Genomic DNA, 112,122 nt, shown 5'->3' on the forward strand with positions numbered 1-112,122 from the left:
GGATCGCGGCGTGTGGATTCCGCTGGAAGACCCGGAGAAAGCCTACGCCAAGGGCAAACTCAAATTCGAACTGCAAGGCGAGAAACTCGCCGGGGTGTGGAATCTGGTGCGCACCCACATGCCGGGCAAGAAAGAGCAGTGGTTTCTGATCAAGCATCAGGACAGCGCCGCGCGCCCGCAAAGCGATTACGACGTGCTGGTCGCCGAGCCCGACAGCGTGCTCAGTGAACGCACGATCGTCGACAAACCCAGCCTCAGTGCGAAGCAAGTCAAACCGCTGAAAGCCTCGCCGAAAGCACCGCGCAAGCCGGCCTCGGGCAAACTTGCCGGGGCGCACAAGGCCAGGATTCCCGCGCAACTCAAACCGCAACTGGCCACCCTGGTGGAGAGTGCGCCGGAAGGGGATTGGCAATACGAAATCAAGTTCGACGGCTATCGGATCATGGCGCGCATCGATCAGGACGAGGTGCAGTTGTTCACCCGCAATGGTCATGACTGGACGCACAAATTGCCGAAGCAGGCGCAAGCCTTGGCGGCACTGGGCCTGGAGTCGGCGTGGCTTGACGGTGAGATGGTCGTCGCCGACGCGGACGGCGTGCCGGATTTCCAGGCCCTGCAAAACACGTTTGATGCGGGCCGCAGTGAAAACATCCTCTATTACCTGTTCGATCTGCCATATCTCAACGGTGTCGATCTGCGTGAAGTCCCTGTGCAGGAACGGCGCGCGGCGCTGGCCACGGTGTTGAAAGCCCATGAAGATCCGCTGCTGCGTTTTTCCGAAGCGTTCGACGAAACCCCGCAGGCACTGCTCAACAGCGCCTGCCAGATGCGCATGGAGGGGCTGATCGGGAAACGTCTTGGCTCGCCTTACGTGTCGCGCCGCAGCAGCGACTGGATCAAGCTCAAGTGCAAGCATCGCCAGGAATTCGTGATCGTCGGCTACACCGATCCGAAAGGCGCGCGCAGTTCGTTCGGCGCGCTGTTGCTGGGATTGCATGATCGTGACAGCGGCGAGTTGCGTTACGCCGGCAAGGTCGGCACCGGATTCAATGAAACCACCCTCAAGAGCATCCTCGCGCAGCTCAAACCGTTGCGGGTGAAGAAACCGGCGGTGGTCAATCCTCCCACGGGGTTCGAGGCCAAGGGTGTGCACTGGCTCAAGCCGAGTCTGCTGGCGGAAGTGGCGTTTGCCGAAATGACCCAGGACGGCTCGGTGCGCCACGCCGTGTTCCATGGCCTGCGCGAGGACAAACCGGCCAAGGACATCACCGAGGAGCGTGCCAAACCGATGAAGACTTCAAAGGCTCAAACTACCGCGCCGTCCCAATCCGATCTGGCCGACGGCAAGGTGCGGATCACTCATCCCGACCGGGTGATCGACGCCAGCAGTGGCACCACCAAAATGCAGCTGGCCGAGTATTACGCCAGTGTCGCCGAATGGATTCTGCCGCAGCTCAAGGATCGCCCGGTGGCGCTGGTGCGCGCGCCGGACGGAATCGCCGGTGATTTGTTCTTCCAGAAGAACGCCGAAAACCTGGCGATCCCCGGCATCCGCACGCTCGACAAGGAGCTGACCGGCCAGCCGGTAATGCTGATCAACAACGCCGAAGCCTTGATCGGCGCGGTGCAGATGAGCACGGTCGAACTGCACACCTGGAACGCCACCACGACGGATCTGGACAAGCCCGACCGCTTTGTCCTCGACCTCGACCCGGATCCGGCGCTGCCCTGGAAAAGCATGGTCGAAGCCACGGCGCTGACCCTGACCGTGCTCGATGAACTGGGCCTCAAGGCGTTTCTCAAGACCAGCGGCGGCAAGGGCATTCATCTGGTGGTGCCGCTGACCCGCAAACATGGCTGGGAGGAGGTCAAGGATTTCAGCCACGCCATCGTCACGCACATGGCGAAGCTGTTGCCGGAGCGTTTTTCTGCGGTGTCCGGGCCGAAAAATCGTGTCGGGCGGATCTTCATCGATTACCTGCGCAACGGTCTGGGCGCCACCACTATCTGCGCCTACGCAGCGCGCACCCGCGAAGGGTTGCCGGTGTCGGTGCCGTTGTTTCGGGAAGAAGTGGGCGAGATCAAGGGCGCCGATCAATGGAACGTGCGCAACGTTCACGAACGGCTGGCAGAAGTGGGCGATGAGCCTTGGGCGGACATGAAGAAAACCCGGCAAAGCATCACGGCCGAGATGCGCAAGCGGGTGGGCATGAAGAAATGATCAGGTGCCGCGCAGCAAGTCGTGGGCGTTGAGCAGGTCGAAGGCGACTTGCGGGTTGTTTTCCAGGCCACGGCGGATGGCAGCCGGGATGGTTTTGCGGGTTTTGCGGCAGAGTCCCGGCAGGTCCTGGACCTCGATTTCGATGCCTCCGCGCACGGTCCGCACTTCACCGAACTTCGGGGCGATCAGCACGCGAATCCCTAGTTGATCGAACATCTTGCCTTGCAGACGCTCGAGGTCGGCGAGGTCTTTCAGGTTTTCCAGACGCTCGAGCAGACGCTTTTCCTCCTCGCGGGTCAGCAGCAAGATGCGCACGTCCGCGCCGGGCGTATCCAGCAGCGGATCACGCCCGCAAATGCAAAGACCCGGCGGGCAAGGGGAGCGAAGGGAGGCGGAAATCGTCATGGCCTCCATCATAGAGGCCGTTCGACGGTTTTGCCCATGGTCGTTCACCAGCCGTCCATCGGCAGGGCACAACGGTGGCGAGTCCGTCAGCCACCATCATCGAACGTGCCGTGGTTACTGCGACAGACCTTCGTAGTGAACCAGGATGGCATTGGCCAGCTCTTCATCGCTGGCGTTCAGGCCGGGATTTTCCTGACGCACCTGTTGCAGCACCGATTCGAGGTACACGCCACGGATCGTTCCGCCGCTGGCGACGAATGCGGACAAGTCGTCACGGGCCGGAATCACCATTTTGTGATCCTTGAAGGTCGAGTACAGCGAGGCCGAAACCCCCGCCGAAGTGGCGACATCCCCTGCGTCCACGCGGGCAAGGGCCGAGCCGAACGGCAGGCACAGCATGAGAGACGAAACGAGTAATAAACGGCGCATGACGGTGTTCCTCCAGCAGCGTAAAGCGAAAAGGAAGTACCACATAATGTGAGAGGTGCCGGACGGCATGGGAGTTCCATGCGCGGGGCCGGGCGGTAGCGGGCATAGAACGAGAAGCACCGCACAGTCCTCATTTTTACCGGATGTAACGACACACCCTGCGACGCTCTAAAGCGGCGGATTCACCCAAATAGGCTTAACTGAAGCGTTGAAAGGCGCCGTGTGGCGCGACCAGGGAGGAAATCACGGTGTCGATCAAACTGCGTTTGGTGTTGCTGATTGCGACCAGCCTGCTGACGGCGCTGATCGTGAGCCTGGTCAGTTACGTCGGCAATCAGCGGATGGCTTCGGCGGTCGGTGACAACGCGGTCAGCATGAGCGCGCTGCGCAACCACATGGAAGCCGACATGATGCACGACGCCCTGCGTGCCGACGTGTATTCGGCGATGCTGGTGGGGCTGGGCAAAAGCACCAGTTCGGCGGACGAGGTGCGCAGTTCGGTCGAAGAGCATGCGGCGCATTTTCGCGAGGTGCTGGGTGAAAACCTCAAGCTGCCGGTCAATCCCACGATCAAGTCCGCGCTGGAACAGATCAAGCCGAGTCTCGACACCTACATCAGCGCCGGCGAGCAGATCGTCGGTCTTGCACTGGAAAACCCGGACATCGCCCAGCAGCATCTCGGCACCTTCAGCACCGCATTCAGCCAGCTCGAAGAACAGATGGCCGCTCTCAGCGAGCTGATCGAAACCAATACCCGGCACACCAGCGAAGGCACCGAGGCGGCGATCCACAATGCCAATATCGCCCTTGGCATTGTCCTGGTCGCCAGTCTGTTGCTGCTGTTGGCCCAGGGCCGGTGGGTGATCCTGAGCATCATGGGTCCGCTGAAATCCGCCAGCCGCATCGCCGAAAGCATTGCTCACGGCAACCTCAGCGAACCGATCGCCGAACCGTCCGGCAAGGACGAAGCCAGTGCGCTGATCCGCACGCTGGCCACCATGCAGCGCGACCTGCGGGACATGATCGACGTGGTGCGACGCAACGCCCATGGCGTCAGCGGCATGAGCGAACAACTGAGCCACGGCTGCCATCAGGTGGCCGACAGCAGTCAGCAGCAAAGCACCGCCGCCGGCACCATGGCCGCCGCTGCGAGCCAGATGACCGCCAGCATCGAGGAAATCACCCGTCACGCCGAGCGTGCACTGGACATGGCCAGCCAGGCCGAGTCACTGGCGAAGAACGGCGGACAGGTGATCCATCAGGTGGTCAGCGACATGGACGACATCGCACGGTCCGCCCAGCAATCGGCGCAAGTGATCCGCACCCTCGATCAGGAATCCGAAGGCATCTTCAATATCATTCAGGTGATCAAGAGCATCGCCGACCAGACCAACCTGCTGGCGCTCAACGCGGCCATCGAGGCAGCCCGGGCGGGCGAACAGGGCAGGGGCTTTGCGGTGGTGGCCGATGAGGTCCGCAGCCTCGCAGCGCGCACCAGCGCCTCGACCCAGGAAATCGCCGCGATGGTCGCGCGCATCCAGAACAGCACCCGCGAGGCCGTCAGCAGCATGGAGGCCGGTGTGGCCCAGGTCGACAAAGGCATGGCGGTCACCGCCGACGTCGAACGCGCCATCCGCGAAATCCTCGACGCCACCCTCAGCACCACGCAACTGGTCAACGACATCACCCGCACCATCGGCGAACAGAGCCAGGCGAGCAACGAGATTGCCCATCAGGTGGAGATGATCGCGGGCATGTCGGAGGGCAACAGCAAGGTGATCGGTCAGACGGCCAATACCACGGATGAGCTGTCGAGTCTGGCGGGGCGGCTGGCGCAGTCGGTGGATCGATTTCGGTTGTGAAAACAAGCTCTGCCGCCGCATTGGCGGCAGAGCTCATGCATCAGAACTTGTACGCCTGACGCCCCACCAGCAACCACTTGCCAGCCTGCTTCTGCCAGATCTGGAAGTTCTCGATTTCCGTCGGCACGACCTCGGTGCCTTTGAGGGCCTGTGCTGAAAAATGATGGCGCACCAGCGCGGTGTCCCCGGACAGGGTGATGGTCTGGTTTTGCATCTCCAGGGTCTTGAACGCGCTCTTGCCGGTTTCGATATCGGCAATGAAGGCTTTCTTGTCCTGGATTTTGCCGCTGGAGTGGCCGTAGGTGAGGTTGTCGGCGGTCAGCGCGTTCAGTTCGGCGATGTCCTTGTGCAACATCGCCTGGGTCAGGTGATCAACGGCCTGGGCGACGTCCTGTTCCGCCGGGGCGGCGGCGACGTAGCCGCTGAAGATGCAGATGAGACCGAGCAGCAGTCTGGATTTGTTCATGAGTATTCCTTGTTGTTGTAGGTAATGAAGACGACTGATTGATTTGTCAGTCGTCGTACAACTTAGCAGGAATGCGCCGGCGTTAGAAAGCGCTTGAGGAACCTATTGAAAACTATCCGGTCGCGAACAGACGCGCGGGTTTGCCATGACGTGATATTCTTCGCCCCACTTGGTTTGACCTAATTCAGTCTGGCGCGCTTTTCGGCGGGCCAGACAGAACCCCTGTCGCTCAAGTAGCTGAAGCCAATAATGATAAGAAGTCAGTTCAGAAGGGACATATAACTGAGGTCGACGCAGCCTGTCGGCCTTGTGTGCCCACCCGTCAAAATTGAAGTGTGCCGGAACCCGCGACGCTAGCCTGAGTGTCGCGAAAAAAGGGGACCTCATACGTACAACAGCGGCGGGCGGAAGGCGTTTTATCATAGGTGCAACAGATGTTTAAAAAAGTGAACACAGCCTTGCTGGGGCTGGCTTTGGCGATGGGGATGTCTTCCGCCAATGCCGAAGAAGCAAAGAAAGTCGACGTCCTGCTGATCGGCGGCGGCATCATGAGCACCACCCTGGGTGTGTGGATCAATGAGCTGGAACCGACCTGGTCGATGGAAATGGTCGAGCGCCTCGACGGCGTCGCCCTGGAAAGCTCCAACGGCTGGAACAACGCCGGTACCGGTCACTCCGCCCTGGCCGAGCTGAATTACACCCCGGAAGACGACAAGGGCAACGTCACGATCCCGAAAGCGGTCGAGATCAACGAAGCGTTCCAGGTCTCCCGTCAATTCTGGGCCTGGCAGGTTCGTCAAGGCGTCCTGAAGGACCCTCGTTCGTTCATCAACACCACTCCGCACATGAGCTTCGTGTGGGGCGATGACAACATCAAGTTCCTGAAAAAACGCTACGAAGCCCTGCAAGCGAGCCCGCTGTTCGCCGGCATGCAGTATTCCGAAGACCCGGCTGTGATCAAGAAGTGGGTCCCGCTGATGATGGAAGGGCGTGACCCGAACCAGAAAATCGCGGCCACCTGGAGCCCGCTGGGTACCGACATGAACTTCGGCGAAATCACCCGCCAGTTCGCCGGTTACCTGCAGACCAAGCCTAACTTCAGCATGAAGCTGTCCAGCGAAGTGCAGGACATCACCAAGAATGCCGATGGCACCTGGCGCGTCAGCTACAAGAACCTGAAAGACGGCACCAAGACTGAAACCGACGCCAAGTTCGTGTTCATCGGCGCCGGCGGCGGTGCACTGCACCTGCTGCAGAAATCCGGTATCGAAGAAGCCAAGGAATACGCTGGCTTCCCGGTAGGCGGCTCGTTCCTGGTGACCGATAACCCGGCCATCGCCGAACAGCACCTGGCCAAGGCCTACGGTAAAGCTTCGGTTGGCGCGCCTCCGATGTCCGTTCCGCACCTGGACACCCGTGTCCTGGACGGCAAGCGCGTCATCCTGTTTGGCCCGTTCGCGACTTTCAGCACCAAGTTCCTGAAAGAAGGTTCGTACCTGGACCTGCTGACCAGCACTACCACCCACAACATCTGGCCTATGACCAAGGTCGGCATCAAGGAATACCCGCTGGTCGAGTACCTGGCCGGTCAACTGATGCTGTCGGATGAAGATCGTCTGAACGCGCTGAAGGAATACTTCCCGAACGCCAAGGCCGAAGACTGGCGCCTGTGGCAAGCCGGCCAGCGCGTGCAAATCATCAAGCGTGATGAAGCCGCTGGCGGCGTGCTGAAACTGGGCACCGAAATCGTTGCTTCCAAAGACGGCTCCATCGCCGGTCTGCTGGGCGCATCCCCAGGCGCGTCGACCGCTGCACCGATCATGCTGAGCGTGCTGCAGAAAGTCTTCAAAGACAAAGTCGCCAGCCCTGAGTGGCAAGCCAAGCTGCACCAGATCGTTCCAAGCTACGGCACCCAGCTGAACAACGATCCAGCCAAAGTGGCTGAAGAGTGGGCCTACACCGCCAAGATCCTGCAACTGCCAACCCCTCCGGTGATTGGCCAGGCTGCAGCTCCAGCGGCGGACGCCTCGGCTGAAAAAGCCCCGGCTCCAAAAGAAAGCGCTGCACGTGACATGGCTCTGTAACTAGACGCCAGACACACGAAGCCCACTGAACCGGTGACGGTCAGTGGGCTTTTTTGTGTGCGGATTTCAGGCCTTGGCGGCCGCCAGATAAGCCCCCAACCGCCGGCCCATTTCCTCGCCCAACGCTTGCAACCCACTCAACGGCCGTACCATCACCTCGAACTCGACGATCTTGCCCTGTTCATCGAAGCGGATCATGTCGATGCCCTTGAGCTCTTTCGAACCTACCTTTGCACTGAACTCCAGCACCACGTTCAAACCGTCCGCCGTCGCCAGTTCACGGTGATATTTAAAGTTTTCAAACACTTCGAACACGGTGTTGAGGATCATCGAGACCACGGGGGCGCTCGGGTAAGGCGTGTGGGCCATCGGTGAGCGGAATACCGCTTTGGAATCGAGCAGTTCGGGCAGGGCCTTGAGGTTGCCGGTGCGGATCATCTCGTGCCAGCGGTTCAGGGATTCGGCGGCGTTGGGGTGCAGGTTCAGGTCGGACATGGTTTCACTCCTGTATTTTTGTTGTTCTTTGCGCGGCGCCCATGACTCTAGATCAAAGCGGCGCAATGGAAACCATCTGTACCGATCTGAATATCGACCCATGCGCCAGCCCGATCCATCTGATCCGCTTTTTCCTGTCGAATCTGCATCTGTAACCATCTCAGCCATGCGCCCAAAATACCCCTGCCGTTCGGCCATACGCGACGCGCTTCATTCCGGAGCGCCCGGTGCGCCGGACATTCAGTATTCAGGAGGCCTTCATGGCTAAGATGGCGATTTTCCTCGGCGGCTTTCTTGTGTTGACCATCATGATTGGCGTCCTTGCCACGATTTCTCCGGTCTGACGATCAGCTGTTGCGTTGCGGCATGCAGCGTTCTTCAACGTTTTGAAAGGAACCGGATCAAGGCGCCCCGAACAGCATCGTCCAATACACCCCTTCATCACTGCGCGCCTCACTGGCAAACCCGGCGCCGACCTGGGTGAACATCGGGTTCATCAGGTTGGCGCAGTGTCCGGGGCTGGCCAGCCAGCCGGCCATGGCCTTGCCCGGTGAGCTTTGCCCGGCGGCGATGTTTTCGCCGATCTGCCGGCCACGGTAGCCGGCCGCCCGGGCGCGATCTGCCGGGCCGTCGCCGTCCGGGTCGCGGTGGGCGAAATAATTGCCGTAGGCCATGGCCTTGCTGTGGCCCTGAGCGGCGGCGCCGAGCGCCGGGTTCCAGCTCAAGGGTCGGGCGGCGGCGAAGCGCTGGCGACCGCACATGCGCGGTCGGGCGCGGGCGGCGTTGACCTCGGCCAGCAAGACCTTGCCGACACTGCGGTTGTCGCCGACGCGACTGTCGAGCACTGGCCGCGCCAGCACCACTTGCCATTCGCTGCGGGCGCGGCTGATGCCGATGTCGGCGTATTGACCGTCGAGCAGCGCACCGCAGTAATCGTCTTGCAGCATTTCTAACGCCTCTTCGGCGTCCTGCGCGCCGACGATCCGGATGCTGCGCACCGCCACGGCCGCATAGCCGGAATCTTTCAATCGTTCGCGCAATCCACCGCCGTAGCCATAGCCGACCGGCAACGCCAGGTTCGACTTCAGCGTCAGCGGCGCCAGCCGTTGGGCCGGGCGTCGGTCGCAGCGTTGCGGGTGGGCGCGGTAGTCGTTGATGGCGGCCACCAGTTGCCGCTCGGCGCCGGCGTGGGCAGAGGGAGAAAGCAGGGGAGAAAGGATCAACAGGCACAGCGAAACGAAGCGAGACGAACGAACGGCGTGGCGCATGGGACGCAAAGCTCTGAAAAAGGACATCGCTGAAGGGAAGTGAACCGCAGAACGCGGCGCGGGTAGGACTGGCCTTTTTGCACTTGGTTCACGAAGCGCTGCCGGGTTTTAACGGCCGCCGACGAAGTGCTCAGCGATTCAGCACATCCTCGATCCATTGCAGATATTGCGGCCGGTCGGAAATCGAATTGTGTGCCGAGTCGTTCACCACTTTGAGCGTGGCCACACCGGCGGGAAAACTGTGCAGCAAGCGTTCGGTGCTGGCCCGAGGAATCACCTCGTCATCGCTCGCCGCCAGCAGCAGCGTCGGGACGCGGATATGCGCCGCGTACTGGCCGGACCGGAAACGATCCTTGAGCAACCACTGCACCGGCACCCACGGGTATTGGCGGGCGGCGATTTCTTCGAGGCTGTTGTAGGGCGTGACCAGAATCAGCCGCGCCACCGGACGCTGGCTGGCCAGCCGCACCGCGACCCCGGAACCAAGGCTGCGCCCCAGCAGCGCGACCTGCGGGTGACTGGCATACACCTGATCGAACAGCGCCAGCGCATCCTCGGCAATCGCTTCTTCGGAGGGCGAACCACCGCTGCCGCCAAAGCCCCGGTAATGCAGCAAATACAACGAATAGTCAGGAAACGCCTCGGAAAACTCCGGCAGATTGCGCGAAACGTCCTCGGCATTGCCGCCGAAATAGATCAGCGCTCTGGGCCCGGCGCGCTCGCGCACCGTCACGCGGATCTCGGCGTCGGGCATGGCCAGCGTCATCCGTGTGTCCGGTGATTCCACGCTGGCGGGCTGGGGAAAATAGATCAGCGCCCGCTGAAACACGAACAGCGCCGCGCACAGGATCAAGTACACGGCGACGATCAATGCGACGAGTGACAACAGGGTTCTGGACATTCGACTAACTTTAACCGGGCGCGCAGGTTGGCTGTCGCAGTGTAGTCCAACGGTTTTGCGGGCTGCGTCAAAACACAAGGTGCAACAGATCCACAGGGCAAGGGCGCCAGCATGAACCACACTGAGGGATATTCCCGCCGCCGGTTGCTGACACTGGCAGCCGGGGTGTCAGCGGTTTTCACCTTTGACCGGGCGCTGGCCGCCATTACGTCGCCGAACGCCACAGGAGCCCAGACCATGCAGACCCGCGCCATCCCTTCGAGCTCCGAGCCACTGCCGCTGGTAGGGTTGGGCACTTATCGCGGTTTCGACGTCGCCCCCGGCGATCCGGTCTACAAACAATTGCCGGCGGTGCTCGGCGAGCTGTTCAAAAAGGGCGGAACGGTGATCGACAGCTCGCCCATGTACGGCCGCGCTGAGGAAACCACCGGTGAATTGCTGTCGATCCACGAACCGCGCTCGCCGGCGTTTCTGGCGACCAAGGTCTGGACCCGTGGTCGCGAGGAGGGCATCGCGCAGATGGAGCAGTCGTTCAGCCTGCTGCGCACCGAGCGCATCGACCTGATGCAGATTCACAACCTGCTCGACTGGCAAACCCATCTGCCGACCCTGCGCGACTGGAAAGAGCAGGGCCGGATCCGCTACATCGGCATCACCCACTACACGTCGTCGGCCTATGAGGAGGTGGAGGCGGTGCTCAAGGCCGAGCCGCTGGATTTCCTGCAAATCAATTACGCCCTGGATGATCGCGGGGTCGAGAAGCGCATCCTGCCGCTGTGCCGCGAACGCGGGGTGGCGGTGATCTGCAACCGGCCGTTCGGCGGCGGTGACCTGCTCGCGCGGCTCAAGGGCAAGCCCCTGCCGGGCTGGGCGGCGCAAGTGGGGGCCAAGAGCTGGCCGCAACTGGCGCTGAAATTCCTGCTGGCGCATCCGGCGGTGACTTGTGTGATTCCCGGCACCAGCAATCCGCTGTACATGGCCGACAACGCGGGCGCCGGGTTCGGGCTGACGCTGACCGATGCGCAGCGTCAGCAGTTGATTGCGCTGGTGAGTTAGTCGCCTGGGTCATCCAGATTGTCGATGTGCTTGAAGCGCTCCACCAGAAAATCGATCAGGCTGCGAACCCGTGCCGACAGGTGCAGCTGTTGCGGATACACCGCGTACACATCGGCGCGGGTCGGGGTCTGGTCTTCCAGCACCAGGCGCAAACGGCCGCTGCGCACGTAGCGGGCGATGTCCCATTCGGCACGCAGCAGAATGCCATAGCCTTCCAGGGCCCAATTCAAAGCCACCTCACCATCGTTGCAACCCAGGGCACCGCGCACTTTGATGTTTTGCGTCCGTCCGCCGTCAGTGAAACTCCAGACGCCGTAGGGCGTTTCGTTCTGCCGCAGGAATATACAGTTGTGTTGCGGCAGGTCCGACAGTTTCTGTGGCACCCCGTGTTTCTCCAGATACAGCGGCGAGGCACAGAGCAAGCGGCGGTTGGAGGCGATTTTGCGGGCATGAAATGCCGCGTCGGGCAGGGTGCCGAAACGGATCCCCAGATCAAAGCCGTGGGTCGTCAGATCCAGTGGGTGGTCGCTGATTTCCAGCTGGATTTCCACCTCCGGGTATCGGGCAAAAAACGCCGCCAGGGCCGGACCGATGTAGCGACGACCAAAGCCCAGCGAGGCATTGACCCGGATCAGCCCCTTAGGGGTTGCCCGGCTGGCGCCGATCAACTGCTCGACCTCGTCGATCTGCGTCAGGATCCGCGCCGCATGGGAAAAATACAGTTCGCCTTCTGCCGTGAGACTCATTGAGCGCGTGGTGCGATTGACCAGCCGCACTCCCAGACGAGCCTCCAGCGCACTCAGGCGTTTGCTTACGGCTGGAGGCGTCACACCCAATTCCCGAGCCGTGGCGGCCAGGCTGCCTTTGTTGGCCAGCAAATGAAAAAACGACAGATCGAGGGTCTGGCTCATTGGTAACTCAAAGTTATGGATGTAGTGATTTTCTGTAACTCACAGCTTTCTGGTCACTACATATACTCCGATCACACCCCGCCTGACAGCCCTGTCCGGCAGGCAAAACAAAAACGTGAAGAGAGTGGAGTTGACCATGAGTGCATACAAGATTGCAGCGGTTCCGGGTGATGGCATTGGTGTGGAAGTGATTGCCGCCGGCGTCGAAGTACTACAAGCCCTGGCGAAGAAATCCGGTTTTGAACTGGATTTCAAACACTTCGACTGGAACTCCGACAACTACCTGAAAAACGGTCACTACATTCCTGAAGGCGGCTTGCAGGAACTGAAAACCTTCGACGCAATATTCTTCGGCGCGGTCGGCGCACTCAATGTGCCGGATCACATTTCCCTGTGGGGCCTGCGTCTGCCGATCTGCCAGGGTTTCGATCAATACGCCAACGTGCGTCCGGCCCGCGTGCTGCCGGGGGTGAAAAGTCCGCTGCACAACGGTGAGCAGATCGATTGGGTCGTGGTCCGGGAAAACTCCGAGGGCGAGTATTCCGGCAACGGCGGCCGCGTTCATCGAGGCTTGCCGGAAGAAGTGGCGACCGAAGTGTCGGTGTTCACCCGTGCCGGGGTCGAGCGCATTCATCGTTTCGCCTTTGAACTGGCGCAAAGCCGCCCGCGCAAACATTTGACCATGGTCACCAAATCCAATGCCCAGCGGCACGGCATGGTGCTGTGGGACGAAATCTTCTACGAAGTCGCCAAGGACTTCCCGGACGTGAAGATCGACAAGGAACTGGTCGATGCCGTGACCACCCGCATGGTGCTCAAGCCGGCGACGCTGGACGTGATTGTCGCGACCAACCTGCACGCCGACATTCTGTCTGATCTGGCCGCTGCGTTGTCCGGCAGCCTCGGCATTGCGCCCACGGCCAACCTCAATCCAGGGCGTGATTTCCCTTCGATGTTCGAGCCGATCCACGGCTCGGCGTTTGATATCACCGGCAAAGGCGTGGCCAATCCGATCGCGACGTTCTGGACTGCCGCGATGATGCTTGAGCATCTGGGCGAAAAAACAGCCGCCAAACACCTGATGTCGGCAATCGAGGCGGTCACGGAAAGCGGTCTGCACACCCCGGATCTGGGTGGCACCGCCACGACGCGCCAAGTCACCGACGCGGTGATCGCGCTGATCAACCGCTGATCCCTCTGCAATTCAAATCAGTACTGCGGCACACCGCCGAGGGGCGTATCGCGCCCCTCGGCATTTCCTGACAACAATAAAAAATCAGGGCCCTGTCATGAAAAGAATATTCGGCAAACTCTACGTACAAGTCCTTGTCGCCGTGATCCTCGGCGCACTCATCGGCGTGCTGGTGCCCGAGACCGGCACCGCGCTCAAACCCTTGGGCGACGCCTTCATCAAACTGATCAAAATGCTGCTGGCACCGGTGATTTTTCTCACGGTGGTGACCGGTATCGCCCGCATGGAAAACATGAAGGAACTGGGCCGGGTCGGCTTTCGTGCATTGATCTATTTCGAGGTGGTGTCGACGCTGGCGCTGGTCATCGGCCTGATCGTGGTGGACGTGTTCAAGCCTGGCGCAGGCATGAATGTCGATGTCGCCAGTCTCGACACCAGCAGCCTGGCGACGTACACCACAGCGGCCAAACATGCGTCGTTCATGGATTTTGTGATGGGCATCATCCCCGACACGATCGTCGATGCATTTGCCAAGGGCAATGTTTTGCAAATCCTGTTGTTTTCGATCCTGCTGGGCATCGCCCTGGCCCATGTCGGGCCGCGTGGCAAGGTGTTTGTCGATGCGCTTGAGAGTCTGATGCAGGGCATGTTTCGAATCGTAAACATGGTCATGCGTCTGGCGCCGATTGGTGCGTTCGGCGCCATTGCCTTCACCATTGGCAAGTACGGTTTCGGTTCGCTGTTTTCGCTGGGAAAACTGATGGCTTGCGTTTACCTGACCTGTGCGGTGTTCGTGATTTTTGTGCTCGGCCCGATCTGCCGTTACAGCGGTTTCAGCTTGTGGAAATTCCTCAGGTTCATCAAGGAAGAGCTGTTTACGGTACTCGGCACCAGCTCCTCGGAGTCGGTGCTGCCGCAGATGATCTCGAAGATGGAAAAGGCCGGCGTATCGAAACCGGTGGCCGGGATGATCATCCCCTCAGGGCTGACCTTCAACCCGGACGGCCAGGCCATCTACTACACCATCGCGGCGATCTTCATCGCTCAGGCGACGAACACACCGCTGACGCTGACCGACCAATTGATAGTGCTGGCGGTGTTGATGTTCACCTCCAAGGGCTCGGCGGGGGTAACCGGTTCAGGGTTCATCATACTGGCCGCGACATTGGCCTCGCTCGGCACGATACCGGTGGCAGGCATGGTGCTGTTGCTCGGGGTCGATCGCTTCATGTCGGAGGCTCGGGCAATCACCAACACCATTGGTAATGGCGTGGGCACCATGGCCATCGCCAAATGGGTCGGGGCGCTCGATAGCGAAAAAATGCACAGGTCGCTCAATGGCGAGGCCGAGGAACGGAGTGCGCAGGTGCCGGAAGCCGAGATCACTCTCCACGCCAGCGAATCTCTGCGCCCAGGCCTTGAGCGCGTGGCTGCCAGATAGACGAATCGGATACAGCAACCGCAGGTGCCATGCCGTCTCAGGCACAAAAACGCCCGGCTCACGCCGGGCGTTTTTCATTCGGTTTCAGATCATCTCAGGCAACGCATCCAGAACCTTGTCGAGGGTAATCGGATACTCCCGCACCCGCGCGCCCGTGGCGTTGTAGATCGCATTCGCCACCGCCGCACTCACGCCGCAAATCCCCAGCTCACCGACCCCTTTGGCTTTCATCGGCGATGAAATCGGGTCGGTTTCATCGAGGAAAATCACCTCCTGATGCGGGATGTCGGCATGCACCGGCACTTCGTAGCCCGCCAGGTCATGGTTGACGAAAAATCCCTGGCGCCTGTCCACCGAAAGCTCTTCCATCAACGCCGCACCGACGCCCATGGTCATCGCGCCGATCACCTGGCTGCGGGCCGATTTCGGATTGAGAATCCGCCCGGCGGCACAGACCGCGAGCATGCGCCTTACGCGGACTTCGCCGGTGGCGGCATCGACGGCGACTTCGACGAAGTGCGCGCCGAAGGTCGATTGCTGGTACTGCTTGGCGAGGTCGGCGAATTCGATGCTGTCCTCGACTTCGATTGCGGCATGTTGCGCGGCCTCACGTAACGGCACGTTCTTGCTGCCTAGTCGCACGTGGCCATCGGCGAACTGCGCTTCACCTCCTTTCATGCCCAGTTTGGCCGTGACCGCTTCGCGCAGTTTCATGCACGCCGCGTAGACCCCGGCGGTCGAGCAGTTGGCGCCGAACTGGCCGCCGGAGCCGGACGACACCGGAAAGTTCGAATCGCCCAAATGCACAGCCACATCGTCGAGACGCACGCCCATCACTTCGGCGGCGGTCTGGGCAATGATCGTGTAGCTGCCGGTGCCGATGTCCGTCATGTCGGTTTCGACGGTGATCTTGCCGTCGCGCTCCAGCCGCACTCGCGCGCCGGACTTCACCAGCAGGTTGTTGCGAATCGCCGCCGCGACGCCCATGCCGATCAGCCAGCGACCTTCGCGACGACTGCCGGGCGTTGCGTTGCGCTTATCCCAGCCAAAGTGTTCGGCGCCGGTTTGCAGGCATTCGATCAGTCGCCGCTGGGAGAATGGCCGCTCGGTTTTCACCGGATCGACCTGCGTGTCGTTAAGGATGCGGAACTGGATCGGATCGAGTTTGAGCTGTTCCGCCATCTCGTCCATGGCGATCTCCAGCGCCATCAGCCCCGGCGTTTCACCGGGTGCGCGCATGGCGTTGCCTTCGGGCAGATCCAGCGGCGCCAGGCGCATGCTCACCAAGCGATTTTCTGCGGCGTAGAGCAACTGACTTGGCTGCGCCGCGACTTCGACCTTGCCGTCGGCGAGGTTGCCCGACCAGCCTTCGTGGGCGATGGCGGTGAGTTTGCCGTCCGCCGTGGCGCCCATGCGGATGCGCTGGATGGTGGCGGGGCGGTGGGTGGTGTTGTTGGCGATCTGCGGGCGGGCGAGGGCGACCTTCACGGGTCGGTTCGCCAGACGTGCGCCAATGGCGGCGAGGATCGCGTCGGTACGAATGAACAGCTTGCCGCCGAATCCGCCGCCAATGTACGGCGAGATCAACCGCACGTTTTCCTTGGGCAGGCCGAGGGTGGTGGCGATGTCGCCGACGCTCCAGGCGATCATCTGGTTGGAGGTCCAGAGCGTCACGTGATCGCCTTTCCAGGCGGCAAGTGTCGCGTGGGGCTCCATCATCGCGTGGGATTGATCCGGCGTGGTGTAGGTCTGGTCGAACTGCACGGGCGCGGCGGCAAAAGCGCTGGCGAAATCGCCGTGGTTGACGTCCGGCAGTTCGTCTTTCGGTTCCACGCCCTGATCGCGCACGCTGGCCAGATCAAACTGGCCTTTGTCTTGCGTGTATTCGACGTTGACCAATTGCGCAGCGGCCCGCGCCTGTTCGAACGTCTCGGCGACCACCAGCGCTACTGCCTGGTGATAGTGCTGCACTTGCGGCCCGGCCAGCAGGTGTGCGGCGTTGTATTGGCCTTTGCCGAGCTTGCCGGCATTGGCGGCGGTGACGATGGTAAGCACCCCCGGCGCGGCGCGGGCGGCCTCCAGATCGATGCGGGTGATGCGACCCTTGGCAATGGCCGAACCGACCATCACGCCATAGGCCTGATTCTTGACCGCTTCATGTTGCTCGTAGGCGTAAGGCGCCTGGCCGCTGGTCTTCAGCGGGCCCTCGATGCGGTCGGTGGGTTTGCCGATGACGTTCAGCTGATCAATCGGGTTGGTCGTGGCGGGCGTGTCGAATTTCATGCTTCGTTCCTCGCTTGGGCCAGCACCGAGGCAATCGTGCGCTCGACCAGCGTCACTTTGAACTGGTTGTCCGGGGTGGGCGTGGCGCCGTCGAGCAGGCGCGCGCTGACGGCTTTCGCGCCTTGCGGCAACAGCGCTTCCGCCGCTTCGACCCGCCAGGGTTTCGGCGCGATACCGCCGACCGCGATGCGACCGCTGCCATCCTTCTGCAGGATCAGGCCGACGGAAACCAGGGCGAAGGCGTACGACGAGCGGTCGCGCACCTTGTGATAGACATGAGTGCCGCCCAGCGGCGCGGGCAGGGTGACGGCGGTGATCAGCTCGCCCGGTGTCAGGCTGGTTTCGACATTCGGCGTGGTGCCGGGCAATTGATGGAAATCCGCCATGGCGATGCGCCGGGTGCTGCCATCGGCCTTGAGCGTTTCCACCTGGGCATCCAGCGCACGCATCGCGATCGCCATGTCACTCGGATGAGTCGCGATGCAGGCGTCGCTGACGCCGATGATGCCGAGTTGTCGACTGACACCACCAATCGCCGCGCAGCCACTGCCGGGATTGCGTTTGTTGCAGGCCTGATTCGTGTCGTAGAAATACGGGCAGCGCGTGCGCTGGAGCAGATTGCCGGCGGTGGTCGCCATGTTGCGCAACTGGCCCGATGCACCGGCTAGCAGGGCGCGAGCGAGCAGCGCGTAGTCTTTCCGGACGCGGCTGTCGGCGGCCAGATCGGTGTTGCGCACCAGTGCGCCGATGCGCAAGCCGCCGTCGTCGGTGGCTTCGATCTGGTCGAGGCCCAAGTGATTGACGTCTATCAGCTGCTGGGGCGTTTCGATGTCGAGTTTCATCAAGTCCAGCAGGTTGGTGCCGCCGGCGATGAAACGTGCCCCTTCGATTTGCGCGGCTTGGGCAGCAGCAGCGGCAGGGGAGTCGGCGCGGCTGTAATTGAACACTCTCATGCTGGCACCTCCGCGACTTCGCTGATGGCTTCGATGATGTTCGAGTAGGCACCGCAGCGGCAGATGTTGCCGCTCATGCGCTCCTGCAATTCGCTGGCGATCAGTTGCGGCGGTTCGGTGAGGCTGGGGCTGGCGTGGCTGGGGATGCCGTCGCGGATTTCCTGAAGCACCGCCACCGCCGAACAGATCTGCCCCGGCGTGCAGTAGCCGCACTGGTAACTGTCATGCTTGATGAACGCCGCCTGCATCGGATGCAGGTGGTCCGGCATGCCTAGGCCTTCGATGGTGGTGACTTTGGCGCCGTCCTGCATTACCGCCAGGGTCAGGCAGGAATTGATTCGCCGGCCATCGACGATCACCGTGCAGGCGCCGCACTGGCCGTGGTCGCAGCCCTTTTTGCTACCGGTCAGGTGCAGGTGTTCGCGCAGGGCATCGAGCAGGGTGGTGCGGGTGTCGATCTCCAGCGTCTGCGGCTTGCCGTTGACTTCAAGCGTCACTTTGGCCATGGCCGGTTGCTCCAGAGTGGCCGCGTAGGCCTTGAGGCTGATGAAGGGCGGCATCGCGAATGCAGTCGCGGTCACGGCCCCGAGAATCAGGAAACGGCGTCGGGAAATCGCCAACGGCGGATGGTCGTTCATGGCTGGGCTTCCTCTGATCAGGTCGGCAGGTTGCAAATGACCCGCCAGGGCACGCCGGCGTGGTAGCCAGTCTTGGTCTGTTCTAGGAGTGACCGCAGGGGGGAGGAAAAGGTTTTGTCGGATTTCGCCCAAGTCAAAGCCATCAAACAGCCACCGGATGGACGGGAAGGACGCGGCAAGCAGGGCGATGAACGGTCGTTGATGGCCACTGAATCAAAGCCTTTTTCCCCGGTCGTATCTGCGCCAGCGCGCACCCGCGCTGACCGTTTCCGACGTCAAGACCTTGGTTTTAGGGAAATTCTGAATGATGCGTGCAACAAGCCTGCTGCTGACTGTTTCCGCCGCCGTACTGCTGGGCGGCTGTGTGGCGGATTTCGATGATGACCATCGCCATGGCCGGCATTACGACCGCGATCATGGCCGTTACTACGATCATGACCGGCGCTGGGACGACCGCGACGACGACCGCCGCGACGGGCGTCGTTATCACCGCGACCGGGATGATGACTGATTGAAACGAAGAGGGCGTTCCCCGACGGGAACGCCCTCTGGCATTAAAAATGAGCGCTCGCCCGGACGCTGGATCGCGCAGGCACAGAGGCCTCGATGTCCAGCAAATGGGTGGCGAGAATGTCGCTCAGAAAACGGAACTGATCGTTGAGGCCGACCACTTCATTGCTGAAATGATTGCTGGCGGCGGGCATCAACAGATCTTCGAAGGCTTCGTCGAACACCAGCGCCTGGGTCTTGCGCGACACGGCGTGCTGATCGTAGTAGTTGCTGCCGAAGACCGGGAAACTCACGGCGAGGGTGACGGTACTGATCATGATGTGAACTCCTCGTGCTGTGTGTTTCGGATGGGTTAATCGTGCCTTTGACGAGCGGTCGGCGGAAGGCAATCGTCGCGATGGTGAATATCGACGCCATTGATGGTTGGACTGACGCAGCCCTGACCAGCGGATAAACGGCGCACCGCACGCACCTATACTCATGTCATCTCCCCCGGATTCTTCCGGTCTTGCGACCGAGGAACAGATAAGGACCGCCACCGTGAACCTGCGTGCGCTGCTCGTCGCCGCACTGGTGTTGCTGGCCGGCTGCGCCACCACGGCGCGGGCCCCGGTGACCGCGCCGGCAGTGGTGGTCTCGCCGGCCACCTGGCAGCAGATCGACCGGGAAATCGTCAGCGCCTCGAAGCAGGCCACCGAGCAGGTCAAGCTATTCGCCCGTGGCTCGATGGAACATTGGCGCATTCGGGTCTATGAGCAAACTGAAGAAAATTTCATCCCGTGGTTCAGCAGTTACTGGACCCAGGAATGGCTGTCGATGAAGGTCAGCTGGTACACGATCAGCGCCAGCGGTGAGCAGGATGCCTCGGCCAAACGTCTGGCGGCCTATCTGCTGGAGCAATATCAGGAACGGGTGCTGGCGCCGGTGGCGGTGGAGATCGACCCGGATGCGATCCTCGGCCAGTCCACCGCGTTCTACGCGCAGCTGATGGCGCAGCAGATGCCGGTCATCGCCCAGCGCCACGGCGTGCCCATCGCCCAGCTCAACGGGCGGTTGCAGAAAATCCCCGCCATCGCCCTTGGCCCGCCGCCAGCCCGGGACGCCTCGTTGTACCAGGTTGTCAGCACGCAGCCGTTGAACACGCTGCCGGCCTACGCCGCGCTGATCGACAAGATCCATACCGACGGCGGCTCGAAAGGCGTGGCCTCGACCGATACGGCGATGGCGCCGGTGGCCAAGCGCGCCAGTCAGCGCATGGAGGCGGAAATGGCCCCGCGCGGCGCCGCGAGCGCGGTGGCGGCAGCGGCCGGCAAACTGGCCGGGGCGCTGATTTCGGTCGGTGTTGCGGGCATCCGCGCGATCATTCAGGCCAATGACCGCCCCGACAGCGAAGCCCTGATCCGCAGCAGCCTGGGCAACACCTTCGACAAGGCCTGGTTGAAACTGGTGCAGAACCCGACCACCGGCGTGATGGCCGGCACGCTGCACATGGCGGCGCAGGTCGAGGGCAATCTGGGCGGGCGGGATGAGCCGTCGGTCGGGTTGGGCGTCAACCGTGTCGAATGGCGGCCGCCCGAGTCGACTACTCAGCAGATCGAACCCACCCTGCAAGGAGAATGATCATGGCTTACATCGATGTGTTCGTGGCGCCCGTGCCGAATGCCAATCGCGAACAGTACAAAAAACACTGCGAAATCGCCGCGAAGCTGTTCAAGGAATACGGCGCTCTGGAGGTGATTCAGGGCTGGGGCGATGACGTGCCGGACGGCAAGGTCACCTCATTCCCGATGGCGGTGAAACTCAAGGAAGGCGAAACCGTATCGGCGGGCTGGCTGGTCTGGCCGGACAAGGCCACCCGCGACGCCGGCATGGCGAAAATGATGGAAGACCCGCGCATGCAACCGGACGTCAATCCGATGCCGTTTGATGGGCAGCGGATGGTTTACGGTGGCTTCAAGTATTTATTGGAATCTTGAACATGATGTACAAAGCCAGAGCTTTAATAGCGAACCAGTATAAAGGACTGTCATTTTTTACAGGTTGCGAATGGATGCGAATGTTGCAGGATTCGACTTCATATCACTGATGGAGCAATGATGATGTCGTATTCACAAAGTTCGTTTGTAAACGTTACTGCTGGCACCTCTATTATCGTTAGAGATGCCAGCGGCGCGGCCCACAGCGGCACGCTAAAAAGTGTAGGTGGAACAAGTATCACGATTGACTGGGTTACTTATGGCAAAGATAAGGCCTTTGCTTACGCTGACATCAGCAGCGTTGATTTAAATCTCGAACATGGAGTGCCCAAGCATTTCTTAGAGGAGGATGGCACTCTTTCAAAACATCCAAGCAGGTATTGAAGCAATTAGAGCGATTTCCGTAATCGTATTAACCGGATCACTCCGCCGACGGGGTGATCCGGCAGCCTTTGCGGTTGCGGATCTGCTCGTCCGTCGGCCGCTCGCGGACGAATTCGAAACGCGGCTCACCTTCGCTGTAATGCACCAGCCAGCCCCATTCCAGTTCGCTCTCATCCTGTCCGGGATTCGGCGGTCGGGCCCACCAGGGTTCTTTGCTGAGGATCTCGCGCATGACGTCCTCCGGTTGATGGCAATCGTTGAACTATAAACCCCATGCCGAGAGTCGCCAGAAACGGGCGTGTAGAATCCAGGGATCTCGACGAACGAAGGAGCGTGGCCATGACGGACGAAACGCGCGGGGATCAACCGTTCAAGCGGCTGTTCTTCGCCCTGGACTGCCCGCTGGCGCAGCGCAAGGCGATTGCCCAGTGGCGCAGCGAACTGGGTTTGCGCACCGGCAAACCGGTGCCGGCGGACAACTTTCACCTGACGCTGCTGTTTCTCGGCGCGGTGCCGTTGGCGCAGATTGGCGAAGTCTGTGAGGCGGCGGCGAAGGTGCGTACGCCGGGTGAGGCGCTGAGGATTTCGCTGGATCGGTTGCAGGTCTGGCGACGTGCCGGGGTGTTGTCGCTGGCGCCGGAGCAGGCACCGCAGGGATTGTTGCGGCTGGTGTATGCGCTGGAGCAGGCAATGTTGCCGTTCGGGTTTGAAGAGGCGACGCGCGAGTATCGCCCGCACCTGACATTGGCCCGGGACTATCGCGCGCCGGAACCGGAATCCGCCACGCCGCCGGAGTTCTTTCTGCGGGCGGAACGCTTTGCGCTGTTCGAATCCCACAAGGGCCGCTATCGCTCGCTGGCCGACTGGCCACTGATCTGAGCCCACAAAAAAAGGCGCCCAAGGGCGCCTGAATTCACCTGAACCGAGGAAGCCAGGTGAGGCCGTTCAGAGCAGGGGGCAGCGGTGGTAAGGCGCTGCATGAACGGAAACTTGTGATTCTGATCGCTGACTGCCTGATCGTTCCCACGCTCTGCGTGGGAATGCAGCCCGGGACGCTCCGCGTCCCAAAGCGGACGCAGAGCGTCCATTGAGGCATTCCCACGCGGAGCGTGGGAACGATCACCGCGAGTACTTCAGGTTTATTTGCCGAGTTTCACGCGTGTCCAGCCCCGGGTCATGATCCGTTGCGTGGCAATCGGCTGATCCGGCACCGCATACAGCGTGGCCATCACCGCTTGCGGCGGGTACGAGCCCGGGTCGTTGCGGATCGCTTCGTCCACCAGCGGCGTCGCCGCTTCGTTGGCGTTGCTGTAACCGATGCTGTTGGTGACTTCGGCGATGATGTCCGGGCGCATCAGGAAGTTCATGAACAGGTAGGCGTTCTCGACGTTGGCGGCATCGCGAGGGATGGCGACCATGTCGTAGAAACTGCCGGCGCCTTCCTTGGGAATGCTGTAGTCGATCTCGACCTTGTTGCCCGATTCCACCGCGCGGGCCTTGGCCTGCAGCACATCACCCGAGTAACCGACCGCGACGCAGATGTTGCCGTTGGCCAGATCGGAGATGTACTTGGACGAATGGAAGTACGCCACCGACGGCCGGATCTTCATGAACAGCGCTTCAGCTTCGGCGATGTGCTTCACGTCCTTGTCATTCACCGGATAGCCCAGGTAGTGCAGGGCGGCCGGGAGCATTTCGGTCGGCGAGTCGAGGAAGCTGATACCGCAAGCCTTCAGCTTCTCGGCGTTCTCCGGTTTGAACAGCAGGTCCCAGGAGTTGGTCGGCGCATTCTTGCCGAGTACTTCGCGGACCTTGTCCGGGTTGAAGCCGATGCCGATCGAGCCCCACATGTACGGGAACGCGTGGGCGTTGTCCGGATCACTGGCGGAGGCGTTTTTCAGCAGCACCGGGTTGAGGTTTTTCCAGTTTGGCAGCTTCGATTTGTCCAGGGTCTGATAGACCCCGGCCTTGATCTGCTTGGCCAGGAAACTGTTGGACGGCACCACGATGTCGTAGCCGGATTTACCCGCGAGCAGACGCGCTTCGAGGGTTTCATTGCTGTCGAACACATCGTAGGTCACGCGGATGCCGGTCTCGTCCTCGAACTTCTTGACGGTGTCCGGAGCGATGTAATCCGACCAGTTGTAAACGCGCAGCACCTTGTCGTTGGCCTGGGCGCCCGTGGCGATTGCGCCCAATAAGGACAGTGTCAGCAGAGTCCTGCCAAACATTTTCATCGGTGAAACTCCATTCTTTTTATTCAAAAGCTTTTAAGCAAAAGCGCAAAGCCGTAAAACGCGACGGCCCTAGGCCGTCGCTGCCACTCGTTGAGGTTGCGGTTGCTGCCACGATTCGTTGGCGGTTTGATCCATCGCTTCCTGAATCGCACGCTTGCGGTTGGCTTCTGCCTTGCGGCCGAAGTACCAGACCAGGAAGGTCACCAGCGACACCGCCAGCAGAATCAGGCTGGCCACGGCGTTGATCTCGGGCTTCACACCCAGACGCACGGCCGAGAACACTTCCATCGGCAGGGTGGTGGAACCCGGGCCGGACACGAAGCTCGCCAGCACCAGATCGTCCAGCGACAGGGCGAACGACATCATGCCGCCCGCCGCCAGCGACGGCGCGATCATCGGAATGGTGATCAGGAAAAACACCTTGAACGGTTTCGCGCCCAGATCCATCGCCGCTTCTTCGATCGACAGGTCCAGCTCGCGCAAGCGGGCGGAGACTACCACCGCCACATAAGCGGCACAAAACGTGGTGTGGGCGATCCAGATCGTGACGATGCCACGCTCCTGCGGCCAGCCGATCAGTTGCGCCATCGCCACGAACAGCAGCAACAGCGACAGACCGGTGATCACCTCAGGCATCACCAGCGGCGCGGTGACCAGACCACCGAACAGCGTACGACCCTTGAAGCGCGTTACGCGGGTCAGCACGAAGGCGGCGAGGGTGCCCAGCGCCACGGCGGCGATCGCGGTGTAGCAGGCGATTTCCAGCGAGCGCACCACCGAGCCCATCAATTGGGTGTTGTCGAGCAGCCCGACATACCACTTCACCGACCAGCCGCCCCAGACCGTCACCAGTTTGGATGCGTTGAACGAGTAGATCACCAGAATCAGCATCGGCAGATAAATGAACGTCAGGCCGAAGATCAACATGAACTTTGCAAAACCGAAGCGTTTCATCCCCGTGCCTCCATCTCTTTGGCCTGGCTGCGGTTGAACAGCAGAATCGGCACAATCAGGATCAACAGCATCACCACCGCCAGGGCAGACGCCACCGGCCAGTCGCGGTTATTGAAGAACTCTTGCCACAGCACGCGACCAATCATCAGGGTCTCCGGGCCGCCCAGCAGTTCCGGGATCACGAACTCGCCCACCACCGGAATGAACACCAGCATGCAGCCGGCGATGATGCCGTTCTTGGCCAGCGGCACAGTGATTTTCCAGAAGTTGTTGAAGTTGCTCGAACCCAGATCCTGCGCGGCTTCCAGCAGGCTGCCGTCGTGCTTCACCAGGTTGGCGTAGAGCGGCAGCACCATGAACGGCAGGTAGGCGTAGACAACGCCGATATACACGGCCGTGTTGGTGTTGAGGATCTCGATCGGGTGATCGGTGAGCCCGGTCCACATCAGGAACGCATTGAGCAGACCGTTGTTGCTGAGGATGCCCATCCACGCGTAAACGCGGATCAGGATCGCGGTCCAGGTCGGCATCATGATCAACAGCAGCAGGACGTTTTGCGTTTCCTTGCCGGTCTTGGTGATCGCGTAGGCCATCGGGAAACCGATCACCAGACACATCAGCGTACTGAGCAGCGCCACCTTCAGCGAACCGAGGTAGGCCGACAGGTACAGCTCGTCTTCGCCGAGCATGGTGTAGTTGCCGATGTTCAGGAACAGCTGGAATTTCTGTTCGGCGTAGGTGTAGATCTCCGAGTACGGCGGGATCGACAGCGCAGCTTCCGAGAAGCTGATCTTCATCACCAAAAAGAACGGCAGCATGAAGAACAGGAACAGCCAGATGAACGGGATGCCGATGACGAACTTTCGCCCGCTGGGCACCAGGCGCAGGAATTGCTGATTGAAGGTTCTCATGAGCGCAGTACCACGCCGCTGTCGTCTTCCCACCAGACGTAGACCTTGTCGTCCCAGGTCGGACGCGCGCCACGGCGTTCGGCGTTGGCCATGAACGACTGGACGATCTTGCCGCTCGGCAATTCGACGTAGAACACCGAGTGACCGCCGAGGTAGGCGATGTCATGCACCTTGCCTTCGGACCAGTTGTAGCGGGTCTCCGGCTTGATCGTGCTGACGAGCATTTTTTCCGGGCGGATCGCGTAGGTGATCGACTTGTCCTGCACCGAAGTGCTGACGCCATGACCGACGTAGATCTTTTGCTGCAAGTCCGGGCTGTGGATGATCGCGTGGCCTTCAAGGTCCTCGACCACGGTGCCGTCGAAGGCGTTCACGTTGCCGATGAATTCGCAGACCATGCGGCTGACCGGCGCCTCATAGATGTCGACCGGGCTGCCGATCTGGGCGATCCAGCCCAGGTGCATGATCGCGATGCGCTCGGCCATGGTCATGGCCTCTTCCTGGTCGTGGGTCACCATCACGCAGGTCACGCCGACGCGTTCGATGATTTCCACCAGCTCAAGCTGCATTTGCGAACGCAGCTTTTTATCCAGCGCGCCCATCGGTTCGTCGAGCAGCAACAGCTTCGGACGCTTGGCCAGGGAGCGGGCGAGGGCCACGCGCTGACGCTGGCCGCCGGACAGTTGATGCGGGCGACGCTTGGCGTATTGGGTCATGTGGACGAGGCGCAGCATTTCTTCGACGCGGGCGTCGATTTCGCTGGCCGGCAAACGGTCCTGCTTGAGGCCGAAGGCGATGTTCTGCGCAACAGTCATGTGCGGGAACAGGGCGTAGGACTGGAACATCATGTTGATCGGCCGCTCGTACGGCGGCATGTCGGTGATGTCGACACCGTCGAGCAGAATGCGTCCTTCAGTCGGCCGTTCGAAACCGGCGAGCATGCGCAGCAGGGTCGATTTGCCCGAGCCGGAGCCGCCGAGCAGGGCGAAGATTTCGCCCTGATGGATCTCCAGGGACACATCGTCCACCGCAGTGGTTTCGTCGAACTTCTTGGTGACTCGATCGACCTTCACCAGAACCTTTTTCGGTTGCTGATGACCTTCAAGAGCCTTCCTGTAAGTGCTGGAGGCGTTTGCCATGTGAAACTCCCAACAGGTTTCAGTCGCCGGGCCAACGCGGCCTGGCTTAAGAGTGGATTGCAGACCCGCACCGTGCGGGTTGTTCGGCGCCGCCGTCCTGGCTGCCGGGTGGTGCTTTTTGTTTTCGCGGTGTGTTGCTGATCGCGGATGACGGATGCGCAAACGCGCAGCCGCCGACCCCGCGGGGGCAGTAAATGGTTTTGCAATCGTTGGGTGGCGTCAGCGCTGGTTGCGTCGCGCCGCACGCTGGCGGCAAGCCTCGCCGAACGCCTGGAAAATCCGCAGGTAGTTCGGGTTGTCCAGCACTTGCCATTCGGGGTGCCATTGCACGCCGAGGGCGAAGGTCGGGCTGTGCTCCACCGAGACCGCCTCGATCAGGCCGTCCGGCGCCACGGCTTCGGCGCGCAGGCCGGGAGCGAGGCGGTCGATGCCCTGACTGTGAATCGAGTTGACCTGGAATTCACCCGGCAGCTCCAGCGCTTCGAATACGCCACCGGCCAGCACCGTCACGGCATGGGCCGGGGCGTACTGCACGGCGACATCCGGGCTGTCGGCTTCGCGGTGATCGAGCATGCCCGGCAGCTCATGCACCTTCTGGTGCAGGCTGCCGCCGAACGCCACGTTCATTTCCTGGAAGCCGCGGCAAATGCCGAGTACCGGAACGCCCGCCGCGATGGCTGCACGCAATAGAGGAAGGGTGGTGGCATCCCGCGCCGGATCGTGATCCGTGCCGGGAGCGCTGTCCGGGCCCTGATAGTGGAAAGGTTCCACGTTGGACGGCGAGCCGGTCAGCAACAGACCGTCGAGCTGACCCAGCAGGTCTTCGATTTCAGTCAGTTTGCCAAGGGAAGGAATGACGACGGGCAACCCCAGCGCCGCAACGCTGACAGCGCGAACGTACTTGTCGCCGCTGATGTGATAGGGGTGCAGGCCAATCTGTTTGACGCACGCAGTAACGCCGATCAATGGCTTGAATGCCATTTTTATTCACCTCGAAGTTTGACACTTGAACGAGCTTTTCCGGAGCTTAGCCTCGTTGATTTTAATTAACAACTCCCATGTAAAAAATTCTAAACGCCGTTCATCAAATCTTCATCAAGACCGGGGCTCTGGCGCCTGCATTGGCACGAGAGTGTTAAAAAAAGCCCGAAAAATAAACGCTGAGCGGCCCTGTGTTCGCTATTGACTTCACTTTGCCGTTCGGGTTGACTGGCTCGGCGAAACAGCAGTGAACATAATAATTAACAGCTAAATAGGTGCATCATGTCGGTCCCTCTGCGTGCCGTTCAACTCAACGAAGCAAACGCATTCCTTAAGAAACATCCTGAGGTTTTGTACGTCGACCTTCTGATTGCAGACATGAACGGTGTGGTGCGCGGCAAGCGCATCGAGCGCACCAGTCTTCATAAGGTTTACGAGAAAGGCATCAATCTGCCGGCCTCGCTCTTTGCCCTCGACATCAATGGCTCCACGGTGGAAAGCACCGGTCTGGGCCTGGACATCGGCGACTCCGACCGTATCTGCTACCCGATCCCGGGCACCCTGAGCATCGAGCCTTGGCAGAAGCGCCCGACCGCACAACTGCTGATGACCATGCACGAACTGGAAGGCGAGCCGTTCTTTGCCGACCCGCGTGAAGTGTTGGCCAACGTGGTGCGCAAGTTCGACGAAATGGGCCTGACCATCTGCGCCGCGTTCGAACTCGAGTTCTACCTGATAGACCAGGACAACGTGAACGGCCGTCCGCAATCGCCGCGTTCGCCGGTTTCGGGCAAGCGTCCGGTGTCGACCCAGGTCTATCTGATCGACGACCTCGACGAGTATGTCGACTGCCTGCAAGACATCCTCGAAGGCGCGAAAGAGCAGGGCATTCCTGCCGACGCCATCGTCAAGGAAAGCGCCCCGGCGCAGTTCGAAGTCAACCTGCACCACGTCTCCGATCCGATCAAGGCGTGCGACTACGCCGTCCTGCTCAAGCGTCTGGTGAAGAACATCGCCTACGACCACGAGATGGACACCACCTTCATGGCCAAGCCATATCCGGGCCAAGCGGGCAACGGTCTGCACGTACACATTTCGATCCTGGACAAAGAAGGCAACAACATCTTCGCCAGCGAGGATCCCGAGCAGAACGCCGCGCTACGTCACGCGATCGGCGGTGTGCTGGAGACCCTGCCTGCGCAAATGGCCTTCCTGTGCCCGAACGTCAACTCGTACCGCCGCTTCGGCGCACAGTTCTACGTGCCGAACTCGCCGAGCTGGGGCATCGACAACCGCACCGTGGCCGTCCGCGTGCCGACCGGTTCGCCTGACGCCGTGCGCATTGAACACCGTGTCGCCGGTGCCGACGCCAACCCGTACCTGCTGATGGCTTCCGTGCTGGCCGGTATCCACCACGGCCTGACCAACGAAATCGAGCCGGGCGCCCCGGTCGAAGGCAACAGCTACGAGCAGAACGAACAGAGCCTGCCGAACAACCTGCGCGACGCCCTGCGTGAGCTGGACGACAGCGAAGTCATGGCCCGCTACATCGACCCGATGTACATCGACGTGTTCGTCGCGTGCAAGGAAAGCGAGCTGGCCGAGTTCGAGAACTCGATCTCTGACCTTGAGTACAACTGGTATCTGCATACCGTCTGACGCTCAAGCGCTATCTCGCTAACACCGCAAAACCCTGTGGGAGCGGGCTTGCCCGCGAAGAGGCCATCACCTTCAACATTGAAGGTGACTGACCCACCGTATTCGCGAGCAAGTCGAATCGTCGCACCGTCGCCCCCACAGGGATATCGGTCACTAATTCTTATGTGTGAGTCACCCCCATGACCATGACCCGCAACGACTGGGAACAACGCTTCCAGTCCCTGACCCTCGAATCCCGCGCTTTCATCAACGGCGAATATCGCCCGGCCATCAGCGGCGAGACCTTCGAATGCCTGAGCCCCGTCGACGGCCGTTTCCTGGCCTCCGTCGCCAGCACCGATGAAGCCGACGCCAACCTGGCCGTCGAAGCCGCGCGCCAATCCTTCAACTCCGGCGTGTGGGCCAACAAGGCCCCGGCCGAGCGCAAGCGCATCCTGATCCGCTTCGCCGATCTGATCCTGCAACACCAGGAAGAACTGGCGCTGCTCGAAACCCTCGACATGGGCAAGCCGATCAGCGACTCGATGAGCATCGACATCCCGGCGACCGCCAACGCGATCCGCTGGAGCGCCGAAGCCATCGACAAGATCTACGACGAAGTCGCCGCCACCCCGCACGATCAACTCGGTCTGGTCACCCGCGAACCGTCCGGCGTAGTTGCTGCGATCGTGCCGTGGAACTTCCCGCTGATCATGGCCAGCTGGAAATTCGCCCCGGCCCTGGCGGCGGGTAACTCGTTCATCCTCAAACCTTCGGAAAAATCGCCGCTGACCGCGATCCGCATCGCCCAACTGGCGCTGGATGCCGGCATTCCGAAAGGCGTGTTCAACGTCTTGCCAGGCTTCGGCCACACCGTCGGCAAGGCGCTGGCGCTGCACATGGACGTCGACGTGCTGGCCTTCACCGGCTCCACCGCGATTGCCAAGCAACTGATGATTTATGCCGGCCAAAGCAACATGAAACGCGTCTGGCTCGAAGCTGGGGGCAAGAGCCCGAACGTGGTGTTTGCCGACGCACCGGACTTGCGCGCGGCAGCACAAGCGGCGGCCGGCGCCATTGCGTTCAACCAGGGCGAAGTCTGCACCGCCGGCTCGCGCCTGCTGGTGGAGCGTTCGATCCGCGAGCAATTCATCCCGCTGCTGGTGGAAGCGCTGCAAGCGTGGAAACCGGGCCACGCACTGGATCCGGCGACCACCGTCGGCGCCGTGGTCGATCAGCGTCAACTGGACAACGTGCTGCGCTATATCAGCATCGGCCGGGAGCAGGGCGCCGAGCTGATCGCCGGCGGCCGACGCACCCTCGAAGAAACCGGCGGCACCTACATCGAGCCGACGATTTTCGACGGTGTGACCAACGCGATGACCATCGCCAAGGAAGAAATCTTCGGCCCGGTGCTGTCGCTGATCACCTTCGACACCGTTGAAGAAGCGCTGCACATCGCCAACGACAGCATCTTCGGCCTCGCCGCCGGGGTCTGGACCAGCAACCTGAGCAAGGCCCACACCTTCGCCCGTGGCCTGCGCGCCGGCAGCGTGTGGGTCAACCAGTACGACGGCGGCGACATGACCGCGCCGTTCGGTGGCTTCAAACAGTCGGGCAACGGTCGCGACAAATCGCTGCACGCGTTCGACAAGTACACCGAGCTGAAAGCGACCTGGATCAAGCTCTGACTCTTTTACAGCGGTGGTCGCCTGCAACCGGCGACCCTCGGAGAATAAAAAAATGAAACAACAACACGTGAACAGCTACTACGCCGCCACCCGCAACGAAGTGATCGACTTTCCGATCCTCGAAGAGTCGGTGGAGTGCGATGTCTGCATCATCGGCGCCGGCTACACCGGCCTGTCCTCGGCGCTGTTCCTGAGCGAAGCCGGCTACAAAGTGACGGTGCTGGAAGCGGCGAAAGTCGGCTATGGCGCCAGCGGTCGCAACGGCGGCCAACTGGTCAACTCCTACAGCCGCGACGTCGACGTGATCGAAGAACGCTACGGCGACAAGACCGCCGAAATCCTCGGCAGCATGATCTTCGAAGGCGCCGACATCATCCGTTCGCGCATCAAGGAATACGACATCAAATGCGACTACCGCCCGGGCGGCATTTTCGCAGCGATGAACAACAAACAGCTCAAGGGACTCGCCGAACAAAAGCGAAGCTGGGAACGTTACGGCAATAAAAACCTGAAGATGCTCGACGCTGCGGACATCCGCCGCGAAGTCGGTTCCGATGCCTACGTCGGCGGTCTGCTGGACATGCAGGGTGGCCACATCCACCCGCTGAACCTGGCTCTCGGTGAAGCCGCGGCCATCGTGCGTCTGGGCGGCAAGATCTACGAGCAATCCGCTGCGGTGGAAATCAAGTACGGCGAGCCCAACGTCGTGCGCACTGCCAAAGGCCAGGTCCGCGCCAAGTACCTGCTGATCGCCGGCAACGCCTACCTGCCGCAAGGCCTCGACAACCGCGTGACGGCCAAGAGCATGCCGTGCGGCTCGCAGATCTGCGTCACCGAACCGTTGACCGAGAAACAGGCCCGCAGCCTGATCACCAACAACTATTGCGTCGAGGACTGCAACTACCTGCTCGATTACTACCGTCTGACCGCCGACAACCGTCTGCTCTACGGCGGCGGTGTGGTCTACGGCGCCCGTGAACCGGATGACATCGAAACCCTGATCCGCCCGAAGATCCTCAAGACCTTCCCGCAGCTCAAGGACGTGAAAATCGACTACCGCTGGACCGGCAACTTCCTGCTGACCATGTCGCGCATGCCGCAATTCGGCCGCATCGAGAAAAACGCCTACTACATGCAGGGCTACAGCGGCCACGGCGTCACCTGCTCGCACCTGGCCGGCAAACTGATCTCGGAAATGATCCGCGGCGACGCCGAACGCTTCGACGCCTTCGCCTCCCTGCCACACATGCCAATGCTCGGCGGCCGCACCTTCTCCGCGCCGCTGACCGCCCTTGGCGCCGTGTACTACTCGCTGCGCGACCGTTTCGGCATCTGAGTTACCTCGCCGGCGGCGCCCCCAAAAAGGGCGTTGCCGGCTTTTACACCGTGCAAGCAGCACCACAAACCCTGTGGGAGCGAGCTTGCTCGCGAAAGCGGCCTATCAGCAAAAGGGATGTTGAATATGCCGCCCAATCGCGAGCAAGCTCGCTCCCACAGGTCTTGTGCCTGACCCGCAATTACCTCCAGCAGGCTCTTTTCACCCACCGTCCATCGAACCTGCTGAGCAACACCGACAAACGTGATTTAATAGCCGCCTTTCACGGTTCCGGGACACGGGAGCAACGTGATCCGCGCGACCTGCGCGGCACCCGCCACCCACCCCCATTACCCTTAAGTCGTTCTCACATAAGGCTGTCATGGATACGGGTTCTCGACTCAAACTAGTACGCGAAAGCTACAAACTCTCCCAGCGCGAGCTGGCCCGGCGTAGCGGCGTGACCAATGCCACCATCTCCCTGATCGAACAGAATCGTGTCAGTCCTTCCGTCAGCTCACTGAAAAAGCTGCTCGAAGGCATCCCGATGTCCCTGGCCGACTTCTTCACCTTCGACCAGCCCCCCCGCGAACACCAATACGTCTTCCGCGCCAACGAACAACCCGACCTCGGCCGCCACGGCCTGCGCCTGCTCCTGATCGGCGCCTCGGTCCCAAGCCGCCAGATGCGCTTGCTGCGCGAACAATACGCGCCGGGCGCGAGTTCGGGGGAAGAGCCGATTGTTCACTCGGAAGGTGAGGAGTGTGGGCTGGTGACACGCGGCACCGTGGAGTTGACGGTGGACGGGCAAGTGAGCGTGTTGAGTGCGGGGGACGGGTATTATTTTCCGACGACGCTGCCGCACAAGTTTCGGAATATCGGGGCGGATGAGGCGGAGATTATTAGTGCGAATACGCCGGCGAATTTTTAAAGGCGGCTTGTCCCGAAATGTTTCATAAAAAAGGAAATGGCTTGTTCAGACATTTCCTTTTTTAGAGTTTTTCTTACTACCTTCTGGGTTCAAAGAATGTTGACTCAATCCCAGCCTTCAAACCTTTTGCCGAAAATTTTTCTTTAACCTCTTCATACCGCTCGGGAGAAAAATACTCTCCACTTTGAGGGTCGAAGTACCAGCCAGTCCTGACTTCTGCAGGGCATTCCGGATAGGGGCCGCGCATCCCCGTGACACCGGTTGTCGCTTGCGCTTCATCCATGATTTTGTTGACCTGAAGTAAGTTTGATTCAGATACGGAATTGAACGTCGCGAAATATTTCATTTGTTGAACCTCGATAGTTTTCTTCCTAGATAGATTGGCGAAAAATAAATTCTATTTCACCTGTCAGAACTGACAGGTGCCTAGTCTATTTCGTGATTGCCCTAATAGCTTTCTGAATAAAAGCAACAATTTAACTTGTCCGGTTTTCAATGATGCGAAATACGTCGCTCACGTCCTGCACCATGATTCTGGCGATGGTGGTCACGGTGTAAATGTCGTGTTCGGCATGGTCAGGGAGGCGGATGCAGGTCATTAGATCCAGGTATTTGAGAACGGCATTGAGGCGCTCACTGGCACAAGCATGGAGGTCGCGCAGTGGGGCGTCAGTATCGATGAGCAGGACGGGGTGATCGGTAGCTGGATGTGACATGTTCGCGCAGTGGCGCATGAGTTTCTGTGTCGTCATGGTGTTAATCCTTTGTTGAGAAGAATTGCCACCGTCCTGCTGCGAAACAAAATGGGTGGCAGCTATGCGCGGGTTCGCAGACCGGAGGATTAACACCAAGACCCGGCAGACCCGAAGGTCTCCCACGCACAACCGCCATAAAATTTGCGCAGCCGAGAGTCGGCCGTGCTAGGCGGAACAGGGTGTCAATCTTAAGGGCTGCGAAACCCTATCGCCAAATTCGTTCAGCGACAGACCCACTCTAGGCACCGATTCCCACCGTCGCAATCAGCCTGTAGGACGTGAAATCACCACGTCTGGCCAGAGAGTTCGCTCGCGTTCGGCGGCGCAACCGGCGTAAATCAAGGGCTGCGGAGTAACAGGGGAAAACGACTTGCCAGATTTCGGCCCGCTTCGCAGCCCCGCAAGAACAAGCTCCCTCACCACGCGGAGCAATTTCCTACGGCGTTTTCAGATCAAAAAACTCATCACACATTCCACCCCCGGAACTTTCCCCAAAACCGATGTCAATTTGATGGCGTGTCGCGACGCTCATTCATCGGCTCAAGCAGTGCCAGGCTGGTTCCTGGTCAACCATGGAAGTGTGTGATGAGACTATTACTCGCAATGTTGTTGATGTTCAGCGGCTACAGCTTTGCCAGTTGCGGCAACATTGATGATCACGATCAGCGTGCCTATTGCAATGCAAGGGAGAGCGGCAGCAGTTGCGGCAACATCGACAATCACGATCTGCGGGCGGCGTGTAACGCGGAGATGGGCGGCAGTTCCTGCGGCAACATCGACGACCACGACCAGCGCGCCTACTGCAACGCCAAACAGAGCGGCAGCAGTTGCGGCAACATCGATGATCATGACCTGCGTGCGCGATGCAACGCGGAGCAGGGTGGCAGTTCCTGCGGCAACATCGATGACCACGACCAGCGTGCTTACTGCAATGCGACCACGGGCGGCAGCAGTTGCGGGAACATCGACAACCATGATTTGCGTACGCGGTGTGAGGCCATGAAGCGCTGATCTGGTTTTGATTGCTTTACTCAGTGCCAGGCTGTTTCCCGGCAAGCTCAAGGAAGTGTGAGATGAAACTGATTCTTGCGATGTTGTTGCTGTTCAGCGGTTACGTTTCCGCCAGTTGTGCCAGCATCACTGACCCAGACAAACGCAATTATTGCCAGGCGATGGAGGAAGGTAGCAGTTGTTATTCCATCGACAATTACGATTTACGCACGGCCTGCCAAGCGGAGAAGGGCGGTTCATGCGCGGGTATCCAGGATCGTGACCAGCGCGCCTATTGCGACGCCAAGAAAGGCAGTAGTTGTGCCTCGATCGATAATTACGATCTTCGCACCGCTTGCGAAGGGGAGAAAGGCGGTTCATGCGCGAGTATCCAGGATCGTGACAAACGCTCCTTCTGTGAAGCGAAGCAGGGCAGCAGCTGTGCGAGCATCGGCGACGGGGATCTGCGCAACCAGTGTGAAGCCATGAAACGCTGATCCATCGGCCTGAATCCAAACGCAAAAAGGGACACCCAACGGTGTCCCTTTTTTGTGTGCGATTGAAACGGATTTCCCGGACCACCCAGTCAAACTTTTCACTTGCCACGCCCCGGCTCATCGCCAAAGGTTCCTCCCATCAGCACCACGTCGTAGACTGCGAAACAAGTTGTAAAGCCTCTCCCACGGACGGAACCGCGCATGATTCAGATCGGCAGCCGCAACAACGCCCCCACGCCGCAGCACAAAACCCAGGACATCTACATCTTCAGCATCGACCTGTCCCGCCCGGCGACGCCGTTCTGTTTCGAGCAATCGATTGGCGGCGGGCATGTCGAGCAGGGCGGTGCGCGGTGGTTGGCACTGGATGAGCTGGATGGCTGGCCCGGTGAATGGCGTGAGCATTTGAAGAAGGCCGGATGTGCCTGGGTGGGCGAGTTGCTGGACGCGCGTTCGGGGGAGAGTCAGGCTGATCTGGTCTCGCTGATCCTCCAGCGGTACGCCGAGCCGGCGCAGCCGACCGGGCGTTTTCAGGCGATTGGGCGCTGGTTCAAGCGCTATTTCTACATCAGTGGCCGGTACGGCGCCTAATCCGAGGAAACGCAAATGACTCAGACTCTGGAACGCGCCATCGCGATTGCCGCCACAGCCCACGTGGGGCAGGTGGACAAGGGCGGCGCGCCGTATATTTTGCATCCGCTAAAGGTCATGTTGCGCATGAGCAGCCTGGAAGAACGCATCGTCGCGGTGCTGCACGATGTGGTCGAGGACTGCGGCATCAGCCTGGAGGATTTGCGCAAGGAAGGCTTCAGCGAAGCCGTTTTGTCGGCCATCGAATCGGTGACCAAAGTGCCCGGCGAATCCTACGAGGATTTCGTCGAGCGTGCGGCACAGAACCCGATCGGGCGGGTGGTGAAGCTGGCGGATCTGGAAGAAAACAGCGACCTGTCGCGGATTGCCTCGCCGAGTTGGGAGGATCTGGAGCGGATCGAAAAATATCGGCGGGCGATTGGATGGTTGCGCGCCTGACTTAACTGAAAAGCACCTTGAATAGCCAGGAAGGCGACCATGAAATCCATTCTGTGTTTGTTGATTGCTGCCGGATTCGGCGCGCTGTTGCAGTTCGAAGGTGTGCCCCACGGGTTGCTGTTGGGCTCGATTCTTGTGACGGCACTGGTCGTCACCAAATTCAAATTCGCGCCAGCGACGCCCTATGGCCTGGGCTACATCCAGGTTACGCTGGGCATCGCCACCGGGTTGATGTTCGAAGCGTGGGACAGCGCGACGGTCTCGACAATGTTGCCGAGCCTTGGCGTGTTGTTGCTGTGCCTGGCAGTGCAGGTCGCGCTGGCTGCTTGGTGGCTGTCGCGCGGGGCGGGATGGAATCGCACGGATGCCTTGCTGGCGGTGTATCCGGGCGCGCTGGCGGCGGTGTTCGATTTGCTGGAATCACATCAGGCTTCAAGCAAGGTGATCATCGTGCACTTGATGCGGCTGCTGCTGATCACGGTGCTGGTGAGTTTGCTGATTCCCGGAACGGCGCCGGTTGCGGTGGCCGAGGTCGAGCCGCTGTCGACGGGCATGGCGTTGACCGTGCTGTCGGTGATCGGTTTGAGCGTGGTGGTCGGGCGTTTGCTGCTGGTTGTTGGCGTGCCGGCGCCGTTCATGTTGACGGCAATCATCATCACCGCCGTGTTTGTGAAATCGGGATGGCTGCAGGGCTTTCACATGCCGGACTGGAGTCTGAATCTGGCGGCGCTGATTCTCGGTGTGCGGATCGGCTCGCGGTTCCAGGGATTGGGCCTCGCGGAACTGGGACGTCATGGCCGCACGGCATTGGTGTCGGTCGGTTTGATGATTCTGGTCGCGGCGGTTTTTGCATTGGCCGCCGCGCGATTGCTGGGCAGCGATGCGTTGTCGCTGTGGCTCGCGTACATGCCGGGGGCAATCGAAACCATCGCAATCGTCGCGTTCGCCGGCGGACTGAATGTGGTGTTTATCCTCACTCACCATCTGGCGCGAATGGTGGTGCTGCACTTCGCGCCGGCGTTGTTGGTGCAAGTACGGCGGGTGAGGGAAGGGGCGTGATCCAAGTGGTGCTGACTTTTACGGATAATCAGTGCCACCGTTTGGATAGCGACATCTGCAAATTCGTCGAGCGGTTAGATCGACCCCTTTGAAAAAGCCATATTTCTGAAAGGCCAAAATCGAATAGTTCGAACAGCTAGGTTCGAATCTACATGCCGATCTCAGCCTTTCAGGCGCCATTTTCTGATAGCAACGGATTGCCAATATGGCGACGGGAACCATCATGCAGGCTTGCGTAGGGAAATGACGTAGTACTCGGTCAGTACGTTTTTCTTACCGAGCAGCGCATCGAAGCACCCCGGTTTGACAGAAACCCCAATAGTGTCGATTCGGTAGAACTCCCAACCGTCTTCTGCGTGGGAGTTCACTACGTTCTGAAGATAGACTGCGGCTTCATTCCCACGGTGCTCTTTGGCACGAACTTCAATGTTTGGCGGGACTTGAACCATTTTATATACGTACATCCTTGCTCATCCTTTCCAGCGCTGCATTCCGAATGAATGACAGAACCGAACGTTTATACTTAATTTGATATCTCTTGGCCATCATTCGCTGGGCGTTGCTGGATCGGTCGTGAACTACACTCCCAGATTACCCCGCCCCACAGGCAACCCCGCCGCGTCGGAGGTCATCATGTTCCGCCATTCACTGTTCATCGCAGCGTGCCTGTGCGCCACACAGGCCAGCGCTGAATCCGTCGTCCCGCTCAAGGGCCAGACTTCCCAGCAAACCCAGATCGACATCAACGACTGCCATTCCATCGCGTCCACTTCAACCACGTCGACACCCCAGGCCGGCGGTCGGTTGAAGGGCGCTGCCGTGGGTGCCGCTGCTGGCGCCACCGCCGCGGAAGTGCGCGGTCGTCAGCACGACGAGTTCTACGAAGCTGTGGACGATGATCGCAAGCAGGATTACCGCCAGAACCGAGCCAAAGAGACGGCTGCCGCCGGTGCGGTAGTCGGCGGTGCGCGGCAGCGGCAGGATCGGCGCGAGCAGCGGCGGACCGATGCTTCAGCCAGTTCAAGCGCCTACACCGGTTGCCTGCAAGGGCGGGGTTATCAGGTCACGCCCTGACGGTTTTCCCGGTGCGCGACGAGCAGGTGCATCATCACGCCGCTGTAGAGCGTCACCAGAATGAACAACCCCATGCGCACCGCGAAGGCGGTGTAGACGTCCTTGCCCGCCGCGCTGTCCTCAACGGACTGGCCGAGCAGGATGATCATGGTGATCAGAGTGTTGAGCCAGAACCCCGGCGTCAGTTGCGTCGGGTGCAGTCGATAGAGTTTGCGCGCCAAAAGCAGCCCGAACAGCAGCATCCACAGAAAGAACATCCACAGGTGCACGAACAGGCTCAACGCGCACCAGAACAGCACTGCCAGCAACCCGCCCAATAAGGTCGAACCGAGCAATTCGCGTCCGGCGTGATGGGTGCGGGTGGTGGTGCTCTGCTGGCCGAGGCTGACGGCTTTGAGGATGATCGGCAGGTAACTGGCCGGGTCGATCAGCACCAGCAGAAAGGTCGGCAGCACAATCAATGTTGCGCGCATCGCTACGCGGGGCACGTCTTCGGCGGGCAGGGCGGGAGCGGGTGGTGGCGCGGGGCTGTTGGCCGGTTCCGGGAACAGGACGTGGCTCAGGCCGACGATGACGACGGCCAGCAACAGGCCTTTGACCAGCGCGCCGATCACCGCCATCGCCAGCTCGAATGAGGCGAAACCGGCGGCGGAAATCATGGTCATGCCGATCACCAGAAACGTCATGATCAGCACGTTGCCGCCGCGCAGTCCGTAGGTGAACACCAGAAACAGCCCGACACCGATCAGCAGTACGCCGCACACCGGGTAATAACGCAGCAACGGCACCAGCAACAGGCCGAGACTGGTGGTGAACGCGGCGACCAATGTCAGCACCAGCGCCATTTTGACTGGCAACGGTCGAGGCATGCTGGCCAGCAGCAACACTGCGAGCACCGGCGACAAAAACGACAGCGGCAAGGCGAGGCCGTAACTGGCGGCGGTGCACAACGCCGTGCCGCAGGCCAGGCGCAAGGCCCGTTGCGCCGGGACACTGCGCTCAATAGGCATACGACAGCCAACTCATCAGCCAGATAAACACCCGGCCCAACGGATTGAGCAGATTGCCCTCACTGGGAAACGCCATGACTTCCGCCTGCCCACCGGCGCGAATCGAACGGCTCTCGAACAGACGTTTCTTCGCCTCTTCGCTGAACTCGATGATCACCGGAAAACGCTGGGCCGGACGCAGCCAGTCGCGGCTGTTCTGGATCGTCGGCAGGGTGCCGGGCGGCGGCGTCTGGCCGACGCTGACGCCATAACCGACGCTGCGCACCCGGCCGTCGAGCACTTCGCCGGGCAGGGCGTCGAGGATGATCGACACCGGCGTGCCGGGCTTGATCCGGCCGAGGTTGTTCTCGGTGAGGTCGGCGCTGACCCACACGTCCTGGATCGTGATCAGCGTCATCACCGGACTGCCGACAGCGGCGAACTGGCCGACATCGGTGCGCAGGTCGGTGATCAGCCCCGCTGAACGCGCGCCGATGCGGGTGTTGGCCAGATCCAGTTCGGCCTTGGCCAGCGTGGCGGCGGCGCTGAGCAGTTTGGCGTTGGTGTCAGTGTTGCCGCCTTCCTGCTCCTGCGCGCGCAGCACTTCGGCCTTGGCGGCGGCGACCTTGCTGACCGCCGCTTCGTGGTTGGCCCGGGAGACTTCCAGAAGCCGTACGGACACCGTGCCCGGATCTTCTTTATATAAACCTTCCAGCCGTCGATTGTCCTGGCGCGCCTTGAGTTCATTGGCTTGCGCGGCCCGCAACGACGCCTGGGCCGAAGCGATGCCGGCGGTGCTGGCGCCGACCGTGCGCCGGGTGTTTTCCAGATCGGCGCGGGCCCGGTCGACGGCGATCTGCAGCGGCTGCGGATCAAGCTCGAAGAGGATGTCGCCGGCCTGCACGTCCTGATTGTTGCGCACGTTGACCTTGATCACCCGGCCCGCGACCTCTGCCGCCACCGGGATCACGAACGCGCCGACCCGCGCCTGCTGGGTATACGGCGTAAAGCGGTCGGCCAGCAGATACCAGACCAGGCTCAGCACAATCACCAGCAGCACCCAGCGGATGCCTTTTTTCGCCGGATCCGGCGGCGCTTCATCACTCATGGCGGTCTACCTGCGAGGGAATCGGATAAGTCGGTTGGGGCGGCGGGGCGCTCAGCAGATCGCCCCAATCGGTGCGCTGCTGCATCTGTTGCCGGGTCGCTGAATCAATCTGCGGCCCGGCGCTTTGCCAGCCGCCGCCCACGGCGCGGTAAAGCGCGATCAGGTTGCTCACGGCGTTGCTGCGGCTGACCAGATAGTTGTCCTGTAGCTCCAGCAACGCACGCTGGGCGTCGAGCACCCGCTGAAAGTCCGAATAGCCTTCGCGATATTGGGTGTTGGCCAGCACCAGCGAACGCCGCGCCGCACCTTCGGCCTCGCCGAGAATGCGCTCGCGTTCCAGCGCTTTGGTCAGGCCGCTGGCGGCGTCGTCGGCTTCGCGGGCAGCCTGGCGGACCTTGTCGCGATATGCCTCGATCAGTTGCTGCAACCGCGCGTCCTGCACGCGGATGTTGTTGTGGATGCGGCCGTAATCGAACAGGTTCCAGCGCAGGCTCGGGCCGCCGATCAGGTCGAGGCTGCGCGGGGTGGCGCCTAGGGTGTCGCTGGACCAGACGATGCTGCCGAGCAAGGTCAGCGAGGGATACAGGTCGGTTTCCGCCACGCCGACCAGCGCCGATTGCGCGGCCACATTCAGTTCCGCCGCGCGCACATCGGGACGGCGCAGCAGCAGGTTGGCCGGGACGTCCTGCAACACGGCGCGATCCACCAGCGGAATCAGCCCCGGTTGCTCCGCCAGAAACGCCGCGCCCCCGGGCGGCTGGCCGACCAGCACCGCCAGCGCATTGCGGGTGCGCAGCAATTGGTCTTCGAACGCCGGAATGCTGCTCAAAGTGCCGAGGTATTGGGTCCTGGCCTGTTGCAGGTCGAGTTCGGCGGTCTGGCCGCTGCGAAAGAGTTTTTCGGTGATCTCGAAATTGCGCTTTTGCTGGGCGGCGTTTTCCCGGGCGACCCGCAGCCGGGCTTCGGTGGTGCGCAGGGCAAAGTAGGTGTCGGCCACTTGAGCGCGTAATAGAACGAGGGCGTCTTCATAGTTGGCCTGGGCGGCGAAGTAGCTGGCGTCGGCGGATTCGATGGCGCGGCTGAAGCGACCCCAGAAATCCAGTTCCCAGCCAACATCGAACGCGGCGCTGTGCTGCCAAAAGTGCAAGTCCTGCGGATTGCTGCCGCCGGACTGGTGGCGGTCGATGTACAGGCTGTCGGCGCTGGCCTGTTGCAGTTGCGGATAGCGACCGCTGTCGGCGATGCCCAGTTGCGCGCGGGCTTCGAGGACTCGCAGGCCGGCGATCTTCAGGCTGCTGTTGCGGGCTTCGGCGTCGCTGATCAAGCGGTCGAGGATCGGATCGGCAAACACCTGCCACCACTGGCGCAGGTCCGGCAGCGTGCCTCGTTCGCTGGCCTGCTCCAGCGCCGGGCTTTGCCATTGCTTGCTCCAGTCCTCGGCCGGCGGCTGGAAATCCGGGCCCAGCCGCATGCAGCCGCCAAGGCTCAGCACACCGAGCAGCAGCAGGTGGCCGGGACGGATCAGCAGGGCTGGCGTTGCAGGCATACCGGGAGGCCCCAGCGGGAAATGTCACTGGAGCATAGACCGCAGATTGCGGGTTGATCGAAGCAATCAGCTGCTACGCTTTTTCAGGCGAACTCCCCTGAACCGCCCCCGACGAAAAGGTAGGAAGCCATGGACACTGCTCAAGAACCGCTTGCCCCCACCAGCGCCAGCTGGCGTTTCAAGGTCGGCGTGGCAATCATCTGCCTGATGCTCGGTTCGTGGCTGATGGTGCCGATTGCCGCCGCCCTCGATGTGCCGGGCTCGAAAGTCGCGGCGCTGACCGGGGTGCTGTTCATCAGCAATAAAGTGCTGTTGCTGCTGGTGATCGCGGTGATGGGCAAGGCCGGGTTCGCCGAACTCAAGCGCACGATCGGCCACTATATTTCCGGCGTGATTCCGACCCCGGTGGCCGAAGTCAGCCCGATGCGCCACAAGATCGGCGTGGTGATGTTCTGCCTGCCTCTGCTGTCGTCCTTCCTGGAACCGTATTTCGACAACTTCTTCCCGGGCGTGCGACCCAACCTCTGGCAGATGCAGGCGCTGGGCGACTTGATGTTCGTCGGCAGCTTTTTCGTGCTGGGCGGCAATTTCTGGGACAAGGTACATGCGCTGTTCGTGCGCAAGGCGCGGGTGGTGGTGGAATAAAAAACAGGGGGCCAGGCCCCCTGTTTTTTTGAGGTGGGCGGCTATTTCAGGTGGGCGGCGAAGCCTTCGCTGCCCGGCGCAATATCGTCCTTCAAGGTCAACGCCGGAATCTCGTAATCCCCGGCATTCTGCCGCCGAAATCCGATCGGCCGCGTACTCCACAACTCATCCAGCCGCGCGCCCAGTTCTTCGCACGTCTGGGCAAACCGCGCTTCATCCATCTTCCCGGTGCGATACACCACGAACGGCGGCAGCACCTCGAAGCCGGGGTAATACAGAATCCCGTGATGAATCGGGAACAGCAGGTCATCGATCGGGCCGTTGATTCCGCGCGGGCTGTAATGCGATTCCCAGCCGCCGGCGGTCACCATCAGCATCGCCCGTTTGCCTTTCAAGGTGCCTTCGCCATAACGGTCGCCCCAACGAGAATCCGAATGCTCGCCGACACCGTAGGCAAATCCGTAGGCGTACACGCGCTCGACCCAGCCCTTGAGAATCGCCGGCATGGAAAACCACCACAGCGGAAACTGCAGGATCAGAGTGTCGGCCCACAGCAGTTTGGCCTGCTCGGCGGTGATGTCGGCAGCTTGCCGGCCTTCTTCGAAGGCGAGTTTCGAATCGAGGGACGCGTCGAACGGGCAAGTGCTGTCGCGGTCGGGACTGTCGTCGGCGTCGAGGCTGGCTTTCCAGTTCATCGCGTAGAGATCGGAAACCTGCACGGTGTGGCCGGTGGCTTCCAGGCGCCGGACGGTGAAGTCCTTGAGCGCGCCGTTGAGCGATTGCGGTTCGGGGTGGGCGTAGACCAGTAGCACATTCATGGTGAGGCTCCGTTGCTGAGTGACAGCAGGATCGGCGCCCGGCAGGTATATTGGAAATGAATGTCTGATATGTCTGGTATAGCCATGAATAATTTGAGACGGCTGGATATCAACCTGCTGCTGACCCTCGATGTGCTGCTGTCCGAGCACAACGTCACCCGCGCCGCGCAACGGCTGCATCTGTCGCAGCCGTCGGTGAGCGTGCATCTGGCCCGCTTGCGGGAGATTTTTGGTGATCCGCTGTTGCTGCCGGGTCCCCGAGGCATGCGCCCGACGGCGCGGGCCGATGAATTGCGCGAACCGTTGCGCGAGGCGCTGGAAGCGCTGGAGCGGGCGGTGGCACCGGCCAGTCCGTTCGACCCGGCGCAGGCGACCCACACCTGGAAAGTTGCGGCCTCGGACTATGGCGAATCGACCATTCTGCTGCCGGCCCTCGGTGGGCTGCGCAGTCAGGCGCCGGGCACGCGGCTGGCGGTGCTGGACTTGTCGCCTCGGCAATTGGTCAAGCAGGCGGAGCAGGGCGTGATCGACCTGGCGCTGCACACCAGCGAGGACGCACCGCTGGAACTGCACCGACGTGCGCTGTTCACCGAACGCTACGTGCTGGCCGGTCGAGCCGGGCACCCGAAACTGCAACGCAAGCCGACCCGCGCACAGTTCTGCGAGCTGGAGCATGTGCTGGTGTCGCCGGAAGGCGGAGGTTTTTTCGGGGTGACGGACAAGGTGCTGGCGGAGGTGGGGCTTACGCGAAACGTAGTGCTGTCGGTGCCGCACTTTCTGTTGCTGATGTCGGTGCTGGCCAGCACCGATCTGGTGGCGATGCTGCCGTCAAGGCTGGCGCGCGGCAATCCCGCGCTGCAAGTGGTCGAGCCGCCGCTGCAAGTGCCGGGCTACGAAATGGCCATGCTCTGGGCCGAGCGTTCGCACCGCGACCCGGCGCACAAATGGTTTCGCGAGCATCTGGCGGCGTCGGTCTGATCAGGCGTGCCCGAGCGCGATGGCAAACGACACAACGACCATGCAGGCGAAAGCGAAATTGAGGTTCATGGGGTGTTCATCCTGGTCCTTTTGAAAGTGGGGCCATTCTGCCGGGGGCGGGTCAAAAGAAAAAATTCGGCTTCGTGATTCCAATGATCGAAGCCATTGATACCGGCGTTGTGTTTGCAGGTTTGCTTGGCTAAGCTCGCGCAAACCTGCAATTAAAAGCACAAACAGGCAAAACCATGCACGATCATTCCGCTTCCGAGCTTCCCTCTCTGCGCCGGCAGAAGATCCTTCTGATCCTCGAACGTGACGGCAAGGTCATGGCGTCCGAGTTGAGCCAGCATTTTGCGGTGTCCGAAGACACCATCCGCCGCGATCTGGCTGAACTGGACAACGCCGGACTGGTGCAGCGCGTGCACGGCGGCGCGCTGCCGAGGCCCAAGGACACCGGCAAGGATTACTTCACCCGGCTGGACGAGATCGACGAGGTGAAGATTCGTCTGGCGCAATTGGCAGCGCAGCAGGTGCGTAACGGGCAGACGGTGATGTTCGACTCGGGTTCCACCTCGTTGCAGGTGGCGCGGTCGTTGCCCAGGGATATCAACCTTACGGCAGTCACGGCATCGCCGATGACGGCGATCGCGTTGTCCGAATATCCGGGCATCAAGGTGATTCTGGCGGGTGGGCAGTTGAATCCGAAAACCATGTCGGCTGGCGGTCATGAGGCGCTGCGGCTGTTGTCGGGGATCAAGGCTGATCTGGCGATCACCGGGGTCTGTGCGATTCATCCGGAGGTGGGCATCACCTCGCTGCACTTCGATGAGGTGCCGGTCAAACAGGCGCTGCTGGACTGTGCGGCGCGGGTGATTGCCGTGACCACGGCGGACAAGCTCGGCGCGGTGGAGCCGTTTGTGGTGGCGCCGTGCGAGCGCTTGCACACGCTGATCACCGAGCGGCATGTGGCGTCGGGGAGTGTCGAGGATTATCGGCGGTTGGGGATTGAGGTGGAGCAGTTGCCTGACTGAGGTTTTGCGGCAAAAAGAGGCCCCATCACTGGCGATGGGGCCCGCTCGATCAGCGCAGTTTTTCCAGCATCTGGTAGTACCACATGCCCGCCGCCAGCATCGGATTCCCCAGCAGATCGCCCATCGGCACGCGAATGTGCGAGCAGGCGGCAAACGTGTCGAACTGCTGCATCTGCCCGGTGATCGCCCGGCTCATGATCTCGCCCATGATGTGAGTCGTGGCGATGCCGTGGCCGGAGTAGCCCTGGCAATACCAGACGTTGTCCGAGAGCTTGCCCAGTTGCGGGATGCGGTTGATGACGATGCCCATCGCGCAGCTCCACTGGTAATCGATCTTCACCCCTTTGAGCGCCGGGAAGGTCTGTTCGATGCACGGCCGCAGTTCGCCAGCGATGTCCCGTGAATCCTTGCCGCTGTAGTTGGCGCCGCCGCCGAACAGCAGGCGGCCGTCGGCAGTGAGGCGGTAGTAATCGAGGACGAAGCGGCAGTCGTAAACGGCGAGGTCTTCGGGGTTGATCTGCTTGGCCAGATCCCCCAGCGGTTCGGTGGTGACGATGCCGCCCATGGCCGGGAAAATCTTGCCCTTGAGCTGAGCCGGCTCGAGCTTGTGGTAGACGTCGCCGGCCAGCAGCACCTGATTGGCGTCGATCCGGCCGTGGGCGGTGCGCACGCCGGGGCTGTCGCCGTGAATGATCTCCAGCACTTCGCTGTTTTCGAAGATCAGCGCGCCGAGGCTTTCCGCCGCCCGCGCTTCGCCGATGCACAGGTTGAGTGGGTGCAGGTGCATGTTGCGGGTGTTCTTGATTGCGCCGTGATAGAGCTCGCTTTGCAGCAGATCGCGCACCTGGCTGCGGTCGAGCAGGCGGACTTCATCACCCATGCCGCGGCGCACGGCTTCGTCGTAATCGCTGCGCAAACCGGCCATGTGGCTCGGCTTATAAGCGGCGTGCAAATGGCCGTGCTTGAGGTCGCAATCGATGGCGTATTTCTCGACCCGCTGCTTGATGATTTCGTGGCCGCGCCAGCGAAGGTGCCAGATGAAATCGTCGACCTCATCGCCCAAGGTGTTGCGCATCTGTTTGCGCATCGCACCGTCGCCGGACAGGCTGCCGGTGACCTGACCGCCATTGCGCCCGGTGGCGCCCCAGCCGATCTTGTGGCTCTCGACGATGGCGACTTTCAGGCCTTTTTCGGCCAGCTCGACGGCTGTGGCGACGCCGGTGAAACCTCCGCCGATGATCACCACATCGACCTTGTGCCGGCCTTGCAGGGTCGGGTAATCGGTGTCGCGGTTGAGGGTTGCGGTGTAGTAGGAATTGCTGCGTTCAGTCATTTCAGTGTCCAGATTCGGGAGTCGGTGCACGAACCCTGTGGGAGCGGGCTTGCTCGCGAAAGCGATGTGTCAGTCACCTGAAGTGTTGAATGTGACGACGCCTTCGCGGGCAAGCCCGCTCCCACAAGGGGGCGGAGTGATTTATCAGGCTTCTGTGAGGTACCAGCGCCAGTCCTGCTCGCCCACTTCGGCCATGAACTGCCGGTATTCCGCGCGTTTCACCGCCAGATACACCCCAAGAAATTCCTGTCCCAGCGCATCCCGCGCCCACACCGAATTTTCCAACGCGGTCAGCGAGGTCAGCCAGTCGGTCGGCAGCAATTCTTTCGCTTGGGCATAGCCGTTGCCTTCCACCGGCTCGCCCGGATCGATGTCGTCTTTTATCCCGCGATGAATGCCCGCCAGGATCGCCGCCGCTGCCAGGTACGGGTTGGCATCGGCGCCGCAGATGCGGTGTTCGATGTGCCGGGTGTTGGCCGGGCCGCCGGGCACGCGCAGGCTGACGGTACGGTTGTCGACGCCCCAGGTCGGCGCCAGTGGCGCGTAGCTGTTGGCCTGGAAACGCCGGTAGGAGTTGGCGTTCGGGCAGAACAGCAGCAGCGAATCGAGCAACGAGGCGAGCATCCCGCCAATCGCCGTGCGCAGCAGCGGGGTGCCGGCCGGGTCCTCGGAGGCAAACAGATTGCGTCCCTCGGCATCGGCGAGGCTGACGTGCATGTGCATGCCGGTGCCGGCCAGGTGATCGAACGGCTTGGCCATGAACGTCGCCTGCATGCCGTGCTTGTGCGCCACCGCTTTGACCAGCCGCTTGTAGCGCACAGCCTGGTCCATCGCCTCCAGCGCATCGCCGTGTTCGAGGGTGATTTCCACCTGGCCCGGTGCGTATTCCGAGATCGCCGTGCGTGCCGGAATGCCGTGCAGTTTGCAGGCGTTGTAGAGGTCGGCGAGGAACGGTTCGATCTGCTCCAGCTCACGCAAACCGTAGACCTGCGTGTGTCTCGGTCGACCGCCGTCGGCATCCAGTGCCGGTTGCGGGCGACCGTTGTGATCGCGTTTGGCGTCGAGCAGATAGAACTCCAGCTCGCAGGCCATCACCGGGTGGTAACCCTCGGCTTTCAAGCGGTCGATGATCTTGATCAACAGGTGGCGCGGGTCGGCGATGCTCGCCGGCATGCCTTGTTCCGGATGCATGCTGACCTGCACCGCCGCGGTCGGAATCTGCCGCCACGGCAGGCGCACCAGACTGCCTTCCAGCGGGTAGGCGCGGCAGTCGATGTCGCCGACGTCCCAGACCAGACCGGAGTTTTCCACGTCCTCGCCGTGCACGGTCAGGCCGAGAATGGTGCTCGGCAGCGGGCGGCCGCTTTCGTACACGGCGAGCAGTTCTTCGCGGTGCAACAGCTTGCCGCGCGGCACGCCGTTGGCGTCGAGGATGAACAGCTCGATCATGTCGATGTCGGGGTTCTGCTCGAGGAAATGACGGGCGTCTTCAATGGCTGCGAATTTCATAATCAATCACTCACGATGGCGCCGCACAGGCGCGCAGATTCGGGCCGGACGCGGCTCGGCAAAAGGCGCGGGCGTCCTGGCAGGGATATCGGAAAAAGAGGGGGAGCTGTCGCGATTTTTAGCGGCGCGATCAGACGGGCAGGCAGATATCCGGCGGGCGTGCGGAGTGACGCAGCTTGGAACGGCTCAGGGCCATGGGGAGATTGACGATGCGATTCATGCGCGGCCCCTGTGAAGGAGGGCGCACAGTGCAGAGACGTTCAACGATTCTGATTGTTGTAGTGACGTGCTCATGACGCGTGTTTCCGTTGGCGGAAAACGTCGGCGGCGGGAGAGTCCCGCCATGCCGGTGTGGCTGGATAGTAAGGGGGAATCCCCGGATAAGTAAACGCCTGATTCCGCGAGCGGTGGCGTGCCCCCCGGTTCAGCGCAGCAGGTAAAACCCCAGCCCGACGAGGGCGCAAACGATCAACACCTCGATCACGCCGCGCTTGAAAAAGAACAGGGCGAGGGCGGCCATGAGGGCCAGCACGATCGAGAAAACATCGGGCTGACCGGCAAAACCGTCGGGCCAGAACACGTGGTAAGCAAAGAAACACGCCAGATTGAGGATCACCCCGACCACCGCTGCCGTGATCGCCGTCAGCGGTGCGGTGAATTTCAGTTCGTTGTGAGTCGACTCCACCAACGGTCCACCGGCGAGGATGAACAGAAACGAAGGCAGGAAGGTGAACCAGGTCACCAGCGTCGCGGCCAGCGCGCCGGCGGCGAACGCGTGTTCCGGGCCGAACGTCGGTTGCACATAGGCCCCGACGAACCCGACAAACGCCACCACCATGATCAGCGGCCCCGGCGTGGTTTCGCCCAGGGCCAGGCCGTCGATCATCTGCGTCGGCGTCAGCCAGCCGTAATGCCCGACCGCGCCTTGATACACGTAAGGCAGCACAGCGTAAGCGCCGCCGAAGGTGAGCAGCGCCGCTTTGGTGAAGAACCAGCCCATCTGCGTAAAAGTGCCGCCCCAGCCGAACAGCGCCGTCAGCAGCGCCATCGGCAGACTCCACAGTAACGCACCGATCAGCAGCAGACGCAGCAGCCTCGGGAGGCTGAACCGCGCATGCTCGGGCGGCGGGGTGTCGTCATCGATCAGGGCCGGGCCGAAGGACTTTTCACTGCCGCGATGACCGCCATTGCTGAAGCGCTGCGGCGCCCAGCGTCCGCCGAAATAGCCGATCAATGCTGCGCCGAGCACGATCAGCGGGAACGGCACGTTGAAGGCAAAGATCGCCACGAACGCCGCCCCGGCGATCGCCCACAGCCAGCTGTTCTTCAAGGCTCGCGAGCCGATGCGATGGGCCGCGTGCAGCACAATTGCGGTCACCGCCGGTTTGATCCCGTAAAACACCCCGGCCACCGCTGGCACGTCGCCAAACGCGATGTACACCCAGGAAAGAGCGATCAGGATCAGCAGCGAAGGCAACACAAACAGCGCCCCGGCCAGCACGCCGCCACGGGTGCGGTGCAGCAGCCAGCCGATGTAGGTCGCCAGCTGCTGGGCCTCGGGGCCGGGCAGCAACATGCAGTAGTTGAGCGCATGCAGGAAGCGCCGCTCGGAAATCCAGCGCCGGCGCTCCACCAGTTCCTGATGCATGATCGCGATCTGCCCGGCGGGGCCGCCGAAACCGATGCAGCCGAGTTTGAGCCAGAAGGGCCAGGCCTGGCGCAGGGTGATGGGTTGAGGACGGGGCAAGTCTTTTGGCGTTTGGCTCAAGTGTGGCTCCACGTTCGATCGGCGGGAGCTGCTATCTAATCAGGCTTTTGTCGCATTCGACAGTACCCGGTCAGGCATGCGCCAGACTCCAGCGAACCGCCGCATTCTGATCACTCTCCCGCGCCTCGACCCAATGCGAACCCTCAGGCGTAGTCTCACGCTTCCAGAACGGCGCCCGCGTCTTCAGCACATCCATGATGAACGCGCAGGCCTCGAACGCCGCATGCCGATGCTTGCTGCTCACGCCGACGAAAACGATCGGCTCGGTCACCGACAACGCACCGACCCGATGCACAATCTCCACCGCCAATAGCGGCCACCGCTCGCGAGCCTGCTCGGCAATCTGCTCCAGAGCCTTCTCGGTCATGCCCGGATAGTGCTCCAGAAACAGCTCGGTCACCGACTGCCCGACGTTCAGATCCCGCACATAACCAATGAAATTCACTACTGCGCCCACCCGTGGGTTGCGCGCATGCAAATCCGCAATCAACTGCCCGGCATCGAAGCCTTTACGCTGGACTCGAACACCCATGTTTCAACCCCCCGTGACCGGCGGGAAAAACGCGATCTCGTCGAAATCCTCGATTGCCTGATCCGGCTGGCACAGCTCCTGATTCACCGCGCACATCAGGTTGCCGGCGCCAAGCACTTCACGCCACACATCGCCACGTTGCATCAGCATCTGCCGCACGTCCTCGACACTGTTGAGCGAGTCGGTCACAGGGATCTTTTCACCCCCCAGATTGAGCCGGTCACGGTAGCTGGCGAAGTAGTTGATCAGAATCATTGCGGGTTCTCCCATTGAAAGTGGCCGGAGCGGCCGCCCTCTTTGCTCAGCAGACGGATGTCGCTGATGACCATCGCCCGGTCCACCGCTTTGCACATGTCGTAGATCGTCAAAGCGGCGACGCTGGCGGCGGTCAGGGCTTCGAGTTCGACGCCGGTCTGGCCGGTGAGGCGGCAGGTGCTGGTGATCTGCACGCGGTCCGGTTCGCAGGCCTTGAGCTCGACGTGGATCGAACTGAGCAGCAGCGCATGACACAGCGGAATCAACTCGTGGGTGCGTTTTGCCGCTTGAATCCCGGCGATCCGCGCCACGGCGAACACGTCGCCCTTGGGGTGGCCGTTGGACTGGATCATTTGCAGGGTTTCCGGACGCATCTGCACCCAGGCCTGGGCGGTGGCTTCGCGGCGGGTCGCGGCTTTTTCGCTGACGTCGACCATGTTGGCGCGGCCCTGATCGTCGAGGTGGGTGAGGGTGTTGCTCATGCGGTGGGCTCCTGGATCGGGCTGTAGATTCGCGGGGCGTTGCGGTGCGGGACGTGGATCAGGTTCAAGCGGTGCTTGAGCGCCCAGCGCACGGTCAATGCGGTGGGGGCGGACAGGCTGACGAGGGTGCCGAGGCGGGCGCGCACGGCTTTGTGGATGAGTTCGAGGCTGCAACGGCTGGTGACCACGACGAAGCCCTGACGCGCATCGAGGCCTTCGAATTGCAAAGCGCCGATCAGTTTGTCGAGGGCGTTGTGGCGGCCGATGTCTTCGCGGCACAGCAGCGCTTCGCCGTCGGCGTCGAAGTACAACGCCGCGTGCAGGGCGCCGCTGCTGCGGGCCAGTTGCTGTGCCTGTTCGATGCGTTGGCGGATGCCGTCGAAATGCGCGGCCGGTGGCAGCGGTGTCGGGGTCAGGATCTCCAGTTGCGGCAGCGCCTGCTCAAGGGCTTCCACGCCGCAGAGGCCGCATCCACTGGTGCCCGCCATCTGCCGGCGATGATCCTTCAGCGCCCAGAACGCGCGGCTGGAAATCTGCACGTCGGCCTGACAGGCCTGGTCGAAATGGGTCAGGCGGATGTCGTGGATATCGTCGAGGCGGTCGACGATCGCGTTGCTGAGGCTGAAGCCGCGAATGAAGTCCTCGATGTTGCCTGGCGAGACCATCATCACGGCCTGATTCAGGCCGTTGTAGCTGATGGCCAAAGCGATTTCGGCCGCCAGCGCCGCGTGGGACACCGGCGCGTCGTCGAGGTATTCGCGGTAGGCCACTTGCGCCGGTTGTGGCGCGGGGGCGTTGGCGTCGCCCGGCTCGATGAGTTGTTCAACTTGGCACAGCATCTTGAAAAGTCCCCGAAGCGCTGAAGTGAGTTCAGGCTACGGGGCAGGGAAAATTGCGTCCAATCGCTTGTTCCGATGCAGTGATTGGATTGGTCGATGACCGTACGCGGAAACAGTGAGCATTCACTTTTGAAGTGGATGTTGGCTATTCGGGCCCCATCGCGAGCAGGCTCGCTCCCACAAGAGATTGCATTCCAATGTGGGAGCGAGCCTGCTCGCGATGGCGGTCTCAGATTCAACAATGTCTATTCGGCAGGCGCCTCGATCCCGAACATCTTGCGCGCCTCGGCAAAACACTTCTCGGCAATCGCCGAGCGCGGTTCCGTCTTGCGCATCACCAGCCCCAGCGGCGCGAGCACACTGGCATCCGGCAGGTTGATGAAGGCCAGGTGCTCGATCGGCTCTTCCAGCCCGCTGTCCAGCGGCATGATCGAGCAGCAGAAACCCTGGTGAATCGCCTGCAGCAGTTGATAGGTCGAATCGCTTTCCATGATCGGCTGAGGATTCAACCCGCGACTGCGGAAACTCAAATCGATGGATTTGCGGTAGTGCATGCCGGTGGTGATCATCCCCAGCGGCAGTTCGGCGGCGTCTTCCCAGCTCATTTCCGGGCCTTCGAAATGGAAGTGACGGGTGTCGTAGAGCAGGCCGACGCGGGTCTCGCCGATCTCGAAAAACTCGAAATAGTTCGGGTTGACGTGGTCCAGATAACACACGCCCAGGTCCAGCTGATTGTTGCCCAGACCTTCGATGATCTCGTCCGAACTCAGCGACGACAGGCTGTATTTCAGCTCCGGATAAGTCCCGGACAAGCCCTGAATGTAATTGACCGGGTTGAAGTTGCTCAGCGGCACCAGCCCCAGGCGCAGGCTACCGACCAGTTGCCCGCGGCAGGCTGCCGCTTCGGCAAACAACCCGTCGTGGGCCGCCAGCAGGGTGCGGGCCCAGGCCAGTACACGCTCCCCGGCCTGGGTGAACCCTTCGAAGCGCTGGCCGCGATTGACCAGCACCAGATCCAGCTCGTCTTCCAGATTGCGCAGGCGCATCGACAGGGTCGGCTGGGTGATGTGGCAGCGCGCGGCGGCCTGGCCGAAGTGGCGGGTTTCGTCCAGCGCGATCAGGAACTTGAGTTGTTTGATGTCCACGACGGCACCTGCTCGATAAGGAATTTTGATTGAGTATTGACGCAGATGCGTACGGCGCACGGAAAGCGCAGGGAGCGACGATCTCACCGAGGGCTTTTTTCGTCCAATCGGCAGTGTTTAAGAGCCTATCGAGGGTTTCGATGACGCCCGGTTTCATTGGGCCGGACTGCGGTCGAGGCGCTGAAAAAATTCACCGATAGAGCAGGTCGATAGAGTGGTTGGCCAGAGTGATTAGACAGTCCTCACAAGCGGCACTTAGGCTCGTCATCCATTGAATTGACGACGGCCGGAGAGTGCCATGAGTGTTAAATCGGATGCCTTGTTCGTTCCCCTGAATATTGCCGTGCTGACGGTCAGCGATACCCGCGATTACGCCAGTGACACCTCCGGCCAATTGCTGGTCAGCCGCTTGCTGGAAGCCGGCCACACCTTGAGTGAACGCAACCTGCTCAAGGACGATCTGTACAAGATCCGCGCCCAGGTCGCGCAGTGGATCGCCGACGACGGCATTCAAGTGGTGCTGATCACCGGGGGCACCGGTTTCACTGGCCGCGACAGCACTCCGGAAGCCGTGGCTTGCCTGCTGGACAAGCAGATCGACGGCTTTGGCGAACTGTTCCGCGCCATCTCGATTCTCGACATCGGCACCTCGACCGTACAAAGCCGTGCGCTGGCCGGCCTGTCCAACGGCACGCTGGTGTGCTGCCTGCCGGGTTCCACCGGCGCTTGCCGCACCGCGTGGGAAGGCATCCTCGCCGAACAACTGGATAACCGTCATCGCCCGTGCAACTTCGTTCCGCACCTCAAGCCGGTGCAAGCCTGCGGGCCGCGCGGATGAGCAAGCCCGGGTTGATGCCGGTCGAGGACGCCCTCGACCAACTGCTGGCGATGGCCGATGAACAACGTCTGCCGGACAGTGAATCGGTGCCGCTCAATGAAGCGCGCGGACGCGTGCTGGCCAGCGATCTGGTCGCCGCCCTCGATCTGCCGCCGTGGCCGAACAGCGCCATGGACGGCTACGCCTTCAACTTTGCCGACCTGCATCGCCAGCCGTTGAGCGTGTCACAGCGGGTCTATGCCGGGATGGCGCCGGACGCCTTGCTGTCCGGCACCTGCGCACGGATTTTCACCGGCGCGCCGTTGCCCATGGGCGCCAATTGCGTGGAGATGCAGGAAAATGTCGAAGTGCTGGAGGACGGTCGCGTACGTTTCCTGCAACCGCTGAAGGTCGGCCAGAACATCCGCGCCCAGGGCCAGGAAAACCGCGTCGGCGACACCTTGCTGCGCGCCGGCAAACGCCTCGGCCCGTTCGAACTGGCCGTCGCCGCCGGGCAGGGCATGACCCATTTGCCGGTGGTGCGTCGTCCGCGCGTGGCGTTGCTGTCGACCGGTGATGAGCTGGTGGAACCTGGCCAGCCGCTGCGTCCCGGCAGCATCTACAACAGCAATCGCACCTTGCTCGACCACTGGTTGCGCGAACTGGGTTGCGAAGTGATCGACGCCGGGATTCTGCCCGATCGCCCGGCGCAGACCCGACTCAAACTCGAGCAACTGCAGGTGGCGGCCGATTTGATTCTGACCACCGGTGGCGTGTCTGCCGGTGACGCCGATTGTCTCGGCCAGGTGCTGCGCGACAACGGCAAACCGCTGCTGTGGAAACTCGCGATCAAACCCGGCAAACCGCTGACGGTCGGGCATTTCGGCACAGTGCCGGTGATCGGCCTGCCGGGCAACCCGACCTCGGCGCTGGTGACCTTCGGCCTGCTGGCGCGCCCGTATCTGCTGCGTATTCAAGGCGTGGAAGAGGTGATGCCGCTGAGCTTCACGGTCAACGCCGGGTTCGACTGGCCGAAACCCGGCAGCCGTCGTGAATACCTGCGGGTGCGTATGGAGGGCGGGCAGGCGGCGCTGTATCCGAACCAGAGTTCCGGGGTTCTGCTCGGCGCGACCTGGGCCGACGGGCTGGTGGAAATCCCCGAGAACAGCACCTTGCAGAGGGGTGATCCGCTGCGTTTCATCCCGTTCAGCGAGCTGTTCTGAGCGCGATCAAAAGGTGTAGACCACTTGCCCGGCGAGTGAGGCCTGCAACCGGCGCTCGACAATCGGGCTGTCGGCCGCTTCGTGGCTCAGGTACTGCACCGCCAGAACGGTCGACACGCTCCATTGCTCATCCAGCGGCAGCGACCAGGTCAGGTCCGCACCGCGACTGACCAACCCGGCCCGGGCCTTGTACGCGCGAAACTGACTGCGCGAGGCCTGGGCATCGCTGACGCCGTACCAGGTGCGCATGTAATTACTGTCGCCGAACTGGCTGTTGAGGCCGCCGGTGACTTTGCCGAAACGTCCTTCGTAGAACGGCGCGCTGATGCTCAGCTTGAGGCGGTTCCACGACGAGCCGGTGTCGTGGTCATCGTCGTCCTTTTCCAGCGCATGCTCGAAGCTTGCGCCGAGAATGATCGGGCCCATGTGATAGGTCCCGTCGAGCCCGATCACCGGGCGCGACTTGATCGAACCCATGCCGTTGAGCTCGTCCGAGCCTTTGAATCCGGTCTTGCGATCCTTGCGCACGTCGCTGGCGCCGACGTAGACGCTGAGGCCGAAGTCCTCTTCGTCGAAGCCCCAGCCGAGGCCTCGGCTGCTGTCGAGAAACACGCCATAGGGGCTGACGATTTCCACGCCCACCAACGGCGCCACTACCCGCTCATCACTGCCGCTGTAACGCGGCGCACTGGCGGCACCGGCGCGCAGGGTGGCGTGCCAGTCTTCGGCGCGCAGCGAATCGCCCGGCAGCAGCAGGCAGAGGGAGGTCAGGGACAGCGAAAATGTGCGTAACGAAACCGGCATGGGGCACCCGAGGGGAGGTTGGATGCGCCCATGCTAGTGAGGTGGCGGCCGGCAATCTTTGGCAGCTTTGTCGGGAAACTGTCAAAGACTGTGAAGCCGCCGTTGGCGCTGAATCAGAAATCCCACTTGGTGGTGAGCATCAGGTTGCGCGGCTCGCCGTAGAACGTGGTGTCGAAGTTGCCCAGACCCGTCAGGTACTTCTTGTCGAACACGTTGTTGGCATTGACGGTGAAGCTCAGGTGCTCGTTGTACTGATAGCGGGTCATCAGGTCGACCAGGGTGTAGCCGCCCTGTTTGATGCGCGTGTAATCGCCGGCCGGAGCGCTGTAGATCTTGCCGTAGAACGCGCTCTGCCAGCTGATGCCGCCACCCACGGTGACCTTGTCGAGCATGCCCGGCAAACGATAGGTGGTGAAGGTGCGCACCACGTGTTCCGGTTTGGTGGTGGACAGCGGGTAGCCGTAGATCCGCTGTTCGTCGGCATCGCGGGTGCGGGCGTAGGTGTAGCCGGCGGAGACGTTCCAGCCGGCGGCCAGTTCACCGGCCAGTTCCAGTTCGACGCCTTTGGTAGTCGCGCCGTCGATGGCTTTGTAGATGCCTTCGTTGGTGACGGCGTTGGTGCCGATCGACTCGGCTACGCCGTCCTGCTCAATGCGGAAAAACGCCAGGCTGGCATTCAGGCGACCGTCGAAATACGCCGCTTTCAGACCGGCCTCGTAGCTGTCGCCTTCCACCGGGGCCAGGGTCGAGCCGTTGATGTCCTTGTAGGTTTGCGGCTGGTAGATGCTGGTGTAGCTGGTGTACACGGAGTAGGTGTCGTCGAGGTCATAGACCAGCCCGGCGTATGGCGTGACCACGCCGTGTTCCTTGTAGCTGGCGTTGGTGTCGTCGAGGCCGGCGCTGGTGTTGTAGCGGTAGTCTTCGTTGTATTTGAAGGTGCTCAGGCGGCTGCCGAGGATCACCGACAAATCGTCGGTCGGGTGCAGGCGGGTGGCCAGGTAAACGCCGTTCTGGCTCTGGGTGCGCTCGTATTTGCCGTTCTTCGGGAAGTCCTGTTTCGGCAGGTCTCCGTTCCAGTCGTAAATGCTGCCGGGCACCAGTTCGAAAGCGCTGGTGTCGTAGGTCGAACCGGTCTGGCGCGAGTGCGAGGTCATCACGCCGGCGATCAGCTCATGCTCGCGGCCGACGAGGGTGAACGGGCCGGAGACGTTGACGTCAGCAGTGTTCTGCACCCGATGACCTTCCCAGCGGCCCCAATACAGGAACATGCCTTCGCCGGTGGCGCGATCCGGGTTGCCGCCGCTGGCCGAGGCGAGTCGAGTGTCGTGGTCGGTGGTTTTTTGGTCGAGGCTGACCTTGAATTTCCAGTCGTTGGCCAGCGCCTGTTCCAGCGAGGCGAAGTAGGTGATGTTGTCGAAGTCGCGACGGCTCCAGTCGGCGCCGCTGTTGAAGTGGCGCGGGAAGTCGGTGCGGCCGCCGTCGGCGAAATACACCGGATTGCCGGTCCACGAGGTACCGCGCGGGGTGGTGCTGGACTTGTCGATGCCGAAGGTCAGCAGGGTGTCGTCGGTCAGGTCGGCTTCGAGGATGCCGTAGAACAGATCCTTCTTCTGGCTGTAGTGATCGAGATAGGAATTCTTGTCCGAATAGGCGCCGACAAAGCGGCCGCGCACATTGCCCGAATCGGTCAGCGAACCGGAAATATCGCCGACGGTGCGATAGGCATCCCACGAACCGACGGTGCCGCTGATCGAGGCCTTGAACTCCTTGGTCGGCTTCTTGCGGATCAGGTTGACCGTGGCCGACGGATCGCCCGAGCCGGTCATCAGGCCGGTGGCGCCCTTGATCACTTCCACACGGTCGATGCTGGAGGCGTCGTCGCCGTTGTTCGGGTTCTCGCCGTAGACGCCGTCGTAGGGCAGGTTGACGCCGTCGTACTGGAAGTTGGTGATGGCAAAACCGCGAGCGGAAAACTCGGTGCGGTCGCTGTCGTATTTCTGGGTCGAGATGCCCGGTGTGTTGCGCAGCGCATCGCCGACACTCTGCACACCACGGTCGTCCATTTGCTGGCGGGTGATCACCGTCACCGATTGCGGGGTTTCGCGGATCGACAACGGCAAACCGGTGGCCGAGGACGTCGCGCCGGTGGTGTAAGACTGTGTGCCTTCGGTGGTCGCACCCAGGCCTTGGGCGGAAATATTGGTCGCCCCCAGTTGCAGGGTTTCTTTTTTGGCCGGGGCTTCAGCGGCGTGGGCGGTGGCGGCAAAACTCACAACGGCCAGCGCCAGCGGGCGCAAGGCAAAACGGAAACGGACGTGCGACATGGAGATCCCTTTGCATCGAATCGATCGGTAGTTGAAGTGCTTCTGGTGGGTTAACCGAACGAGCGATGCAAAAGGGAACTGCGGTCTGAAAATAAACGGAATCGATGCTCAGCGAGTCAGGCCAAGGCGTTCATGCCACTGGGCGATGGACTCTTCGGGGTAAACGTCGAATTGCTGATCCCTGGCGCTCGCTTGCACTTCGACCCACGGGGCCCTGGAGCCGAGCATCAGATGGGTGTGTTCCGGCGGCACCGGCAGCGGCGTGTCGATGGCCGAGGCGAACGGGTGGATCAGCTCCGGCCACTCCGGGCTGAACAGCCACAGACCGCTGCCGCACAGCGAGCAGAAGTGCCGCTCGGCGGTGCTGCGGTGGGCGCGGGCTTCGCCTTCGTCTTTCATTTTCGCGTGGTAGATCGTGATGTGTTTGCGCCCGCGCACCTTAAGGCTGGCCGCATCGCCACCGAGATTGATCGCAAAGCCGCCACCGCCCTGGGTCTTGCGGCAGATCGAGCAGTAGCAGCGCTGATAAGGGTAGGGGTGGGCGCTGTCGAGGGTGAATGAAACCGCGCCGCAGTGGCAGGAGCCTTCGAGGTGCATGAGTGGCCTCCAGTTTTTTTTTGTCGGTGCGATTCAGCCTAGAAGAGATGTCGTGTCTGTGCCGCCGCTATCGCGAGCAACCTCGCTCCCACAGTTGGAACGCATTTCAAGTGTGGGAGCGGGCTTGCTCGCGAAGAACGATAACGCGGTGCAACTGGACGCCCGCGCAAAGCCCGGTCAGCATGTCCGCAAAAAAAGGGACCCAAACCCATGCGCCGATTACCTTCACTGGCCGCCCTGCGAACCTTCGAATGCGCTGCCCGTCACGCGCACTTCGGTCGGGCCGCCGCCGAGCTGTGCGTCACTGACAGCGCCGTCAGCCACCAGATCCGCCAGCTCGAAGAGCAACTGGGCGTGTCGCTGTTCATCCGCGAGAGCCGGCAGATTCGCCCGACCATCGCCGCCGGGCGCTTGATGCAGAGCCTGCAACAGGCCTTCGAGCTGATCGGCGATGCCTGCGACGAGTTGCGCGATCCATCCTCGCTCGCGGTGTTGCGGCTGGCGGTCACGGCGGAACTGGCGCAGAAGTGGCTGATGAACCGTCTCACAGATTTCTACGCGCGTTATCCGCACATCACCTTGCACCTCTACGAACAGCCAATCGACGCCACCGCGCCCGGCGAAGACATCGATCTGGCGATCACCTACGGCACCGGCCCGGTGGACAGCAGCGCGTACTTCGTCCGCCCGTTGCCGGCGTTGCAGTTCTTCCCGGTGTGCAGCCCCGGTCTGTTCAACCAGGGCAACCTGAAAACCCCGAAGGATCTGGCCCGCCATTGCCTGCTGCACGACGACCAGGACGGCAAGACCTGGACCGCGTGGCTGACCAGCCATGCCGGCGATTTGCGCCCGGAACGACAGTTGTATTTCGCCCACGCCGGTCTGGCGCTGGAGGCAGCGGCGCAAGGGCAGGGCGTGGCGATGGGCGACAACCTCACGGCGCAGGAGGATTTGCAGAATGGGCGTCTGGTGCGCCCGTTCACCTCCAGCATGACCGCGCTGGGCCAATACGCGCTGGTCTGCGAGCGGGTGCGGCTGGAGCGTCCGGCGGTGGCGCAGATGCTGGAATGGTTCAACGATCAACTGGCCGATTGATGAGTTGAATTCAACTGTTCCGAAATAATCATCGTTGGCGGCGCGACCGCCCGCGACCGTAGCCTGAGGTCATTCCCATCCCGATGACGAGGTTTGACCATGGCACGTTTGCTCGACTCCACCCCGAAACAGGACGGCTTCCGTCTGCCCGGCGAATTCGAAGCCAAGTCCGGTTGCTGGCTCGGCTGGCCGGAGCGCACCGACGTCTGGCGCAACGGCGCCAAGCCTGCACAGAAAGTCTGGGTGCAGATCGTCACCGCGATCTCCCACAGCGAACCGGTGACGGTCTGCGCTTCGGCATCCCAGTTCGCCACCGCCCGCCGTCAGTTGCCGCCGCAAGTGCGGGTGGTGGAGATGACCTGCAACGACACCTGGTTTCGCGACAGCGGCCCGTGCTTTGTGGTCAACGATCAAAGCGGTGAAGTGCGTGGCGTCGACTTCGAGTTCAACGCCTACGGCGGCCTCGACGGCGGGCTCTACTACCCGTGGGACAAGGACGACCAGATCGCCAGCAAGATCCTCGAAATCGAACGCTTCGACCGTTATCGCGCGCCATTGATTGCCGAACTCGGCGGCATCCAGAGTGACGGCCAGGGCAGCATCCTCACCACCGAGCAATGCCTGCTCAACCGCAATCGCAACCAGCACCTGGGCAAGGACGAAGTGACCCGCCGGCTGACCGATTACCTCGGCGCCGAGCAAGTGATCTGGCTGCCGCGCGGTTGCAGGTTCGACGAAACCGACGGGCACGTCGACGACCTCGCGTGCTTCGTGCGCCCCGGCGAAGTGGTGCTGCAATGGACCGACAACCGCGACGATCCGCAGTGGGAAATCTATCAGGAGGCCTACGACATCCTGCGCAGCACCCGCGACAGCCGTGGCCGCGAACTGATCGTGCACAAGCTGCCGCAACCGGACGTGCTGGAGTGGACCGCCGAAGAAGCCGAAGGCCTCGATCAGCAGGACAGCACCCACACCCGCCAGGCCGGCACCAAAATCTGTGCCTCGTACATCAACTACTACGCCGGCAACAGCTCGATCGTGGTGCCGCTGTTCGGTGATCGCAGCGATCAGGTGGCGCTGGCGACCCTCGCCGAACTGTTCCCGCAGCACAAGATCGTCGGCATCGAAAACTCCCGGGAAATCCTGCTCGGTGGCGGCAACGTCGCGTGCATCACCATGCCGCAATACGCCGGCCAGAAAAAAGGAGCCTGACCATGGGCCTGCACAAACTGAGTAAAGCGTTATTGCTGGTGCTTGCACCCCTGTGTGTGCAGGCTGCCGAAACAGCGAAACCGGTGGTCAACCTGTACATCTGGGGTGAGTACCTGGCCCCGGATACCCTGAAGAATTTCGAGGCGAAAACCGGGATTCGGGTGGTCGCCGATCACTTCGATTCACTGGAAACCGTCGAGACCAAACTGCTCACCGGCCGCAGCGGCTACGACCTGGTGCTGACCGCCGGCCAGCACCTGTCGCGGGCCATCGAGAGCGGCGCGATCCAGACCCTGAACAAGCAGCAGCTCCCGCACTTTGCCGGGGTCGGCGATGAGTTCCGTCAGCACATGGCGGTGTTCGATCCGGGCAACCGCTACGCCGGGATCTACGCCTGGGGCACCACCGGCGTCGGCTATCAGGAGGAGGCCGTGAAGCAGCGCCTGCCGGACGCGCCGAGGGACAGTTGGGCGATGTTGTTCGATCCGGCAGTGGTGTCGAAATTCGCCGATTGCGGGGTGAGCCTGCTCAACGACCCGAACGAAGTGTTCGCGGCGGTCATGAAGTACATGGGCCTGGACATCAACCGCCAGAGCCTCGACGACCTGAAACTCGCCGAACAGCAACTGGCGAAGATCCGCCCGTACATCCGCTACTTCGACAATGACCTCAACATCAGCGACCTGGCCAACGGCAACACCTGCGTGGCGATGTCGTGGAACGGCAACGTTGCCATCGCGGCGGGTCAGGCCGAAGCGGCGAAAAAGCCGTTCAAGTTGAATTACCGGATTCCGAAGGAGGGCACGCTGATCTGGTTCGATGCCATGGTCATTCCCAAGGATGCACCGCATCCCGAGGCCGGGCTGGCATTGATGGATTATTTGATGACGCCTGAAGTGATCGCGCCGATCACTGACACCATTCACTACGCCAACGCGATCACGGCGGCGGATGGCTTGATCGATCCGGCGATTCGCAATGATCCGGGTACCTATCCACCGCAGGCGGTGAGGGCTTCGCTGTACAGCAAAAATGACAATGGCAAGGCGTTCAACCGGGCATTGATTCGGGCATTCAGCCGGTTGAAGTCGGGGTTGTGAACGGGGGGCGGGAATCATCTTGAAGCGGTTTGTACGTGGGCGTGTGGGGGTGAGTCTGGTAGTTTTTTCGCCATGGATCTGAACCGGCAATGACGCCGGATGCCCTCTCGGCTCCTGACTTTTCAGGATCTGGAGTGGCCAACTTTCAAGGAAGAAAAACATGCCAATCAAACCGCCGGTCAAGGGCTCGGGCCCGGCCGATGTTCATTTGAAACCTTCCACCGACGGCTCTGTGTCGGGGCCGGTGATTCGACCGAGTGTCCACGGCAATCTGCCGGAGCCGCCCGCAATTTTCAGTGGCGCACGGACGCCCCATCACAGCGGCGCAGAGGTCGTCAGCCCGCCGTCATCGATCACATTTCGCGATGCACTGCCGGTGGTGGAGGTCGCGCCCACCGTCGGGCAACCGTCGCTGGAGGCATATCACGTCCCGGCGGCGGGCCGGCTGACAGACATCGACGCCGACGGTTTCAGGACGTTCAAGGGCCGTCAGTTCGCCGAATTGCCCGGTCAGGGCATCGTTCAGGTCGGCGCCGACCCGCAAACCGGTTTGTACCGGGCCAGACTGGCCAGCGAACTCAATCCTTCCGGCCCGGTTCTGGAGCGCGACAGCGACGGCAAGCTTTGGCACCCGCTGGAAGAGTTTGCCACCGACCGTTTTCGCACCGCCGACCCACGCAGCGAAGCCGCCTCGACACTGGAGGCCATGCCGCATCCGGAGGGCGACGAAGGACGGGCTCGTGCGGACGACGCCGACGACGAATTCGAGCTTGCCTCCGAATCGATGCCGGTCAAGCCCTACACCGATCAGGAACTGGCGACCATGCGCGATGAAGTGCGCTATTCCTTCCGGGGCAATCGCCTGGGCACCTACGACCGTGCCAACAACGGTAAATACCCGCTGCGCGACACCCTGGGCAGACCGGTGCGGATCCGCAAGCTGGAGACATTGGTCACACTGACCACCGGGGAGCGTTTCCGCTCGGAGCCGATCAAGCCCTACATCAAGTTCGAAGGCTATGAAGACGTCGCGAGGCTCTACGAAGAGAAACTCGAGCTGCGCACCTTTACCGAGGCCGACATGAAGGTCCCGGGCGAGAAAGCGCTGATCGGACAACTCATGGTGGTCGCCAACAAACGAATCAGCAAAGGCGAGGCGCTGGGCCTCTACGGCGGGACGCTCAGCCCGGTGCGTCTGGTACGACGCGAAGAACAGACGTTCACCATGCTGGCGGGTTTCAGCGTGCATTACACACCAGGAAAGTTTGTTGAAGATCCAGTTGTGGTCATCGGCGACAACATCATTTCGCGGATCAACTCGAACTTCGAATACGACGCCACCGGCAAACCGATCCATCAATCGCCGGACGGCTATAACGTGCAGATCGTCGGGTTCAAAGTCGAAGCGGACATGCTGATCGGCGACCGGCTGGTCAACCGGCCCTACATGTTGAACGCGCTGTTTGCCTCGGAGGATATTGCGGCGGGAACCGAGTTGCGCTGGAACTACAATTATTCGGACAAAGAGATGAAGATGATCTTTCCGTAAATAGCCAAAGGCAGAGCGCGCCGACCGTATACATCGAGCTGATATTCCCAATCGATCAAGGATTCAGTAAAACCGGATCAAGTCGGCGTATATCTGAAATATCCCCCAATCGGTTCCCTCTCCCTTGGGAGAGGGCTAGGGTGAGGGGCTTTTCGGCACCCGCCACAAATACCAGGCCGCCACCGTCCGAAACGGCTTCCAGTCCAACCCGATCTCAATCATCTGCTTGCGCGCAGGCTGCACCTCCAGCCCCTTCAACCGCCGATACCCCTCGCGAACCCCAAAGTCATCCGCCGGCAGAATGTCCGGCCGCTCCAGGCTGTAAATCAGCAACATCTCGACGGTCCAGCGCCCAACCCCGCGCAGGCTGACCAACCGCTCGATCAGCGCCTCATCCTCCATCGCCAGCGCCGTGGCGTAATCCGGCACCACACCGTCCAGAGTCGCCTGGGCAATCCCCTGAATCGTCGCAATCTTGCCCGCCGAAAACCCACAACCGCGCAATTGATCGAAGTCCGTCGCCAGAATCTGCTCCGGACGTGGAAACGTCTGCCCGGGAAACAACCCCACCAACCGCCCGACAATCGCATCGCCCGCCTTGGCGTGCAGTTGCTGATAGGCAATCGCCCGCACCAGCGACTCATAGGGATCACGCGCGGGATGCGGCTGATGCAGGCAAGGGCCGACCGCAGCAATGTGGCGCTGCCAGTCGGCGTCGAGGCTGGCCAGAAACTCGCTGGCCGGTTGATAGGGATCGGGCATGGTTACTTCAACAGACCGTTGACTTCGCCGTAGGTGAAGGCCTTGAGGTCATGGGTGTCGAGCTTGCCGCTGGCGAGAAAGCTTTTCACCAGCGAACCCATGGCGCCGTACATGAACTCGGCGATCCCGGAACCTGCGCTCAAGCGGCGCACACCGAGGGTTTGCAGTTCTTCGGGGGAGGGCAGGCAAGCGAAGCCCAGGACATTGACCGGCAAAGTCGTGCCCTTGCAGATCGCTTCGATTTCGTAGGCGGACGTCACGCCGGCAGCGAACAATCCATCCGCCCCGGCCGCCTGATACAGCGCCGCGCGGTGCAGGGTTTCGGCGACACGATCCTCGGCCGGCACCAGCCCTTTGAGGTAAACGTCGGTGCGGGCGTTGATGAACAGCTTCACATTGCGCCTCTCGGCCACTTGCCGCGCGACTTCGATCTTGCGTACCAGCAGTTCCGGCGTGCCGCTGCCGTCTTCGATATTGATCCCGACCGCGCCTGCCGCGATGACCGCATCGATCACTTCAGCAACCCGGCCGAGGTCATCGGAATAACCGGCCTCGATGTCCACGCTCAACGGCACCTTGATGACTCGGGCAATCGATTCCACGGTGCTGATCAAACGCTCCAGCGGCAGGGTGTTGCCGTCCGGGTAACCGTGGGCCCAGGCGACAGCGGCGCTGCTGGTGGCGACGGCTTTGCCACCCAGTTGCTCGACCAGCCGCGCACCCGTGGCGTCGGCGACGTTGGTCAGGATCAGCAGGCCATCGTGGTGCAACTGGTGAAACTGAGTGTCGAGCGAATTCATCGAGATCCCTTCTTGTCGGTTGTTCAGAAAGCCAGAGGTTGCGTCAGCTGCACGGCGGCGTTTTCCAGCCGGAGCAAAAACGCCTTGCGCGGTTGCCCACCACCATAGCCGGTCAATGAGCCGTCCGCACCGATCACCCGATGGCACGGCACGACAATCGAGAGCCGATTGTGCCCGTTGGCCAGCCCCACCGCGCGACTGGCGCCGGGTTTGCCCAGTCGTGCGGCGATGGTGCCGTAAGTGCTGGTGTGGCCGTAGGGGATTTGCCGCAGTTCGCTCCAGACTTGCCGGGCAAACTCGCTGCCGGGCAGGTGCAGCGGCACGCTGAATTCGCTCAGCTTGCCGGCGAAGTACAGCGCCAGCTCGTTTTCGATCTGCTGCAAATGCGCGTTGTGCCCCGGTGCGACCACGTAGCCGTAGCGGTTCTGCAATTCTTCAACTTCTCGGGTCAGCGCCGGACGGTCGAGAAACTCCAGCAATACCAGCCCGCGTCGTTCTGCCATGGCGATCATCGGCCCCAACGGCGTGGTCAGGCGGGTGAACAGCAACGGCTCGCTGGATGCCGCGCGTCCCGGCGTGATGTGGAACGACTTCTGAAACGCATCGCGAAAACCGCTGAGGGATTCATAGCCGGAATCGAATGCGGCGTGGTCGATGGACGTGCCTTGCTTGATCCCGCCCAGCGCCATGCCAAGTCGGCGGGTGCGCAGCCACGCGTGAAAGGTCATGCCGAAATGCTGTTTGAACCAGCGCCGCAGCTTCAGCGGTTCGATGCCCTCGGCGAGCAATTGCGCATCGCTCCAGCGAACATCGGGATCGGCGTCGACGGCTTTCAACAGTCGTTGCACCCAGTCCGGGGCGATCGCGGCAGCGTCCAGCGGTTTGCAGCGCAAACAGGCGCGATAACCGGCGGACAGGCATTCGTCAGCGTGGGCGAAGAACTCGACGTTTTCCGGTTTCGGCTTGCGCGCCGTGCAGGTCGGGCGGCAAAAGATCCCGGTGGTTTTCACGGCCGTGAAGAACACGCCTTCATAGGCAGTGTCGCTTGCGAGCATGGCGCGAACCATTTCGGCGTGAGGGGGCAGGACAGCGGCTTGTATGTTCATGGGCCGAGGATAAAACCAGTTATTCGATGGCTCCACCGAAAAATCGACAGTGAATTTTCGGGCCGCTGCACTACAGTGATCGGGTCGCTACAACTCGGGAAATGAAGGTATGCCACCGTTCACGATTCAACACATCGATCACATCGTGCTGCGCGTCGCCGATCTGCAACGCAGCATTGATTTCTACGACCGGGTCTTCGGTGCCGAAGTGGTCAAGCGCAACGAAAAGTTCGGCCTGGTGCACCTGCGTGCTGGCACGTCGATGATCGATCTGGTCGACCTCGACGGGGAAATCGGCCGCAAGGGTGGCGCCGCTGCCGGCAGCGAACGGCGCAACGTCGATCACTTCTGCCTGCGCATCGAGCCGTTCGATGAAGCGGCACTGGTCAGCCATCTGCAATCCTGCGGCCTGACCGTCGAAAAAGCCGCCACCCGTTTTGGAGCCGAGGGCTACGGCCTGTCGCTGTACTGCTTCGACCCGGACGGCAATCAGGTCGAACTCAAAGGCCCGTCCGAAGCTTAGGCGCGTTTGGCCATCAGCAACACCGAAGCCGCCGCCGACAGCAGCCCCGCGCAGCAACGGTTGAAAATCCGTTTGCCGCGCGGCTCGGCGAACCAGCGGCGCATATGCAGGCCCATGTAGGCGTAGGCGCTGATGGCGATCCATTCCAGCAGCAGGAACAGCACGCCCAGCAGCATGAACTGCGGGGTGATGGCGCGGGTCGGGTCGACGAATTGCGGCAGAAAAGCGGTGAATATAAGAATTGCCTTGGGATTGCCCGCCGCCACTAAAAACTCCTGACGCGCCAGGGCCAGAAGCCCGCTCGCCGGCGCAGTAACCGCGTCTTCGGCGGCAGGATTGGCCCGCCACAGCTGCCACGCCAGATACAGCAGATACCCCGCGCCGACAATCTTGATCCCATAGAACAACAGTTCGGACGTTTGCAGCACCACTGCCAGCCCTGCCGCCGCAAGGGCGATCATTCCGGCGAACGCCAGCAACCGACCGATCCCGGCCACGCAGGCGCGACGATAGCCGTAGCGGGTGGCGTTGCTGACCGACAGCAGGTTGTTCGGCCCCGGCGCCATGTTCAAGGCGAAGCAGGCGGGCAGAAACAGGGAGAGGGTGGCGAGATCCATGGGGCGGGCTCCGGTGACGGGAGCGGTATTTTTATCACGCGGGCGTGCGGGCCTGAACCGTACAGTCAGGCAGCAGTGTCGCGGTACAGCGACGGTCGGGCGTACATCCGTTCGAACTTTCTGTCGTCCCGTCAACTCTGAATTCGTCACAGGGTGATGAATCCGCCAGAAAAAAATCATCTGGCGGGTCAGAAAGGACAATTGCCGTGTAAGCTTTCGCGCAATGCTTTTCCATTTCCCCATGGCCCCAGGCGGCCCACTGTACGAGCGACTACATGCAAGCAAAGGCCCGCGAGGTTCATGTACCACCGGTGTTGCAGGACCTGCGCGCCGGCACGGCCGAACTGCACATTGCACTGGAAAAACGCCTTCCTTTCTTCTCCGACACCCTTGATCTGCAGGCCTTCGAGCGACTGATGCGCGCTTATTACGGCTTCTATCAGCCACTGGAAAATGCATTGCAGGACAGCGGCGAGATCCCGGACGATTTCGATCTGGTTTCGCGCCTCAAGACGCCGACCCTGCAACGCGATCTGCAAGCGCTGGGCGCAAACGGCGGAGAGTTTTCGCTCTGCCGCCAGTTGCCCACCATCGACTCCGCCGCCGCGTGCCTGGGTGTGCTGTACGTGCTGGAGGGCGCCACCCTCGGCGGGCAGATCCTGCGCCGGGAAATCGCCGCACGACTGAGCCTGGACGCTGACAACGGTGCAGCGTTTCTGGACATCTACGGCGCTGCCACCGGCCGGCGCTGGCGCGATTTCATCGAATACCTGGGCAGTCGCCCGATGGACGCCGACGAGCGTGAAGCCGTCGTGGCGGCCGCCCACACTACATTCAGCTGTTTCGAGCGCTGGCTCGAAAGCCAGGAGGTTCTGGTATGACCCCGCAAGACAAAGAAGCCTTTGAAGAGTTGCTGGCCAACTGCGCCGACGAGCCGATCCGCTTTCCCGGCGCGATCCAGCCGCACGGTTTGCTGCTGACCCTGAGCGAGCCGGACCTTTCGATCATCCAGATCAGCGCCAACGTCGAGACCTTGCTCGCGCGACCGGCACAAGAACTGATCGGCCAGCCATTGCAAAGCCTGATCGGCGATACCCATGCCGCGCAGGTTCGCGAGGCCTTGCAGCAACCGGCCTTGTCCGATGCGCCGCCGCTGCACTTTCGCCTCAACGGCACGGCGTTCGAAGGCTTGCTGCACCGGCATCAGGATGTGCTGATCCTGGAACTGGAAATCCACGTCGAAAACTTCCAGCCGCGCAACGTCGCCGGCACCGAAACCCACCTGGGGCGGATGCTCGCGCGCCTGCAAAAGGCCCAGAGCCTGCAAGCGCTGTACGACATCAGCGTCAAGGAAATCCAGGCCATGACCGGTTACGACCGGGTGCTGATTTACCGCTTTGAAGAGGAGGGCCACGGTCAGGTTATCGCCGAAGCGTCCGACCCATCGATGGAAGTGTTCAACGGCTTGTTCTTCCCGGCCTCCGACATCCCCGAGCAGGCCCGCGAGCTGTACCGCACCAACTGGCTGCGGATCATTCCGAATGCCGACTACCAACCGGTGCCGCTGGTGCCCAAGTTGCGCCCGGACACCCAGACCCCGCTGGACCTGAGCTTCGCGACGCTGCGCAGCGTGTCGCCGATCCACTGCCAGTACATGAAGAACATGGGCGTACTGTCCTCGATGAGCATTTCGCTGCTCAAGGGCGACCGGCTCTGGGGCTTGATCAGTTGCGGCAACCGCCAGCCGCTGCACGTGCCGCACGAGTTGCGCACCGCATGCCAGACCATCGGCCAGGTGCTGTCGTTGCAGATCAGCGCGATGGAAGCGCTGGAGGTCAGCCGTCAACGGGAGGAAAAGGTCGAGGCGCTGGCGCTGCTCAATCAGGCGATGATCGATTCGCCACAGAACGTCTTCGATGGCTTGGCCAATCAGCCGCAGGTGTTGATGGCGCTGGCCAATGCCGGCGGCATCGCAATCATCGAAGACAAGCAATTGCACCGTTACGGCAACTGCCCGGAGCCGGAAGAAATTCGAGCCCTGCACAAATGGCTGCAGGAGCGTGGCGAGCCGGTGTTTGCCAGTCATCACCTGGCCAGCGTCTATCCGCCGGCTGCGCAGTATCAGCAGGTCGCCAGCGGTGTGCTCGCCATGAGCCTGCCAAAACCGGTGGACAACGGCGTGCTGTGGTTCCGCCCCGAAGTCAAAGAGAACATCAACTGGAGCGGCGACCCGCGCAAGCCGCTGGACCTGGAAAACTCCGACGCCGGCCTGCGCCTGCGGCCGCGTACTTCGTTCGAAATCTGGAAGGTCGAGATGGCCGGGATTTCCACCAAGTGGAGCCACGGCGATCTGTTCGCCGCCAACGACCTGCGTCGCTCGGCGCTGGAAAATGACCTGGCCCGCCAGGTGCGCCGTGAGCAGGAAGCGGTGCGCGCCCGCGACGAACTGGTGGCGGTGGTGTCCCACGACCTGCGCAACCCGATGACCGTGATCTCGATGCTCTGCGGCATGATGCAAAAGGCTTTCAGCTCGGACGGGCCGCACACTTCGCGGCGCATCTCGACCGCCATCGATACCATGCAGCAAGCCGCCGGGCGCATGAACACGCTGCTGGAAGACTTGCTCGACACCTCGAAAATCGACGCCGGCCGCTACACCATCGCGCCGCAGAAACTCGATGTCGCGCAGATGTTCGAAGAGGCGCAATCACTGCTCGCACCGCTGGCGCTGGACAAGGACATCAGCATCTCGTTCGAGGCCGATCCCGACCTGAGCATCCACGCCGACCCGGAGCGGTTGTTTCAGGTGCTGTCGAATCTGGTCGGCAACGCGATCAAATTCACCCCGCGCCTGGGCACGGTCGATGTGTATGCCAAATCGGTCGGTGACGACATTGTCTTCACGGTCCGCGACAGCGGCGAAGGCATTCCCAAGGATCACTTGCCGCACGTGTTCGATCGCTACTGGACGGTGAAGGAAGGCAATCCGAACGGCACCGGGCTGGGCCTGTACATCACGCAGGGCATCGTTGAGGCCCATGGCGGGCGGATCGTGGCCGAGAGTGAGCCGGGGCAGGGCAGTGAGTTCCGCTTCACCGTGCCGCGTCAGGACTGAAAAAGCCGATCAGCGTTGGGTGGCCTGCAACATGGCCACCCATTCTGCGGCGAATCGATGGCAGTCGCCGGGCCAGCGCGCTGTCAGCAGCTGGCCGTCGCGCACCACAAATCCCGTTTGAAGGTTATTCGCGCCATCGCGTTTGGCGATCAGCGGGCCGCGTATGAAGTCGGATTTGCTGGCCAGAACGGTCTTCACTTCCGCTTCGACGGTCTGCTTGTAGGTGCGGTAGTAGCGCCCCAGCCACGCAGCGGTCATCAGCCACGCCGGGAACTCCATGGTTGCCGCCAGCAGTGCCGTGACCTTGCGCCCGAACAACACCGAACGCCCGGTGTCGGGATCGAGCGTGCGCGCCAGCAACAACACGCCATGACACACCGCCGCCACGGGTTTCTCTGCTTTGAAAAATTGCAGGGCGATCTGCTGAGCCTGTGTGGACTCCAGCAGCGTGCACATCCCTTTGGCATGTCCGCCGGGAATCAACAGACCTTCAAATTGATTCGTGTCGACATCGGCATACGCCAGCGGCTGCCTGAACGCATCGGACTCGATCATCTGCTTGTAACTGTCCAGATCGGCCTTGCGCGTCATCAGCATCGAACTCAACAGGCCGAAGCCGATATCCACCAGCCGTGGATCGGCGTGGGCGGGCAAACCTTGCGGTGTGGCAAAACGTACTTCAATGCCCGCGTTGCGCAATGCCTGCCAGGGCACGCTGCTTTCGGTGGGGTCGTAATCGACAGAGGGCAGCAGAATCAAGATCATCGAGGGCAGACTTCCTGGTCAAGAGTGGTCGCATAGCCAGAGCGTAGTGGGTCTGCGCGAGCGGGGGTAATTTCCTTCAATACCGCCTGCTGTGTGCTGGTTACTGTGAGCGCCTTGTTCCTCGATTTGAAGCAGGTGTGCGATGAGTCTGATTGTGTCGATGGCGGCGTTTGCCCTGGCCGCATCCATTACTCCGGGGCCGGTGAATATCGTGGCGTTGAGTTCGGGAGCGCAGTTCGGCTTTCGTGCCAGCCAGCGGCATGTAGCCGGGGCGACGCTGGGGTTTGTGTTGTTGCTGGTGTTGATGGGACTGGGGCTGCATGAAGTACTGAAACTGTGGCCGTCGCTGACCCGCGTGGTGCAACTGGCCGGGGTGGCGTTTCTGCTGTTCATGGCGTGGAAACTGGCTACCGATGACGGCCGGTTGAGTTCGGGAGAATCGGGCAGGGCACCGTCGATGCTCTACGGCGCGGTGATGCAATGGCTCAACCCCAAGGCCTGGTTGGCCTGCGTGGCGGGGATGGGCGCGTTTGTCGCCGATGGCGAGGCGCGGCTGGTGTGGCAGTTTGCGGCGGTGTATCTGGTGATCTGTTATCTGTCGGTGGGGTGCTGGGTGTATGCCGGGACGTTTTTGCGCGGTTATCTGCAAAATCCGGCGGGGATGCGCTTGTTCAACCGGGTGATGGCGTTGCTGTTGGCGGTGAGTGCGGGGTATTTGCTGCTGCCCTGATCCGTACCCCGGCAAACGGAGTACGGACCTGAGTTCAATTCATGCGAAATCCCTTAGAAAATGCCGTTGAGCTCCCTGAACACATGGGGTGGCATGGCCGTGAAGCGGTTATCGCGCAGTTGACTGATCGAATACAAAGCGCTGGCCGTACGGCCGTTGCCGTCACCGAACCCCTGGAATCCGACCACAGCCCCCAGCACTTGTTTATCAAAGTGCGGATGGCTCGGATCCAGGTTTTTCAGGTGCTGCTCGAGCAAGGCGAATCCAGTTGGGCTGCTGCCGTACTTGGTCGGTGCGCCGGCGTCGCGAACCCGTCCTACAGCTTCCGGCACAAGTTTGCGATGAATCTCCCTGATCACGTTCGGATCGGTCAGGGAGGCCTTGTTCGCGGTGTATTCGCGCAATACGCCAAGGATGTTTTCGAAGTCGTTGCCGTTGGAGGTCGAGCCTTTCAACATCCAGGCGGTCGCGCGTTGTGAAGGATCGGTGAACCCCAGCGGGTTGAACAGCGAATCGGGCATGACGTCGTTGTAGGGTGGTTTGCCCAGATCCAGTTTCAGAATGTCTTGCTGATAGCCCGTCATGAATCGGGCTTTTTTGCTCTCGAGTTCGTACAGGACTGCCAGCGTTTCGGTGTAACCCTGCGCCGTGCTGCGCGCATCGTTGAGCTGAACGGGGTGACCCTTGATGAACGCTTCCGTCAGTTCTTCCAAAGCCTTGCGACCGATCAGCGACTCCAGATCAACTGCCTGTTTCGACTGGTACGCCGTTTCCTTCACGGCGTTGTTCGCAAGATGGCTCAATTCCGTTTCGGTAGCCCCTTTGGGCAACTTGAAGTGCTTGTCGCTCAAGCGCGTGACGATGTGTTGAGCGGTTTCGATGGCATCGCTTTTCAGCAGCGCCCGAGCATGTGAAATCGTGTCCAGCGACATCCGCGCGTGGGTTGCCGAGCCGGTGTGATCAATCACTTTGAGCAGGTCGTAACTGTTTGCGCCGGTCAGGAACCTGAGTTGCTGCTTGGCCTGATGTGCCAGCGATAGGGCATGTCCACTCAGCTTCGCGACGCCTCGGCCGAGTAATTTGCCTCCGGCCTTGAGCAGTTGCGGCAAGCCCGATAAAGGGTTGAACAGGCTGAGGGCTGCGCTTGCCAGAATCCGCGAGGCGGACAGCAGTTTACCGGCGATGCTCGCGGCTTTGCTGGCGGCGGCAGCGATTGCCACAGGTGCGGCGAAAATAGTCATCGCCAGTACGGCGGCATCGACAATGCAGTCGAAGATTGCGCCACCGTGTTTCTTCGGATCCCCGGAAGTCAGCCCTTCCACGCAGCTCTTGAAGGGAATGATCAGGTTGAGAATCATATTGAAGATGGCATCGGTCTTTTCAATAGCCTTCTCCCGTACGGTTTGCTGCAGGCCCAGTTGGTGGATTTCCTGCTCGGTGATGTACGGATTTTTTTCGGCGATCATCCGGCTCAGGATTTCCATGCGAGGAGAGCGATAAAGAGGTGTGCCATCGCTGCGCTCGCGGGGCGCTTCCAGCACACCGATCTTGCGCACCTGAATTCTGGATTTGATGCTGGCCCTGGGGGCGACGTTTTGCAGGTAGGCCTGCAGATCAACGGGGGCTTTTTCAAGCTCTTCCTGATCGGTGAACCGAGTGTCGAGCTTGAAGAAGCTTCCGGAAACCAGTGGCTCGAAGAATGCTTCAAGCTCCGGGTTGTACCGACACTCCATCCGGAGCGCAAACAGCTCGAAGCATTTGATGGCGTAACCGAGTTGTACGCAGAGAATGACCCCGTAACGCCCGGTTTCTCCCGGAATGTATCTGGCAGGGCTGACGCCGCCGCGACCGTTGGTTCTCGCCGGCTTGTAGTTCATCTTCTGAACGCAATAGACACCGATCGCCCCGTATTCAATGGACGCCGCATCCTCCGGGAGCACCTGTGAAATGGCGATCTGGATGTTGCGCGCCAGCCCTCCGAGAACGGCGTCGAAGTGACTGGAGGTCGCGGTTTCGTAGAGGTCGGCAACGGGAAACAGAAAAGGCAGTTCAGGAAAGGATTTATAGATGCTGGTGCCTTTGAGGCGATCCCAGTCCTTGGTGTGAAGCTCGTCACCCATGTACAGGTCCAGCACCGACACTTTACGGCCCGCGCCACCGCCACTGCCGCGATGTTTGACCAGCAGTTCATCGGGGTCACAATCCCGTTCCTGGGACTTCAATTCTTGCAATGCGAGCTGTATGCGATCGGGCAACGGCCTGGAAAACCGTTCGGCGGCTTCCAGCATCATGGCGATGTATTGATCGTATTCGAGCGTGGCGCGCTCGATCTCTTTTGCGTCGAGATTGCCTTGCGCATCTCGCGTGATGAGGCCGTTCATCCAGGCCCAGGTCACCACCGGATCCACCGAGCCTTCGGCTTGCAAAGCTGCCAGTGGCGCGAGGGATTTCGTCGACTGGCTGAATCCCATCAGATGTTGATAGGTCATTTTGCGGCTGGTGCCGGGAACCAGTGCTTCGACCAGATGCACAGCCTGCGTAGCGATCACCCAGGCCGGCGTCCCCATCTGCAGGCTGGACGGCCAGTCGGTGAAGAGATACTCCGGCGCCATGCCTGCCAGAATCATCTGCGTCACCAGTGGGGCAAGCGAGGGTTCGACGTGAAGGTTCTTGATCAGATGCGCTTCCAGGTCTGTTCGAACCTGGGCCGGACGCTGTTTGAAGTAACCTTTGGAATACAGGTCGAAACCGGCGAAGTGGGTGTTGGCAATATCGAGCGCCGGGTCCAGGTCAAGCAGTATCACGGCAACCGCCAGTTGCTCCATGAGTTCAGTCGATTGTTGTTTTGCGGCTGCTTCAGTGAGCCAACCAAGTTTGGAAAGATAGTACTGTCCGTGCCGGGATGCCGCACTTTCGATCAATTGCTGCAGGCGATAGTCCGTGCTGGTTATAGCGCCATCGCCCGGCGTGCCTTCAATCTGCACTCGTCTGCCGAGGCCATTGATGATGGCCTCAAAATCCAGCGTGCAACTTTGTATCAGATCAAGAATGATTGCCCGGTTGTTTCCCTCAAGTTTGAACGGCGACTCGTCGGGTGCGTCCAGAAGTTGCCAATAGTTTCCGTACTTCGGTGGCTCGGGCAATGTCGAGAAGTTCAACAGGTCGAGCAGGTTGCGGGTGTCTTGTTCGTTGTCCGGCACTTGCAGCCCGTTGAAACGCAGCCACTGGCCGACCGTAACTTCGTCTCCTGTAATGATCCAGCCGCCACTGGAGGCGGCGACCTTGGCCAATAGCGGAAGGTTGTCGCCGAAATCCGCCAGACCCGCGACGTCGGCGGTGATCTCCTGCGGAGAAACAAATGGAGTAGCGGGCCGGTCGTTACTGGATACGATGTTTCGATGGCTGAAGTAGAGTCGGCCATTTTCATCCAGTAGAAATATCGCGTTGTCCGGAATCTTGCGTCGAGCGCGGACAAACAGAAAATCGTCGTGGCGCAGCAGTATGGAAAGCGAGATTTTGCCGCTGCGGTGGATTTGGTCGAACGCGCTGTCCTCCACGCGCGGAACAAGGATTTCGTTACATTTCCAGCCAAGACGTTCAATGGCGTATTTATCACCGATAAAGTTTGCAATGGTCTGGCTTACTGTCTTCTTCTGAAGTGTGTTTTTGGAGTCGTAAGCATAGTTGTCTATTGGCTTCATGATTCAGAATCCATTCTCTGATAGCGAAATAAATGAAATGTGGTGGTTGTTTATTGATTGTCGTGTTTGTGCGGCAGACAGGTTTTTAGAGTAAGGCGCCAAGGCGAAAAGTTGGCGTGGATTAATGTTCGAAGTGTTTCTTTGTGGTGGCGAGAATGAGAGGGGTGGCTGTTTTTAAAGGCCTGAAGCACTGTTGGCGATAAATATGTATATCTTTCCGGGTATGTAGAACTAAACCGAAACGGCCCATTGCAGGCCGTTTTTGCTTTTACCCCCGATACTGCCCCGGCGTAGCCGCCAGATGCTGTTTGAACGCCCGCTGAAAATGCGCCTGATCGGCAAAGCCGGCTTCCAGTGCCACATCCGCAATCAACTGCCCGCGCCGCAAACACTCGCGGGCGAACTGAATTCTCTGGTTGACCACAAACGCATGGGGCGTCATGCCGTAATGCTGTTTGAAGGCGCGGATCAGGTACGACGGCGACAGTTCAGCGGCGGCGCAGATGTCGTCGAGGCTGAGCAGGTCGGTGCAATGCTGGCGAATGAAGTCGGCGGCGCGTTCGAGTTTGAAGTTCGGCTCTCGTACAGATTGTTCGATAGGGTTCAGGCGCAGTTGCAGGTCGCTGAAAAACTCCACCGCAGCGCTCTGTTTGCAAAGGACGTCTTGCTGCTCGTCGACCAACACTGCGTACAACGCATTCAAGTCGTGAAACAGGCGGGCGTCATTCAAATGGGTATCGGAAAACCGCCGAAACTCAAGCTCCGCACTGAACCCCAGCTGATGCTGCAGATCCGTCAGCCAAGGCGTTTCCACATACAGCATCAAATACGACCACGGCTGATCATCGATCGGGTTGCACGCGTGGACGTCCCCCGGATTCATCAGCACCACGGTGCCGGCCGTCACTTCGAAAGATGATTGCTCATGCAAGTAAGTGCTGCGCCCAGCGGTGATCGCGCCGATGGAGAAGTGCGCGTGGGAGTGCCGTGAATAGCAGACCTCACGGCCGTCGGCGATGGCTCGCGCTTCGATGAAGGGCAGGGCGTCGTCGCGCCAGAAGCGCGGGGCTTGTTCGGGGTTCTTGGCGGCAGCGTGTTTCATCGTTGTGGTTCTCGGCAGGCCAGTGCCCGAGTGTATTAGCTCTGGCCGGCGAAGGCTCGTTCGAGTTCGGCGATGTCGAGTTTTTTCATCCCGAACATGGCCTGCATCGCCCGTTGTGCCTTGGTCTGGTCGGGGTCGGTCATCATGTGCATGAACGCCACCGGCACGATCTGCCACGACACGCCGAACTTGTCCTTGAGCCAGCCGCATTGCTGCGCCTCCACCGGCCCGCCGGCGCTGAGGTTGCCCCAGAAATGGTCGACTTCTTCCTGGTTCTGGCAATTGACCTGAAACGAAATTGCCTCATTGAACTTGAACACCGGCCCGCCATTGAGTCCGGTGAAGGTATGGCCGTCGAGTTCGAAACTGACGGTCATCACCGAGCCTTCCGGGCGGCCGTGGAATTCCTGGCCGACCTTGCTGTAGTGGGTGAGGGCGGTGATTTTCGAGTGGTCGAAGATCGAGCAGTAAAACTTCGCCGCAGCTTCCGCCTGATCGTCGAACCACAGGCACGGAGTCAGCTTTTGAAAGCGTTGCATGGCAGTCATCCTCGGCAGGTTAGACACGCTGGATAACAGAGTAGTCAGTCTGTGATCAGCTGGCAGCGCCATGGGTCGAGTGGTTGGCTGTTGTTAAAGTGGGGTGTAGTCGTATTGACTTTCGTGGGTGTCAAAAAGACTCTTACGTGCTTGTGTCAAATTGACTCGTATTTTCGTAACTGATTGATTTTGCTGGGCTGGAAATCTGGCACGCAAGTTGAATTGCTTTACGTACAAACTGATCCGCTCAGGAGTACGAAACATGTTCACTTTCTTCGAGAATCCGCTGAACGTTCTGCACCTGTCGAGCAAGATCCTCGTCGCCGGTCTGGTGATGCTGCTGGCAGGCATCTACGGCGCCTACCTCTATCAGGGCCACATGCCGATTGCGCTGCTGGTGGCGATGCATGCCATGACCATCATCGGCCCGACACTGCTGAAAATCGGCTACGTGATGCGGCTCCTGTCTCAATATCGGCTGGGCCGGCATCACGCCGCCGTAGTGGCTTGAACATGCGCAGACTCGCTGATGCACCGCTGTTCAGCCTGGGCTTCCGGCCGCTGTTTCTGGCCGGGGCCGGATTCGCCGCGCTGGCGATCCTGATCTGGGGCTTGTGGCTTTACGGCCATTGGTTCGACCTGCAACCGGCGGGCGGCATGCTCGCCTGGCATCGGCATGAAATGCCCTTCGGTTTCGCGGCGGCGATCGTTGCTGGGTTTCTGCTGACGGCGGTGCCCAACTGGACCGGGATTCCCGGTGTGCGCGGCGGGGCGCTGATCGCGTTGGTGTCGGTCTGGCTGCTCGGGCGTGTGGCCTGGTGGCTGCCGTTGCCGACCGGACTGATTCTGGCGCTGCAATGGGGGTTTCTACCGCTGCTGGCAGTGATGCTGGGACGGGATCTGGTCGCCGCCCGCAAACGTGACAACTACCCGATTGTGTTGGTGCTTGGGTTGATGGCGGGTTGTCAGGCACTGACTTTGATCGGCCTTTACAACGACGACGCCGGCCTGCAACGCCAGGGTGTGCTGGGCGCGTTGTGGCTGGTGGCGGCGCTGATGACCGTGATCGGTGGGCGAGTGATTCCGTTCTTTATCCAGCGCGGCTTGAACCGTCCACCGGCGCCTGCTGCCAATCCACTGCCAACCCGTTTGCTGCTGATCGGCAGCCTGCTGACCGCTGTCACTTTTACGGCAGGCCTCAATGATTCGCCCCGACTATGGCTGGCAGGCCTGTTCGTGCTGACCGGCAGTTTGCAGTTGATGCGGCTGATCCGCTGGCATGATCGCGGGATGTGGCGGGTGCCGCTGCTGTGGTCGCTGTACCTGGCTTACGGTTGGATGGCATTGGCAACCTGGGCCATGGTGCTGTGGCATCTGGGTTTGATCGGCCAGCAAAGCCTGGCGACCCATGCATTGGCGGTCGGCGGGGTGGGCGGGTTGATTCTGGCGATGATTGCGCGGGTCAGCCTTGGGCATACCGGCCGGTTGTTACAGCCTTCCAAAGGCATGGTGTTGGGCTTTGCGCTGGTGTTGATTGCGGCGGGGTGTCGGGTATTGCTGGTGCCGTTTTCCAGTCTGGGGCTGGGGCTGTCGGTGGTGCTCTGGTGCGCGGGGTTCGCGCTGTTTTTGCGGCATTACACCGGGGTTCTGCTCAAGCCGAGGCTCTAGGGTTTTTATCCGCGACGCTCGGCAATCATCAACAACGACTGCGGCACCGGGCTTTGCGGATGCTGCGGTTCGCGCAGGCCGGTCAACTGCAGGCCGGCCATGTCCAGCGCATTCAGCCAACTGGACAGGGTGCGGAAATACCATGGCATCGGCGACCACTCGCCCTGAAACCCGTCGAAGGTTTCTTCCCGCCAGCCATCCTGATAATCACCGGCGGCCACCGACCAGGGATGCAGCGTCTGGATTATCAGCGCACCGCCGGGCACGAGCAGGGCATTCATCGCCGCGAGCAGCGGAATGATGTCCTGATGCAGCAGGGAAAAATTGGCGCAGATCAGGTCGTAGTCGCGGCCGATGTCGACCTTCGCCTCAACCAGATCTTCGTAACTGGCGACATGCACGGGCGATGAACCGGCCACCCGCGCGGCCTCGACCAGCGTCGCATCGCCGTCCACGCCGACCGCGTCGAATCCTCGCTCGGCCAGCGCCCGCAACAGCCAGCCCTCACCGCATCCCAGATCGAGCACGCGCTCCGGCTGACGCCCCATCACCGCCAGCAGAATGGCCTGATCGGTGACCTGCCGACGACTTTCGATGGCGCCGCTGCGCACGGCTTCGGTCCAGGCTCGGGCGTTGTGGTGCCAGCTCTGGAGGAGGGTGGATTCAGGCGAGGACATTGCGAACTCCGACGTTACGGGATGCAGGCAAGGATAGGTCAGGTGTAGTCGGCCAGTTGAATCCGGTTGCGTCCGCCGCGCTTGGATTCGTAGAGCGCGCTGTCACCTTGCTCGATCAACGCCGCAAGGCTGGCCGGCGGCTGATCGAACACCTTGGCGCCGATGCTCAGGGTGACCGCTTGCGGTGTGGTGTAGGTCTGGGAAGTCATCTGCTGAAACTGCTCACGCAGCGCGCTGCCCAGCACCATGATCTGTGCGTGGGACGCATCGCCCAACAACATGACGAATTCGTCACCGCCCAGCCGTGCCGCCAATGCGCCTTTGGGCAGCACCGCGCGGATCATTTCGCTGAGGGCGATGAGCAAGCGGTCGCCGGCGGTGTGGCCGTACAGGTCGTTGATCAGTTTGAAGTTGTCGATGTCGATCAGTAGCAGCGCGCCAGGGCGGGCGCTGGAGACTTCATCGAGCAGACGCGGTGCGCGGACTTCGAGGGCGCGGCGGTTGTACAGCGCGGTCAGCGGATCCCGGGCGGCCAGTTCGGCAATCTGCTTTTCCCGGCGATAGCGCTCGGTGCCGGTCATCGACAGCGCGATCAGCATGATCGCCATCGCGCCCTCGACCAGGGAAATCTGAATGATTTCGCCACGCAGCGACGCCAGATCGATCAGCGTGCCGGGAATCACGGCGATGATCGCCTTGGCGAAATAGAACGCGCCGTGGATCAGCAGCACATAACGCAACTGCACTGCGCCGACGCTCAACGATTTGCCGTGCGGGCGCAGCAACAGGCTGGCCCGCAGCATCAACGCGGCCACCAGCAGCGAGTTGGCCATAAGCATGATCTTCGACCACGACGGATCTTCGGGTAACAGCAGCAACGAAAGCCAAAGCAGGAACATCAAGTACCAGGCCCGCGACAACCGTCTCTGCGTAAATCGCGCGACCCCCAGCAGAAACAGCCAGTGCGCAACTACCAGCAAGCCGTTGGCGAACCAGATGCCGATCAGCGGATAACCATTGGCGCGCAACAGGGCCAGGCTCGAGCCGACGGTGATGGTGGCGAAACCGGCGCTCCAGAACAGCAGGGAAGGTTCGCGGATGCTGCGCCATTCGACCGCCAGATACAGGGCGGCCGCCGCGGCCAGGGCGGTGGAAATGGTGAGCATCGTGAGAGGATCGAGCGCCATGAAAGAACGGTTCTGCCTGAATAGTATTAATGGGCCACGATTGTAAGCGTTCCCCCAGTGGGCTGCTATTTTCACTCACCGGATATTCCATTTTCAGACGAGGTGTCCCATGGACCGATTGACCGGCGGTTGTCTGTGCGGCGGAGTGCGGATCGAGGCGTCGGGGCGACCCTACAGGGTTGGCGTTTGCCATTGTCTGGATTGCCGCAAACACCATGGCGCGCTGTTTGCCGCGTCGGCGATCTTTCCCGAGGATGCGGTGACGATCAGCGGCGAGACCCATGACTATGCGGGGCGACATTTCTGTCCGCGCTGTGGCTCGTCGGTGTTCGGCCGCAGTGGTGATGAGGTCGAGGTCAATCTCGGTGCGCTGGATGCACCGGATCAGTTCCAGCCCACCTATGAGCTGTGGACGGTGCGTCGGGAGTCGTGGCTACCGGACTTCCCATTGGCCAGACATTACGTGCGTGATCGCGAGGGAACGGGGCGAACCGAAGAATAGCCGGGATCAGGCAGGGCGCCTGACCCCGGCCACTATCAGCCGCGAATGAACGCCAGCAGATCTGCGTTGATCGTCGGCGCCTCGGTGGTCGGCATCCCGTGGGGGAAGCCCGGATAAATCTTCAGCGTGCTGTTCTTCAGCAGTTTCGCCGACAGCACACCGGCATTTTCATACGGCACGATCTGGTCGTCGTCGCCGTGCATCACCAGCACCGGGATCGAGATGCTTTTCAGGTCGGCGGTGAAGTCGGTCTGCGAGAAGGCGACGATGCCATCGTAGTGGGCCTTGGCGCCGCCCATCATGCCTTGGCGCCACCAGTTCAGGACCACCGCTTCCGAAGGTTTGGCGCCGGGGCGGTTGTAGCCGTAGAACGGGCCAGCCGGCACGTCGTGATAGAACTGCGAGCGATTGGCCGCCAGTTGCGCCTGAAGATCGTCGAACACCGATTTGGGCAAACCACCGGGGCTGCTTTCGGTCTTCACCATCAGCGGCGGTACGGCGCTGATGATCGCGGCCTTGGAGACCCGATCCTCGCCATGCCGGGCGATGTAATGGATCACTTCGCCGCCCCCGGTGGAGTGACCGACATGCACGGCTTTCTGCGTCCCCAGATGATTGACCACCGCCGCCACATCGTCGGCGTAATGATCCATGTCGTGACCGTCCCAGACCTGGCTCGAACGCCCGTGCCCCCGTCGATCATGGGCCACGACCCGGAAGCCTTGCGTCAGGAAGAACAGCATCTGTGCATCCCAGTCGTCCGCGCTGAGCGGCCAGCCGTGGTGGAAGTGAATCACCGGGGCGTCTTTCGGGCCCCAGTCCTTGTAGAAGATTTCGACGCCGTCTTTCGTTGTGACATATCCCATGTTCGCGACTCCTGGAAAGTGTGAAGGGGCAGGTCTTGCGATGACAACCGGAATCAACTGTAGGAGCAAAGTCGGCACTTTGATCGAAGAATTCCCGAACGGTGCTGCATGACCGGTGGTCGCAGCGGCTGGTCGTCGGGTCAAAATGCGCTTAGCTGAAAGGGATAAGCCGAGGCGCGCGCGGCCATCGAGAGCCGTAGCAGCGCCCTTCAGAACACCGTGAGTCTGAGGAAGTCCCCGATGCTGACCTTGAACATCAATGGCAAGGATCAGGAGCTCGATGTCCCCGCGGACATGCCGTTGCTCTGGGTCCTGCGCGATGTCGCGCACCTGACCGGTACCAAATTCGGTTGCGGCATGGCCCAGTGCGGTGCCTGCACCGTGCATGTCGATGGCGCACCGCTGCGCTCCTGCATCACCCCGGCCACGGCCGTCGCCCATGGCCAGAAAATCCTCACCATCGAAGGTCTGTCGAGCGACGGCTCGCACCCGGTGCAGCAGGCCTGGGCCGAACTGGACGTGGTGCAGTGCGGTTACTGCCAGTCCGGGCAGATCATGTCCGCCGCCGCGTTGTTGGCGAAAATCCCCAAACCCACCGACAGCGATATCGATCAGGCGCTCTCCGGCAACATCTGCCGCTGCGGCACGTACCCAAGAATCCGCGCGGCGGTCAAACGCGCCGCCGACATCGGCTGAGCGAGGGGAGGTGAGTGATGAACAGTCCTGTATCCCGTCGCGGATTTCTCAAGGGCAGTGCGGTGTTGGGCGGTGGTCTGGTGGTGGCGTTCGTGGTGCCTGGCGGCAACCGGTTTGCCATGGCGGCCGAGAACGAAGGCAAGGTGTTTGCGCCGAACGCGTTCCTGCGGATTGCAGCGGACAACAGCGTCACCGTGCTGCTCGGCCATTCGGAAATGGGCCAGGGCATCTGGACCGGCCTGACCATGTTGATCGCCGAAGAGCTGGACGCCGACTGGTCGAAAATCCGCGTCGAGCACTCGCCAGCCTCGGCGGCGGATTACGGCATGCCCGGTTTTGGCGGGATGCAGATCACCGGCGGCTCCACTTCAACCAGGATGGAATTCGACCGCTACCGACTCGCGGGCGCCACGGCGCGGCAGATGCTGATCGAAGCGGCGGCCAAGCGTTTCAACGTGGCACCGTCGACGATCCGCACTGAATCCGGCGTGGTGATTGCCGGCGACAACCGCGCCACCTACGGCGAACTGGCGGACGCCGCCGGTCAACTGCCGGTGCCGGATCCGAAGTCGATCACTTTTAAAGAGGCCAAAGACTGGAAAGTCATCGGCAAACCCACCAAACGCCTCGACACCCCGGAGAAAATCACCGGCCGCGCCAAGTTCGGCATGGACGTGCAGTTTGAGGGACTGATGACCGCGATGGTCGCCCGGGCGCCGGCGTTTGGCGCCACGGTGAAATCCTTTGAAGGCGCTGAGGCTCTGGCGATCCCCGGCGTGTACAAAGTGGTGCAAGTGCCGACCGGTGTGGCGGTCGTCGCCGAGCATTACTGGGCGGCGAAGCTCGGTCGCGATGCGCTGAAGGTCGATTGGGACCTGGGGCCGAACGCTGATCTGAGCAGTGAAAAGCTGTTGGCGAGTTTCCGCAAACTGGCAGCCACGCCGGGCACTTCGGCGGCGCAGGCTGGGGATGCCAAGGGCAATTTCGGCAAGGCAGCGAAAAAAATCGACGTCGAATACAACGTGCCGTACCTGGCCCATGCGCCGATGGAACCGCTCAACTGTACGGTGAAGATCAGCGCCGACAAGTGCGAGATCTGGACCGGCACCCAGTTCCAGACGCTGGATCAGATGGTCGCCGGCAAGATCACCGGGCTGAAACCGGAGCAGGTGGAGATCCACACCGAATTCCTTGGCGGCGGTTTCGGCCGGCGGGCCAACCCGACCTCGGACTTTGTCGCCGAAGCGGTACAAGTGGCCAAGGCTGCCGCGATGCCGGTGAAAACCGTGTGGTCGCGCGAAGACGATATTCGCGGCGGTTACTACCGCTCGATGTTCCTGCATCAGGCGAAGATCGGCCTCGGCGCCGACGGCATGCCGCTGGCCTGGCAGCATGTGCTGGTCGGGCAGTCGATCATGGCCGGCACCATGCTCGAGAAAACCATGGTCAAGAACGGCGTCGACCAGACGTCGGTCGAAGGCGTTTCAGACAGCCCGTACATCAAAGGACTGGCCCATCATCAGGTCGATCTGCACTCGCCGACCACCGGGATCAACGTGCTCTGGCTGCGCTCGGTGGGCCATAGCCACACCGCGTTTGTCATGGAGTCGCTGATCGATGAAATGGCCACGGCGGCGGGCAAGGACCCGGTGGAGTACCGACGAACGCTGCTCAAGGATCACGCCCGGCATCTCGGCGTGTTGAACCTGGCGGTGGAGAAGGCCAACTGGAAAGCCCCGCTGCCGGACGGCCATGCGCTGGGCGTGGCGGTGCACGAATCGTTCGGCAGTTACGTGGCGCAGGTGGCGGAGGTGTCCCAGGACAATCTGGCGATCCGCGTGCGTCGGGTGGTGTGCGCGGTGGACTGCGGAATTGCGGTGAACCCGCAAAGCATCGCGGCGCAGATGGAGTCGTGCATCACCTTCGGCCTGGGCATGGCGTTGCACAGTAAACTGACGCTCAAGGACGGCCATGTCGTGCAGTCCAACTATCACGACTATCAGGTGTTGCGGCTCAATGAAATGCCGCAGGTTGAGGTGCACATCGTGCCCAGCAGCGAGAAACCCGGCGGCATCGGCGAGGCGGGTGTGCCGCCCACGGCGCCGGCGGTGGCCAACGCAGTGTTCGCCCTGACCGGGCAGCGCCTGCGGGAACTGCCGCTGCAAATGTCGGGGGTGTGAGATGAAACGACATCTGTTGTTGGGCACGGTGATTCTGCTTGGGCTGGGTGGTTACGCGTCGGATCTGTTTGCCGACGATCAGGAGGCCTTGAAAGCCTTCGGCACGGTGCAGAAAGTGTTCCAGAGCCCGCGCTGCCAGAACTGTCACATTCCCGGGGATTCACCATTGCAGTTCGACGCCGGCATTCCCCACGCCATGAGCGTGGTGCGCGGCATGGACGGCAAGGGCGCGGCCGGTTTGCCGTGTGCCACGTGTCACGCCGAAAGCAATCCGCCAGCCAGTTACGGCCCTCACGCGCCACCGGGCGCGCCGCACTGGAGCCTGCCGCCAGCCGCCCACAAAATGGCCTGGATCGGCCTGCCGCCGGACCGTTTGTGCGCGATGATCAAGGACCGCGCCAGCAACGGCGACCGGGATTTCGCCGCGCTGATCAAGCACGTCAACGAAGACAAACTGGTGCTCTGGGGCTGGAATCCGGGGGCAGGGCGCGCGCCGGTACCGGTGCCGCACGATATCTTCGTGACCCAGTTCAAACTGTGGGCCGATGCAGGCGGGCCATGTCCGGTGGCCGGCGGATGAGAAGTTGAGGCATTGCTGATTCGGTCTACGCTCAACTGCATCGACGACAAAGGAGTGTGTGATGCTGGTACCCGGCAAACCCGCCAATGAAGCTGTCCGTATTCAAGCGCTGCAGGATCTGAAACTGCTCGACACCGCCCCGGAGGAGCGCTTCGACCGGCTGACGCGACTGGCCAAGCGTCTGTTCAACGTGCCGATCGCACTGGTCACGCTGGTGGACAAGGATCGCCAGTGGTTCAAATCTCGCGTGGGCCTGGACGCCACCGAAACCCCACGGGATACGTCGTTCTGTGGCCATGCGATCCTCCAGGACGAACTGCTGCTGGTGCGCGATGCCCGCGAGGACGAGCGCTTTCACGATAATCCGCTGGTGATTGGCGACCCGAACATCCGCTTCTACGCCGGTTATCCGCTGACCGTGCCCAACGGCAACAAGATGGGCACCTTGTGCCTGATCGACACCAAACCCCGTGAACTCGACGACGAAGAGCGCGCCTTGCTGCGTGATCTGGCTGGCATGGCCGAGCAGGAACTGATGGCCGTGCAGATGGCGAGCATGGACGAGCTGACGCTGCTGTCCAACCGTCGCGGCTTCAAGATGCTGGCCCAGCACGCGCTCGACGCCTGCGCACGCCTGGAAAAACCGGCGACGCTGCTGTTTTTCGACCTCAATGACTTCAAGCAGATCAACGACCTTTATGGGCACGCCGAGGGCGACAGCGCGCTGAAGAATTTCGCTGATGTGCTGCGCATCGCCTTTCGCGAGAGCGATGTGGTCGGGCGCCTGGGCGGCGATGAGTTCGTGGCGCTGCTGACCGGCTCAAGCCACGTCGAAACCACGGCGATCATGGCGCGACTCAAGGAAATCCTCGAAGAGCGCAATGCCACGTTGCACCGGGGCTACGCGATTCGCTTCAGCGTCGGCCAGATCGAATACAACCCGCAGCGCCATGACACCGTGGACAAGTTGCTGGCGGATGCGGATGCAGCGATGTATGAGCACAAGCAGGCGTTGAAGCGTTGTTAGTGCTTTCAAGGCCTGTAACGACATCGATCTGGCATTAAAAGGTACTTTTACTGTCATTCCTGACAGGTGCCGAAGTGACCGCGTCAACGTAATAGTACGAGGGTGCAGCGCATACGTTGCCCCTTTCGAACTCCCCGAGATATAGATGAAGTTCTTCGGAAGAGAGAAAGGATTGTCTTTCAGGAGAAGAACGATATGACCAGTCAGAGTAATTCGATCCTTGTTGCCGGTCCCGGCGAGCTTGACCCGCAATTCGCAGCACAGGGTGTTCTCGATATTCCAAGCGGTGAAGGATCAATCAGAGCGATTGTCGCAGATGGCCAAGGTGCTTACCTGGTCGCTGTCTGGGTTTCAAGTCAGTGTTGGCTCTATCGCATTTTTTCAGACGGCGGGCTGGATACTCAGTATGGCCAGAACGGGGTCAGCAAATGGTCGTTTGTTCCTGGTGTTGATTCCCTGCCGACCGAACTCATCATGCAGCCGGATGGCAAGGTTATTTTGCTTGGGAAAGTGGGGGATGACCCGTTTAAGCGTCAGACTGCGATTACCCGGTTCAACGTGGGCGGTAGTCCTGACCTTGTCTTTCGCACCAGGGTGTTACCGGATATTGATATGTCGCTTCCTGCGGGATGTCTTCAAGCTGACGGAAAAATACTGGTACTGGTGAACCGGCTCAACAGCAGCACTACCGAGCACGAACTGGTGCTATATCGCTTTATGTCCACCGGAGATCCTGATGGCGCATTCGGTGGGCAGGGCTTTGTGAATATCCTATTCAATGACGAGCGATCTGACGGCAAAAGCGTTGCTGTCACCGACGATGCAAAAATCCTCGTGGGAGGCACCGTCACAAGAGACACCAAAACAACGAAGGCGGTGGGCAGGTTTCACTCTACAGGTGCTCTTGACTCGTCGTTCGGCAGAGCAGGGTATTGGGAGTCGGCAAGCGGTCTCGCGATGGGGAAAATGATTGTCGACGGAGACACGATTATCTGTGTGGGCAATGCACAGGTGAATGGTAGTTCAGTCGCAGCCGTATCCCGAGTGACGGCTGAAGGTGTGACAGATCCTGCCTTCAATAATGGCACAGCCGCGACTATTGATATTCGGGCGGACTTTCCCGGGTTATATGTGATTTGCCGGTCAGTCGTTGTGCAGTCGGATAAGGGCATTGTCTTCGCTGGAGAGGCGGGGGGGGAGTATAAAGGCTTACGTGGGGCGCCTCAGCGCGGGTGGGGCGATTGATTCTGGCTTCGGCGATCAAGGGCTTTTCCAGCGGGTTGAGGAAAGTCTGGTGTACGACGTGTGCATTCAATCGGGTCGGCAGAGACTCCTTGTCGCCAGTGACTTGGGAAATACATCCCGACTTCCGCAAGTACTGGGGATCCGACTTTAATCTGGCTCCATCGAGGGCCGTATCAGTAGAAATTCGACGTAGGCGAGTTTCTACTGATGTCCCTGGCTGCTATTTGGCAAACAACTGCCCGATATCCTTGAACGCCTTGAACTCCAGCGCATTGCCGCACGGATCAAACAGAAACATCGTCGCCTGTTCGCCCACCAGTCCCTGAAACCGGATTCCCGGCTCGATCACAAACCGCGTGCCCAGTGACGTCAGACGCTCGGCCAGCGCATGCCATTCCTCCATCCCCAGCACCACACCGAAATGCGGCACCGGCACGTCGTGCCCGTCCACGGCGTTGGTGTGCGCGGCTTCCTGTGACGCGTTCTTCGGCGCCTGGTGAATCACCAGTTGATGCCCGAAGAAATTGAAGTCGACCCAGTGATCGCTGGAGCGACCTTCCTCGAGTCCGAACACTTCACGGTAGAAATGTCGGGCAGCGGCGAGGTCGTACACCGGAATGGCCAGATGGAAAGGGCTGAGTGACATAGGCGCGGTCTCTATCAACGGTTGGGATGAACTGAGTCTAGCGCTGTGCTTTTCGATTGAAAGACGATAGTTTTTGCGCCGAGCTCAAATTATTTCGATCAGTCGAGGCGCCCATGCTGCGTGAACTGAAAACCTTTCTGGCAGTGGCGCGACATGGCACGTTTGCCGCCGCCGGTCTGCATATCGGCCTGACGCAATCGGCGGTCAGCGCGCAGATCCGCAATCTGGAGCAGGCCTTGGGCGTGCGTCTGTTCGATCGCACCGGGCGACAGGCGATCCTTAATCCGGCCGGGCAGCGCGCAGTGCCGATGGCGCAGGAAATGCTCGCCACCTTCAGTCGCATGGCGATCAGCGAAGATGTCAGCGAGTTTCGCGGTGAGCTGAGAATCGGCGCCGTGGCGACCGCGCAAACCGGGCTGTTGCCTCAGGCGTTATTGCGCTTGCGGCAACAGGCGCCGGGCGTGGAACCGAAACTGGTGCCCGGCGTGTCGCTGAACCTGTTGAGTCAGGTGGATGCCGGGGAAGTCGATCTGGCGATCATGATCAGGCCACCGTTCGAATTGCCCAAGGAGCTGTCTGCGCAGGTGATTCGTCGCGAGCCGTTCGTGCTGATCGCGCCGACAACGGTAGAGGGCGATGATCCGCTGCAACTGCTGGCCGAGCATTCTCACGTGCGTTATGACCGCAACTCGTTTGGTGGACGGCTGGTGACGCAGTTTCTGCGCGAGCAGCGGATTGATGTCCACGTAGCGCTTGAGCTGGATGAGCTGGAGGCGATCGTGAAGATGGTCGAGTGCGGGCTCGGGGTTTCGTTGTTGCCCAGGGCCGGGCTGTGGCTGGATCATCCGCTGAAGGTGAGGGTGATCGAACTGGGAGAACTGACGTTTTATCGGGAGATGGTGGTGTTGCAGCGTTACAGCCAGCGTTCTCAACCCATTCAACAATTGTTCGCCCGTTGCCTGGAATCGCAGGCATGAAAAAGCCCGCCAATCGGCGGGCTTTTTATCGGCAGCGCGAAGATTACTCTTCGATGTTGCCCATGGCGGTGGTGTTGAAGCCGCCGTCCACGTACATGATTTCACCGCTGATGCCCGACGCCAGGTCGGAGCACAGGAAGGCGCCGGCGTTGCCGACTTCTTCGATGGTGACGTTGCGGCGCAGCGGGGTTTGCGCTTCGTTGGCGGCCAGCATCTTGCGGAAGTTCTTGATGCCCGAAGCTGCCAGGGTGCGGATCGGGCCGGCCGATACGCAGTTGACGCGGGTGCCGTCCGGGCCCAGGGAACCGGCCAGGTAACGTACGCCGGCTTCCAGCGAAGCCTTGGCCATGCCCATCACGTTGTAGTTAGGCATGGTGCGCTCGGCGCCCAGGTACGACAGGGTCAGCAGGCTGCCGTTGCGGCCTTTCATCATTTCGCGACCAGCTTTGGCCAGAGCCACGAAGCTGTAGGCGCTGATGTCGTGAGCGATACGGAAACCGTCACGGGTGGTGGCTTCGGTGAAGTCGCCGTCCAGTTGGTCGCCCGGGGCGAAGCCGACGGAGTGCACGATGCAGTCCAGGCCGTCCCACTTCTTGCTCAGTTCTTCGAAGACCTTGGCGATTTCTTCATCGCTGGCCACGTCGCACGGGAAGCACAGCTCAGGGCTCGAACCCCAGCCCTGTGCGAACTCTTCTACGCGACCTTTCAGTTTGTCGTTCTGATAAGTGAAGGCAAGCTCAGCGCCCTCGCGATGCATGGCGGCAGCGATGCCGGATGCGATGGACAGCTTGCTGGCGACACCGACGATCAGTACGCGCTTACCGGCGAGAAAACCCATGTGTTGCTCCTCTTTCAGGTTATTGCGCAGTGGCTGGTGCCAGGAAAGCGGCCTCCAGCAACTGCTGTGTATACGGATGTTGGGGGGCGGCAAAGATACTTTGCGCGTCTCCCTGTTCGACCACTTGGCCATGCTTGACCACCATCAGCTGGTGGCTCAGCGCTTTCACAACAGCCAGGTCATGGCTGATGAACAAATACGTCAGGTTGTACTTGGCTTGCAGTGAACGCAACAGCTCCACCACTTGCCGCTGCACCGTCCGGTCGAGGGCCGAAGTCGGCTCGTCCAGCAGGATCAGCGCCGGTTTGAGCACCAAAGCCCGGGCTATGGCAATCCGCTGCCGTTGCCCACCGGAAAATTCGTGGGGGTAGCGGTGCCGGGTTTCCGGATCCAGACCTACCTCCTTCAATGCCGCAATAATCGCCGCTTCCTGCTCGGCGGCGGTGCCCATCTTGTGGATCCGCAGGCCTTCGCCAACGATGTCATTCACGCACATCCGCGGGCTCAGGCTGCCAAACGGATCCTGAAACACCACCTGCATCTCCCGACGCAACGGCCGGACTTCGCTTTGCGTCAGGCAGTCTAGCTGCTTGCCTTCAAAACGGATCGCACCTTTGCTGCCGATCAACCGCAGGATCGCCAGACCGAGGGTGGATTTGCCGGAACCGCTTTCCCCCACGATCCCCAGGGTCTGACCCTGAGGCAGGCTGAAATTGATGCCGTCCACTGCCTTGACGTGATCCACCGTGCGCTTGAGCAGGCCTTTCTTGATCGGGAACCAGACTTTCAGATCCTCGACTTCAAGCAGCGGCGCCCCGATTTTATTGCTCGCCGGGCCTCCGCTGGGCTCCGCGCCAAGCAGTTCCCGAGTGTACGGATGCTGCGGCGAACGGAACAGCTCTTCGCACGATGCCTGTTCGACGATGCAACCGCGCTGCATGACACATACACGATGCGCAATTCTTCGCACGAGGTTCAAATCGTGACTGATCAGTAACAGCGCCATGCCCAATCGGGCCTGCAATTCCTTGAGCAGGTCGAGGATTTTCAGCTGAACGGTCACGTCCAGCGCAGTGGTCGGTTCGTCGGCAATCAGCAGTTCCGGCTCGTTGGCCAGGGCCATGGCGATCATCACCCGCTGACGCTGGCCGCCGGACAATTCATGGGGCAGGGCCTTGAGGCGCTTGTGCGGCTCGGGGATGCCGACCATCTCCAGCAACTCCAGCGTACGCTTGGTCGCGACCTTGCCGGTCAGGCCCTTGTGGATGCCCAGCACCTCGTTGATCTGCTTCTCGATCGAGTGCAGCGGGTTGAGCGAGGTCATCGGCTCCTGAAAGATCATCGCGATCCGGTTGCCACGAATGTGACGGATGGTCTTTTCGCCCAGCTCCAGCAGGTTTTGCCCGGAATAGTTGATGCTGCCGCCCGGATGCCGCGCCAGCGGATAGGGTAGCAGGCGCAGGATCGAATGCGCCGTCACCGACTTGCCCGAGCCTGACTCGCCCACCAGCGCCAGGGTTTCGCCGCGCTTGATGTCGAAACTCACGCCTTCGACCACCCGTTGCACGCGATCACCGATGCCGAATTCGACGGCCAGGTCGCGGATTTCGATCAGATTGTCCTGATTCATGTCACTTCCTCGGGTCGAAGGCATCGCGAGCGGACTCGCCGATGAACACCAGCAAACTCAACATCAGCGCCAGCACCGCAAACGCGCTCATGCCCAGCCACGGCGCCTGCAGGTTGGATTTGCCCTGGGCCACCAGTTCACCCAGCGACGGACTGCCGGCCGGCAAGCCGAAACCGAGGAAGTCCAGGGCGGTGAGGGTGCCGATGGCGCCGGTCAGGATGAACGGCATGAAGGTCATGGTCGAAACCATGGCGTTGGGCAGAATGTGGCGGAACATGATCGCGCCGTTCTGCATGCCCAGCGCTCTGGCTGCACGCACGTATTCGAGGTTGCGCCCGCGCAGGAACTCGGCGCGCACCACGTCCACCAGGCTCATCCACGAGAACAGCAGCATGATTCCCAGCAGCCACCAGAAATTCGGCTGGACGAAACTGGCGAGGATGATCAGCAGGTACAACACCGGCAAACCCGACCAGATCTCCAGAAAGCGCTGGCCGGCCAGATCGACCCAGCCGCCGTAGAAACCCTGCAAGGCGCCGGCGATCACGCCGATGATCGAGCTGAGCACGGTCAGGGTCAGGGCAAACAGCACCGACACCCGGAAGCCATAGATGACCCGCGCCAGTACATCGCGGCCCTGATCGTCGGTGCCCAGCAGGTTGTCCGCCGACGGCGGGGCGGGGGCCGGGACTTTCAGGTCGTAGTTGATGCTCTGGTAGCTGAACGGAATCGGCGCCCACAGCACCCACGCGTCCTTGGCCTTGAGCAGTTCGCGGATGTACGGGCTCTTGTAGTTGGCTTCCAGCGGGAATTCGCCGCCGAAGGTGGTTTCCGGGTAGCGCTTGATCGCCGGGAAGTACCAGTTGTTGTCGTAGTGCACCACCAGCGGTTTGTCGTTGGCGATCAGTTCGGCACCGAGGCTCAGGCCGAACAGGATCAGGAACAGCCACAGCGACCACCAGCCACGCTTGTTGGCCTTGAACAGTTCGAAGCGCCGGCGGTTGAGAGGGGACAGGTTCATCTCAATGCTCCCGGCTGGCAAAGTCGATACGCGGATCGACAAGGGTGTAGGTGAGGTCGCCGATCAGTTTCACCACCAGCCCCAGGAGGGTGAAGATGAACAGGGTGCCGAACACCACCGGGTAATCGCGGTTGATCGCCGCTTCGAAACTCATCAGGCCGAGGCCGTCGAGGGAGAAGATCACTTCCACCAGCAACGAACCGGTGAAGAAGATGCCGATGAACGCCGACGGAAAACCGGCGATCACCAGCAGCATCGCATTGCGGAACACATGGCCGTAGAGCACGCGGTGGCGGGTCAGGCCCTTGGCCTTGGCGGTGACCACATACTGCTTGTTGATTTCGTCGAGAAAGCTGTTTTTGGTCAGCAGGGTCATGGTCGCGAAGTTGCCGATCACCAGCGCCGTCACCGGCAGCGCCAGGTGCCAGAAGTAATCGAGAACCTTGCCGCCCAGGCTCAGTTCATCGAAGTTGTTCGAGGTCAGGCCGCGTAAAGGAAACCAGTCCAGATAACTGCCGCCGGCAAACACCACGATCAGCAGAATCGCAAACAGGAATGCCGGGATCGCATAACCCACGATGATCGCCGAACTGGTCCAGACGTCGAAATGACTGCCGTGCCGCGTGGCCTTGGCGATCCCCAGCGGGATCGACACCAGGTACATGATCAGCGTGCTCCACAATCCGAGCGAGATCGACACCGGCATCTTTTCCTTGATCAGGTCGATGACCTTGGCGTCGCGAAAGAAACTGTCGCCGAAATCCAGCTTCGCGTAGTTCTTGACCATGATCCACAGACGTTCCGGGGCCGATTTGTCGAACCCGTACATCTTCTCGATTTCCTTGATCAGCGCCGGGTCCAGGCCCTGCGCTCCGCGATAGGAAGAGCCGGCCACCGATACTTCGGCACCGCCACCGGCAATGCGGCTGGTGGCGCCTTCGAAGCCTTCGAGCTTGGCGATCATCTGTTCCACCGGCCCGCCGGGCGCGGCCTGGATGATCACGAAGTTGATCAGCAGAATGCCGAACAGGGTCGGGATGATCAGCAGCAGTCGCCGAAAAATGTACGCCAGCATCTGATTACTCCGTGCCCACAGGGTCGGCTTGCAGTTGGGTTTCGACTTCTACCGCAGGTTTCGCATCGGGTTTGACCCACCAGGTGTTAATGCCGATGTCGTACTTGGGGGAGACTTTCGGGTGGCCGATGTGGTTCCAGTACGCCACGCGCCAGGTCTTGATGTGCCAGTTCGGGATCACGTAGTAACCCCATTGCAGCACACGGTCGAGGGCGCGGGCGTGGGCCACCAGGCTTTTGCGCGAATCGGCGTTGATCAGGTTCTCCACCAGGTGATCGACCACCGGGTCCTTGAGGCCCATCGAGTTGCGGCTGCTGGCCTTGTCGGCCGCAGCGCTCATCCAGAACTCGCGCTGCTCGTTGCCCGGCGAATTGGACTGCGGGAAGCTGCCGACCATCATGTCGAAGTCTCGCGAGCGCACGCGATTGACGTATTGCGACACGTCGACACGGCGAATCACCAGATCGATGCCGAGGTCGCTGAGGTTGCGCTTGAACGGCAACAACACGCGTTCGAATTCGGTCTGGGCCAGGAGGAATTCGATGACCACCGGTTTGCCGGTGGCGTCGACCATTTTGTCGTCGACGATTTTCCAGCCAGCCTCTTGCAGCAACTGATATGCCTCGCGCTGTTGCGTGCGGATCATGCCGCTGGCGTCGGTTTTCGGATTTTCGAAGGCTTCGCTGAACACCTGCGCCGGCAGCTTGCTGCGGAACGGATCGAGGATCGCCACCTGCTCTGCATCAGGCAGGCCGGTGGCGGCCATTTCCGAGTTTTCGAAGTAACTGCGGGTGCGTGCATAAGCGCCGTTGAACAATTGCTTGTTGGTCCATTCGAAGTCGAACAGCAGGCCGAGGGCCTGGCGTACCCGCACGTCCTGAAACACCGGGCGACGCAGATTGAAGACGAAGCCCTGCATGCCGGTCGGATTGCTGTTGGCAATCTGTTCCTTGATCAACCGCCCTTCGGTCACTGCCGGCACGTTGTAGGCGTTGGCCCAGTTTTTCGCCGCCATTTCCAGCCAGTAATCGAACTGTCCGGCTTTCAACGCTTCCAGCGCGACGGTGTTGTCGCGGTAGTAGTCGGTGGTCATCACGTCGAAGTTGTAGAAGCCGCGATTGACCGGCAAATCCTTGCCCCAGTAATCCTTGACCCGCTCATAACGCACCGAGCGCCCGGCCTTCACCTCGGTGACCTTGTACGGGCCGCTGCCCAACGGGATTTCCAGGTTGCCCTTGTTGAAATCACGCTCGGCCCACCAGTGTTTCGGCAGCACCGGCAACTGACCGAGGATCAGCGGCAGTTCGCGGTTGTTGGTGTGCTTGAACTTGAACAGCACTTTGAGCGGATCTTCGGCGATCACTTCCTCGACGTCGGCGTAGTAGCCGCGATACATCGGTGCGCCTTCCTTGGTCAGCGTCTGGAAGCTGAACACCACATCGTCGGCACGTACCGGGTGGCCGTCGTGAAACTTCGCTTCGGGACGCAGGTAGAAGCGCACCCAGCTGTTGTCCGGGGCTTTTTCAATCTTGCTGGCGATCAGGCCGTATTCGGTGAACGGCTCGTCCAGACCCTGTTTGGCCAGGGTGTCGTAGATCAGGCCGATATCGTCCGCCGGCACGCCTTTGCTGATGAACGGGTTGAGGCTGTCGAAGCCGCCGAAACCGGCCTGGCGGAAGATCCCGCCCTTGGGCGCGTCGGGGTTCACGTAATCGAAGTGCTTGAAGTCGGCGGGGTATTTCGGCGGCTCGTTGTACAGGGTCACGGCGTGTTGCGGGGCGGCAAAGGCCAGCCCGGCGAACAGCAGACCGCTGGCCTGCACGAGCAGGGCGCGGATAGGCTTCATCGATCTTTCTCCGAAGATTTCAGCCACCACGCGCTCAGGCCCAGGGTGTAGGGCGGCGTGGTGACGAAGGCGAACCGGTTGCGGTACGCCAGACGGTGATAATTGAGGTACCAGTTGGGAATGCTGTAGTGCTGCCAGAGCAGCACGCGGTCCAGTGCCTTGCCGGCGGCGACCTGTTCATCGCGGGTGCGGGCGGCGAGCAGTTGCTCAAGCAGATGATCGACCACCGGGTTGGCGATGCCCGCGTAATTCTTGCTGCCCTTGACCCCGACCTGGCTGGAGTGGAAGTACTGCCACTGTTCCAGCCCCGGGCTGAGCGTCTGGTTGAGAGTCATCAGAATCATGTCGAAATCGAACTGATCCAGACGCTGTTTGTACTGGGCGCGATCCACCGTGCGCAGGCGCGCGTCGATGCCGATGCTGTTGAGGTTCTCGATGTACGGCTGGAGGATCCGCTCCAGGTTCGGATTGACCAGCAACAGCTCGAAACGCAGCGGCTGGCCGGCGGTGTTCTGCAGACGCTGGCCGTTGAGCTTCCAGCCGGCCTCGGCCAGCAGCGCCAGGGCTTTGCGCATGGTTTTCCGGGGAATGCCGCGCCCGTCGGTCTGCGGCAGCGTGAACGGTTCGGTGAAGAGGCGCGCCGGCAGTTGATCCTTGTACGGCTTGAGCATCAGCCATTCATGGCCGACCGGCAGGCCGACGGCGCTGAATTCGCTGTTGGGGTAGTAGCTGGTGGTGCGTTTGTAGGCGTCGCTGAACAGGGCGCGATTGGTCCATTCGAAGTCGAACATCAGGCCCAGGGCTTCGCGCACCTTGATATCGGCAAAGACCGGGCGCCGGGTGTTCATGAACAGACCCTGACTCTGGGTCGGGATCTGGTGCGGGATCTGTGCCTTGATCACGTCGCCGCGACGGATCGCCGGGAAGTTGTAGCCGTTGGCCCAGTTCTTCGCCTGATGCTCGATATAGATGTCGAACTCGCCGGCCTTGAACGCTTCGAAGGCCACATCGCTGTCGCGGTAGAACTCGACTTCCATGCGCTCGACGTTGTACTTGCCGCGATTGACCGGCAGGTCCTTGCCCCAGTAGTCCTTGACCCGCTCGAAAATCAACTGCCGCCCCGGCGTGACCGAGGTAATGCGGTACGGCCCGCTGCCCAGCGGCGGCTCGAAGGTAGTGGCCTTGAAGTCGCGACCCTTCCAGTAATGCTGGGGCAGTACCGGCAATTCGCCGAGGCGCAGGATCAGCAACGGATTGCCGCTGCGCTTGAGCACAAACCGGATGCGCTGCGGGTTGAGGATATCGACGCGGAGCACTTCCTGAAGGGCGGTGCGATACAGCGGATGACCTTCCTTGAGCAGCAGGCGATAGGAGAACGCCACGTCGTACGCGGTGATCGGCGTGCCATCGTGGAAGCGCGCTTGCGGGCGCAGATTGAACACCACCCAGCTGCGATCTTCGCTGTACTCCACCGATTGGGCGATCAGGCCGTAACTGGAGGCCGGCTCGTCCCCCGACGGCGCGTATTGCCCGGTGCCGACCATCAATGGCTCGTTCAGCTCGTTGATGCCGTATTGCAGGAAATTCGCCGTGGTGACCGGGCTGGTGCCCTTGAAGGTGTAGGGGTTGAGCGTATCGAAGGTGCCAAACGCCATCACCCGCAAGGTGCCGCCCTTGGGCGCTTGCGGGTTGACCCAGTCGAAGTGGGTAAATCTGGCCGGGTACTTGAGCGTGCCGAACTGCGCATAACCGTGGCTTTCGGTGATCGTCGCGCTGACGGGGGAGCTCAAGGCCAGGCTGATCAGGAGCAGGAGGAGGGGACGCTTCAAGTCAGATCCGATCCAGGCGGCTTGGGCTTTGTGGGCCGTACAGTAACAGCTTGTATGGACAGGAAAAAGACAGGGGCTTAATGCGCGGTTAATTGTGGGCGTTGCCTGCGCCGAAGGTAAAAAATGACAGGCGAAAAAAAGCCCCTGAAATTCAGGGGCTCTTTGTCAGTGCGGCTGGTAGACCGTGAGCATCTGCCCGGGCTTGAGCGCTTTGCCGGCGCCCGGATTCCAGCGCTTGAGGTGTTGCATCTCGACGTTGAAGCGCTTGGCCACCACGTACAGCGTGTCGCCGCGTTTGACCTTGTACTGGGTCTGCTGCTTGCTGTCGTCCTTGTCTTTGGCCTTGCTGCTGGTTTTGCTGTTGGCAGCGACGACCGTATTGATGCGTCCGCCACTCTTGCGGGTAGGCGTGCGCTGGGTGGTGTCGCGCATGACCAGGGTCTGGCCGACCTTGAGATTCTTGCCGGTCAGCTTGTTCCAGCGTTGCAGATCCTTGACCTCGACCTTGTTGGCCTTGGCGATGGAACCGAGGTTGTCGCCGCGCTTGACGCGATAGGCGCGCTTGGCCTGGGCGATCTCGCTCGGGTCGGCGCCTTCGAACACCGGTTTCAGCGAACGCGGGCTGATCAGCTCTTCAGGACGCATGGTCTGCAGGCTGGCGGTCAGCAGTTGCGCCTTCGAGGTCGGCACCAGCAGGTGCTGCGGGCCGTCGATGGTGGTGCGCTGCTTGAAGGCCGGGTTGAGCTGGAACAGCTCGTCTTCATCGATGTTGGCCACCGCTGCGACCTTGGACAGGTCCATGCGCTGGTTGATTTCGACGACCTGGAAATACGGTTCGTTGGCGATCGGGTTGAGGTTCACGCCATAGGCTTCAGGCGTCAGGACCACTTGCGAGAGCGCCAGCAGCTTCGGCACGTAAGCCTGGGTTTCCGCCGGCAGCGGCAGGTTCCAGTAATCGGTCGGCAGGCCGAGCTTTTCGTTGCGCTCGATGGCGCGGCTGACCGTGCCTTCGCCGGCGTTGTACGCGGCCAGGGCCAGCAGCCAGTCACCGTTGAACATGTCGTGCAGGCGGGTCAGGTAGTCCATCGCTGCGGTGGTCGAAGCAGTGATGTCGCGACGGCCATCGTAGAAACGGGTCTGACGCAGGTTGAAGTAACGCCCTGTGGAAGGGATGAACTGCCAGAGGCCCACCGCGTCGGCCCGGGAATAGGCCATCGGGTTGTAGGCGCTTTCGATGACCGGCAGCAGGGCCAGTTCCAGTGGCATGTTGCGTTCTTCGAGGCGCTCGACGATGTAATGAATGTAGAGGCTGCCGCGCTCGCCGGCGTTCTCGAGGAAGGAAGGGTTACTGGCGAACCACAGGCGCTGTTGCTCGATGCGCGGGTTCACGCCCAGACCTTCCTGCAGCTGGAAACCGCCGCGCATGCGCTCCCAGATGTCCTGAGGCACCTGAGGGCTGGGCTTTTCCGACAACCAGATAGGCTTCTGCTTGGCTCGCGCAGCAATGTTCGGCGTATGTGTCGCTTCAGTCTGCGGAGCATGGCTGGAACAGCCCGCCAGTGTGGCGGAGACAGCCACCGCGATGGCTTGCGCCAGGCGGGTCAAAGCATCTGAATTGACGGACTTACGTATGGATGACGACATTGGCTGGAAGTAAGTTCCGGGCAAAAATGTCGGGCGATTCTAGAAAGCGCACCCCCTGCGGTCAACCATTCAGAATTTTTGTACCAGGCAGGGAGCCACTTAGAACGTATCTTTCCATGCCCGCAGAGCCGCAAAAACCTCACTCGGCGCCCGGTTTTGAGGGCCGCTCCGTTCGTCCACTTTTTGTGTAACTAATATTTCACCGGTGCGCAAAAACGGGTTTGTGAGCTTTTCCAGCGCCAGGGTCGAGGGCAGGGTCATCACACCGCTGGCACGTTGCTGGCTGACTTTTTCCAGACGGGCGGCGATGTCCCGGTTGCCCGGCTCCACGGCGGCGGCGAATTTCAGGTTGCTCAGGGTGTATTCGTGGGTGCAGTAGACCAGCGTGTCTTCCGGCAGCGCCGCGAGACGGCTCAACGATTGGTGCATCTGTTGCGGCGTGCCTTCGAACAGACGGCCGCAACCGGCAGCGAACAGGGTATCGCCACAGAACAGCAGGCCATGATGGTAGTAGGCGATGTGTCCCAGGGTGTGGCCGGGCACGGCATAGACGTCGAAGTCCCAGCCGAGCACGCGCACCGTGTCGTTGTCCTTGAGAGCCACGTCCCGCCCCGGAATGCTTTCGCTGGCCGGTCCGTAGACCGTGGCGCCGCTTGCCTTCTTCAGCGTTTCGACGCCGCCGACATGGTCGTGGTGATGGTGAGTGATAAGAATGTCGCCGAGCACCCAGCCCGGATGCGCGTCGAGCCACGCCTGCACGGGGGCGGCATCCCCCGGATCGACCACTGCGCAACGCTGGGTGGCATGATCCTGTAACAACCAGATGTAGTTGTCGGTGAAGGCGGGCAGGGCACTGATCTGTATCATCGTCGAATTCGCCAAGCGGGTAACATTGGCGCATCTTAGAGGTTCCTGGCGTGTTGGAGAATGCAATGATCGATAAAGCGTTCGCTCAGGCCGATCCTGACTGGCTCGCGCTGATCGGTGCAGCCCGTGAATGGCTGTCCGGCCCCCTCGGGCAATTTCTGCTGGACGAAGAACGGCGCATGCTCGAAGACGAGCTGGGTCGATTCTTCGGCGGCTATCTGGTGCATTACGGCCCGTCCGCCGAAACACCGCCGTCGGCGCCGCAGGTGCAGCGCAATGTGCGGTTGGGCGCGCCGTTGCCGGGCGTGGAGATCGTCTGCGAAGAGCAGGCCTGGCCGTTGAGCGAGCACGCCGCCGACGTGGTGGTTTTGCAGCACGGCCTGGATTTCTGTCTGTCGCCCCATGGCCTTTTGCGCGAAGCGGCCAGCAGCGTGCGCCCCGGCGGGCATCTGCTGATCGTCGGCATCAACCCCTGGAGCACCTGGGGGCTGCGCCATGTATTCGCCCATGATGCGTTGCGTCAGGCGCGCTGCATCTCGCCGTCACGGGTGGCGGACTGGCTCAACCTGCTGGGCTTCGCGCTGGAGAAACGCCGCTTCGGGTGCTATCGTCCGCCGCTCGCGTCACCCAAGTGGCAGGCCCGTCTGGCCGGCTGGGAACGCAAGGCCGGCGACTGGCAACTGTCGGGCGGCGGCTTCTATTTACTGGTCGCGCGCAAGATCGTGGTCGGCCTGCGTCCGGTGCGCCAGGAACGCCGCGAGCCGATGGGCAAGCTGATTCCGCTGCCGATGGCCAAGGTCAACCGCCGGCGCATCGAACCGTAAACCTTCTTTTATTGATGGCCGGGTCAATCCCCGGCCTCGGCCATTGTCGATCCGTGATCGGCGAGGCCACGCATTTTTTCTGGATAGACTGGCATGAGCGAAAGCGTCGATAGCGTAGAACTGTTCACTGACGGCGCCTGCAAAGGCAACCCCGGCCCGGGCGGCTGGGGCGCCTTGCTGGTGTGCAAGGGCGTCGAAAAGGAACTGTGGGGCGGCGAAGCCAACACCACCAACAACCGCATGGAGCTGCTCGGTGCGATTCGCGGCCTGGAAGCCCTCAAGCGTCCGTGCGAAGTGCTGCTGGTGACCGACTCGCAATACGTGATGAAAGGCATCAACGAGTGGATGGCCAACTGGAAGAAACGCGGCTGGAAAACCGCCGCCAAGGAGCCAGTCAAAAACGCCGACCTGTGGAAAGAGCTCGACGAGCAGGTCAGCCGCCACAAGGTCACCTGGAAATGGGTCCGCGGCCACATCGGCCACCACGGCAACGAACGCGCCGACCAGTTGGCCAACCGTGGAGTGGATGAGGTTCGCGGTTACAAGCAGAGCTGAGTCCTTACCACTGAAACCCTTCCGGCGAGCGTGTTAACATCGCCGCTTTTGCACGATTGACCCCCGTTGAGAGCTGAACACTGATGGCCACCAGATCCGTTGTACTCGATACCGAAACCACCGGCATGCCGGTGACCGACGGCCACCGGATTATCGAAATCGGTTGTGTCGAGCTGATCGGTCGACGCCTGACGGGCCGGCACTTTCACGTTTACCTGCAACCGGATCGCGAGAGTGACGAAGGCGCGATCGGCGTTCACGGCATCACCAACGAATTCCTGGTCGGCAAGCCGCGTTTTGCCGAGGTGGCCGACGAGTTCTTCGAGTTCATCAACGGCGCGCAGCTGATCATCCACAACGCGGCGTTCGACGTTGGCTTCATCAACAACGAATTCGCCCTGATGGGCCAGCAGGATCGTGCGGACATCACGCAGCACTGCACGATCCTCGACACCCTGATGATGGCCCGGGAACGTCACCCGGGTCAGCGCAACAGCCTCGATGCCTTGTGCAAACGCTACGGCGTCGACAACTCCGGCCGTGAGCTGCACGGCGCATTGCTCGACTCGGAGATTCTCGCCGACGTTTACCTGACCATGACCGGTGGCCAGACCAGCCTGTCGCTGGCCGGCAACGCCTCCGATGGCAATGGCACGGGCGAGGGCGCGGACAACTCCGCCACCGAAATCCGTCGTCTGCCGGCAGATCGTCAACCGGGGCGAATCATTCGCGCCACCGAAGCCGAGCTGGCCGAACACCAGGTGCGTCTGGAAATCATCGCCAAGTCGGCCGGCGCCCCGGCGCTGTGGACCCAGCTGCTGGAAGCCGAAGCCCAGGCGTAATGCAAAAAAGGATCGTCCGGACACTCAAGCCGTGTCTGGACGATCCTTTGTTTTTGGCAGTACTGACAACTGGCCACCCTCGCCACATCGGCTCCGACCCTCTACCCTGAGGACATTGGCAGATCACTCTCCGCCGCCTCAGGACACTGAGCCCCATGTACAAAGATCTGAAGTTCCCGGTATTGATCGTCCATCGCGACATCAAGGCCGACACGGTTGCCGGTGACCGCATCCGCGGAATCGCCCGAGAGCTGGAGCTGGAAGGTTTCAGTATCGTTTCGGCCACGGACTACACCGAGGGCCGGCTGGTGGCGTCGACCCACCATGGTCTGGCGTGCATGCTGATCGCCGCCGAAGACGCCAGCACCAATTCCCATCTGTTGCAGAACATGGCCGAACTGATCGGTCTGGCCCGGGTGCGGGCGCCGGATCTGCCGATCTTTGCCCTTGGCGAGCAAGTCACCCTGGAAAATGCCCCGGCCGATGCCATGGCCGAGCTCAACCAGTTGCGCGGCATTCTCTACCTGTTCGAAGACACGGTGCCGTTTCTCGCCCGGCAAGTGGCGCGGGCGGCGCGCAAATACCTGGACGGGCTGTTGCCGCCATTCTTCAAGGCGCTGGTGCAGCACACCGCCGATTCCAACTATTCCTGGCACACCCCCGGTCATGGCGGTGGCGTGGCGTATCACAAGAGCCCGGTGGGGCAGGCGTTTCACCAGTTCTTCGGGGAAAACACCCTGCGTTCGGATTTGTCGGTGTCGGTGCCGGAGTTGGGCTCGCTGCTCGACCACACCGGGCCACTGGCCGAAGCAGAAGCGCGAGCCGCGCGTAATTTCGGCGCCGATCACACCTTTTTCGTGATCAATGGCACCTCGACCGCCAACAAGATCGTCTGGCACTCGATGGTCGGGCGCGATGATCTGGTGCTGGTGGATCGCAACTGTCACAAGTCGGTGTTGCACGCGATCATCATGACCGGTGCGATTCCGCTGTACCTGTGTCCGGAACGCAATGAGCTGGGGATCATCGGCCCGATCCCGTTGAGTGAATTCAGCCGCGAATCGATCCAGGCCAAGATCGATGCCAGCCCGTTGACCAAGGGCCGCGAACCGAAAGTCAAACTGGCGGTGATCACCAACTCGACCTACGACGGTCTCTGCTACAACGCCGAACTGATCAAGCAGAGCCTGGGCAACAGCGTCGAAGTCCTGCATTTCGACGAAGCCTGGTATGCCTACGCGGCGTTTCACGAATTCTTTGCCGGCCGTTACGGCATGGCCACCTCGCGCAGCGAGGACAGTCCGCTGGTGTTCACCACCCATTCCACCCACAAACTGCTGGCGGCGTTCAGTCAGGCTTCGATGATCCATGTGCAGGACGGCGGCGCACGGCAGCTGGATCGCGACCGTTTCAACGAAGCATTCATGATGCACATCTCGACGTCGCCGCAGTACAGCATCATCGCCTCGCTGGACGTGGCGTCGGCCATGATGGAAGGCCCGGCCGGCCGCTCGCTGTTGCAGGAAACCTTCGACGAAGCCCTGAGCTTTCGCCGGGCGCTGGCCAATCTGCGCCAGCACATCGCCGCTGATGACTGGTGGTTCTCGATCTGGCAGCCACCGGGTGTCGAGGGCATCGACCGGGTGCAGACCCAGGACTGGCTGCTGCAACCGGATGCGGACTGGCACGGTTTCGGCGAGGTCAGCGACGACTACGTACTGCTCGACCCGATCAAGGTCACTCTGGTCATGCCGGGCCTGACCGCCGGCGGCGCTTTAAGCGACAAGGGTATTCCGGCGGCAGTCGTTAGCCGTTTCCTGTGGGAGCGCGGATTGGTGGTGGAGAAAACCGGCCTGTATTCATTTCTGGTGCTGTTCTCCATGGGCATCACCAAGGGCAAGTGGAGCACGCTGCTGACCGAACTGCTGGAGTTCAAGCGCAGCTACGACGCCAACGTCAGCCTCGATACCTGCCTCAAGTGTGTCGCGCAGGAAGATCCTGTGCGCTATCGCGGCATGGGCCTGCGCGATCTGTGCGATCAGCTCCACGCCTGCTATCGCAGCAACGCCACCGCCAAACATCTCAAACGCATGTACACCGTGCTGCCGGAAATCGCCATGAAACCGGCCCACGCTTACGATCAACTGGTGCGCGGCGAAGTCGAGGCAGTGCCGATCGACGAGCTGGAAGGCCGAGTGGCGGCGGTGATGCTGGTGCCTTATCCGCCGGGGATTCCGCTGATCATGCCCGGCGAACGTTTTACCGAATCCACGCGCTCGATCATCGAATACCTCAGGTTTGCCCGCACGTTCGACGCAACGTTTCCGGGGTTCGTGGTCGATGTGCACGGTCTGCAACACGAAGATGAGGGCAATGGGCGGCAATACACCGTCGATTGCGTCAAGGAATGAGGGCTTTTCCGAGTATGCAACCGGTCATGAATCCGAAATACCCAGGGTTGTCGGTGCGAGTCGCCGACGACGGTTTTGCGGCTTACATCTGGGGCAGCGATTTCAGCTTCGAGGTGGCCGCTTACGGCACGGCCGAAATCGGCAAACCAGTGGCGCAATGGGCCGTGACGCCCATCGTGCCGTATCGCAAGTGCTACGGCATCGATCCGGAGGAGTTCAGCAGTTTTCGCGATGCCGCCGACAGTGCGATTTTCATGGCGTATCTGGAGGACGAGCCGGTTGGTCATCTGGTGATCAGTACCAACTGGAACGGCTTCGCCCATATCGATGAACTGGCGGTGCACGCCCCGGCGCGGCGCCATGGCGTGGCCAAGGCCTTGCTGGATGTGGCGCAGTTCTGGAGTCGCAAGAAAAAACTGCCGGGGATCATGCTGGAAACCCAGAACAACAACCTCGGCGCCTGCCGCCTGTATGAGCGTTGCGGGTATGTGATCGGCGGCATCGACCACCTGCGTTATCGCGGCATCGATCCGAACACCGCCGAAGTGGCGCTGTTCTGGTATCGATTGTTCGATAACCCGCTGGAGCATCCGATCAGTTCGCCAGCATCGCCTCGGCTTGTTCCGTGACGATCCCGAGCAGCGTCTGAATCGCCGCTGACGGCGTGGCGTGTTTGAAGGTCAGGGCATAGAGGCTGATCGGCACCGCCGGCGACAGCGGGCAGACGTCGAGACCCCCCGCCCGTGCGCCAAGGGCGGTGAACGGGTCGACGATCGCCAGCCCTTCGCCGGCCTCGACCATGCTGCGCATCATCTGGTGGGTCTGCACCCGGGTCTGGATGGTCGGCGCCGGGCGCAGGGCCTGGAGCTTGTTTTCCAGGGCCGGACTCAGCGGGTCCTGGCCTTCGAGGCCGACCATCGCCTGACCGGCCAGATCCTGCAGCGAAATGTACTTCTGTTTCGGTTGCAGCCAGCCGTGCGGCGCAAGCAATTGCAACTTGCCCTGGGCCAGTGGCTGGCAATCAATGTCGGGGTGTTGTGGGTCGTGCAGGCTCAGGCCCAGATCGCTGTCGCGCAGCAGCAGGTGGCGGACGATGTCGCGGGTCGGTTCGCTGAGCAGGGTGCAGGGCACGTCTGGCAAGCGACGGCGCAGGGCGGCGAGACTTTGCGGCAGCAGTTGCTGGGCCAGCGGCGGGGTGCCGATGATCCGCAGGGGCGGGGCGAGGTATTGCTTGAGGCTGCTGGCCAGCCGTTGCACCGGCTCCAGCGCTTCATAGATGTGGCCGATCTCGACTTGCAGCGCCCGGGCCTCCGGGGTTGGCTGAAGTCGTCCGCGTACGCTGGCGAACAGCATGAAACCAAGCTGACTCTCGGCTTCGCGCAAACGCTCTTCGACCTCGGGCGCCGCTAGTTGCAGCCATTCGGCGGCGGTGCCCACGTGACCGGTCTGCAAAAGCGCCTGAATCACTTCGATATGACGTAAACGCATGCGTGAAGTCCATGTCCGGCCGTTGGGGTCAGTGGCTGAATCCTACCCCAACTCGGCGCGGATGACTTCTGCTCATAACGATCGGTTATGAAGCGACCGATGGCTCGGGTTCGCGGATCAGGGTGATGCCCGACTGAACCAGCAAAAACTCGTTGTCGTCGATCTTGTTGACGCGGTCGCCAATCGCCAGTTTGTAGGTGGTAACGGGCTCCGTGCCGGTGAAACCGTCTGCCGACGGGTTGGATTCCTGGAACTCATGCACGGAATAAACGCGGCCTTCCGCATCTCTTGCATGGAACTGACCGACGAGTACTGCTGCCATCTGCTTAGAACCTCTGGAGATAAAACGCTTGATTTGCGGCTTGGTAGACCTTCATCAAGCTTGGTAAGTTTTCCTACAGGAAAAAAATATTCCAGACGCAGGAAATAACCTTCGGCGTCTGGTGGAATCGTCGCCGGATCATCTATAACTACTGGCTCCTCCCACGGACAGTCGAGAGTCTTCCAATGAGCAATGTCTATAACGTCGCAGTAGTGGTCGGCAGCCTGCGCAAGGCGTCCATCAACCGCAAGGTCGCCCTGGCGCTGGCGGAACTGGCACCGGCCAATCTCAAGCTGAACATTGTCGAGATTGGCGATCTGCCACTCTACAACGAAGACATCGACGGCGATTCACCGCCGGCAGCCTACAGCACTTTCCGGCAAAAAGTGGGTTCATCCGACGCTCTGCTGTTTGTCACCCCGGAGTACAACCGCTCAGTGCCGGCGCCTTTGAAGAACGCGATCGATGTCGGTTCGCGGCCGTATGGCAAGAGTGTCTGGAGCGGCAAACCGGGGGCGGTGATCAGCGTTTCGCCGGGTGCCATCGGCGGTTTCGGTGCCAACCAGCATCTGCGTCAGTCCTTTGTTTTTCTCAACGTGCCGTGCATGCAGCAGCCGGAAGCCTATCTGGGCGGCGCGGGCACGGCGTTCGACGAGGCGGGCAAGCTGAACGAGTCGGTGAAGCCGTTCCTGCAAAGTTTCATCAATGCTTTTGGTGAGTGGGTGGCGCAGCACAAGAAGTGAACCACTGAGTTTTCTGACAAGATATCGACCCTGTGGGAGCGAGCTTGCTCGCGATATCGGTGTATCAGCTGACACTTCAGTTGAATGACACGCCGCCATCGCGAGCAAGCTCGCTCCCACAGGTTTTTGTTGTGGCTTGTTTTCTTAACCTGACTGAAGGCTGTCGCGAATGCTCGCTGCGTCACTGATTTTCCTGCTGACCATTACCCTGGTGATCTGGCAACCCAAAGGCCTCGGGGTCGGCTGGAGTGCAACATTCGGCGCCATCATCGCGCTGATTTTCGGCGTAGTGCACCTGAGCGATATCCCGCTGGTGTGGCAAATCATATGGAACGCCACCGGCACGTTCGTGGCGCTGATCATCATCAGTCTGCTGCTCGATGAAGCGGGATTCTTCGCCTGGGCCGCGTTGCACGTAGCGCGATGGGGGCGGGGCAGCGGGCGCAAGCTGTTTGCTTTCATGGTGCTGCTCGGCGCGTTGGTGTCGGCGCTGTTCGCCAATGACGGCGCGGCGCTGATCCTCACGCCGATCGTGATTTCCATGCTGCTGGCCCTGCGCTTTTCCCCGGCGGCGACCCTGGCGTTCGTCATGGGCGCGGGCTTCATTGCCGACACCGCGAGCCTGCCGCTGGTGGTGTCGAACCTGGTGAACATCGTCTCGGCCGACTTTTTCCACATCGGTTTCAACCGCTATGCGGCGGTGATGGTGCCGGTCAACTTCGTCAGCGTCGCGGCCACGTTGGGCATGCTGCTGTGGTTCTTCCGCCGTGACATTCCCAAGGCCTACGACCCTGAACAGCTTGAACATCCGGAAACCGCCATCCACGACAAGGCCACGTTCTACGCCGGTTGGGCCGTGTTGCTGATTCTGTTGATCGGTTGTTTCGCGCTGGAGCCGCTGGGGATTCCGATCAGTGCGATCTCGGCGGTGTGCGCGGCGCTGTTGCTGGCGATCGCCGCGCGCGGGCACAAGATTTCCACGCGCAAGGTGATGAAAGAGGCGCCCTGGCAGATCGTGATTTTCTCGCTGGGCATGTACCTGGTGGTCTACGGACTGCGCAACGCCGGGCTCACCGATTATCTGGCCGGGTGGCTGGATGTGTTCGCCGGGTACGGTGTGTGGGGCGCTGCGATGGGCACCGGGGTGCTGACGGCCTTGCTGTCATCGATCATGAACAACCTGCCGACGGTGCTGGTCGGGTTGCTGTCGATCGATGCCAGTCAGGCCACGGGTGTGGTGAAGGAAGCGATGATTTACGCCAACGTGATCGGCAGCGACCTGGGGCCGAAAATCACCCCGATCGGCAGTCTCGCGACCTTGCTCTGGCTGCATGTGCTGGAGCGCAAGAATATCCGGATCGGCTGGGGGTATTACTTCAAGGTCGGGATCGTGCTGACCGTGCCGGTGCTGTTGGTCACCTTGGCGGCACTCGCCGTGCGGTTATCCCTTTAGAACCAGTTGGCTTCAATCGCTAGCAAGCTAGCTCCCACAGGTTATGCGGTGAACACTGAACCTGTGGGAGCGAGCTTGCTCGCGAAGGGGCCAGATCAGACACAACAGAAATCAGGATTGGCCAGGCACGTTCGGCCACAGATCCGACACCAGAAACAGCCGCTCGGCTTCTTCCCATTCGCCCCGGGCATTTTCGGTCAGGCGCACCATCAGTTGCGCCGGGGCCAGCGGTTCGAGTTCATCGAGCCAGGCCTGCAAGTGTCCGGTGCTCCAGGTCTGATCCACCGGGTAGTGCGCCGGCGCCAGCCAGGCGTGGCGGGGCAGGGGTTGCCAGCGCCCGTCCGGGCGCTGGGCGACAAATGCCGACCAGTCTTTCTGATGCAGCCAGCTGCCACGCAGATGCTGCGGGTGGGCGCCGCTGGGCGGCACGGACTGGCCGGGCCACGGATACAACAGGTACCCGCCAAGCCACAATTGCGCACTGAACGACCCGACATCCAGCGCCGCCAGCACTTCGCGGCTTTCCGGGCGCGCGGAGATCGGCAGCTGATGTTCGCTCAAATGCGCCAGTTTGCGATCCAGCCGATCATGACAGCCCGGCCCCAGCCATGACGCCGGATCATGACCGTTGCCGTTCTGCGGGCCGAGGTAGAGCTTGATCGCCAGTTCCAGGTGATGCACGCCGTCGCGGTCGCGCAGCAGCATGTCCAGCTCGCCGAGGGTGTGGCCTTCGCGGCGGATCGGCAGGTTGGCAGCGATCAGCTCGATGCCCGGCGCGTGTTCCACCGCAAATTGCCACAACCGCTCGTAATACAGGCCCAGGCGCCGGGTGCGGGCCTGGGACAGCCAGTGCAGCAGGCCGTAACTGTCGCGGTCGAGCTGGCGCAGCCAGTGTTCCAGGCGCTCGGGGTCGCTGACCCAGTCGCTGCCCGCCAGCGGATGGCGCTGCGGCCACGGGGTCGTGGCGAGCATCGGCGGGGCGAGGATCACCCACGCCAGATCACGCACCTCGGGGTGGCGTAACTGGTGGGGCAACTGCAGCAAATCGGGAAATAGGATCATCTTGCGAGCATAGCCTCAAACACCGGTGCATCCTCGGGGCTGAAAGGATTTTGTCTATCCGGCGCTTTCGCCCATAATCGTGTTTTTCGCCGTCTCAGTCCCCCGCAGGAGTCCCATGGAGCAATTTCGTAATATCGGCATCATCGGTCGCCTGGGCAGCTCCCAGGTGCTGGATACCGTCCGCCGACTGAAACGCTTCCTGCTCGATCGTCACCTGCATGTGATTCTCGAAGACACCATCGCCGAAGTCCTGCCGGGCCATGGCCTGCAAACCTCGTCGCGCAAGATGCTCGGTGAAGTCTGCGACATGGTCATCGTGGTCGGCGGTGACGGCAGCCTGCTCGGCGCGGCGCGGGCACTGGCCAAACACAATATTCCGGTGCTCGGGATCAACCGTGGCAGCCTCGGTTTTCTCACCGACATCCGCCCCGACGAACTGGAAATCAAGGTCGCCGAGGTGCTCGACGGCCACTATCTGGTGGAAAACCGCTTCCTGCTGCAGGCCGAAGTCCGTCGTCACGCCGAGGCCATCGGCCAGGGCGATGCGCTGAACGACGTGGTGCTGCACCCGGGTAAGTCGACGCGGATGATCGAGTTCGAGCTGTACATCGACGGCCAGTTCGTCTGCAGCCAGAAGGCCGACGGCCTCATCGTGTCGACCCCGACCGGTTCCACCGCGTACGCACTGTCCGCCGGCGGCCCGATCATGCATCCCAAGCTTGACGCTATTGTGATTGTGCCGATGTACCCCCATACCTTGTCGGGCAGACCGATCGTGGTCGATGGCAACAGTGAGCTGAAAATCGTCGTGTCCAAAGATATGCAGATCTACCCGCAGGTCTCCTGCGACGGGCAGAACCACTTCACCTGCGCGCCGGGCGACACCATTACCGTCAGCAAGAAAGCGCAGAAGCTGCGGCTGATCCATCCGCTCGACCACAACTACTACGAAGTCTGCCGCACCAAGCTCGGCTGGGGCAGCAAGTTGGGTGGTGGAGGCGACTGATGCTCGATCCCGCGCGCAGTTATGACCTGATTGGTGACGTGCACGGATGCGCCCTGACCCTGGAACACCTGCTGGACCGACTCGGTTACCACAAGCAGGGCGGGGTCTGGCGGCATCCATCGCGCATGGCCGTGTTTGTCGGCGACATCATCGACCGTGGCCCGCGGATTCGCGAGGCGCTGCACATCGTTCATGACATGGTCGAGGCCGGTCAGGCGTTGTGCATCATGGGCAACCACGAGTTCAACGCCCTCGGCTGGAGCACTCCGGCGCCTCC

General features: G+C 61.3%; 111 protein-coding genes and 1 pseudogene (2 of these 112 only partly in view). 53 read left to right on the top strand and 59 right to left on the bottom strand.

Translation table 11 applies throughout. The annotated features are described in order from the left end of the window. On the top strand, positions 1–2,221 hold the 3' portion of the coding sequence (gene ligD, locus LOY31_RS11065) for a DNA ligase D (protein ID WP_258713244.1). Its footprint begins 326 nt before the window's first position; 2,221 of the gene's 2,547 nt are visible here — the last part of the coding sequence; its start codon lies off the left edge, out of view; it ends in the stop codon at positions 2,219–2,221. Here ligD and LOY31_RS11070 read toward each other — a convergent pair whose 3' ends face one another. Together LOY31_RS11070 and LOY31_RS11075 are read right to left on the bottom strand one after the other, a co-directional pair. Next, on the bottom strand, positions 2,222–2,626 hold the full coding sequence (locus tag LOY31_RS11070) for a hypothetical protein (RefSeq protein ID WP_170929433.1): 405 nt from the start codon (positions 2,624–2,626) through the stop codon (positions 2,222–2,224). A gap of 114 nt (positions 2,627–2,740) precedes the next feature. Continuing rightward, positions 2,741–3,055, bottom strand: a complete 315-nt coding sequence (locus LOY31_RS11075; protein ID WP_007957157.1) for a DUF2388 domain-containing protein — start codon at positions 3,053–3,055, stop codon at positions 2,741–2,743. Between the two features lie 248 nt (positions 3,056–3,303). Here LOY31_RS11075 and LOY31_RS29470 point away from each other — a divergent pair. Then, positions 3,304–4,062, top strand: a pseudogene (locus tag LOY31_RS29470) (MCP four helix bundle domain-containing protein); the annotation flags it as partial. Between the two features lie 129 nt (positions 4,063–4,191). Continuing rightward, on the top strand, positions 4,192–4,917 hold the full coding sequence (locus LOY31_RS29475) for a methyl-accepting chemotaxis protein (RefSeq protein ID WP_408980477.1): 726 nt from the start codon (positions 4,192–4,194) through the stop codon (positions 4,915–4,917). 40 nt (positions 4,918–4,957) lie between these two features. Here the strand turns inward: LOY31_RS29475 and LOY31_RS11085 are convergent, their stop codons facing one another. Then, a complete protein-coding gene (locus LOY31_RS11085; protein ID WP_258713246.1) occupies positions 4,958–5,383 on the bottom strand; it encodes a nuclear transport factor 2 family protein in 426 nt (141 codons plus the stop codon). A 434-nt stretch (positions 5,384–5,817) separates the two neighbouring features. Between LOY31_RS11085 and mqo the strand changes: the two genes are divergently transcribed. Next, entirely contained in the window at positions 5,818–7,467 is a 1,650-nt protein-coding gene (gene mqo, locus LOY31_RS11090) for a malate dehydrogenase (quinone) (protein ID WP_007957153.1), read from the top strand. Positions 7,468–7,533: 66 nt separating this feature from the next. Here the strand turns inward: mqo and LOY31_RS11095 are convergent, their stop codons facing one another. From LOY31_RS11095 to LOY31_RS11105, 3 genes are all read right to left on the bottom strand, one after another. After that, positions 7,534–7,962 carry a nuclear transport factor 2 family protein gene (locus LOY31_RS11095; RefSeq protein WP_258713247.1) on the bottom strand — a complete coding sequence of 143 codons (429 nt, stop codon included), beginning with the start codon at positions 7,960–7,962 and terminating at the stop codon, positions 7,534–7,536. 401 nt (positions 7,963–8,363) lie between these two features. Beyond that, positions 8,364–9,230, bottom strand: coding sequence for a CAP domain-containing protein (locus tag LOY31_RS11100; protein WP_258713248.1), 867 nt, complete (start codon positions 9,228–9,230; stop codon positions 8,364–8,366). Positions 9,231–9,360: 130 nt separating this feature from the next. Then, positions 9,361–10,131 (bottom strand): alpha/beta hydrolase, encoded by a 771-nt coding sequence (locus LOY31_RS11105; RefSeq protein ID WP_258713249.1) that lies wholly within the window; start codon positions 10,129–10,131, stop codon positions 9,361–9,363. 111 nt (positions 10,132–10,242) lie between these two features. On the opposite strand from LOY31_RS11105, the gene LOY31_RS11110 reads away from it, so the two are divergent. Continuing rightward, positions 10,243–11,187 (top strand): aldo/keto reductase, encoded by a 945-nt coding sequence (locus LOY31_RS11110; protein ID WP_258713250.1) that lies wholly within the window; start codon positions 10,243–10,245, stop codon positions 11,185–11,187. On the opposite strand, the gene LOY31_RS11115 is transcribed toward LOY31_RS11110, so the two are convergent. Next, a complete protein-coding gene (locus LOY31_RS11115; RefSeq protein WP_039770944.1) occupies positions 11,184–12,098 on the bottom strand; it encodes a LysR family transcriptional regulator in 915 nt (304 codons plus the stop codon). The two genes, LOY31_RS11110 and LOY31_RS11115, sit on opposite strands and share 4 nt — an antisense overlap. Before the next feature lie 136 nt (positions 12,099–12,234). On the opposite strand from LOY31_RS11115, the gene LOY31_RS11120 reads away from it, so the two are divergent. Continuing rightward, a complete protein-coding gene (locus LOY31_RS11120; protein ID WP_039770942.1) occupies positions 12,235–13,290 on the top strand; it encodes a tartrate dehydrogenase in 1,056 nt (351 codons plus the stop codon). 97 nt (positions 13,291–13,387) lie between these two features. Then, a complete protein-coding gene (locus LOY31_RS11125; RefSeq protein ID WP_221533033.1) occupies positions 13,388–14,731 on the top strand; it encodes a dicarboxylate/amino acid:cation symporter in 1,344 nt (447 codons plus the stop codon). Between the two features lie 84 nt (positions 14,732–14,815). Here LOY31_RS11125 and paoC read toward each other — a convergent pair whose 3' ends face one another. The 3 genes from paoC to paoA are packed head-to-tail and all read right to left on the bottom strand — an operon-like array spanning position 14,816 to position 18,605. Further along, entirely contained in the window at positions 14,816–17,014 is a 2,199-nt protein-coding gene (paoC, locus tag LOY31_RS11130; protein ID WP_258713251.1) for an aldehyde oxidoreductase molybdenum-binding subunit PaoC, read from the bottom strand. Continuing rightward, positions 17,011–17,967, bottom strand: a complete 957-nt coding sequence (locus tag LOY31_RS11135) for a xanthine dehydrogenase family protein subunit M (protein ID WP_258713252.1) — start codon at positions 17,965–17,967, stop codon at positions 17,011–17,013. Before LOY31_RS11135 ends, paoC begins: the two co-directional genes overlap by 4 nt. Next, on the bottom strand, positions 17,964–18,605 hold the full coding sequence (paoA, locus tag LOY31_RS11140; protein WP_258713253.1) for an aldehyde dehydrogenase iron-sulfur subunit PaoA: 642 nt from the start codon (positions 18,603–18,605) through the stop codon (positions 17,964–17,966). The genes LOY31_RS11135 and paoA overlap by 4 nt, the downstream gene beginning before the upstream one ends. 304 nt (positions 18,606–18,909) lie before the next feature. Here paoA and LOY31_RS11145 point away from each other — a divergent pair, with 304 nt between their 5' ends. Further along, the gene (locus tag LOY31_RS11145) at positions 18,910–19,116 is read left to right on the top strand and encodes a hypothetical protein (protein WP_064382340.1); all 207 of its coding nucleotides are present in this window, start codon (positions 18,910–18,912) and stop codon (positions 19,114–19,116) included. Positions 19,117–19,159: 43 nt separating this feature from the next. Here LOY31_RS11145 and LOY31_RS11150 read toward each other — a convergent pair whose 3' ends face one another. Then, on the bottom strand, positions 19,160–19,432 hold the full coding sequence (locus tag LOY31_RS11150; RefSeq protein WP_085607515.1) for a hypothetical protein: 273 nt from the start codon (positions 19,430–19,432) through the stop codon (positions 19,160–19,162). Positions 19,433–19,655: 223 nt separating this feature from the next. On the opposite strand from LOY31_RS11150, the gene LOY31_RS11155 reads away from it, so the two are divergent. The 3 genes from LOY31_RS11155 to LOY31_RS11165 all read left to right on the top strand — a co-directional run bounded on the left by LOY31_RS11155 (position 19,656) and on the right by LOY31_RS11165 (position 21,475). Continuing rightward, a complete protein-coding gene (locus LOY31_RS11155; protein ID WP_007957129.1) occupies positions 19,656–20,735 on the top strand; it encodes a hypothetical protein in 1,080 nt (359 codons plus the stop codon). Positions 20,736–20,737: 2 nt separating this feature from the next. After that, entirely contained in the window at positions 20,738–21,091 is a 354-nt protein-coding gene (locus LOY31_RS11160; RefSeq protein WP_258713254.1) for a DUF1428 domain-containing protein, read from the top strand. Between the two features lie 123 nt (positions 21,092–21,214). Continuing rightward, the gene (locus tag LOY31_RS11165) at positions 21,215–21,475 is read left to right on the top strand and encodes a hypothetical protein (RefSeq protein ID WP_258713255.1); all 261 of its coding nucleotides are present in this window, start codon (positions 21,215–21,217) and stop codon (positions 21,473–21,475) included. 37 nt (positions 21,476–21,512) lie between these two features. On the opposite strand, the gene LOY31_RS11170 is transcribed toward LOY31_RS11165, so the two are convergent. Continuing rightward, complete coding sequence (locus LOY31_RS11170) at positions 21,513–21,707, bottom strand: hypothetical protein (RefSeq protein ID WP_007957125.1); 195 nt, start codon at positions 21,705–21,707, stop codon at positions 21,513–21,515. A gap of 107 nt (positions 21,708–21,814) precedes the next feature. On the opposite strand from LOY31_RS11170, the gene thpR reads away from it, so the two are divergent. Beyond that, positions 21,815–22,354 (top strand): RNA 2',3'-cyclic phosphodiesterase, encoded by a 540-nt coding sequence (thpR, locus tag LOY31_RS11175; RefSeq protein WP_258713256.1) that lies wholly within the window; start codon positions 21,815–21,817, stop codon positions 22,352–22,354. Positions 22,355–22,614: 260 nt separating this feature from the next. Here the strand turns inward: thpR and LOY31_RS11180 are convergent, their stop codons facing one another. The 5 genes from LOY31_RS11180 to LOY31_RS11200 all read right to left on the bottom strand — a co-directional run bounded on the left by LOY31_RS11180 (position 22,615) and on the right by LOY31_RS11200 (position 27,697). After that, positions 22,615–23,712, bottom strand: a complete 1,098-nt coding sequence (locus LOY31_RS11180) for a polyamine ABC transporter substrate-binding protein (RefSeq protein ID WP_007957121.1) — start codon at positions 23,710–23,712, stop codon at positions 22,615–22,617. A gap of 69 nt (positions 23,713–23,781) precedes the next feature. Continuing rightward, on the bottom strand, positions 23,782–24,666 hold the full coding sequence (locus LOY31_RS11185; protein WP_007957119.1) for an ABC transporter permease subunit: 885 nt from the start codon (positions 24,664–24,666) through the stop codon (positions 23,782–23,784). After that, complete coding sequence (locus LOY31_RS11190) at positions 24,663–25,577, bottom strand: ABC transporter permease subunit (protein ID WP_007957117.1); 915 nt, start codon at positions 25,575–25,577, stop codon at positions 24,663–24,665. The genes LOY31_RS11185 and LOY31_RS11190 overlap by 4 nt, the downstream gene beginning before the upstream one ends. Next, the gene (gene potA, locus LOY31_RS11195) at positions 25,574–26,716 is read right to left on the bottom strand and encodes a polyamine ABC transporter ATP-binding protein (RefSeq protein ID WP_007957110.1); all 1,143 of its coding nucleotides are present in this window, start codon (positions 26,714–26,716) and stop codon (positions 25,574–25,576) included. Before potA ends, LOY31_RS11190 begins: the two co-directional genes overlap by 4 nt. Before the next feature lie 219 nt (positions 26,717–26,935). Further along, complete coding sequence (locus tag LOY31_RS11200; protein ID WP_007957108.1) at positions 26,936–27,697, bottom strand: gamma-glutamyl-gamma-aminobutyrate hydrolase family protein; 762 nt, start codon at positions 27,695–27,697, stop codon at positions 26,936–26,938. Between the two features lie 282 nt (positions 27,698–27,979). Between LOY31_RS11200 and LOY31_RS11205 the strand changes: the two genes are divergently transcribed. The 4 genes from LOY31_RS11205 to LOY31_RS11220 all read left to right on the top strand — a co-directional run bounded on the left by LOY31_RS11205 (position 27,980) and on the right by LOY31_RS11220 (position 33,272). Beyond that, on the top strand, positions 27,980–29,356 hold the full coding sequence (locus tag LOY31_RS11205; protein ID WP_007957099.1) for a glutamine synthetase family protein: 1,377 nt from the start codon (positions 27,980–27,982) through the stop codon (positions 29,354–29,356). A 179-nt stretch (positions 29,357–29,535) separates the two neighbouring features. Beyond that, complete coding sequence (locus LOY31_RS11210; RefSeq protein WP_007957097.1) at positions 29,536–31,026, top strand: aldehyde dehydrogenase; 1,491 nt, start codon at positions 29,536–29,538, stop codon at positions 31,024–31,026. 52 nt (positions 31,027–31,078) lie between these two features. Next, positions 31,079–32,362 carry an FAD-binding oxidoreductase gene (locus LOY31_RS11215; RefSeq protein WP_108561094.1) on the top strand — a complete coding sequence of 428 codons (1,284 nt, stop codon included), beginning with the start codon at positions 31,079–31,081 and terminating at the stop codon, positions 32,360–32,362. A gap of 361 nt (positions 32,363–32,723) precedes the next feature. Next, a complete protein-coding gene (locus tag LOY31_RS11220) occupies positions 32,724–33,272 on the top strand; it encodes a cupin domain-containing protein (RefSeq protein WP_007957093.1) in 549 nt (182 codons plus the stop codon). Between the two features lie 76 nt (positions 33,273–33,348). Here the strand turns inward: LOY31_RS11220 and LOY31_RS11225 are convergent, their stop codons facing one another. Both LOY31_RS11225 and LOY31_RS11230 read right to left on the bottom strand, forming a co-directional pair. Then, on the bottom strand, positions 33,349–33,618 hold the full coding sequence (locus LOY31_RS11225; protein ID WP_179695546.1) for a hypothetical protein: 270 nt from the start codon (positions 33,616–33,618) through the stop codon (positions 33,349–33,351). A gap of 130 nt (positions 33,619–33,748) precedes the next feature. Continuing rightward, positions 33,749–34,024, bottom strand: a complete 276-nt coding sequence (locus tag LOY31_RS11230) for a fructose-bisphosphate aldolase (protein WP_258713257.1) — start codon at positions 34,022–34,024, stop codon at positions 33,749–33,751. A gap of 588 nt (positions 34,025–34,612) precedes the next feature. Between LOY31_RS11230 and LOY31_RS11235 the strand changes: the two genes are divergently transcribed. From LOY31_RS11235 to LOY31_RS11255, 5 genes are all read left to right on the top strand, one after another. Continuing rightward, on the top strand, positions 34,613–35,038 hold the full coding sequence (locus LOY31_RS11235; RefSeq protein ID WP_077572288.1) for a hypothetical protein: 426 nt from the start codon (positions 34,613–34,615) through the stop codon (positions 35,036–35,038). 62 nt (positions 35,039–35,100) lie between these two features. Then, positions 35,101–35,514, top strand: coding sequence for a hypothetical protein (locus LOY31_RS11240; protein WP_007957072.1), 414 nt, complete (start codon positions 35,101–35,103; stop codon positions 35,512–35,514). Positions 35,515–35,715: 201 nt separating this feature from the next. Continuing rightward, positions 35,716–36,105 carry a hypothetical protein gene (locus LOY31_RS11245; protein ID WP_258713258.1) on the top strand — a complete coding sequence of 130 codons (390 nt, stop codon included), beginning with the start codon at positions 35,716–35,718 and terminating at the stop codon, positions 36,103–36,105. Positions 36,106–36,120: 15 nt separating this feature from the next. Next, positions 36,121–36,543, top strand: a complete 423-nt coding sequence (locus tag LOY31_RS11250; protein WP_258713259.1) for an HD domain-containing protein — start codon at positions 36,121–36,123, stop codon at positions 36,541–36,543. Positions 36,544–36,582: 39 nt separating this feature from the next. Then, complete coding sequence (locus tag LOY31_RS11255) at positions 36,583–37,602, top strand: AbrB family transcriptional regulator (RefSeq protein WP_258713260.1); 1,020 nt, start codon at positions 36,583–36,585, stop codon at positions 37,600–37,602. An 18-nt stretch (positions 37,603–37,620) separates the two neighbouring features. On the opposite strand, the gene yidD is transcribed toward LOY31_RS11255, so the two are convergent. Further along, the gene (gene yidD, locus LOY31_RS11260; protein WP_221533045.1) at positions 37,621–37,827 is read right to left on the bottom strand and encodes a membrane protein insertion efficiency factor YidD; all 207 of its coding nucleotides are present in this window, start codon (positions 37,825–37,827) and stop codon (positions 37,621–37,623) included. Further along, complete coding sequence (locus LOY31_RS11265; RefSeq protein ID WP_085607494.1) at positions 37,824–38,066, bottom strand: DUF4177 domain-containing protein; 243 nt, start codon at positions 38,064–38,066, stop codon at positions 37,824–37,826. The genes yidD and LOY31_RS11265 overlap by 4 nt, the downstream gene beginning before the upstream one ends. Before the next feature lie 169 nt (positions 38,067–38,235). On the opposite strand from LOY31_RS11265, the gene LOY31_RS11270 reads away from it, so the two are divergent. Then, the gene (locus tag LOY31_RS11270) at positions 38,236–38,676 is read left to right on the top strand and encodes a YMGG-like glycine zipper-containing protein (RefSeq protein ID WP_007957067.1); all 441 of its coding nucleotides are present in this window, start codon (positions 38,236–38,238) and stop codon (positions 38,674–38,676) included. On the opposite strand, the gene LOY31_RS11275 is transcribed toward LOY31_RS11270, so the two are convergent. From LOY31_RS11275 to LOY31_RS11285, 3 genes are read right to left on the bottom strand one after another with little or no spacing between them, the layout of a single operon-like run. Then, positions 38,661–39,686, bottom strand: coding sequence for a DUF2955 domain-containing protein (locus LOY31_RS11275; protein WP_258713261.1), 1,026 nt, complete (start codon positions 39,684–39,686; stop codon positions 38,661–38,663). The two genes, LOY31_RS11270 and LOY31_RS11275, sit on opposite strands and share 16 nt — an antisense overlap. Then, positions 39,676–40,773, bottom strand: coding sequence for an HlyD family secretion protein (locus tag LOY31_RS11280; RefSeq protein WP_258713262.1), 1,098 nt, complete (start codon positions 40,771–40,773; stop codon positions 39,676–39,678). The genes LOY31_RS11275 and LOY31_RS11280 overlap by 11 nt, the downstream gene beginning before the upstream one ends. Then, positions 40,766–42,319 carry a TolC family protein gene (locus LOY31_RS11285; protein WP_258713263.1) on the bottom strand — a complete coding sequence of 518 codons (1,554 nt, stop codon included), beginning with the start codon at positions 42,317–42,319 and terminating at the stop codon, positions 40,766–40,768. Before LOY31_RS11285 ends, LOY31_RS11280 begins: the two co-directional genes overlap by 8 nt. A gap of 129 nt (positions 42,320–42,448) precedes the next feature. On the opposite strand from LOY31_RS11285, the gene LOY31_RS11290 reads away from it, so the two are divergent. Beyond that, positions 42,449–42,964 carry a transporter suffix domain-containing protein gene (locus LOY31_RS11290; RefSeq protein WP_007957055.1) on the top strand — a complete coding sequence of 172 codons (516 nt, stop codon included), beginning with the start codon at positions 42,449–42,451 and terminating at the stop codon, positions 42,962–42,964. A gap of 41 nt (positions 42,965–43,005) precedes the next feature. Here LOY31_RS11290 and LOY31_RS11295 read toward each other — a convergent pair whose 3' ends face one another. Continuing rightward, positions 43,006–43,782, bottom strand: coding sequence for an NAD(P)H-dependent oxidoreductase (locus LOY31_RS11295; protein WP_258713264.1), 777 nt, complete (start codon positions 43,780–43,782; stop codon positions 43,006–43,008). A gap of 84 nt (positions 43,783–43,866) precedes the next feature. On the opposite strand from LOY31_RS11295, the gene LOY31_RS11300 reads away from it, so the two are divergent. Both LOY31_RS11300 and LOY31_RS11305 read left to right on the top strand, forming a co-directional pair. After that, positions 43,867–44,760 carry a LysR family transcriptional regulator gene (locus LOY31_RS11300; protein ID WP_221533050.1) on the top strand — a complete coding sequence of 298 codons (894 nt, stop codon included), beginning with the start codon at positions 43,867–43,869 and terminating at the stop codon, positions 44,758–44,760. Between the two features lie 245 nt (positions 44,761–45,005). Beyond that, a complete protein-coding gene (locus LOY31_RS11305; RefSeq protein WP_221533051.1) occupies positions 45,006–45,791 on the top strand; it encodes a DeoR/GlpR family DNA-binding transcription regulator in 786 nt (261 codons plus the stop codon). 49 nt (positions 45,792–45,840) lie between these two features. On the opposite strand, the gene LOY31_RS11310 is transcribed toward LOY31_RS11305, so the two are convergent. From LOY31_RS11310 to LOY31_RS11345, 8 genes are all read right to left on the bottom strand, one after another. Continuing rightward, a complete protein-coding gene (locus LOY31_RS11310) occupies positions 45,841–47,124 on the bottom strand; it encodes an FAD-binding oxidoreductase (protein ID WP_258713265.1) in 1,284 nt (427 codons plus the stop codon). Between the two features lie 144 nt (positions 47,125–47,268). Then, a complete protein-coding gene (locus LOY31_RS11315; protein WP_258713266.1) occupies positions 47,269–48,633 on the bottom strand; it encodes a glutamine synthetase family protein in 1,365 nt (454 codons plus the stop codon). A 424-nt stretch (positions 48,634–49,057) separates the two neighbouring features. Continuing rightward, entirely contained in the window at positions 49,058–50,401 is a 1,344-nt protein-coding gene (chrA, locus tag LOY31_RS11320) for a chromate efflux transporter (protein WP_258713267.1), read from the bottom strand. A gap of 70 nt (positions 50,402–50,471) precedes the next feature. Then, complete coding sequence (moaE, locus tag LOY31_RS11325) at positions 50,472–50,933, bottom strand: molybdopterin synthase catalytic subunit MoaE (protein ID WP_258713268.1); 462 nt, start codon at positions 50,931–50,933, stop codon at positions 50,472–50,474. Between the two features lie 3 nt (positions 50,934–50,936). Next, positions 50,937–51,188, bottom strand: a complete 252-nt coding sequence (gene moaD, locus LOY31_RS11330) for a molybdopterin converting factor subunit 1 (protein WP_221533056.1) — start codon at positions 51,186–51,188, stop codon at positions 50,937–50,939. Further along, positions 51,185–51,670 (bottom strand): cyclic pyranopterin monophosphate synthase MoaC, encoded by a 486-nt coding sequence (gene moaC / locus LOY31_RS11335; protein ID WP_258713269.1) that lies wholly within the window; start codon positions 51,668–51,670, stop codon positions 51,185–51,187. The genes moaD and moaC overlap by 4 nt, the downstream gene beginning before the upstream one ends. Next, positions 51,667–52,509, bottom strand: a complete 843-nt coding sequence (gene fdhD / locus LOY31_RS11340) for a formate dehydrogenase accessory sulfurtransferase FdhD (RefSeq protein ID WP_102687386.1) — start codon at positions 52,507–52,509, stop codon at positions 51,667–51,669. Before fdhD ends, moaC begins: the two co-directional genes overlap by 4 nt. Before the next feature lie 245 nt (positions 52,510–52,754). Continuing rightward, the gene (locus LOY31_RS11345) at positions 52,755–53,654 is read right to left on the bottom strand and encodes a LysR family transcriptional regulator (RefSeq protein WP_192564383.1); all 900 of its coding nucleotides are present in this window, start codon (positions 53,652–53,654) and stop codon (positions 52,755–52,757) included. A gap of 298 nt (positions 53,655–53,952) precedes the next feature. Between LOY31_RS11345 and moaB the strand changes: the two genes are divergently transcribed. Together moaB and glp are read left to right on the top strand one after the other, a co-directional pair. Beyond that, positions 53,953–54,492, top strand: a complete 540-nt coding sequence (gene moaB / locus LOY31_RS11350; protein WP_039770868.1) for a molybdenum cofactor biosynthesis protein B — start codon at positions 53,953–53,955, stop codon at positions 54,490–54,492. Next, the gene (gene glp, locus LOY31_RS11355; RefSeq protein WP_258713593.1) at positions 54,489–55,694 is read left to right on the top strand and encodes a gephyrin-like molybdotransferase Glp; all 1,206 of its coding nucleotides are present in this window, start codon (positions 54,489–54,491) and stop codon (positions 55,692–55,694) included. Before moaB ends, glp begins: the two co-directional genes overlap by 4 nt. Before the next feature lie 6 nt (positions 55,695–55,700). Here the strand turns inward: glp and LOY31_RS11360 are convergent, their stop codons facing one another. From LOY31_RS11360 to LOY31_RS11370, 3 genes are all read right to left on the bottom strand, one after another. Next, complete coding sequence (locus tag LOY31_RS11360) at positions 55,701–56,498, bottom strand: MipA/OmpV family protein (protein WP_258713270.1); 798 nt, start codon at positions 56,496–56,498, stop codon at positions 55,701–55,703. A 113-nt stretch (positions 56,499–56,611) separates the two neighbouring features. Then, positions 56,612–58,822, bottom strand: a complete 2,211-nt coding sequence (locus LOY31_RS11365) for a TonB-dependent siderophore receptor (protein WP_258713271.1) — start codon at positions 58,820–58,822, stop codon at positions 56,612–56,614. Positions 58,823–58,930: 108 nt separating this feature from the next. Beyond that, a complete protein-coding gene (locus LOY31_RS11370; protein ID WP_007957018.1) occupies positions 58,931–59,419 on the bottom strand; it encodes a GFA family protein in 489 nt (162 codons plus the stop codon). A 210-nt stretch (positions 59,420–59,629) separates the two neighbouring features. Between LOY31_RS11370 and LOY31_RS11375 the strand changes: the two genes are divergently transcribed. The 4 genes from LOY31_RS11375 to LOY31_RS11390 all read left to right on the top strand — a co-directional run bounded on the left by LOY31_RS11375 (position 59,630) and on the right by LOY31_RS11390 (position 64,378). After that, a complete protein-coding gene (locus LOY31_RS11375; protein ID WP_258713272.1) occupies positions 59,630–60,514 on the top strand; it encodes a LysR substrate-binding domain-containing protein in 885 nt (294 codons plus the stop codon). A gap of 99 nt (positions 60,515–60,613) precedes the next feature. Beyond that, positions 60,614–61,729 carry an agmatine deiminase gene (aguA, locus tag LOY31_RS11380; protein WP_258713273.1) on the top strand — a complete coding sequence of 372 codons (1,116 nt, stop codon included), beginning with the start codon at positions 60,614–60,616 and terminating at the stop codon, positions 61,727–61,729. A 2-nt stretch (positions 61,730–61,731) separates the two neighbouring features. Next, on the top strand, positions 61,732–62,829 hold the full coding sequence (locus LOY31_RS11385; protein WP_258713274.1) for an extracellular solute-binding protein: 1,098 nt from the start codon (positions 61,732–61,734) through the stop codon (positions 62,827–62,829). 160 nt (positions 62,830–62,989) lie between these two features. After that, positions 62,990–64,378 (top strand): hypothetical protein, encoded by a 1,389-nt coding sequence (locus LOY31_RS11390; RefSeq protein WP_258713275.1) that lies wholly within the window; start codon positions 62,990–62,992, stop codon positions 64,376–64,378. A gap of 135 nt (positions 64,379–64,513) precedes the next feature. On the opposite strand, the gene LOY31_RS11395 is transcribed toward LOY31_RS11390, so the two are convergent. The 3 genes from LOY31_RS11395 to LOY31_RS11405 are packed head-to-tail and all read right to left on the bottom strand — an operon-like array spanning position 64,514 to position 67,046. After that, entirely contained in the window at positions 64,514–65,140 is a 627-nt protein-coding gene (locus LOY31_RS11395) for a DNA-3-methyladenine glycosylase (RefSeq protein ID WP_258713276.1), read from the bottom strand. A 2-nt stretch (positions 65,141–65,142) separates the two neighbouring features. Beyond that, complete coding sequence (locus tag LOY31_RS11400; protein ID WP_258713277.1) at positions 65,143–65,940, bottom strand: isocitrate lyase/phosphoenolpyruvate mutase family protein; 798 nt, start codon at positions 65,938–65,940, stop codon at positions 65,143–65,145. Positions 65,941–65,963: 23 nt separating this feature from the next. After that, the gene (locus LOY31_RS11405; RefSeq protein WP_258713278.1) at positions 65,964–67,046 is read right to left on the bottom strand and encodes a bifunctional transcriptional activator/DNA repair enzyme AdaA; all 1,083 of its coding nucleotides are present in this window, start codon (positions 67,044–67,046) and stop codon (positions 65,964–65,966) included. A gap of 109 nt (positions 67,047–67,155) precedes the next feature. Between LOY31_RS11405 and LOY31_RS11410 the strand changes: the two genes are divergently transcribed. Next, complete coding sequence (locus tag LOY31_RS11410; RefSeq protein ID WP_221533068.1) at positions 67,156–67,569, top strand: VOC family protein; 414 nt, start codon at positions 67,156–67,158, stop codon at positions 67,567–67,569. Here the strand turns inward: LOY31_RS11410 and LOY31_RS11415 are convergent. Next, positions 67,566–68,186, bottom strand: a complete 621-nt coding sequence (locus tag LOY31_RS11415) for a LysE family translocator (RefSeq protein ID WP_085608987.1) — start codon at positions 68,184–68,186, stop codon at positions 67,566–67,568. The genes LOY31_RS11410 and LOY31_RS11415 overlap by 4 nt on opposite strands. Before the next feature lie 275 nt (positions 68,187–68,461). Between LOY31_RS11415 and LOY31_RS11420 the strand changes: the two genes are divergently transcribed. Next, on the top strand, positions 68,462–69,067 hold the full coding sequence (locus LOY31_RS11420) for a biliverdin-producing heme oxygenase (protein ID WP_258713279.1): 606 nt from the start codon (positions 68,462–68,464) through the stop codon (positions 69,065–69,067). Beyond that, entirely contained in the window at positions 69,064–71,301 is a 2,238-nt protein-coding gene (locus tag LOY31_RS11425) for an ATP-binding protein (protein WP_258713280.1), read from the top strand. The genes LOY31_RS11420 and LOY31_RS11425 overlap by 4 nt, the downstream gene beginning before the upstream one ends. Before the next feature lie 9 nt (positions 71,302–71,310). Here the strand turns inward: LOY31_RS11425 and LOY31_RS11430 are convergent, their stop codons facing one another. Next, a complete protein-coding gene (locus tag LOY31_RS11430; RefSeq protein WP_258713281.1) occupies positions 71,311–72,066 on the bottom strand; it encodes a type 1 glutamine amidotransferase domain-containing protein in 756 nt (251 codons plus the stop codon). Positions 72,067–72,208: 142 nt separating this feature from the next. Between LOY31_RS11430 and LOY31_RS11435 the strand changes: the two genes are divergently transcribed. After that, complete coding sequence (locus tag LOY31_RS11435) at positions 72,209–72,796, top strand: LysE family translocator (protein ID WP_258713282.1); 588 nt, start codon at positions 72,209–72,211, stop codon at positions 72,794–72,796. A gap of 53 nt (positions 72,797–72,849) precedes the next feature. Here LOY31_RS11435 and LOY31_RS11440 read toward each other — a convergent pair whose 3' ends face one another. The 3 genes from LOY31_RS11440 to LOY31_RS11450 form a co-directional block, all read right to left on the bottom strand. Then, positions 72,850–76,497 carry a hypothetical protein gene (locus LOY31_RS11440; RefSeq protein WP_258713283.1) on the bottom strand — a complete coding sequence of 1,216 codons (3,648 nt, stop codon included), beginning with the start codon at positions 76,495–76,497 and terminating at the stop codon, positions 72,850–72,852. Between the two features lie 268 nt (positions 76,498–76,765). Continuing rightward, positions 76,766–77,599 (bottom strand): AraC family transcriptional regulator, encoded by an 834-nt coding sequence (locus LOY31_RS11445; protein WP_258713284.1) that lies wholly within the window; start codon positions 77,597–77,599, stop codon positions 76,766–76,768. Between the two features lie 35 nt (positions 77,600–77,634). Continuing rightward, the gene (locus LOY31_RS11450) at positions 77,635–78,138 is read right to left on the bottom strand and encodes a VOC family protein (RefSeq protein ID WP_007956985.1); all 504 of its coding nucleotides are present in this window, start codon (positions 78,136–78,138) and stop codon (positions 77,635–77,637) included. A gap of 262 nt (positions 78,139–78,400) precedes the next feature. Between LOY31_RS11450 and LOY31_RS11455 the strand changes: the two genes are divergently transcribed. Together LOY31_RS11455 and LOY31_RS11460 are read left to right on the top strand one after the other, a co-directional pair. After that, complete coding sequence (locus LOY31_RS11455; protein ID WP_248738972.1) at positions 78,401–78,649, top strand: transmembrane sensor/regulator PpyR; 249 nt, start codon at positions 78,401–78,403, stop codon at positions 78,647–78,649. Between the two features lie 2 nt (positions 78,650–78,651). Further along, positions 78,652–79,806: an NnrS family protein gene (locus LOY31_RS11460; RefSeq protein ID WP_258713285.1), complete on the top strand. Its 1,155-nt coding sequence runs from the start codon at positions 78,652–78,654 to the stop codon at positions 79,804–79,806. Positions 79,807–79,811: 5 nt separating this feature from the next. On the opposite strand, the gene LOY31_RS11465 is transcribed toward LOY31_RS11460, so the two are convergent. Next, on the bottom strand, positions 79,812–80,483 hold the full coding sequence (locus tag LOY31_RS11465) for a bifunctional 2-polyprenyl-6-hydroxyphenol methylase/3-demethylubiquinol 3-O-methyltransferase UbiG (RefSeq protein WP_258713286.1): 672 nt from the start codon (positions 80,481–80,483) through the stop codon (positions 79,812–79,814). A 38-nt stretch (positions 80,484–80,521) separates the two neighbouring features. Continuing rightward, positions 80,522–81,670, bottom strand: a complete 1,149-nt coding sequence (locus LOY31_RS11470) for a GGDEF domain-containing protein (RefSeq protein WP_258713287.1) — start codon at positions 81,668–81,670, stop codon at positions 80,522–80,524. Positions 81,671–81,779: 109 nt separating this feature from the next. On the opposite strand from LOY31_RS11470, the gene LOY31_RS11475 reads away from it, so the two are divergent. Further along, on the top strand, positions 81,780–82,172 hold the full coding sequence (locus tag LOY31_RS11475) for a GFA family protein (RefSeq protein ID WP_258713288.1): 393 nt from the start codon (positions 81,780–81,782) through the stop codon (positions 82,170–82,172). A gap of 35 nt (positions 82,173–82,207) precedes the next feature. Here LOY31_RS11475 and LOY31_RS11480 read toward each other — a convergent pair whose 3' ends face one another. Next, positions 82,208–83,038 (bottom strand): alpha/beta fold hydrolase, encoded by an 831-nt coding sequence (locus LOY31_RS11480; protein ID WP_258713289.1) that lies wholly within the window; start codon positions 83,036–83,038, stop codon positions 82,208–82,210. A gap of 240 nt (positions 83,039–83,278) precedes the next feature. Between LOY31_RS11480 and LOY31_RS11485 the strand changes: the two genes are divergently transcribed. From LOY31_RS11485 to LOY31_RS11505, 5 genes are all read left to right on the top strand, one after another. Continuing rightward, positions 83,279–83,734 (top strand): (2Fe-2S)-binding protein, encoded by a 456-nt coding sequence (locus tag LOY31_RS11485; RefSeq protein WP_007956954.1) that lies wholly within the window; start codon positions 83,279–83,281, stop codon positions 83,732–83,734. A 17-nt stretch (positions 83,735–83,751) separates the two neighbouring features. Next, entirely contained in the window at positions 83,752–85,914 is a 2,163-nt protein-coding gene (locus LOY31_RS11490) for a xanthine dehydrogenase family protein molybdopterin-binding subunit (RefSeq protein ID WP_258713290.1), read from the top strand. Between the two features lies 1 nt (position 85,915). Further along, positions 85,916–86,494, top strand: coding sequence for a hypothetical protein (locus LOY31_RS11495; protein ID WP_085608968.1), 579 nt, complete (start codon positions 85,916–85,918; stop codon positions 86,492–86,494). A gap of 61 nt (positions 86,495–86,555) precedes the next feature. Continuing rightward, a complete protein-coding gene (locus LOY31_RS11500; protein ID WP_127797694.1) occupies positions 86,556–87,521 on the top strand; it encodes a diguanylate cyclase in 966 nt (321 codons plus the stop codon). Positions 87,522–87,716: 195 nt separating this feature from the next. Next, positions 87,717–88,766 carry a hypothetical protein gene (locus tag LOY31_RS11505; protein ID WP_258713291.1) on the top strand — a complete coding sequence of 350 codons (1,050 nt, stop codon included), beginning with the start codon at positions 87,717–87,719 and terminating at the stop codon, positions 88,764–88,766. 220 nt (positions 88,767–88,986) lie between these two features. Here LOY31_RS11505 and LOY31_RS11510 read toward each other — a convergent pair whose 3' ends face one another. Next, positions 88,987–89,412, bottom strand: coding sequence for a VOC family protein (locus LOY31_RS11510; protein ID WP_221533085.1), 426 nt, complete (start codon positions 89,410–89,412; stop codon positions 88,987–88,989). Positions 89,413–89,525: 113 nt separating this feature from the next. Here LOY31_RS11510 and LOY31_RS11515 point away from each other — a divergent pair, with 113 nt between their 5' ends. Next, positions 89,526–90,389, top strand: a complete 864-nt coding sequence (locus tag LOY31_RS11515; protein ID WP_258713292.1) for a LysR family transcriptional regulator — start codon at positions 89,526–89,528, stop codon at positions 90,387–90,389. A gap of 43 nt (positions 90,390–90,432) precedes the next feature. Here LOY31_RS11515 and fabI read toward each other — a convergent pair whose 3' ends face one another. From fabI to gloB, 8 genes are all read right to left on the bottom strand, one after another. Further along, entirely contained in the window at positions 90,433–91,227 is a 795-nt protein-coding gene (gene fabI / locus LOY31_RS11520; protein WP_007956947.1) for an enoyl-ACP reductase FabI, read from the bottom strand. A 19-nt stretch (positions 91,228–91,246) separates the two neighbouring features. Next, entirely contained in the window at positions 91,247–92,857 is a 1,611-nt protein-coding gene (locus tag LOY31_RS11525) for an ABC transporter ATP-binding protein (protein WP_258713293.1), read from the bottom strand. Position 92,858: 1 nt separating this feature from the next. Continuing rightward, positions 92,859–93,878: an ABC transporter permease gene (locus tag LOY31_RS11530; protein WP_007956945.1), complete on the bottom strand. Its 1,020-nt coding sequence runs from the start codon at positions 93,876–93,878 to the stop codon at positions 92,859–92,861. Between the two features lies 1 nt (position 93,879). Beyond that, positions 93,880–94,953, bottom strand: coding sequence for a microcin C ABC transporter permease YejB (locus LOY31_RS11535; RefSeq protein ID WP_085613068.1), 1,074 nt, complete (start codon positions 94,951–94,953; stop codon positions 93,880–93,882). A gap of 4 nt (positions 94,954–94,957) precedes the next feature. Next, positions 94,958–96,799: an extracellular solute-binding protein gene (locus LOY31_RS11540; protein ID WP_258713294.1), complete on the bottom strand. Its 1,842-nt coding sequence runs from the start codon at positions 96,797–96,799 to the stop codon at positions 94,958–94,960. Beyond that, positions 96,796–98,628 (bottom strand): extracellular solute-binding protein, encoded by a 1,833-nt coding sequence (locus LOY31_RS11545; RefSeq protein ID WP_258713295.1) that lies wholly within the window; start codon positions 98,626–98,628, stop codon positions 96,796–96,798. Before LOY31_RS11545 ends, LOY31_RS11540 begins: the two co-directional genes overlap by 4 nt. Before the next feature lie 165 nt (positions 98,629–98,793). Continuing rightward, the gene (locus LOY31_RS11550) at positions 98,794–100,272 is read right to left on the bottom strand and encodes a transglycosylase SLT domain-containing protein (RefSeq protein ID WP_127797698.1); all 1,479 of its coding nucleotides are present in this window, start codon (positions 100,270–100,272) and stop codon (positions 98,794–98,796) included. 99 nt (positions 100,273–100,371) lie between these two features. Beyond that, on the bottom strand, positions 100,372–101,139 hold the full coding sequence (gene gloB, locus LOY31_RS11555) for a hydroxyacylglutathione hydrolase (RefSeq protein ID WP_127797699.1): 768 nt from the start codon (positions 101,137–101,139) through the stop codon (positions 100,372–100,374). 65 nt (positions 101,140–101,204) lie between these two features. Between gloB and LOY31_RS11560 the strand changes: the two genes are divergently transcribed. The 5 genes from LOY31_RS11560 to LOY31_RS11580 all read left to right on the top strand — a co-directional run bounded on the left by LOY31_RS11560 (position 101,205) and on the right by LOY31_RS11580 (position 106,400). Next, positions 101,205–101,963 carry a methyltransferase domain-containing protein gene (locus LOY31_RS11560; protein ID WP_007956935.1) on the top strand — a complete coding sequence of 253 codons (759 nt, stop codon included), beginning with the start codon at positions 101,205–101,207 and terminating at the stop codon, positions 101,961–101,963. A 93-nt stretch (positions 101,964–102,056) separates the two neighbouring features. After that, a complete protein-coding gene (gene rnhA / locus LOY31_RS11565; protein ID WP_085608960.1) occupies positions 102,057–102,518 on the top strand; it encodes a ribonuclease HI in 462 nt (153 codons plus the stop codon). An 83-nt stretch (positions 102,519–102,601) separates the two neighbouring features. Further along, positions 102,602–103,360 (top strand): DNA polymerase III subunit epsilon, encoded by a 759-nt coding sequence (gene dnaQ, locus LOY31_RS11570; protein ID WP_115077416.1) that lies wholly within the window; start codon positions 102,602–102,604, stop codon positions 103,358–103,360. Positions 103,361–103,515: 155 nt separating this feature from the next. Beyond that, positions 103,516–105,771 (top strand): Orn/Lys/Arg decarboxylase N-terminal domain-containing protein, encoded by a 2,256-nt coding sequence (locus LOY31_RS11575; protein ID WP_221533093.1) that lies wholly within the window; start codon positions 103,516–103,518, stop codon positions 105,769–105,771. A 14-nt stretch (positions 105,772–105,785) separates the two neighbouring features. Further along, positions 105,786–106,400 carry a GNAT family N-acetyltransferase gene (locus LOY31_RS11580; RefSeq protein WP_085648926.1) on the top strand — a complete coding sequence of 205 codons (615 nt, stop codon included), beginning with the start codon at positions 105,786–105,788 and terminating at the stop codon, positions 106,398–106,400. Here LOY31_RS11580 and LOY31_RS11585 read toward each other — a convergent pair. Together LOY31_RS11585 and LOY31_RS11590 are read right to left on the bottom strand one after the other, a co-directional pair. Further along, entirely contained in the window at positions 106,366–107,259 is an 894-nt protein-coding gene (locus tag LOY31_RS11585) for a LysR family transcriptional regulator (RefSeq protein WP_085608956.1), read from the bottom strand. The two genes, LOY31_RS11580 and LOY31_RS11585, sit on opposite strands and share 35 nt — an antisense overlap. A gap of 85 nt (positions 107,260–107,344) precedes the next feature. Further along, positions 107,345–107,581 carry a hypothetical protein gene (locus LOY31_RS11590; protein WP_007956926.1) on the bottom strand — a complete coding sequence of 79 codons (237 nt, stop codon included), beginning with the start codon at positions 107,579–107,581 and terminating at the stop codon, positions 107,345–107,347. A 185-nt stretch (positions 107,582–107,766) separates the two neighbouring features. Here LOY31_RS11590 and LOY31_RS11595 point away from each other — a divergent pair, with 185 nt between their 5' ends. Continuing rightward, a complete protein-coding gene (locus tag LOY31_RS11595; RefSeq protein ID WP_007956924.1) occupies positions 107,767–108,324 on the top strand; it encodes an NADPH-dependent FMN reductase in 558 nt (185 codons plus the stop codon). Between the two features lie 169 nt (positions 108,325–108,493). Beyond that, positions 108,494–109,777 (top strand): arsenic transporter, encoded by a 1,284-nt coding sequence (locus tag LOY31_RS11600; RefSeq protein ID WP_221533094.1) that lies wholly within the window; start codon positions 108,494–108,496, stop codon positions 109,775–109,777. A gap of 111 nt (positions 109,778–109,888) precedes the next feature. Here the strand turns inward: LOY31_RS11600 and LOY31_RS11605 are convergent, their stop codons facing one another. Next, the gene (locus tag LOY31_RS11605) at positions 109,889–110,839 is read right to left on the bottom strand and encodes a DUF1853 family protein (RefSeq protein ID WP_221533095.1); all 951 of its coding nucleotides are present in this window, start codon (positions 110,837–110,839) and stop codon (positions 109,889–109,891) included. Positions 110,840–110,954: 115 nt separating this feature from the next. Between LOY31_RS11605 and LOY31_RS11610 the strand changes: the two genes are divergently transcribed. Continuing rightward, the gene (locus LOY31_RS11610; protein ID WP_007956919.1) at positions 110,955–111,845 is read left to right on the top strand and encodes an NAD(+) kinase; all 891 of its coding nucleotides are present in this window, start codon (positions 110,955–110,957) and stop codon (positions 111,843–111,845) included. Further along, a protein-coding gene (locus LOY31_RS11615) for a metallophosphoesterase (RefSeq protein WP_169432621.1) crosses the window boundary here: on the top strand, positions 111,842–112,122 show its beginning. Its footprint extends 694 nt past the window's final position; 281 of the gene's 975 nt are visible here — the first part of the coding sequence; the start codon lies at positions 111,842–111,844; its stop codon lies beyond the right edge, outside the window. The genes LOY31_RS11610 and LOY31_RS11615 overlap by 4 nt, the downstream gene beginning before the upstream one ends.

This window comes from Pseudomonas sp. B21-021 (genome assembly GCF_024749205.1).
Classification (GTDB): Bacteria; Pseudomonadota; Gammaproteobacteria; order Pseudomonadales; family Pseudomonadaceae; genus Aquipseudomonas; species Aquipseudomonas paraglycinae.

Coding starts and splice junctions, on each gene's coding strand:
- LOY31_RS11310 (WP_258713265.1), bottom strand. CDS start 47,124: ATGACTGAACGCAGCAATTCCTACTACACCGCAACCCTCAACCGCGAC.
- glp (WP_258713593.1), top strand. CDS start 54,489: ATGAGCAAGCCCGGGTTGATGCCGGTCGAGGACGCCCTCGACCAACTG.
- mqo (WP_007957153.1), top strand. CDS start 5,818: ATGTTTAAAAAAGTGAACACAGCCTTGCTGGGGCTGGCTTTGGCGATG.
- LOY31_RS11500 (WP_127797694.1), top strand. CDS start 86,556: ATGCTGGTACCCGGCAAACCCGCCAATGAAGCTGTCCGTATTCAAGCG.
- LOY31_RS11250 (WP_258713259.1), top strand. CDS start 36,121: ATGACTCAGACTCTGGAACGCGCCATCGCGATTGCCGCCACAGCCCAC.
- LOY31_RS11430 (WP_258713281.1), bottom strand. CDS start 72,066: ATGATCTTGATTCTGCTGCCCTCTGTCGATTACGACCCCACCGAAAGC.
- LOY31_RS11435 (WP_258713282.1), top strand. CDS start 72,209: ATGAGTCTGATTGTGTCGATGGCGGCGTTTGCCCTGGCCGCATCCATT.
- LOY31_RS11490 (WP_258713290.1), top strand. CDS start 83,752: ATGAACAGTCCTGTATCCCGTCGCGGATTTCTCAAGGGCAGTGCGGTG.
- LOY31_RS11460 (WP_258713285.1), top strand. CDS start 78,652: ATGCGCAGACTCGCTGATGCACCGCTGTTCAGCCTGGGCTTCCGGCCG.
- potA (WP_007957110.1), bottom strand. CDS start 26,716: ATGGCAAACGCCTCCAGCACTTACAGGAAGGCTCTTGAAGGTCATCAG.
- LOY31_RS11125 (WP_221533033.1), top strand. CDS start 13,388: ATGAAAAGAATATTCGGCAAACTCTACGTACAAGTCCTTGTCGCCGTG.
- LOY31_RS11440 (WP_258713283.1), bottom strand. CDS start 76,497: ATGAAGCCAATAGACAACTATGCTTACGACTCCAAAAACACACTTCAG.
- LOY31_RS11255 (WP_258713260.1), top strand. CDS start 36,583: ATGAAATCCATTCTGTGTTTGTTGATTGCTGCCGGATTCGGCGCGCTG.
- LOY31_RS11205 (WP_007957099.1), top strand. CDS start 27,980: ATGTCGGTCCCTCTGCGTGCCGTTCAACTCAACGAAGCAAACGCATTC.
- LOY31_RS11135 (WP_258713252.1), bottom strand. CDS start 17,967: ATGAGAGTGTTCAATTACAGCCGCGCCGACTCCCCTGCCGCTGCTGCT.
- LOY31_RS11595 (WP_007956924.1), top strand. CDS start 107,767: ATGAGCAATGTCTATAACGTCGCAGTAGTGGTCGGCAGCCTGCGCAAG.
- LOY31_RS11580 (WP_085648926.1), top strand. CDS start 105,786: ATGCAACCGGTCATGAATCCGAAATACCCAGGGTTGTCGGTGCGAGTC.
- LOY31_RS11510 (WP_221533085.1), bottom strand. CDS start 89,412: ATGTCACTCAGCCCTTTCCATCTGGCCATTCCGGTGTACGACCTCGCC.
- LOY31_RS11095 (WP_258713247.1), bottom strand. CDS start 7,962: ATGTCCGACCTGAACCTGCACCCCAACGCCGCCGAATCCCTGAACCGC.
- LOY31_RS11165 (WP_258713255.1), top strand. CDS start 21,215: ATGTCGTATTCACAAAGTTCGTTTGTAAACGTTACTGCTGGCACCTCT.
- LOY31_RS11160 (WP_258713254.1), top strand. CDS start 20,738: ATGGCTTACATCGATGTGTTCGTGGCGCCCGTGCCGAATGCCAATCGC.
- LOY31_RS11465 (WP_258713286.1), bottom strand. CDS start 80,483: ATGTCCTCGCCTGAATCCACCCTCCTCCAGAGCTGGCACCACAACGCC.
- LOY31_RS11245 (WP_258713258.1), top strand. CDS start 35,716: ATGATTCAGATCGGCAGCCGCAACAACGCCCCCACGCCGCAGCACAAA.
- LOY31_RS11585 (WP_085608956.1), bottom strand. CDS start 107,259: ATGCGTTTACGTCATATCGAAGTGATTCAGGCGCTTTTGCAGACCGGT.
- LOY31_RS11190 (WP_007957117.1), bottom strand. CDS start 25,577: ATGAGAACCTTCAATCAGCAATTCCTGCGCCTGGTGCCCAGCGGGCGA.
- LOY31_RS11390 (WP_258713275.1), top strand. CDS start 62,990: ATGCCAATCAAACCGCCGGTCAAGGGCTCGGGCCCGGCCGATGTTCAT.
- LOY31_RS11540 (WP_258713294.1), bottom strand. CDS start 96,799: ATGAAGCCTATCCGCGCCCTGCTCGTGCAGGCCAGCGGTCTGCTGTTC.
- moaD (WP_221533056.1), bottom strand. CDS start 51,188: ATGATTCTGATCAACTACTTCGCCAGCTACCGTGACCGGCTCAATCTG.
- paoC (WP_258713251.1), bottom strand. CDS start 17,014: ATGAAATTCGACACGCCCGCCACGACCAACCCGATTGATCAGCTGAAC.
- LOY31_RS11600 (WP_221533094.1), top strand. CDS start 108,494: ATGCTCGCTGCGTCACTGATTTTCCTGCTGACCATTACCCTGGTGATC.
- LOY31_RS11270 (WP_007957067.1), top strand. CDS start 38,236: ATGTTCCGCCATTCACTGTTCATCGCAGCGTGCCTGTGCGCCACACAG.
- LOY31_RS11100 (WP_258713248.1), bottom strand. CDS start 9,230: ATGCGCCACGCCGTTCGTTCGTCTCGCTTCGTTTCGCTGTGCCTGTTG.
- LOY31_RS11230 (WP_258713257.1), bottom strand. CDS start 34,024: ATGACGACACAGAAACTCATGCGCCACTGCGCGAACATGTCACATCCA.
- LOY31_RS11530 (WP_007956945.1), bottom strand. CDS start 93,878: ATGAACCTGTCCCCTCTCAACCGCCGGCGCTTCGAACTGTTCAAGGCC.
- LOY31_RS11290 (WP_007957055.1), top strand. CDS start 42,449: ATGGACACTGCTCAAGAACCGCTTGCCCCCACCAGCGCCAGCTGGCGT.
- LOY31_RS11200 (WP_007957108.1), bottom strand. CDS start 27,697: ATGGCATTCAAGCCATTGATCGGCGTTACTGCGTGCGTCAAACAGATT.
- LOY31_RS11485 (WP_007956954.1), top strand. CDS start 83,279: ATGCTGACCTTGAACATCAATGGCAAGGATCAGGAGCTCGATGTCCCC.
- fabI (WP_007956947.1), bottom strand. CDS start 91,227: ATGGGTTTTCTCGCCGGTAAGCGCGTACTGATCGTCGGTGTCGCCAGC.
- LOY31_RS11475 (WP_258713288.1), top strand. CDS start 81,780: ATGGACCGATTGACCGGCGGTTGTCTGTGCGGCGGAGTGCGGATCGAG.
- LOY31_RS11110 (WP_258713250.1), top strand. CDS start 10,243: ATGAACCACACTGAGGGATATTCCCGCCGCCGGTTGCTGACACTGGCA.
- LOY31_RS11495 (WP_085608968.1), top strand. CDS start 85,916: ATGAAACGACATCTGTTGTTGGGCACGGTGATTCTGCTTGGGCTGGGT.
- LOY31_RS11170 (WP_007957125.1), bottom strand. CDS start 21,707: ATGCGCGAGATCCTCAGCAAAGAACCCTGGTGGGCCCGACCGCCGAAT.
- LOY31_RS11405 (WP_258713278.1), bottom strand. CDS start 67,046: ATGAACATACAAGCCGCTGTCCTGCCCCCTCACGCCGAAATGGTTCGC.
- LOY31_RS11610 (WP_007956919.1), top strand. CDS start 110,955: ATGGAGCAATTTCGTAATATCGGCATCATCGGTCGCCTGGGCAGCTCC.
- LOY31_RS11420 (WP_258713279.1), top strand. CDS start 68,462: ATGCAAGCAAAGGCCCGCGAGGTTCATGTACCACCGGTGTTGCAGGAC.
- LOY31_RS11225 (WP_179695546.1), bottom strand. CDS start 33,618: ATGAAATATTTCGCGACGTTCAATTCCGTATCTGAATCAAACTTACTT.
- yidD (WP_221533045.1), bottom strand. CDS start 37,827: ATGATGGTTCCCGTCGCCATATTGGCAATCCGTTGCTATCAGAAAATG.
- LOY31_RS11285 (WP_258713263.1), bottom strand. CDS start 42,319: ATGCCTGCAACGCCAGCCCTGCTGATCCGTCCCGGCCACCTGCTGCTG.
- LOY31_RS11360 (WP_258713270.1), bottom strand. CDS start 56,498: ATGCCGGTTTCGTTACGCACATTTTCGCTGTCCCTGACCTCCCTCTGC.
- LOY31_RS11505 (WP_258713291.1), top strand. CDS start 87,717: ATGACCAGTCAGAGTAATTCGATCCTTGTTGCCGGTCCCGGCGAGCTT.
- rnhA (WP_085608960.1), top strand. CDS start 102,057: ATGAGCGAAAGCGTCGATAGCGTAGAACTGTTCACTGACGGCGCCTGC.
- LOY31_RS11550 (WP_127797698.1), bottom strand. CDS start 100,272: ATGTCGTCATCCATACGTAAGTCCGTCAATTCAGATGCTTTGACCCGC.
- LOY31_RS11280 (WP_258713262.1), bottom strand. CDS start 40,773: ATGAGTGATGAAGCGCCGCCGGATCCGGCGAAAAAAGGCATCCGCTGG.
- LOY31_RS11210 (WP_007957097.1), top strand. CDS start 29,536: ATGACCATGACCCGCAACGACTGGGAACAACGCTTCCAGTCCCTGACC.
- LOY31_RS11535 (WP_085613068.1), bottom strand. CDS start 94,953: ATGCTGGCGTACATTTTTCGGCGACTGCTGCTGATCATCCCGACCCTG.
- moaE (WP_258713268.1), bottom strand. CDS start 50,933: ATGGGTGTTCGAGTCCAGCGTAAAGGCTTCGATGCCGGGCAGTTGATT.
- LOY31_RS11415 (WP_085608987.1), bottom strand. CDS start 68,186: ATGGATCTCGCCACCCTCTCCCTGTTTCTGCCCGCCTGCTTCGCCTTG.
- LOY31_RS11085 (WP_258713246.1), bottom strand. CDS start 5,383: ATGAACAAATCCAGACTGCTGCTCGGTCTCATCTGCATCTTCAGCGGC.
- LOY31_RS11145 (WP_064382340.1), top strand. CDS start 18,910: ATGATGCGTGCAACAAGCCTGCTGCTGACTGTTTCCGCCGCCGTACTG.
- LOY31_RS11480 (WP_258713289.1), bottom strand. CDS start 83,038: ATGGGATATGTCACAACGAAAGACGGCGTCGAAATCTTCTACAAGGAC.
- LOY31_RS11385 (WP_258713274.1), top strand. CDS start 61,732: ATGGGCCTGCACAAACTGAGTAAAGCGTTATTGCTGGTGCTTGCACCC.
- aguA (WP_258713273.1), top strand. CDS start 60,614: ATGGCACGTTTGCTCGACTCCACCCCGAAACAGGACGGCTTCCGTCTG.
- LOY31_RS11395 (WP_258713276.1), bottom strand. CDS start 65,140: ATGCCCGATCCCTATCAACCGGCCAGCGAGTTTCTGGCCAGCCTCGAC.
- LOY31_RS11590 (WP_007956926.1), bottom strand. CDS start 107,581: ATGGCAGCAGTACTCGTCGGTCAGTTCCATGCAAGAGATGCGGAAGGC.
- LOY31_RS29475 (WP_408980477.1), top strand. CDS start 4,192: ATGGCCGCCGCTGCGAGCCAGATGACCGCCAGCATCGAGGAAATCACC.
- LOY31_RS11185 (WP_007957119.1), bottom strand. CDS start 24,666: ATGAAACGCTTCGGTTTTGCAAAGTTCATGTTGATCTTCGGCCTGACG.
- LOY31_RS11105 (WP_258713249.1), bottom strand. CDS start 10,131: ATGTCCAGAACCCTGTTGTCACTCGTCGCATTGATCGTCGCCGTGTAC.
- LOY31_RS11075 (WP_007957157.1), bottom strand. CDS start 3,055: ATGCGCCGTTTATTACTCGTTTCGTCTCTCATGCTGTGCCTGCCGTTC.
- fdhD (WP_102687386.1), bottom strand. CDS start 52,509: ATGCTGTGCCAAGTTGAACAACTCATCGAGCCGGGCGACGCCAACGCC.
- LOY31_RS11300 (WP_221533050.1), top strand. CDS start 43,867: ATGAATAATTTGAGACGGCTGGATATCAACCTGCTGCTGACCCTCGAT.
- thpR (WP_258713256.1), top strand. CDS start 21,815: ATGACGGACGAAACGCGCGGGGATCAACCGTTCAAGCGGCTGTTCTTC.
- LOY31_RS11605 (WP_221533095.1), bottom strand. CDS start 110,839: ATGATCCTATTTCCCGATTTGCTGCAGTTGCCCCACCAGTTACGCCAC.
- LOY31_RS11220 (WP_007957093.1), top strand. CDS start 32,724: ATGGATACGGGTTCTCGACTCAAACTAGTACGCGAAAGCTACAAACTC.
- LOY31_RS11070 (WP_170929433.1), bottom strand. CDS start 2,626: ATGACGATTTCCGCCTCCCTTCGCTCCCCTTGCCCGCCGGGTCTTTGC.
- LOY31_RS11560 (WP_007956935.1), top strand. CDS start 101,205: ATGATCGATAAAGCGTTCGCTCAGGCCGATCCTGACTGGCTCGCGCTG.
- LOY31_RS11445 (WP_258713284.1), bottom strand. CDS start 77,599: ATGAAACACGCTGCCGCCAAGAACCCCGAACAAGCCCCGCGCTTCTGG.
- LOY31_RS11305 (WP_221533051.1), top strand. CDS start 45,006: ATGCACGATCATTCCGCTTCCGAGCTTCCCTCTCTGCGCCGGCAGAAG.
- LOY31_RS11470 (WP_258713287.1), bottom strand. CDS start 81,670: ATGGCGCTCGATCCTCTCACGATGCTCACCATTTCCACCGCCCTGGCC.
- LOY31_RS11400 (WP_258713277.1), bottom strand. CDS start 65,940: ATGAATTCGCTCGACACTCAGTTTCACCAGTTGCACCACGATGGCCTG.
- LOY31_RS11115 (WP_039770944.1), bottom strand. CDS start 12,098: ATGAGCCAGACCCTCGATCTGTCGTTTTTTCATTTGCTGGCCAACAAA.
- LOY31_RS11455 (WP_248738972.1), top strand. CDS start 78,401: ATGTTCACTTTCTTCGAGAATCCGCTGAACGTTCTGCACCTGTCGAGC.
- LOY31_RS11120 (WP_039770942.1), top strand. CDS start 12,235: ATGAGTGCATACAAGATTGCAGCGGTTCCGGGTGATGGCATTGGTGTG.
- LOY31_RS11365 (WP_258713271.1), bottom strand. CDS start 58,822: ATGTCGCACGTCCGTTTCCGTTTTGCCTTGCGCCCGCTGGCGCTGGCC.
- LOY31_RS11265 (WP_085607494.1), bottom strand. CDS start 38,066: ATGTACGTATATAAAATGGTTCAAGTCCCGCCAAACATTGAAGTTCGT.
- LOY31_RS11450 (WP_007956985.1), bottom strand. CDS start 78,138: ATGCAACGCTTTCAAAAGCTGACTCCGTGCCTGTGGTTCGACGATCAG.
- LOY31_RS11575 (WP_221533093.1), top strand. CDS start 103,516: ATGTACAAAGATCTGAAGTTCCCGGTATTGATCGTCCATCGCGACATC.
- LOY31_RS11150 (WP_085607515.1), bottom strand. CDS start 19,432: ATGATCAGTACCGTCACCCTCGCCGTGAGTTTCCCGGTCTTCGGCAGC.
- moaB (WP_039770868.1), top strand. CDS start 53,953: ATGAGTGTTAAATCGGATGCCTTGTTCGTTCCCCTGAATATTGCCGTG.
- LOY31_RS11235 (WP_077572288.1), top strand. CDS start 34,613: ATGAGACTATTACTCGCAATGTTGTTGATGTTCAGCGGCTACAGCTTT.
- LOY31_RS11295 (WP_258713264.1), bottom strand. CDS start 43,782: ATGAATGTGCTACTGGTCTACGCCCACCCCGAACCGCAATCGCTCAAC.
- LOY31_RS11240 (WP_007957072.1), top strand. CDS start 35,101: ATGAAACTGATTCTTGCGATGTTGTTGCTGTTCAGCGGTTACGTTTCC.
- LOY31_RS11425 (WP_258713280.1), top strand. CDS start 69,064: ATGACCCCGCAAGACAAAGAAGCCTTTGAAGAGTTGCTGGCCAACTGC.
- LOY31_RS11180 (WP_007957121.1), bottom strand. CDS start 23,712: ATGAAAATGTTTGGCAGGACTCTGCTGACACTGTCCTTATTGGGCGCA.
- LOY31_RS11375 (WP_258713272.1), top strand. CDS start 59,630: ATGCGCCGATTACCTTCACTGGCCGCCCTGCGAACCTTCGAATGCGCT.
- LOY31_RS11275 (WP_258713261.1), bottom strand. CDS start 39,686: ATGCCTATTGAGCGCAGTGTCCCGGCGCAACGGGCCTTGCGCCTGGCC.
- LOY31_RS11410 (WP_221533068.1), top strand. CDS start 67,156: ATGCCACCGTTCACGATTCAACACATCGATCACATCGTGCTGCGCGTC.
- LOY31_RS11315 (WP_258713266.1), bottom strand. CDS start 48,633: ATGAAATTCGCAGCCATTGAAGACGCCCGTCATTTCCTCGAGCAGAAC.
- moaC (WP_258713269.1), bottom strand. CDS start 51,670: ATGAGCAACACCCTCACCCACCTCGACGATCAGGGCCGCGCCAACATG.
- LOY31_RS11525 (WP_258713293.1), bottom strand. CDS start 92,857: ATGAATCAGGACAATCTGATCGAAATCCGCGACCTGGCCGTCGAATTC.
- gloB (WP_127797699.1), bottom strand. CDS start 101,139: ATGATACAGATCAGTGCCCTGCCCGCCTTCACCGACAACTACATCTGG.
- LOY31_RS11370 (WP_007957018.1), bottom strand. CDS start 59,419: ATGCACCTCGAAGGCTCCTGCCACTGCGGCGCGGTTTCATTCACCCTC.
- LOY31_RS11215 (WP_108561094.1), top strand. CDS start 31,079: ATGAAACAACAACACGTGAACAGCTACTACGCCGCCACCCGCAACGAA.
- dnaQ (WP_115077416.1), top strand. CDS start 102,602: ATGGCCACCAGATCCGTTGTACTCGATACCGAAACCACCGGCATGCCG.
- LOY31_RS11515 (WP_258713292.1), top strand. CDS start 89,526: ATGCTGCGTGAACTGAAAACCTTTCTGGCAGTGGCGCGACATGGCACG.
- paoA (WP_258713253.1), bottom strand. CDS start 18,605: ATGAACGACCATCCGCCGTTGGCGATTTCCCGACGCCGTTTCCTGATT.